This is a genomic window from Hydrogenophaga pseudoflava (assembly GCF_031020795.1).
Taxonomy (GTDB): Bacteria; Pseudomonadota; Gammaproteobacteria; order Burkholderiales; family Burkholderiaceae_C; genus Hydrogenophaga; species Hydrogenophaga pseudoflava_A.
In genome coordinates, this window is record NZ_JAVHJP010000005.1 from 166,385 (window position 1) to 254,803 (window position 88,419).

The window sequence follows — 88,419 nt, forward strand, 5'->3', positions numbered from 1 at the left end:
CACTGGAGCACCACGGTGACGATGTTCTTGCCGATGTCGTGCACGTCGCCCTTGACGGTGGCGATCACGATCTTTCCCTTGCTCCTCACATCGCCGCCGGCCGCTTCGAGCTGGCGTTTTTCCTCCTCGATGTAGGGCAGCAGGTGGGCCACGGCCTGCTTCATCACGCGCGCGCTTTTCACCACCTGGGGCAGGAACATCTTGCCGGCACCGAACAGGTCGCCGACCACGTTCATGCCGTCCATCAGCGGGCCTTCGATCACGTGCAGCGGGCGGCCGCCGTCGGCCTTGATCTGCTGCCACATCTCCTCGGTGTCTTCGGTGATGAACTCGTTCATGCCGCGCACCAGGGCGTGCGTCAGGCGCTCGCGGATCGGCAGGGCGCGCCACTCGTTCTTCTTGGAATCGTCCTTGGCCGCGCCCTTGGCGCTTTCGGCCACTTCCACCAGGCGCTCGCCCGCGTCCGGCCTGCGGTTGAGCACCACGTCTTCCACCCGTTCGCGCAGCGTGGGTTCCAGCTCGTCGTACACGCCCACCATGCCGGCGTTGACGATGCCCATGTCCATGCCGGCCTGGATGGCGTGGTACAGGAACACGGTGTGGATGGCCTCGCGCACCGGGTCGTTGCCGCGGAAGCTGAAGGACACGTTGGACACGCCGCCGCTGACCTTGGCGCCCGGCAGGTGCTGCTTGATCCAGCGGGTGGCCTCGATGAAGTCCACCGCGTAGTTGTTGTGCTCCTCGATGCCGGTGGCGATGGCGAAGATGTTGGGGTCGAAGATGATGTCTTCGGGCGGGAAGCCCACCTCGTCCACCAGGATGCGGTAGGCGCGCTCGCAGATCTCGATCTTGCGCGCGTAGGTGTCGGCCTGGCCCTGCTCGTCGAAGGCCATCACCACAGTGGCGGCACCGTAGCGCTTGATCAGGCGGGCCTGGCGCTTGAACTCCTCGACGCCTTCCTTCATGCTGATTGAGTTGACGACGCCCTTGCCCTGGATGCACTGCAGGCCGGCCTCGATCACGCTCCACTTGGACGAGTCGATCATGATCGGCACGCGCGCGATGTCGGGCTCGCCGGCGATCAGGTTCAGGAAACGCACCATGGCGGCCTGGCTGTCCAGCATGGCCTCGTCCATGTTCACGTCCACGATCTGCGCGCCGTTCTCCACCTGCTGGCGGGCCACGGCCAGCGCGTCCTCGTAGCGACCTTCGAGGATCATGCGGGCGAAGGCCTTGGAGCCGGTGACGTTGGTGCGCTCGCCGACGTTGACGAACAGGCTGCCTTCGCCAATGCGCAGCGGCTCCAGGCCGGAGAGCAGCATGGGCGGGACAGTGGCAGACAAGGGGGAGGGAACAACGGCAGACATGGGGCTCACCAGAAAGGGTTCAAACACTGGTGAGCGCCGTTGGAGCCGGCGGGGCCGGCGGGGCGGAGGACGCCCGGAACCTCAAGCCTGACGACCGTCGCGAGAACGGCCGCTGCAGCGCTCCTTGAGAGCCTGCGATTTTAGCCGGCCGCGGGCGGGCCCGCCGCTGGTGCGATGTTTGCTTGCCCGGCCAGCGCCATGCCCCACCGCACCGACCCCGACGCCGCGGGCACCCCGCCCACCGACTGGCACGCCCAGGAGCTGCTGCTGATGCGCGAGGTGATGAAGCTGGTGGGCCGCAGCCTGGCGCCGGCCTACGTGCTGCGCGAGATGCTGCACCTGATGAGCGAACTGCTCGGACTCAACCGCGGGCGCATGGTGCTGGCGGATGAGTTGAGCGATGGTGGCGAGCGCACCGCCTCCGTGCGCCACGCCTACGGCCTGACCGCGCAGGAAGCCGCGCGCGGCGTGTTCCGCTGGGGCGAGGGCATCACCGGCCGGGTGCTGGCCAGCGGGCTGCCCGCCATCGTGCAGGACGTGGACGCCGAACCGCTGTTCCTCTTCCGCACCGTGGCCCGGACCGACCTGCCGCCGCAGACCGTGGCCTTCATCGCGCTGCCGATCGAGCTCAATGGCGTGACGATTGGCGTGCTCGCCTGCCACCGCATCCGCAGCCGCCAGCGCCACCTCAGCGACGACCTGGCCGTGCTGCGCATCCTGGCCACGCTCGCCGGCCAGCTGCTGCAGCTGGAGCAGCTGGTGGCCGAAGAACGGCGCCAGCTCACCGCGCGCAACGAAGCGCTGGAACGCGCGCTCGAATCGGCCAGCGCGCGCTACGGGCTGATCGGCCGCTCGCCCGCGCTGCTGCAGGCGCTGGGCGAACTCGAACGCGTCTCGCAATCGCAGGCCACCGTGCTGCTGCTGGGCGAATCGGGCACCGGCAAGGAACTGTTTGCGCGCGCCGTGCACCTGGCCAGCGGCCGGCGCGACCAGCCCTTCATCAAGGTCAACTGCTCGGCCATCCCGGACACACTGTTCGAGAGCGAACTCTTCGGCCACGAACGCGGTGCCTTCACCGGCGCCCACAGCGCGCGGCCCGGCTGGTTCGAGCAGGCGCACGGCGGCACCATTTTTCTGGACGAAATCGGCGAACTGCCGCTGGCCCTGCAGGCCAAGCTGCTGCGCACCCTGCAGGAAGGCACGCTGGTGCGCCTGGGTGGCCAGCGCGAAATCCGCATCGACGTGCGCCTGGTGGCCGCCACCAACCGCGACCTGGCGCAGGAAGCCGCCGCCGGCCGCTTCCGCCAGGACCTGTACTACCGGCTCAACGTCGTCCCCATCCGCCTGCCCAGCCTGCGCGAGCGGCGCGAAGACATCCGCCCTCTGGCCCTGCACTTCACCAGCCGCGCCAACCAGGCCCACCAGCGCAACGTGCACCTGGCCGCCGACGCACTGGAACGGCTGGAGCGGCTGGACTGGCCCGGCAACATCCGCGAGCTGGGCAACGTCATCGAACGCCTGGTGCTGCTGGCCGACCGGCCCGTGGTGCACGCCGGCGACCTGTCGCGCTTCCTGCCCGAAGCCCTCGCCACCCCGCCCCGACCGGCCCCGCGCAGCACACCACCGGCCGAAGCCGCGGTGGCCCCGCTGGTGCGCGCCTACCAGAGCGCCGAGTCACACGACGCGCAGACCCTGCAGGCCGCGCTGTCGCAACACGGCGGCAACCAGTCGCGCGCGGCGCAGAGCCTGGGGCTGACGCTGCGGCAGTTCAGTTACCGTCTGAGGAAGGCGGGGTTGCGGTAGCCCCCACACCAGGACACCATGAAAACCATCGACGAAATGCTGCACCTGGCCCTGTTGACCCCGGACGAGCACCGGCAGATCAGCCACTGGATCGCCCAGGCCGACTCACCCGACGAGATCCTGAAAATGCCGCCGCTGCTGTGGCGGGCTGTCGAACGGGCGAGTGAGGTCATGGGCATCGACAACGACCTGATGCGCCCGCCGGCGCTGGACGATGGCGGCCTGGTTTGCCGATAGGAGCGTCGCGAGTGCGACGCCCGACCTCACCGCGCCAACCACAGTGCCGCAACACCGACCGCGTACAGCAGACCGATCACCAGGCAAATGCCTGAAGACACCAGCCAGAAGGTGGTGGAGTTTTCCGGGAAGCTGGGCCGCAGCCACGGAAAAGCGATGGCCCGCGCGAGGAACACGGCGCTGATGAGACACAGTGCCAGTTCGGTCAAGGGCAGTCGGGGAACCAGCCCTGCGCCGGAGAAGGCATACAGCGCCCAGAAGAGCAGAACACTGCCGATGACGAGGGTGATGAGCGTTGGCTTGAGCTTGCCAGCCTCGACGGCCCTCGCCATGCGCTCGCCAGCTCCCATGAACCGGTAGGCCCTGGCGCCGATCACGATGCAGGCCAGGTGCGCCAGCGACGCGACCACGACAAGCAGGCCTGCCAGCGCCAGCGACATGGAGGCCATGTTCAACATATATGTGTAATGAGGCCCAGCGAATCAGGCTGCTGCGCCACCGCTCTGGGCCTCAGCTGGATAGAAGACCAACGCGCTGCCACTCGCGAGCGCTTCTCCGTAGAACCCTGAGAAGCCCCTGTAGGAATCCGTGTTGAGGACTTCAACGACCAGCTTGCCGAAGCGCATGTTTTCTATCGCCTCGAAGCCGTACCGATGGCACTCTGCCATGGCGGACTCAAACTGCCCGATTCTGATTCCTGCCGGAGGAACAGCATGCACTGGTGTGTCGCGCCCGCTTCCGGGTGATTCCATTCGTATTCGGACGTCCCGGAGTAACGGCCAGTGAATCCGTAGGTTCCGACAATGCTCATGAGAGGCCTAGTGTTTGAGCTCAGCCGCCGCCGAAGGCGGTCGGCTGGAGCGACGGGTTAGAGCACTTGCGACGTCGGCTGGCGAGCACAGTTCCGGCGGGCCCTCGACCGCCACAACTATGGCGAGTTGGTCAGCCAGTGATGCGCCTGTGCCTGGAACGAGGAAGTAGCGCCCATGCGTGACGACGAAAGTGCTCTTGCTGGCGGGCTCCGTGAAAACTGCGTTGAGCGGCGAGCCATCCACAGCGAAGAACTGCCAGTTCCCGGACGCAACGTCGTAGCCCTCGCAATACGCAAGAGCGTCCGTCTCGCACGCGAACACGTGAAGCGTGCGGTCGTCCTTGGAGAGCGCGTACAGCATGTGCTCTAACGTAGAAATGACCGGCGCCCAAGGAATTGGAGCGCCGCAAGGCGCGCACTCCCTTGGGCGTCCGCGTCGATTGACCAGTTAGTCTGCAAGGAGAGCGGCGAAGGCCTACTCATAGATCTTTCCGCAGTACAGGAAGGTGGCCACCTTCTTCCACGGCGTTGCGTTTCCAAGACCTTGGATAGATCCCATACCGGAATCTTCCGCCCAAGATACTGCCGCCTCCAGAAACTGCTCGATGGATCCGCTTTGCCACGAGGCGCTATTCGTGCGGCGGTCTCGCGCAAGAGCCGTAACGAAAGCCACAAAGCTGGCCTCGTCTCTGACGGTCTCGAGCTGCTCGTGAAGTTCCATTCTGCAGACTAACGTGATGTATCCCGCAGAACCTGCGGGATAAGCTGGACGGTGCGGGATACTCTGGACACACCAATCTCCGAAAAATGCAATCAGATCAAAGGGTTGGACGCGAAGGCCTGACTTTATACAGGTACAAGTAAACCACGAAACCCGGCATCCACACTCACCCGGTGACCGCTTCACTTTGGGTCCTTGTATAAGCGCAGAGGGTCGCGAGAAGCTATCCATCAATCTGTTGACATTGTGTTGACCCAATGTCAAACGCCGACAGCAATGTCTCCGGCACCTGCCGGCACCGACTGCCCATAACCCCAACAAAATCAAAGACCTTCATGCATTGACCTCCCCCCGCACCGCGCTGGCACAGCGGTTGCGATGAAGGGCTCAGGCGATCTTGCCTTTGCCCTGATTCAGAGGTCCCCATGAGCATTGAAGCCACTTTGATTGCCCCGCCCCAGCTGGCCGCCCTGCAGGCCGCGGAACCCGTCGTGGTCATCGACACGCGCGACGCCGACACCTTTGCCGCCGGGCACATTCCGGGCGCGGTGAACCTGCGCGAGGTGTTCACCTTTCTCGCCACCTCCACGCCCGAAGGCCTGAAGGAACTCAAGGCCACCTTTGCCGACGCGCTGGGCAAGGCGGGCCTCTCGGGCGTGGAGACCGCGGTGTTCTACGAAGACGCGATGAACAGCGGCTACGGCCAGTCGTGCCGCGGCTATTACCTGCTGACCTGGCTGGGCTACCCCAAGGTGAAGGTGCTCAACGGCGGCTTCAGCGCCTGGAAGGCGGCGGGCCTGCCGGTGTCCACCGAGGCGGCCACGCCCACACCGGCCACCTTCCCCAGCTTGCCCACGGCGGACGTGATGCTGACCCAGGCCGACGTGAAGGCCGCGCTAGGCACGGGCACCGTGCTGCTGGACGTGCGCGATGTGGACGAGTGGATCGGCGAGAGCTCCAGCCCCTATGGCAAGGACTTCGCGCCGCGCAAGGGCCGCCTGCCGGGCGCGAAGTGGATCGAGTGGTACCGCTTCATGAAGCCATCGCCCACCGGCCCGGTGTTCAAGACGCCCGACGAGGTGAAGGCCGAGTGCGCCACCGCCGGCATCGCGCCCGACGACACGGTCTACCTGTATTGCTTCAAGGGCGCGCGCGCGTCCAACACCTTCCTGGCGCTCAAGCAGGCGGGTTTTGCCGATGTGCGCATGTACTTCGGCTCGTGGAACGAGTGGTCGCGCGACCCGAGCCTGCCGATCGAGACCGGGCTGCCGATGGCCGCACCCGCCAACAAGCCGCAGCTGGCCATGGCCGCCTGACCTTTTTTCCTTTTCAGCTTTTCAACCCCGGAGACACCATGTCCGACACCGAGACCCTCGCCCCCACCACCGTCAAGGCCTACCTGCGTCCCATCGACGCCCAGGGCCTGGCCGAGTTCGCCGCCGGCGGCAAGGCCAACCCGGCCCGCCGCGGCACCAACAAGGTCCACACCGTGATGGAGGGGCAGTACCGCTCGCTGAACTATGTGGGCGAGAAGCACTGCGTGGTGGTGGACGAGCCGCTGCACCTGTTCGGCGAGGACACGGCGCCTGCCCCGGGCGAGATCGTGCTGTCGGGCCTGGGCGGCTGCATCGCCGTGGGCGTGACGGCGGTGGCGACCTGGAAGGGCGTGAAGCTGAGTCGGCTGGAGGTGTTCCTCGAAGGCGACATCGGCAACCCGGCCGCCTGGGGCGCGGGGGGTGCGCTGGAGAAGACGCCGCCCGAGATGGGCTTCCAGGCGATCCGCGTGAAGGTGCTGGTCGAGGGCGACGCGAGCCGCGAGGTACTGGACGAGATCGTGCAGCACGCGAACTTCTATTCGCCGGTGGCCAACACGATGCGCAACCCGATCCCGTTCGAGATTTCGATGGCTTGAAAGCGTTGACATGAACCCCGCCGACCTGCCCCCAGAACTTGCGGCCCAGCCCGCCGACCTGATCGCCGCCGTGCGCGCCATCGCGCAGGGCCCCTTGGCCGAGCAGGCCTACGCCATCGACCGCGGCGCCTACCCGGTGGACCTTCTGAAGCGGCTGGCGGCGACGGGGGCGATGAGCGCGCACCTGCCGCGCGCCGACGGCTCGCCCGGCGACTACGGCCAGGCGATCCTAGCGATGGCGGAGGCGTCCAGGGTCTGCGGCGCCACGGGCTTCATGATGTGGTGCCAGGGCGTGGCGGGGCTGTACATGCAGGCATCGGGCAACCCGGCGCTGACGGGGGAGCGGCTGGCGCGCCACGTGCGCGGAGAGACACTGGGCGGCACCGGCCTGTCGAACCCGATGAAGAGCTTCGCGCAGATCGAGAGCCTGCTGCTCAAGGCCACGCCGGTCGACGGCGGCTACCTCGTCAACGGCGCCCTGCCCTGGGTCAGCAACCTCGGGCCCGACCACTACTTCGGCACCATCGCGGCGGTGGTCGACGGCAGCGGCCACACCGTGCGCGAGATGATGTTCATGCTGCGCTGCGACGCGCGGGGCGTGACGCTCAAGCCTTGCCCCGAGTTCTCGGGCATGGAAGGCACGGGCACCTACAGCGTGCAGTGCAAGGACCTGTTCGTCGGCAGCGAGGACATCGCGGCCGACCCGGCCCGGCCCTACATCGCGCGCATCCGCGGCGGCTTCGTGCTGCTGCAATGCGGCATGGCGGCCGGCATCGCGCAGGGCGCGATCGACAGCATGTGGGCGGTGGAGGGGCAACTGGGCCATGTGAACCAGTACCTCGAAGACCGGCCGACCGACCTGCAGGCCGAGCTGGACTCGCTGGTGGCGCGCATCCTGACACTGGCACAGACGCCGTTCGACACCTCGACCGACTACTTCATCGACGTGCTGGACGCGCGCGCGCACGGCGCCGAGCTGTGCCTGCGCGCCGCCAACTCGGCCCTGATGCACCAGGGCGCGCGCGGCTACCTGATGAGCAGCGACGTGCAGCGCCGCGTGCGCGAGGCGCAGTTCGTCGCCATCGTCACGCCGGCCATCAAGCACCTGCGCAAGGAGATCGCGCGGCTGAGCCGGGAAGAGATGCCGGCATGAACAAGCCCTTCCAGACCTACATCTGCGACGCCTGCGGCTACCTCTACGACGAGGCCGTGGGCGACCCGGACAGCGGCTTGGCCGCGGGCACGCGCTTCGAGGACATTCCGGACGACTGGTCGTGCCCCCTCTGCGGCGTGACCAAGGGCGACTTCACGCTGTACGAAGCGCCCAGCATCGAGGCGCTGCGCGCGCGCGCCGGCAGCGCCGCCCCGGTGGCGACACGCGGCGGCACGCCGGGCGTGGTCATCGTCGGCGGTGGGCGCGCCGGCTGGCAGATGGCCGAGGCCCTGCGCACACTCGACGGGGACCGGCCGATCACCCTGGTCAGCGCCTGCGCGGCCGACGTGTACGACAAGCCGCTGCTGTCGGTGGCGATGGCGCGGCAGATGGACCCGGGCAGGTTGATCAAGGAAACCGGCGCCGAGGCCGCGAAGCGCCTGCGTGTGCGCCTGCTGGCCCACACCGACGCAGTGCGCATCTGCCCCGAGACGCAAAGCCTGCGCACCACGCGCGGCACGCTGCGCTACGACCAGCTCGTGCTGGCCCACGGCGCCCAGGCCGCGCTGCCCCCGGCCCTGCCGGCGACGCTGGTCTGGCGCGTCAACCACCTGAGCGCCTACCAGCGGCTGCGCGCGGCGCTGGGGGAGTCACCGAAGGACGTGCTCATCGTCGGCGCCGGCCTGATCGGCAGCGAGCTGGCGAACGACCTGGCGCTGGGCGGCCACCGCATCACGCTGCTGGACATGGCACAACGGCCCCTGGCGCGCTGGCCGGGCGAGCAGGCGGGCGCGCCGCTGCTGGACGCGTGGAAAGACCTGCCGATCCGCTTCGTGGGCAGCGTGCAGGTGGCCGGCGTCGAGAAGATCGACGGCAAGTACCGCCTCACCACCGCCTGCGGCCAGAAGTTCGCGGCCGACCAGGTGATCGCCGCCGCCGGGCTGGTGACGCCGCCGCGCCTGGCGCAAAGTGCGTCGCTGGCCTGGGACAGTGGCGTCGCCGTGGACCCGGCCACGCTGCAGACCAGCGACCCGCGCATCCACGCGCTGGGCGACTGCATCACCATCGCCGGCCAGGCCAGCCGCTACATCGAACCCATCGGCCGCCAGGCCCGCGCCATCGCCGCCCACCTCTGCGGCCGCGAACCGGCGCCCTACGAAGCAAAGCCGGCGTTGGTGCGGGTCAAAACCACGTCGCACCCGATGACGCTGCACTGATTGGCCCCCGACCGGTGCAGCGTGCTGCTTCGGTTCTCAGAGTCCAAGCTCGCTCAAGCCGGGGTGGTCATCGGGCCGGCGGCCCAGCGGCCAGTGGAACAGCCGCTCGCTTTCGCGGATGGGCCGGTCGTTGATGCTGGCGTGGCGCTCTTCCATGTAGCCCAACGCATTGAACTGCCAGTTTTCGTTGCCATGCGAACGGAACCACTGGCCCGAATCGTCGTGCCACTCGTAAACGAAGCGCACGGCGATGCGGTGGCCGGTGAAGGCCCACAGCTCCTTGATGAGCCGGTAGTCGAGCTCCTTCGCCCACTTGCGCACCAGGAAGGCGTGCACCTGCTCGTGGCCCACCGGGAACTCCGCGCGGTTGCGCCAGCGCGTGGCCTCGGTGTAGACCTTGACCACGCGGTCCGGGTCGCGGCTGTTCCACGCGTCCTCGGCACCGCGCACCTTCTGCGCGGCGGATTCGGCGGTGAACGGCGGCAGCGGCGGGCGGGGGTCCATCAGTACTGCTTGTAGGGCAGGAACTTGCCCGACATGACGATGTTCACGCGGTCACCGTTCGGGTCGGCCTGGCGCTGCAGGTCCATCTTGAAGTCGATGGCGCTCATGATGCCGTCGCCGAACTCTTCGTGGATCAGTTCCTTGAAGGTGGTGCCGTAGACGCTGACCAGCTCGTAGAAGCGGTAGATCAGCGGGTCGGTCGGCACGCTGGTGGGCAGCGAACCCTTGTAGGGCACGACCTGCAGCCACTTCTGCTCTTCCGCCGTCAGGCCGAAGATCTTGCCCAGCACCTTGACCTGGGCGGGCGTGGCCGTCATCTGGCCCAGGCACAGGGCGGTGGTCCATTCCTTGGACTGGCCCACCTTCTTGGCCACATCGGCCCAGCTCAGTCCCTTGCTGACTTTGGTGGAAATGATTTTTTCGGTGACGGCGAGTCGGGTCATGGTGTGCCTCGTTGCTGGTGGGAAAGTGAAGGAAGGAGAAGGTCAGTGGGCTTTCGCTCGGGAGACGAGGAAATCCACGATGTGGTTGCGCAGCTCGTAGTAGCCGTCGAGGTGGTGCAGCTGCGCGCGCGTGCGGCTGCGCGGCAGCGGATTCACCACCACCTCGGCCAGCCCGCCGGGCTTGTAGCCCTGCTCGGTCTCGGTGCCGTTGGTCATGAGCAGGATGCGGTCGGACAGCAGGATGGCCTCGTCCACGTCGTGCGTGATCATGAAGACGGTCTGCTGGGTGTCGCGCACGATGCCCATCAGCTCGTCCTGGATGGTGCCGCGCGTGAGCGCGTCCAGCGCGCCGAAGGGCTCGTCGAGCAGCAGCATCTTGGGCTGGATGGCGAAGGCGCGCGCAATGCCCACGCGCTGCTTCATGCCGCCCGAGAGCTGGCTGGGCTTCTTGTCGATGGCGTGCGACAGGCCCACCAGCGCGACGAATTTTTCGACGTGCACATTGACCTTGGGCGTCTTCCATTCCGGCCAGCGCGACTTGACGGCGAACGCGATGTTCTGCCGCACCGTGAGCCAGGGCATGAGCGCGTGGCTCTGGAACACCACGCCGCGCTCCAGGCTGGGGCCGGCAATCTCGCGCCCGTCCATGAAGCAGTGACCGCTGGTGGCGGTGTCCAGCCCCGCGAGCACGTTGAGGATGGTGGTCTTGCCGCAGCCGCTGTGGCCGATGATGCAGACGAACTCGCCCTGCGCGATGCCGAAGGACACGTCGGCGAACACCGGCTTGTCGGCGTGGTAGGCCTTGGCGAGCTGTTCAACTTGGAGGAAACCGGACATCGGGAACACCTTCGGTTGGGCAGCGGCCACCGGGGCCGCGGTGGTGGCGAGGGCGGCGCCTTCGCGCACGCTGGTGTCACTCCACATAGGTCACCGCCTTCTGCAGTTGCGCGAACATCAGGTCCAGCAGCATGCCGACCACGCCGATCAGCAGCACCGCGAAGATCACGTTGGTCAGCGAGAGGTTGTTCCACTCGTTCCACACGAAGTAGCCCACGCCGGTGCCGCCCACCAGCATCTCGGCCGCCACGATGACCAGCCAGGCGATGCCCATGCTGATGCGCATGCCGGTCAGGATGGTGGGTGCGGCGGCCGGCAGGATGACCTGGAAGGCCTTGCGCAGCGGGTTCACCTCCAGCGTGCTGGCCACGTTGAGCCATTCGCGCTTGACCGAGGCGACGCCGAAGGCGGTGTTGATCAGCATCGGCCAGACGGAGCAGATGAAGATCACGAAGATGCCGCTCACGTCCGAGTCCTTGAGGGTGTAGAGCGCCAGCGGCATCCAGGCCAGCGGGCTGATGGGCTTGAGCACCTGCACGAACGGGTTGAACGCCTTCTGCATCAGCGGCGACATGCCGATGGCAAAGCCCAGCGGCAGCGCCACCGCCATGGCCAGCACGAAGCCCAGGCCCACGCGCGCCAGCGAGTGCGCGAGCTGGATGCCGATGCCCTTGTCGTTCGGGCCCTTGTCGTAGAACGGGTCGGACAGGTGCGCCCAGCTGGCCCTGGCGACCTCGATGGGCGGCGGGAAGCCGCTGCTTTTTTCGGCCCCCGGGTCCTTGCCCATCATCTTGGCGTACTCGATCTCCTCGGCCGTCATGCCGGCCGACGATCCGCCCACCGACGGACCCGAAGTCCCGAGCTGCCAGGCGCCGACGAAGCACACGAACAGCAGCAGCGAGACCACCGCCGCGCGCAGGTTGAGGCTGACGGTCTTCATGGTCAGGCCGCCTTGCTGATGGCGAAGCCCTTGAGGTACGCGTCCGGCTGGGCCGGGTCGAACGCCTTGCCCATGATGGTGTGCTTGGCGTAGGTGGGGCCGGCCTTGAACTCCATGCCCAGGTCCTTCATGTGCCGGCGCGCGTCGGTGATGAGGAACACCTTCTCGGCAATGGCCTTGTAGTCCACGTCGCCCTTCACATAGCCCCAGCGCTTCATCTGCGTGAGCATCCACACGGCCATGCTCTGCCAGGGCATGGGGTCGAAGTCGGCGCGGTCGGGCACGTTCTGCACCTTGCCCAGGCCGTCGGCGAACTTGCCGCTGAGCACCTGCGTCAGCACCGCTTCCGGCTGGTTCAGGTACTGCGCGGGCGCGATCACCTTGGCGATGAGTTCGCGGTTCTTGGGCTGGCGCGCCATCGCGGCGGCGTTGAGCACGGCGCGGTAGAGCGCGGCGAAGGTGTTGGGGTTCTTCTGGATGAAGTCGGTGCTGGTGCCGAAGGCGCAGCAGGGGTGGCCGTTCCAGAGGTCCTTGGTCAGCAGGTGGATGAAGCCGACCTCGTCGAACACCGCGCGCTGGTTGAAGGGGTCGGGGCCGAGGAAGCCATCGATGTTGCCGGCGCGCAGGTTGGCCACCATCTCGGCCGGCGGGATCACGCGCAGCTGCACGTCGGTGTCGGGGTTCAGGCCGGCCTCGGCCAGGTAGTAGCGCAGCAGGAAGTTGTGCATCGAGTAGTCGAACGGGATGCCGAACTTGAAGCCCTTCCAGTTCTTCGGATCGCGGTTGTCCTTGTGCTTGAGGCTGAGCGTGATGGCCTGGCCGTTGATGTTCTGGATGGTGGCCACGTTCATCGGCACGGCGTTGCTGCCCAGCCCCATGCTGATGGCCAGCGGCATGGGCGAGAGGAAATGCGAGGCGTCGTACTCCTTGTTGATCATCTTGTCGCGCACCAGCGCCCAGCCCGCGGTCTTGGTGATCTCGACGTTCAGGCCCTGCTTGCTGTAGAAGCCCAGCGGGTGGGCCATGATCAGCGGCGTGGCGCAGGTGATCGGGATGAAACCGATCTTGAGGTTGCTCTTCTCCAGCGGGCCCTTGTCCTGCGCCATGGCCTGCAGGCTGGCCACCGGCAGCACGCTCGCGATCGCCGCCATGGCCGTGCCCTTGCCCACCGCGCGCAGGAAGCGGCGGCGCTCCTCGTCGTGCGGGAAGATGGCCTTGACCAGCGTGGCCTCGATGAACTGATTGCTGTAGGCCTCGAACTCGGCGGTCTCGCTGCGCGCTCGCAGCTCACGGGCGGCCTCGTCGGCCACCACCTCGGCGTGGTGGTCGGCCAGGGAGTGGTCGCGCCCGCAGCTGCACTTCATCATGAGCGGACGATCGGCGTTGTAGGGGTCGAAGAATTCGGACATGACGCACCTCGTGGATTGATGACGGGGTGGCGTCTTGCAAACCGCGGGCCAGCGCGGGGCCCATGGACCCCACTTCCGCCGCCGCTGCCGCATTTCGCGGGAGGTGCGACGATGCCGTGTAGGGCCAGCCCTACAAATGGCGGCGTTTCAGCCGCCAGCGCGGCCGCGCGCGTGGCGCTCGGCGTAAAGCGCGAGCTCGACGTCGTTCTTGGTGCCGGTCTTTTCGAGGATGCGCGCGCGGTAGGTGCTCACCGTGTTGGGCGCGAGCCCGAGCTGCGCACCAATTTCGCTCACGGTCTGCCCCTGGGTGAGCAGGCGGTAGACCTGGTGCTCACGGTGCGAGAGCGCCTCCGGCCCGGCCTGGGCGCCGCCCCGCCCCACTGCGGTGGCCAGCGCCTCGGCGGTGCTGGGCGTGAGGAACACGCCGCCGGCGGCCACCTTGCGCACCGCGGCAAGCATGTCGTCCGGGTCGGCGCTCTTGTTGAGGTACCCACTGGCACCGAGCTTGATGCAGCGCACCGCGTACTGCTTCTCGGGGTAGGTGCTGAGCATCAGCACCGGCAGCCGGGGATGCTCGCGCTTGATCTTCTGCAGCACATCCAGCCCGTCGATGCCCGGCAGCGCGATGTCCAGCAGCACCAGGTCCAGGCCGTCGCGCGCGCGCAATTCGGCCACCTGCGCCAGCACCTCGGGCCCGGTCGGCGCCTCGGCCACCACCAGCACGTCGGGCGCGTCGGCCAGGATCTGCTTGAGGCCTTCGCGCACGATGCGGTGGTCGTCGCCGATCAGCACGCGCAGCGCGGCGGCGGATGCGGCCCCGTTCATGCCGGCCCCGTTCACGCCGGCTCCTGCGCGCGCAGCGCCAGCTGCAGCCGCATGCAGGTGCCCTGCCCCGGCACGCTGTGGATGTCGATGCGGCCGCCAAAATGCTGCGCGCGCTCGCGCATGCCCATCACGCCGTAGGCGTCGCCGGCCTCGAAGGCCTGCGCAGGCGCACCGACGCCGTCGTCCTGCACGCTCAGCGAAAGCGTGCCCCCGGCCAGGGTGATCACCACCCGCAGGTGGCGGGCCTGGGCGTGGCGGCCCACGTTGCTCAGCATCTCCTGGAAGATGCGGAACACCGCCATGGCCATGGGCTCGAGGGGCTCGGGCCAGTCGACGTCCGGCTCCCGCTCCATGGACCAGTCCAGTGCGAGCTCGGCCGAGGCCACGAATTCCTGCGCCTGCCACTCCAGGGCGGCCCACAGGCCCTGGTGGTCCAGGATGCTGGGGCGCAGGTCGGTGATGATGCGGCCCACGTTGTCGACCGCGTTCTCGATCAGGCGGCTCATGTTCTGGCACTTGCAGCGCATGCGCGCGCGCATGTCCTCGGCCGCCTCGGGGCTGCGCCCGGTCTGTTCGGACAGGCGCTTGTCCATCCAGTTCACATCCATCTTGAGCGCCACCAGCAGGCTGCCCAGCTCGTCGTGCACTTCGCGCGCGATGCGGGTGCGTTCCTCCTCGCGCACGGTCTCGGACCAGGCCGCCAGCTCGCGCACGCGCCGCAGCGCCGTCTCCAGCGCCAGCGTGCGCTCGCGCACCCGCTCCTCCAGCTGGTCCTTGGCGCGCTGCAGGGCGTCGGCGGCGCGCTTGCGCCCGGTGATGTCGACGAAGGTGACCACGGCGCCGCGCACCTGGGCGTCCTCGATCACCGGGTGGCTGGAGTACTCGACCGGGAACGGCGATCCGTCGCGACGCCAGAACACCTCACTGTCGATGCGGCAGGGCAGGCCGCGGCGGAAGGCGTTGAAGATCGGGCATTCGGCTTCCGGGTAGGGCGCGCCGTCTGGCCGGGCGTGGTGGGTCAGCTCGTGCATGTTGCGCCCGATCACCTCGTGCGGCTCGTAGCCGATCAGGCGCGCGCCGGCCGGGTTGATGAAGACGCAGAGCCCGTCGAGATCGACGCCGTAGATGCCTTCGCCGGTGGAGGCCAGCAGCAGGGCCACGGGGTCGCGCCAGGAACCGACCATGCCCGGGCGGTCCAGGGAAGCATGCGCATCAAGGGTCATGGCCAGCGCGCAAGCAATCGATGTGCCGGGTCGATGGCCGGCACCCGCCCGCTCAGGCGTCCGGTGGGCGGCTGGCCTTGGCGAACGTCAGGATCACCTCGCGCACGATCTTGCGCTGGGGTGCCGGCAGAGAGAGAAACGCCTCCAGGGTCTCGCGTTCCATGAAGCCGAGCCCCTCGTCCCAGCGCTGGCGCCGCTCCTGCACGGACCGGCGCACCCGGTCGCCGAAGCGCAGCACCTCGGGCTCGACGCCCAGCCAGTCGGCCAGCACCTGCAGCTTGTCCTGCGAAGGGATCGCTTCCCCACGCAGCCAGCGCCGGACGCCCTGCAGGGTGACCGAGCGGCCCCAGTAGCGGGTGTTGAACTCGCGCTCGAGCACCACCGGGCGCACCGGGTACCCCGCATGCGCCATGGCCTCGCGCAGCCGCTGCGCAAATTCCGCTTTTTCAGTCATGAACAGCAAGTTAAGTTCCTCAATACCCCGTATTTCAACAATGGTTGCATCTGATATAAACTTTTTGTTCATGTCAGGGGGAAAAAGATGAACCGATCCATGCTGAACCGGCTGCCCGACATCATCTCGCTGGCGCGGCAGCGCGCCCGCGAGTTGTGGACCTGTTCCGCCGATGTCCGGCCCGGACGCCGCCGGCCGCCGTGGTCCGCGGCCCGGATGACCGCCGACGCGCACCACGGCCACCGGGTCTCGCTGCTGTGCGGCGACGATCTCTCGGTGATGTCGGGGCTGCTGTCGGGCCAGGCCCAGGACGGTCCTCTGGCCGGTCGGGTGTCGTTGGTCTGGCTGTCCGATGCGGCGGACCCCGCACCAGACGGCCTGAACCCGCCCTCGAACTCGCTGCAGACCCGGGTGCGGCGGTTGATCGAACTGTCCACCCGCCTGTTCCTGGCCCGCGACCTGCTGGTGGACCAGGGAGCGCTGGTCGTCACGGCGGACACCGACGCGGACCGGTGCGCCGAGCGCCTGCTCGGGGCGGTGTTCGGACAGGCGCAGGCGCTGCCGCCCGGTGTCGGACAGGCGCCGACCACGTGCGCCTACCTGGCCGGCACCCTCCTGCCGCAGCGCCTGCCCGCCGCGTCGGGGGCCGCCCTCCTGGGAGAGCTGGTGCGCACGCTGACCGGTCGCAACGACCACGTGCTGGTGATGGGCGCCCAGCCCGCGTTCTCCATGTGGGTCGCGGCGCTGGAACGGCGCTGGGTGCTGGCGCAGTCCGAACCGCTGGCCTTCTCCTTGCTGCGGGAGCACATCGTGGCCCGGCAGATGGAGCTGGCCCGACGACCTTTGCAGGACGAGACCAGCCGCGAGTGGCCGGCGTCCCCGCTCAGCCGCGCGCGTCGAACGACATGATGGAGCGCGCGACCTGGCCCAGTGGCAACACGTCGTCCACCGCGCCAAGCGCCAACGCCTCCATGGGCATGCCATAGACCACGCAGCTGGCTTCGTCCTGGGCCACCGTGCGGGCGCCCTTGTCGTGCAGCGCCTTCATGCCGCGCGCGCCGTCGTCGCCCATGCCGGTGAGGATGATGGCCAGCGCATCGCGGCCGGCGCATTCGGCGGCCGAGCGGAACAGCACGTCCACCGAGGGCTTGTGGCGGTTCACCGGCGGGCCGTCGGCCACGCTCACGTAGTACTGGCCACCACTCTTGCGCAGCTGCATGTGCCGCCCGCCCGGGGCGATCAATGCCACGCCGCGCTCCAGCCGGTCGCCGTCGCGCGCCTCGCGCACCTCCATGGCGCAGAGGCCGTCGAGCCGCTGCGCGTACATCGCGGTGAACCGCTCGGGCATGTGCAGCACGATGGCCATGCCCGGGCTGTCGGCCGGCAGCGTGGTCAGCACCGACTCGATGGCCTGGGTGCCGCCGGTGGAGGCGCCCAGCACGATGGGCTTGTTGACCGAGAGCGCGTGCAGGCCCGCCAGCGGCGCCCGCGGCGCGGACAGTGGTGCGGCGCGCACCGGCGCCGCACCACTGCGCAGCGGGCGCGAGCGCGCCGCCGTGCGCAGGGTCTGCAGCAGCTCGCGGCGCGACTCTTCGAGGAACTGCTTGAGCCCCAGCCGCGGTTTGGCCACCACCGCCACCGCGCCGGCGGCCAGCGCTTCCAGCGCCATGCGGCTGCCGTCGGTGGTGAGGGTCGAGCAGATCACGGTGGGGATGGGCGACTCCTCCATGATCTGGCGCAGGAAGGTCAGGCCGTCCATGCCGGGCATCTCGATGTCCAGCAGCAGCACGTCGGGCCGGTTCTTGCGGATCGCCGGACCGGCGATCAGCGGGTTGGGCGCACTGCCCAGCAGCTGGATCTCGGGGTCGCCCTGCAGCAGGTGCAGCAGCGTCTGCCGCACCACCGCCGAGTCGTCCACCACGTACACCTGGATCGCCATCGATGTCTCCCTCACACGGGCACGCAGCGGACCTGCGGCGGATCGTCGCCCACCGTCCAGCGCACCTGCCGGTAGAAGCGGCCGCCCAGGTCCTCGCGCAGCACGCGCACGCCCCGCCCGGCCAGCGCGCGCAGCACCCAGTCGGCGTTGGCGGCACCGACGTGCGTGGCGCGGTAGAGGTCGGGGAACATGTTGCCGCCGCCGAACACGTAGGCCTCGCACAGCCCGGACTGGATGCCGCGCACGCTGAGCAGACGCTCCATCGCCTCCAGCGCCACCGGGCCGTGGGCCTGGCTGGAACGGGCACGGTCCGACGGATCGTGGGCGTGCACGATGTGGCACATCGCGCCGACCGTGCGGCGCGGGTCGGTCAGGATCACCGCGACGCAGGACCCCAGCAAGGTCTCCAGCTGCTCGCCACGCTCGGCGCAGACCACGTCGCCAGGGTGCAGCGTGTGCACCGGCACCGGCGACATCACGATGGACCGCGGCGCGGGGGCCGGGCATCGCCTGGACAGCGTGGGCGTCATGACACCGCGCCCTTGCGGAAGGCGCCGGGGCCCAGCACCTGCAGCGGCGTCTCGCAGGGCACCCGGCCCTCGGCGGTGCCAATGAAGAACAGGCCGCCGGGGCGCAGCAGCCGGAGCACCCGGTCCACCACCGCGGTCTTGGTCGGCGGGTCGAAATAGATCAGCACGTTGCGCAGGAACACCACGTCGAACGGGCCGATGCCTTCGACCGGGAGGAACAGGTTGACCTGGCCGAAGCGCACGCGCCGGCGCAGGCTTTCCTTGATCTGCACCAGGCCCTCGGACTCGCCCTCGCCACGCAGGCAGTAGCGGCGCAGCCGCTCGTCGGACACCTGGCGCAGGCGCTCCCGCGGGTAGACGGCCTGGGCGGCGCTGCGCAGCACGCGGTCGCTGATGTCGGTGCCCAGCACGCTCCACTGCGCCGGACCCTGGGAACGCAGCTGCAGGTCGGCCAGCAGCATGGCCACGCTGTAGGCCTCGTCGCCAAAAGAGGAGGCGGCGCTCCAGACCGCGAGCGAGGCGGGCCGGGTGGCCAGCACCTCCTGCTGCAGCAGGTCGAAGTGCGCCGGCTCGCGGAAAAAGTAGGTTTCGTTGGTGGTGAGCAGGTCGATCGCCACCTGCAGCTCACCCTGGTCGTGGCCGCTGGTGATCAGATCGAGGTAGTCCTCGAAGCCACCCATGCCCAGGCGCTGGATGCGCGGCGACAGGCGCGACGACACCAGCGGCTTCTTGCTGTCCGCGAAGGACAGTCCGCAGATCTCGTGCATCAGGCCGGCGATCCGGCGGTAGGTGTCGTCGTGCAGCGGAGTCATGGCGGGCTCGGGTCGGTGAAGGGGTCAGGCGGCGGCCGATTCCTGCGTCGCCTCGCACAGGCGCGCCATGTCGTCGACGTCGAAGGCCTTGTCGGGTGCCAGGATGATCACGAAGCGTTCGCCGAGCTTGCCCATGCCCTGGATAAAGTCGCGCCGCACCGCGGTGCCGAAGCTCGGCGGCGGCTCGATCTGGCCGGCCGGGATGTCGACCACCTCGCTGACCGCGTCGACCAGCAGGCCCAGCTCGGTGCGCTCGCCATCGCGCACCGCGTCGAAGATCACGATGCAGGTCTTCTTGCCGATCTCGGCCACCGGGCGGCCGAAGCGCGCGTGCAGGTCGATCACCGGCACGACCGCGCCGCGCAGGTTGATCACGCCGCGCACGAAGTCGGGCATCAGCGGGACCGAGGTCAGCGGCCCGTACTGGATGATTTCGCGCACGGTGCGGATGTCCATCGCGAACACCTCCTTGCCCAGCAGGAAGGTGAGGAACTGCTGGCCGGCCGCGCTGTCGCCGGCGGCTGTGGGAGTGGATGCTGTCATGGGGTCCTCCGCTCAGTAGGGACGGAAATTGGCGGCACCGCCGCTGACGGCGCGCGGCACCGGCGCACCCGCCACCGCGGCCATGCGCAGCCCGCGGCGCGGCCCCGGTTCGCCCTGCACGGCCCGGCGCGGCACTGGCTCCTGTGTGCCGCCATCGAAGAACGAGACCGCCTGCTGCAGCTGCTCGGCCTGGCCCGAGAGTTCCTCGGAGGTGGCCGCCAGCTCCTCGGAGGCCGAGGCGTTCTGCTGCGTGGCCTTGGAGAGCTGGCCCATGGCGCTGCCGATCTGGGTGACCGACTGGCTCTGCTCGCTGGAAGCCGCCGAGATCTCCTGCACCAGTTCGGAGGTGCGCTGGATCGAGGGCACGATCTGGCCCAGCAGCTGCCCGGCCCGCTCCGCGGTGGACACGCTGTGGCCGGCCAGGTCGCCGATCTCGCGGGCCGCCTCCTGGCTGCGCTCGGCCAGCTTGCGCACCTCGGCCGCCACCACCGCGAAGCCCTTGCCGTGTTCACCGGCGCGCGCGGCCTCGATGGCGGCGTTGAGCGCCAGCAGGTTGGTCTGGTAGGCGATGTCGTCGACGATGCTGATCTTGGCCGCGATCTGCTTCATGGCCTGCACCGTCTGTGTCACGGCCTGCCCGCCGTCGCCGGCTTCCTGGCTGGCCTTGGTGGCCATGCCGTCGGTGACCTTGGCGTTGTCGCTGTTCTGCGAGATCGAGGCCGACATCATGTCGATCTGCGAAGTGGTTTCCTCGACCGACGAGGCCTGCTCGCTGGCCGCCTGCGACAGGCTCTGCGCGGTGGCATTCACCTGGCTGGCGGCCTCCGTCAGGGCCGTGGCGGCGGCACGCACGTCGTCGATGATGGACTCGAGCTTCTCGCAGCTCGCGTTGGCGTCCAGCTTGACCTGGTCGAAGGTGCCGTAGGCCTGGCGTGTGATGCGCTGGCCGAGGTCCCCGCTGGCCAGGCCTGAAAACACGCGGCCCACGTCTTCCACGATGCCCGCCAGGGCCTCGCTGGTGGCGTTGGCATCGCTCTTGACCTGGTTGAAGGTGCCGGCGTAGTCGCGTGTGATGCGCTGTGTCAGGTCTCCCGCGGCCAGCGCACCGAACACGCGGCCCACGTCCTCCGAGATGACCGAAGTGGTCTCCATGAGGGCGTTGACGCCGGCGCACAGCTCGGCGATGGGCCCGCTCTTGCCCTCCATCGGAATGCGCTGAGACAGGTCGCCCGCCCTGGCCGCCGCCGTCACGCTCTGCGCCTGTTCGACCGCCTCGCGCAGCACGCGCTGCGCGGTGACCTCGGCGGTGACGTCGGTGGCGATCTTCACGATCTTGGCCACGCGGCCCATCTCGTCCTTGACGGGGGCATACACGGCCTGAATCCAGACAGCCTGACCGGCCTTGGTCACACGGCGGAAGATGTTGTTCTGGGGTTTGCCGTCCACCAGGTCCCGCCAGAACTGGGCATACGCCGGCGTGCTGGCCTGGTCCGGGTCGACGAACATGCGGTGATGGCGTCCGACCACTTCGTCCCTGCGGTAGCCCATCACCGTCAGGAAGTTGTCGTTGGCGCCCACCACATGGCCACCCAGGTCGAACTCGATGTAGGCATAGGAAGTGTCGATGGCGGCCAGGATGCCGCGGGCGTTCTGGCGCTCGATCTCCGATTCGGTGATGTCGTAGCGCACGCCCAGGTACTTCATCGGCTTGCCGTTCTCACCCAGGATCGGCGCGATCACCGCGTCCACGTAGTACGGCGTGCCGTCCTTGGCGCGGTTCTTGATCACGCCGCGGAACATCTGGCCGCGCCCGATGGTGGCCCACATCTGCTTGAACACGTCCTTGGCCATGTCGGGGTGCCGCGTGGTGTTGTGCGGCTGGCCGATCAGCTCCTCGCGGGTGTACTTCGAGACCTCGATGAACTTCTCGTTGATCGACAGGATGTCGCCCTTCTTGTCGGCCTCCGAGACGATGCTGGTCTCGTTCATGATGTCCGTGCGCACCTTGAGCTCGGACTCGACCGCGTCCAGCCGCGCCTTCAGCTCGGACAGCGAGGACTCGGCCTCGGCGCGGGCGCGCGACTGCTGCTCCAGCGCCTCGTTCAGCCGGTCGAGTTCGGCACCGGCAAAGACGCGGGCGGCCCAGGAGGGTTGGTTCGGGTTCATGGCGATGTCCTTCAACAGGAGGGTGGGACGGGCGAGGAACTCAGTAGGGACGGAAGTTGCCGGACGGCGCGGCGCGCGGCACCGGCGCACCGGCCACCGCCGCCATGCGCAGGCCACCTGCGCCGGGTGCACGGCGGCCCACGGGCTCGCCGTTGGCCACCTTGCGCACCACCACGTCCTGCTCACCCGCACCGAAGAACGACACCGCCTGCTGCAGCTGCTCGGCCTGGCCCGAGAGTTCCTCGGAAGTGGCCGCCAGTTCCTCGGAGGCCGAGGCGTTCTGCTGCGTGGCCTTGGAGAGCTGGCCCATGGCGCCGCCGATCTGGGTGACCGACTGGCTCTGCTCGCGCGAGGCGGCGGCGATTTCCTGCACCAGGTCGGAGGTGCGCTGGATCGAGGGCACGATCTGGCCCAGCAGGTGCCCGGCCCGCTCGGCCGTGTCCACGCTGTGGCCGGCCAGGTCGCCGATCTCCTTGGCCGCCTCCTGGCTGCGCTCGGCCAGCTTGCGCACCTCGGCCGCCACCACCGCGAAGCCCTTGCCGTGTTCACCGGCGCGCGCGGCCTCGATGGCGGCGTTGAGCGCCAGCAGGTTGGTCTGGTAGGCGATGTCGTCGACGATGCTGATCTTGGCCGCGATCTGCTTCATGGCCTGCACCGTCTGCGTCACCGCCTGCCCGCCGTCGCCGGCTTCCTTGCTGGCCTTGGTGGCCATGCCGTCGGTGATCTTGGCGTTGTCGCTGTTCTGCGAGATCGAGGCCGACATCTGTTCGACCGAGGCGGTGGTCTCCTCGACCGAGGCGGCCTGTTCGCTGGCCGCCTGCGACAGGCTCTGCGCGGTGGCGCTGACCTGGTTGGCCGCGCCGGTCAGGGCCTCGGCGGCGGAGCGGACCTCGTCCATCACACCGGCCAGCTTCTCGCAGGTGGCGTTGGCGTCGTCCTTGACGCGCAGGAAGGTGCCGGCGCAGTCGCGCTCGATGCGCTGGCTCAGGTCGCCGTTGGACATCGCACCGAACACGCGGCCGACGTCACCGAACATCACCTCGGTGGTCTCCAGCAGGGCGTTGATGCCCTCGCACAGCGCCAGCGGTGCGCCGGTCTTGCCCTCCACCGGGATGCGCTGCTCCAGGTCGCCCTCGCGCGCCGCCGCGGTGGCCGCCTGCGCCTGCTCGACCACGGTGGCCAGCATCTCGGCGGCCTTGACCTGGGCGGTCACGTCGGTGGCGTACTTGACGACCTTGAAGGGCTTGCCGTTGAGGTCGAGGATGGGGTTGTACGAGGCCTGGATCCAGATCTCCTGGCCACCCTTGCCGAGGCGGCGGTAGCGGCCGGCGTCGAACTGGCCGCGGCCCAGGCGCTCCCAGAACTCGCGGTAGGCCGGCTGGGCGCGTTCGACGGGGTCGACGAACATGCTGTGGTGGTGCCCCTGGATCTCGGCCAGCGAGTAGCCCAGCGCGCCCAGGAAGTTGTCGTTGGCGCCCAGGATCCGGCCGGTGAGGTCGAACTCGATCACCGCCTGGGCCTTGCTGATGGCCTCGATCTGGCCACTCCAGTCGGCCGCCTGCAGGCGCTGCGCCGTGATGTCGGTGGCGTACTTGACGACCTTGACCGGTTTGCCGGCGGGGTCGAGGATGGGGTTGTACGAGGCCTGGATCCAGACCTCCTTGCCCCCCTTGCCGATGCGCTTGTACTGGCCGGCGTCGTATTCGCCGCGACCCAGCTTGTCCCAGAACATCCGGTACTCGGGAGTGGCCGCATGGGCAGGGTCGACGAACAGGCTGTGGTGCTGGCCGCGGATCTCGTCGAGCGTGTAACCCAGGGCGCGCAGGAAGTTGTCGTTGGCGGTCAGCACCTTGCCCGTGAGGTCGAACTCGATCACCGCCTGCGATTTGCCGATGGCCTGCACCTGGCCGCTCCAGTCGGCCGCCTGCAGCTGGGACCGGGTGACGTCGGTCGCGATCTTGATGACCTTGGTGACTCGGCCGGCCTCGTCCCTGACGGGCGCGTAGGTGCCCTGGATCCAGACCTCGCGGCCGTCCCGGGCGATGCGCTTGAACACATCCGCATGGGTCTTGCCCGCGTTCAGCCCGTCCCAGAAATCACGGTAGGCCGGCGAGGACACCACGGCCGGCTCGACGAAGATGCGGTGGTGCTTGCCCACGATCTCGCTTTCGCTGTAGCCCAGCAGCCGGCAGAAGTTGCCGTTGGCCTTGAGCACCTGGCCCTGGGTGTCGAACTCGATGTAGGCGTAGCTGGTGTCGATGGCCGTGAGGATGCCGGCGGCGATGGCCCTGGCGTTCTGGCGCTCCGACTCGGCCTCGGTGGTCACGCGGTCCAGCTGCTGTGTGAGCTCGGCGATCCTCGCCTCCGCCGAAACGCGGGACCGCTCCTTCTCCTGCAGCGTCTGCGCCCATTGCGCCTCTGCGGCCGCACAGGCCTTTTCCTTGTCCTGCAGCGCCTGGGACAGCTGGTCCAGCTCGGTGCCGGCGAAAACGCGGGCAATCCAGGGGGTGTGGGTCTGTGTCATGGCGCGGGTCCTTCTGCAGGAGCGGATTCGGTGGACGGAAGAGGTTGTGGGGACACGGCGTGGCGCGGTCGCGCGTGGGACGGCGGATGGATCGCCAGCTGGCACAGCGAGGCCACGTCGAAGATCAGGGCCACGTCGCCGTTGCCCAGGATGGAGGAGCCGGACATGCCGCGCAGGCTGCGGAACATGCGGCCCAGCGGCTTGATGACGGTCTGGTGCTGGCCCAGCAGCTGGTCGACCAGCACGCCGTAGCGCTGGCCGCCAAAGCGGATCACCACGATGCTGACCCGGTCGGGCTCGGGCGAGTCCAGCGCGTAGAGCTTGCGCAGGCTCACCACCGGCAGGGCCTGGCCGCGCAGCTCGGTCACGCCGCGGCCGCTGGCGTCCATCTCGGTGGCGCTGGAGCGGCTCTCGATCACCTCCACCACCGCGTCGAGCGGGAAGATGAAGCGCGAGTCGCCGACGCCGATCAGGAAGCCGTCGATGATGGCCAGCGTGAGCGGCAGGCGGATCTCGATGGTCGAGCCCGCGCCCTCCTCGCTGGTGAGCTGCACCGTGCCGCGCAGCGCCTCGATGTTGCTGCGGACCACGTCCATGCCGACGCCGCGGCCACTGAGGTTGGTGACCTTCTCGGCGGTGGAGAAGCCGGGCGCGAAGATGAGCTTGAGGATGTCGGCGTCGGCCGGCACCACGCCGGGCTCCACCAGGCCGCGCTCCCAGGCGCGCGCCAGCACCTTCTGGCGCTGCACGCCGCGCCCGTCGTCGGTGATGCGGATCAGGATGCTGCCCGACTCGTGGCAGGCCGAGAGCACGAGCCGGCCCTGCGCGGGCTTGCCGGCGGCGGTGCGCTGCTCGGGTGTCTCCAGCCCGTGGTCCAGCGCGTTGCGCACCAGGTGCATCAGCGGGTCGGCGATGCGCTCGACCACCGACTTGTCCAGCTCGGTGTCACCGCCGACGATCTCCAGCTGCACCTCCTTGCCCAGCTCGGCGGCGGTGTCGCGCACCACGCGGCGGAAGCGCGAGAAGGTCTCGCCGATGGGCACCATGCGCAGCTGCAGCGTGCCGTTGCGGATCTCTTCGATCAGCTGGTTGATCTGCTCGTTGGCCTCGATCAGCGAGCCCTGGCGCGACTGGCGCGCCAGCAGCGAGGCGCCGGCGCCGGCGATCACGAGTTCGCCCAGCAGGTTGATGACGGCGTCCAGCCGGTCGGCCTGCACGCGGATGAAACGCTGCTCTTCGCCGCCTTCGCGCGGCTTGGCCACCACGGCCGGCGTGCGGACGGCGGCTTCGGGCGCCGCGACCACGGCCGCCGGGGCGTCCGCCACCGGCGGTGCCGGGGGCGTGATCTGCAGCGTGCAGTCCTCCCGCACGAAGCTGAAGGCCGCCTCGATGGCGTCCTGGTCGGCCGCCGTTTCCAGTTCGAAACCGAAGGCCAGGTGGCAGCTTTCGGGATCGAGCGTGTCCAGGCCGGGCACGGCGGAGCGGTCGCAGTGAATGCGGGTGATGGTGCCCAGGCCGCGCAGGTAGTTCAGGATGGCCAGTGGGTCCATGCCGTTGCGGAAGGTGTCGGGCAGGAAGCCCACCTGCAGCGTCCAGACGCAGGCCGCGCTGGCGGCGTCCGCCACGGGCGCGTTGGGCGGGGGTGCGGCGTGCGAGGCCATCGGCGCGTCGCCGCTGAAGGCCTGCAGGCGCGATTCGAGGCCGGCGCGCGCCGCGGCCTCGTCGGCACTCACCGCCCCGCCCGCCTGCGCCAGACGGATCAGGAAGCGGATCTGGTCGTTGCACTGCAGCAGCAGCGTGCCCATGTCGGGCGTGAAGGCGACCAGACCATCGCGCAGGCGGTCCAGCAGGGTCTCGACGTGGTGGGTGAAGGCCACCACCTCGTCCAGGCCGAAGATGCCGGCCGAGCCCTTGACGGTGTGGGCGCAGCGGAACAGCGCGCCCAGCAGATCGCCGTTGCCGGGCTGGTCTTCCAGCTCCAGCAGCAGCTGCTCGATGGCTTCGAGCTGCTCGTCCGATTCGCTGATGAAGGCGGGCAAGGCCTCGGCGATGAAGCTCTGGTCGGCGTCCTGTGCGTTCATGGGGTGGCTCCCTGGGCGGTGCGGTCGGACAGCCAGCCGGCCAGCCCGAGGGCGGCGCAGGCGTCGACCAGCGGTGTGCTCGGCTGGGCCAGCCGCAGCGCCTGCGAACGGTCCTCCAGGGACCGCGCCAGCGACAGCAGCAGCTGCACGCCGGCGGCGTCGACCTGGTCGACCGCAGAGGCCTCCAGCGTCCAGCCGTCGCCGCTGTCGGCGGTGTGCTCGGCCAGCCAGGTGCGCGCCTGGGCGCACAGCTCGCTGGCGGTGTAGATGGTCAGCTCGGGGGGGAGGCGGCGCTGGGCGTCCATGGCAGCCCCTTCACGGCAGGATCAGCTTGGACACCGCGTCCAGCAGCTGCGGCGGGTTGAAGGGCTTGACGATCCAGGCCTTGGCGCCGGCGGCCCGGCCCTGCTCCTTCTTGGCGTCCTGTCCTTCGGTGGTGAGCATGACCACCGGCGTGAACTTGTGGCGCGGGTGCTTCTTGACCTCGGTGACGAAGGCAATGCCGTCCATGTTGGGCATGTTCACGTCGCTCACGATCAGGTGCACCTTGGCCGCCTTCTCCAGCTGCGCCAGGCCCTCCTTGCCGTCGCCGGCTTCGAGCACGTCGTAGCCCGCGCGGTTGAGGGCCAGCTTCACCACCGTGCGCAGTGAGCTGGAGTCGTCGACGATCAGGATGGTCTTGGCCATGCGGGTGCTCCCTGTGAGAAGAATCAGAAGAAGGTGGTCTCACTGCCCCCGCTCTTTGCGGGGAGTGACTGCGCGCCCGCGGTGGCCTGGCGCTGCTCGTCGGTCGTGTAGCCCGCGGTCAGCAGCGTCTCCCACTCCGATGCGTCGGGCACCCGCCCCTCGGCCAGCGACACCTGGAGTCGCCGGGCGGCCTCGTCCATCGAATGGCGCACCTGGTCCACGATCTGGTTGACGCGGTCCTGGAACTGAAAGGCGATCAGGAGCTGCTCGACCTGGCCCTTGACCATGGCGCCGCGCTCGCGCAGTTCGGCGGCGCGCTGGTGCAGCCCGCTGACGGCGCCATGCATCTGCTCGATCACATCGTTGACGATCTGGCCCGACGACTGCACCGACTGCCGGTCGCTGGCCGCCTGCTGGTCGGCGTCGCGCAGCACGGTCTGCATGTGCGACCCGAAGCGGCCGACCTGGTCCGCGATGTTCTTGCCCGTGCTGCCCGACTCACCGGACAGGCGGCGCACCTCGGCCGCCACCACCGAGAAGCCGCGCCCGCTCTCGCCCGCACGGGCGGCCTCGATGGCGGCGTTGATCGACAGCAGGTTGGTCTGGCGGGCGAGCTTGCCGACGTCCTCGGCCATCTGGGCCAGGCTCTCCGATGCGGTGGAGAGAGACCGCACCGAGCCGACCATGCGGTCGCGCGATTCGACAAAGCCCGAGAAGCGGGCCAGCAGCTCGTGCAGCCGCTCCTCGCACCGGGCCAGCGTGTCGGCGCGGGTGTCCACGTCCGAAGCACTCATACCCGCGCCAGTGTCCGCGGCCACGATGGCGTCCAGTTCCTGCAGGATGGTGGTGAAGCCGCCCAACAGGGTCTGCGTGGCCTCGTGCATCTGTTCCTGCGCGGTGCCCAGGTGGGTTGACCACAGCGCCGAGGCCTGGCTCAGGCGCTGCGCCACTTCGTCCAGGACAGGTGCGGCCGCCGGCCGGGACGAGGCGGGCAACAGGCGGGCGAACGGCTGCATCAGCCAAGCGCCCAGTCCGCCGGACCGTTCCGCCAGCGGGGCATGGGGGTGCAACAGGACGGGCATACCAAAGTGCTCGAAGTGAATGAATGAGCAGTGATCCTGTCGACCGAACGCACTCAGCCGCAACAAATCGAATCACCGGTCTCTTCACTATCGACCAGTCCGAACCGGGCTTAAGCCCGGAACAATGGCTGGGTATACCCGCTGTTTGACCGAGCGGTTTCAGGCCAACGGCCGGATCGGCACGCTGCGCCGCAGCGGCCGTTCGGGCTGCTCGGCCCGCGCCCGCAGCTGGCCGCAGCCCCCGTCCACGTCCTGCCCCGCCGACATGCGCAGCTTGGTCAGGATGTGGCGGCGGTGCAGGCGGCGCGCCATGTCGGCCGCCTTCTCCCAGCTTGGGCGCTGGTAGGGCATGCCTTCGGTGGTGTTGTACGGAATCAGGTTGAGGATGGCGTACTTGCCCGTGAGCAGGCGCACGAGGCCCTCGATCTCGTCGTCGCCGTCGTTCACGCCGTCCAGCAGCGTCCACTGGTATTGAATGGGGTAGCCGGTGGCGCGGGCGTAGGCCTCGCCGGCGTCGACCAGCTCTTCGGGCGAGAGCAGCGGCGCGCGCGGCAGCAGCTCGCGGCGCAGCTCGGCCTTGGTGGTGTGCAGCGACAGCGCCAGCGCGGGCTTGACCGCGCCGCGCGGCAGTTCATCGAACACGCGCGGGTCGCCCACGGTGGAGAACACCAGGTTCTTGTGGCCGATGTTGCCGGCCGTGCCCAGCAGCTCGATGGCCTCCATGACGTTGTCCAGGTTGTGGGCCGGTTCGCCCATGCCCATGAACACCACCTTCTTCACCGGCCGGCGCGTGCGCGCCAGCGCCACCTGGGCCACGATCTCGGCGCTGCCAAGCTGGCGGATCAGCCCCGTGGTGCCGGTCATGCAGAAGCGGCAGCCCACGGCGCAGCCCACCTGGGTGGACACGCACAGGCCGGGCGTGCGGTCGGGCAGCAGCAGCACGCTTTCGACCAGCTGGCCGTCGCCCAGTTTGACCAGCAGGCGTTCGGAGCCGTCGTCGCCGGGGTGGGCCGATGCGAGCTGCGCGAGGCCCGCGAGTTCGGTCTCCAGCGCCGGCAGGGCGGCGCGCAGCGTGGCGGGCAGGAAGTGCTCGATCTGCCGTTTGCCCGCCGTCTGCGGCAGGGCGTTGCTCCACAGGCGGAGCACACGGTGCTGGTGTTTGGGCAGGGCGCCGAGCGCGCCCAGGCGCTCGCGCAATTCAGAGATTCGCATGCCCGGGATTGTCCCTGAGGGTCGCGCTGAACGCCGTCCCGGCACAGAATGCGCCTTCACAAGGAGACTCCCCACGATGAAGTCCGTGTCATTCATCCAGCGCAACACGCAAGGCCACTGGGTCGGCGACGGCTTTCCGGTGCGCACCCTGTTCTCGTACAACGACGACCCCGCCGCGTTCTCGCCCTTCCTCATGCTCGACTACGGCGGCCCGGTGGTGTTCGAGCCGACCACGAAGCGGCGCGGCGTGGGCGCCCACCCGCACCGCGGCTTCGAGACCGTGACCATCGTCTACGACGGCGAGGTCACGCACCGCGACTCGTCCGGCGGCGGCGGCACCATCGGCCCCGGCGAGGTGCAGTGGATGACCGCCGCGGCGGGCATCGTGCACGAGGAGTTCCACAGCGAGGCCTACGCCCGCAGCGGCGGCCCGTTCCGCATGGTGCAGCTGTGGGTGAACCTGCCGGCGCGCGACAAGATGGCGGCGCCCGGTTACCAGGGCATCACCGCGGCGCAGATCCCGACCCTGCCGCTGACCGACGCGAGCGGCGCCGCCGCCGGCACGGTGCGCCCCATCGCCGGCACCTTCGACGGCACCACCGGCCCGGCCCGGACCTTCACGCCCATGCAGGTCTGGGACGTGCAGCTGAAAGCCGGCCACACCGTGACGCTGCCCGCGCCCGAGGGCCACACCACGGTGCCGCTGGTCTACCAGGGCCGGGTGAAAACCGCCGACGGCCAGGAAGCCGGCGACGCGGAAATGATCGTCTACGCCCGCGACGGTGAAGGCGTGCAGCTCACCGCGCTGGCCGACACCACGCTGCTGTGGCTGTGCGGCGAACCCATCGACGAGCCGGTGGTGGGCTACGGCCCCTTCGTGATGAACACCCCGCAGGAAATCCAGCAGGCGTTCGTCGATTTCCAGAGCGGCAAGATGGGGAGGCTCTGACATGTTGGAGATGCTGATCACCGCGCGCCCCGGCGACCTCGGCCACGGCCTGACCGTGCGGCGCGTGCTGCCGTACGCCAAGCGCCGCCACGTGGGGCCCTTCGTCTTCCTCGACCACGCCGGCCCGGTGACGCTGGCACCCGAGCATGTGCGCGCCGCCGATGTGAGGCCGCACCCGCACATCGGCCTGTCCACCGTGAGCTACCTGCTCAGCGGCATGATCACGCACCGCGACAGCCTGGGCATCCGCCAGGACATCCGCCCCGGCGACGTGAACTGGATGACCGCCGGCCGCGGCATCAGCCACTCCGAGCGCTTCACCCACCCCGACTCCTTCGCGGGCGGCGGGCTGGAGCTGATGCAGTTCTGGGTCGCGCTGCCCGAGGCCGACGAGGAGTGCGAGCCTGCCTTCGACCACTACCCGCAGGCCCTGATGCCCGAGCGCGAGGAGGACGGCGTCTGGTGGCGCCTGTTCGCCGGCAGCGCCTACGGGCTGACCACGCCGGTGCGCACGCACTCGCCGCTGTTCGCGCTGCACGCGCAGCTGCGGCCCGGCGCCCCGCTGGCCCTGCCCCCTGGCCACGCCGAACAGGCGGTGTACGTGGCGCGCGGCGCCGTGACCCTCGGCGACACGACCGCGGAGCCCGGCCAGCTGCTGGTGTTCACCGGCGAGGGGGATGCGGTGACGGCCGGCCCCCAAGGGGCGACGCTGATGGTCTTCGGCGGCCAGCCGCTGGGCGAGCGCCACATGTTCTGGAACTTCGTGTCCTCGCGCAAGGAGCGCATCGAGCAGGCCAAGGCCGACTGGCAGGGCGGCCGCTTCGCCCTGCCGCCGGACGACCACGACGAGTGGATCCCGCTGCCCTGAAGGCGCGCATTCGGTCACACCCGGGCACCTGAGGGCCGCGGCACAATGCCGGGATGTCCCTTTTCGACCGACTGTTCGGCACCCGCTCTGCGGAACAACCCGGGTCGCGCCCGCCGGCCGACCGCCGGGCCGCGGTGGACGGTTCGTCCGCGGCCCACGAGGCCGCCCGCCTGCTGCGCGCGCCCACGGCGCTGATGCAGCTCAGCGAGGCCGAGGCGCTGACCGTGGTCGGCTTCATGCAGCCCAAACGCCTCAAGAGCGGCACGACCATCATCCGCCAGGGCGAGGCCACCGACACCGGCTACATGGTGCTGGTGCTCGAAGGCGAAATCACCGTGGAGACGCTGATCGCGCGCCGCGTCAACCCGGTCACCGTGACCGTGCTCGGCCCGGGCAGCCTGATCGGGGAGATGGCCCTGGTCGACGGTGGCGCGCGCTCGGCCTCCTGCACCGCAAGCACCGACGTGGCCTGCGCCGTGCTCACGCGCGAAGCCCTGGAGGCACTGACCGCGGAACAGCCGGCCACCGCCGCCAAGCTGATGGCCGCCGTGGCCCAGCGCCTGGCCGAGCGCCTGCGCGACAGCGGCCACAAGCTGCAGGTCTACAGCCAGCTGGTGCAGACCATGCAGGGTGAGATCGACAGGCTCATGCCGACGCCTGACCAGCGCCGCTGAAGCGCCGCGTGGCGTGGGCCGCTCAGGCGGCGTGCAGCTTGAACACCTTGACCGCGTCCAGCAGATGGGTGGCTTGGTCGCGCAGGCTGGCGGCGGCGGCGGCCGACTCTTCGACCAGCGCCGAGTTCTGCTGGGTCATCTGATCCAGGTTCGCGACCGCCAGGTTCACCTCGCCCACACCGGTCGCCTGCTCCTGATTGGCCTGGCGCATGGTGCCGACCAGCTCGTTCACCCGTTGTACCGACTCGACAATCTGCTGCATGGTGTGGCCGGCGCTGTTCACCAGCGCGCCGCCCGACTCCACCCGCTGCACCGATTCGCTGATCAGGTCCTTGATCTCCCGGGCCGCCTCGGCCGAGCGTGTGGCCAGCGACCGCACTTCCGACGCCACCACCGCAAAACCGCGCCCGTGATCGCCCGCGCGGGCCGCCTCGACGGCGGCATTGAGCGCCAGGATGTTGGTCTGGAAGGCGATACCGTCGATCACGCCGGTGATGTCGGCGATGCGCCGCGAGGAGTGGGTGATCTGGTCCATGGTGGTCATCACCTCGGCCACCACGCGGCTGCCATCGGCCGCACTGTGCGAGGCCTGCTGCGAGATGTCGCCCGCCTGGTTGGCGGCGGCGGCGTTGCGCGTCACCGTCTCGTTGATCTCGGCCATGGCGGCCGCCGTCTGTTCCAGGTTGGACGCCGTCTGTTCGGTGCGGCCCGACAGATCGTTGTTGCCGGCGGCAATCTCCGAGGCCGCGGTCTCCATGCTGTGCGCCGACTCCTGCACCATGCCCACCATGCGCCGAAGGTTGGCGCTCATCATGGCCATCGAGCGCAGCAGCTGCCCCACCTCATCGTGACCGTCGCGCACCCGGATGTCCTGGCTGATGTCGCCCTGGGCGATGGCGTGCGCCACCCGGTTGGCCTTGTTCAGGCCCTTCACGATGGAGCGCGAGATGCTGCGCGCGAGCAGCACCGTGACCACCAGCGTCGCGCCCACGATCATCGCCAGCTTGCGGACATACGAAAAGAGTTCGGCCTTCAGGTCGTCGATGTAGATGCCCGAACCGATCACCCAACCCCAGGGCTCGAAGCCCTTGACATAGGACAGCTTCTCCACCGGCCGGTCCTGTCCCGGCTTGGGCCAGAGGTAGGGCACGAAGCCCTGCTGTTCTTTGCGGACCTTGTCGGCGAAGGCCACGAACAGCGCCAATCCGTTGGGGTCCTTCATGCCACTCACGTCGGTGCCATCCAGCGCCGGCTTGATCGGGTGCATCACGACCCGCGGGGTCATGTCGTTGATCCAGAAGTACTCGTTGCCTTCGTAGCGCAGCTTCGAGATCGCGCCCTTGGCAAGCGCCTGGGCGGCCGCGCGGTCCATCTGTCCGCTGGTTTCCAGCCCGTGGGCCCAGGCCACGATGCCATGCGCCACCTCCACGGTGCGCCGGGTGGCATCCTGCCGCGCGGCGTAGCCGTGCCGGTAGGTTTCAACCCCCTGCCACGCCGCCAGAGCCACCAGACAGGCAATGCCCAGAAACGCCAGGAACCGCAGTTTGGCCACGATGGACCAGCGCTGAAACCAGTAATGCATGAGATCCCTCTGAGTTGAATCCGCCTTCGGCAGCGGCGTGAGCAGCCCCAGTCTGGAGCGCCTTTCTCTCATGCAATCGGTCGATGAGCCCGGAAATTGAGTGCTTTATGTCACGCTTGCGGGCTCATTCGGCGCGGGCGCGGCCAAGGCGCCCGACGCCTCAGGTGTTGGGCGCGGTCTTGGCGCTCCAGACCATGGTGACGGCCAGGATGCCCAGCACCACGCCCAGCGACACCGCCACCGGGATCTTGAAGATGTCGATCAGCATCATCTTGCTGCCGATGAACACCAGGATCACCGCCAGACCGTAGTTCAGCAGGTGGAAGCGGCTGGCCGCGGCCTGCAGCAGGAAGAACATGGCGCGCAGGCCGAGGATGGCGAACACGTTGCTGGTGAGCACGATGAACGGGTCCTTGGTGATGGCGAAGATGGCCGGGATGGAGTCCACCGCAAAAATCACGTCGGTCAGGCCCACCATGGCGATCACCATCAGCAGCGGCGTGGCGATCTTCTTGCCGTTCTCGATGGTGAAGAACTTTTCACCGTCGTAGTGCTTGCTCACCGGCATCACGCGGCGCAGCAGCTTGAGCGCCGGGTTGTCGTCCAGGCTCTCTTCCTTGCCGGCGGCCCACCACATCTTGACGCCGGTGAGGATCAGGAAGGCGCCGAACACATAGAGGATCCAGTGGAACTGCGCCAGCAGCCAGCCGCCCACCAGGATCATGATGGTGCGCAGCACGATGGCGCCCAGGATGCCGATCATCAGCACCCGCTTCTGGAAGGCCGGCGGCACCGCGAAGTAGGTGAAGATCAGCAGGAACACGAAGATGTTGTCCACCGCCAGGCTCTTCTCGATCAGGTAACCGGTCAGGAACTCCAGCGACTTCTCGTTGGCCAGCGCGGTCGAGCCGGTGGTGTCCTTGATGGCCCACCACAGCAGACCGTTGAAGACGAAGCTCACCGCCACCCAGGCCAGCGACCAGTTGAGCGCCTCCTTCACGCCCACGGCGTGCGCGCCCTGCTTCTTGAGCACGACGAAGTCAACGAACAGGGCCGCGAGCACGAAGGCGACGAAGACGCCCCAGAGCCAGAGGGGTGCGATGGTTTCCATGAATGACAGACCTTTTCTTGAGGACGGTGTTGATCGGATGAAGAACACCCTCCAAGGTCTGGCCGGGACCGGGCATGGCGCCCGGCCCGGGGCATCCGGCGGCCTCTCGGTGAAGACCGCGTACTGACGGATGCCCCACCCGCCGAAGCCGGGCTGTGCGTCCGGTGGCGGGCTGGTTACTCCCCTTGATGGGAGCCGCGATTGTGCAAGCGCCTTGCATGTCCGCCGCCGGGAAGGTTCTTCCGGAAAAAACAGAAAGTGGCGAGGAGTCACATCCGGTTTCGATTGCTGACAACTTGCCGCTTCATTCCCTTGAGCCCCGGGCGATACAGCCAGGGACCAACCCACGGAAAAGGAGGCGTCAGATGATGTTCACGAACAACACGGACGAGTGGCTGCAGGAGGTCGATCTCTGGAACCGGCGCGAGACCGAAGACCTGCTTGCCACACTGGAGCAACGGCAATCGGTCGGCATGTTCGAGTTCGCGTCCAGCGACGACCGCGGGCGGGGCTACGTGATGACCCCCCACACCAACAGCGTCCTGGTTTTGGCTTCGGACGCGGAGCGCCTGGCACTGGCCGAGCGGCTGCGCCGCTCCCTGCGCGGGGAGTGGGACAGCTGCCTGATGGTCTACATGAGCGCAGCACCAGCCACCGGAACAGCCGATGGGGCGCGGTCGCGCCTGATGTAGCTCAGGCCGCTTCCTTGTAGAAAGGCTGCCGCCCCACCGCCCGCGGCGCCTGGCTCGCCACCGCGTCGTGGATCGCGCCGATGTGCTGCGGCGTGGTGCCGCAGCAGCCGCCCACGATGTTGACCAGGCCCTCGGCCGCGAACTCCTTGAGCAGGCGGCTGGTGACCTCGGGCGTTTCGTCGAAGCCGGTGTCGCTCATCGGGTTGGGCAGGCCGGCGTTGGGGTAGCAGCTGATGAAAGTGTCGCCCGCGACCTTGGCCAGTTCCTGGATGTAGGGGCGCATCAGCGTGGCGCCCAGCGCGCAGTTCAGGCCCACGGCCAGCGGCTGGATGTGGCGCACGCTGGCCCAGAAGGCGGTGACGGTCTGGCCGCTCAGGATGCGGCCGGAGGCGTCCGTCACGGTGCCGCTGATGATGACCGGCAGGCGCTCGCCGCTCTTCTCGAAGTATTCGTCGATGGCGAACAGCGCGGCCTTGGCGTTGAGCGTGTCGAAGATGGTCTCCACCAGCAGCACGTCGGCGCCGCCCTCGACCAGCGCCTCCACCTGTTCGTAGTAGGCGGCGCGCAGCTGCTCGAAGGTGACGTTGCGGGCGCCGGCGTCGTTCACGTCGGGGCTGATGCTGGCCGTCTTGGGCGTGGGGCCCAGGGCGCCGGCCACGAAGCGCGGCTTGTCGGGCGTGCTGTACTTGTCGCAGGCTTCGCGGGCGATGCGGGCCGAGGCCAGGTTCATCTCGCGCGCCAGGTGGGCCATGTCGTAGTCTTCCTGCGCGATGGTCGTGGCGCCGAAGGTGTTGGTCTCGATCAGGTCGGCGCCGGCCGCGAGGTAGCCTTCGTGGATGTCGCGGATCACGTCGGGGCGCGTGAGGCTCAGCAGCTCGTTGTTGCCCTTGACGTCCTTGTGGAAGTCCTTGAAGCGCTCGCCGCGGTACTGCGCCTCGCCCAGCTTGAAGCGCTGGATCATGGTGCCCATGGCGCCGTCGAGGATGGCGATGCGTTGGGACAGGATCTGGGGCAGCGCCTGGGCGCGGGTGTAGACGGGCGTTTTCATGATCCCGCGATTGTAGGAAACGGTCCCCGGCCGGCCGTGGTCATGGGCTTCGGCGCCGACCCTGTTTTCTATACTGAGCCGCTTCAGGAGGTGTGTCGTGCAACTGCGTGAGGGCCCATGGGCCGCTGGCCCGGGCCACCGGGCGTTGGCATGGGGGCTTTGCGCCCTGCTGGCGGGCTGCGACCAGATCGGCACGTGGGGCGCGGAGCGCAGCCACACGGTGCTGGCGGTGATCGAGCGGGCGCCGGGCCCGTTCGGACAGGTGAGCTGGCACGCGGACTACCGCGCCGAGGACTGCCCTGCGGGCGCGCCGTCCGGTGGCGACTTGAGCGTGCCCCTGCCGGTCGTACACAAGGGCGGACAGCACTACGAGACCACGATCCCCGCTCGCCCGGCGGCCGGCGCGGAACAGGACCGCTGCCGCTGGCGGCTGGTGTCCACCTCGGCCCGTTTTGCGGCCACCGCCGCCGAGGGCGACGAGGTCTTCGAGGCCCGCCTGACGGCCGAGGATCTGACGCGGGAACGGCCGGTGGTCCTGTACTACTGGCGCGGCACCTACCCGCGCATGCCGGGGGCGATCATCACCCGCTCGCTCGGGGAGCCGGACCGCCAGGTGTTCCGTCCCGAATTCCAGAACCAGCTGTTCACCATCACGCTGACGCCCCGGGCGGCCAGTTGACCCGCCCGCCGCCGCGGCACTGGGGCCGTGGCCTCAACGACAATACGCCTCCATGAAACACCTGCTCCCGACCGAGGCTTGGGCCTGGCTGCAAGACCAGACCGCGCAGCGCGCCGCCCGGGGCCTGGAGCCCCCGCTGTTCGTCGATGTGCGCATGGAGATCGAGTCGCTCTACGTCGGCCGGCCGCCCGGCGTGGTGCACATCGCCTGGTACGAGTACCCGGACCTCACCACCGATCCGAGGGCTTTTGCCGCCGCCGTGGAAGCCGAGGCCGGCGACAAGGCGCGCCCGGTGCTGCTGATCTGCCGCAGCGGCAAGCGCACGCAGGACGCTGCTGCCGCGCTGGAAGCCGCCGGCTTCACGGACGTGCTGCACGTGGTGCACGGTTTCGAAGGCGATCTGGACGACCAGTTCAAGCGCAGCACGGTCAACGGCTGGCGCCACGACGGCCTGCCCTGGGAACAGATGTGATCGACATTTCCTCCGAAGGTGAGACGCTCGAAGCCTGCGCCGAGGTGCTGCAGGCGGTGTTCGGTTACGAGGCCTTCCGCGGCCCGCAGGCGGGCATCGTCACGCACGTCAGCGACGGCGGCGACGCCCTGGTGCTCATGCCCACCGGCGGCGGCAAGAGCCTGTGTTACCAGATCCCGGCCATCGTGCGCCAGCGCGCCGGGCATGGCGTGTCCATCGTGGTCTCGCCGCTGATCGCGCTGATGCACGACCAGGTCGGCGCCCTGCTCGAAGCCGGCGTGGACGCGGCCTTCCTGAACTCCAGCCTCACCAGCGACGAGGCGCAGCAGATCGAGCGCCGCCTGCTCAAGGGCGAGATCACGATGCTCTACGCCGCGCCCGAGCGGCTGACCACGCCGCGCTTCCTGGCGCTGCTCGATTCGCTGCACGAACGCGGTCTGCTCTCGCTGTTCGCGATCGACGAGGCGCACTGCGTGAGCCAGTGGGGCCACGACTTCCGGCCCGAGTACCGCGAGCTGGCGGTGCTGCACGAGCGCTACGTAGGTGTGCCGCGCATCGCGCTGACCGCCACGGCCGACGACCTGACGCGCGAGGACATCGTGACGCACCTGCAGCTGCAGGACGCGCGGCGTTTTGTCAGCAGCTTCGACCGGCCCAACATCCGCTACAGCATCGTCGAGAAGAAGGACGGCACGCAGCAGCTGCTGCGCTTCATCCGCGACGAGCACATGAACGGCCAGGGCCACGACGCCGGCATCGTCTACTGCCAGTCGCGCAAGCGGGTGGAAGAAGTGGCGGCCCTGCTGGTGGACCACGGCCTGAACGCCCTGCCCTACCACGCGGGCCTGGACTCGACCGTGCGCCAGAAGCACCAGGACCGCTTCCTGCGCGAAGAAGGTCTGATCATGGTCGCCACCATCGCCTTCGGCATGGGCATCGACAAGCCCGACGTGCGCTTCGTGGCCCACCTGGACATGCCCAAGAACATCGAGGGCTATTACCAGGAAACCGGCCGCGCCGGCCGCGACGGCGAGCCGGCCGACGCCTGGATGGTCTACGGCCTGCAGGACGTGGTGAACCAGCGCCGCATGATCGACGAGAGCCCGGCGGGCGACGCGTTCAAGCAGGTGCTGCGCGGCAAGCTCGACGCCCTGCTGGCGCTGGCCGAGGCCAGCGACTGCCGGCGCGTGCGGCTGCTGAGTTACTTTGGCGAGGCCAGCCAGCCTTGCGGCAACTGCGACAACTGCCTGCACCCGCCCGAACTCAACGACGCCACCGAGGCCGCGCGCAAGATGCTCTCGTGCATCTACCGCGTGCAGCAGGCCAGTGGCACGGCCTTCGGCGCGGGCCACCTGATGGACATCCTGCGAGGCAAGGTGACCGACAAAGTCACCCAGTACGGGCACGACAGGCTCAGCACCTTCGGCATCGGCGCCGACCTCAGCGAGAGCCAGTGGCGCGCGCTGCTGCGCCAGCTGATCGCGCGCGAGGCGGTGCGGGTGGACGACGCCCCGTACAACACCCTGCACCTGGCCGATGGCGCCCGCCCCATCCTCAAGGGCGAGTCCCAGGTCTGGCTGCGCGAGGTCACCGAGTCCAAGGGCGCCCGACGCAGCGGCCGCAAGATCGCGCGCGACGCGGTGGCGCCCGACGGCCAGCCGCTGTCGCTGTCCGAACGCGAGTGCCTGGACGCGCTCAAGGCCTGGCGCGCGGAGGTGGCGCGCGAGCACAACCTGCCGGCCTTCGTGATCTTCCACGACGCCACGCTGCGTGCGATTGCCGCGCAGAAACCGCGCTCGATGGCCGATCTGGACGGCATTTCCGGCATCGGCCAGAAAAAACGCGAGGCCTACGGCGCCGAGGTGCTGCGCGTGGTGAGTGCTTTCGATTAAAGCCCGCCGGCCTTGCGCCGATACGGCTGTCAACCATCGTCTGACCACCCGACCGCCCGTCGGAAATGGGGCTGTTTTCCGGTCCATTTCTCTCAAGACCCCACCCCGCCCGCCGAAGAACCAGAGGAAGCCGGTGGACTGCCGGCACCAAGACTTCAGCGGAGAGTGACCATGTTTTTCAAGCTGCCCTGGTTCGGACAGAAAGAAGCCAGCTACCACGACACCCAGGTCCTGGAAATGGACTTCCTGGTGAGCGAATTCGAGGACGCCGTGTCCGACATCCAGGACCCGCTGCGCACACGGTTGCACGCAGCCCTGCTGGCGTGCCGCAACCCGCAGGACCTCTGGTTCCTGCGCGGCAAGCTGTTCAACCTGATCTCCAAGCACCACTGCGAAGGCGTGGCCCACCAGCGCGTTTCCCGGCTGGACCAGAAGCTGCAGTTTTTCGTGAACCACCACCCGGACCACACCCCCGAGGAACTGCCGTCGGGTCCGATGGCCCTGTTGCACTGACCGGGACCGGCCCGGTCACAGAAGCCGCCGCGCGCCGCAGGGTGCGGGCGGCTTCGCCATTTCCGGCGCGCCGTCGGCGGGTGCCCGCACCGGTGCATGGCCATCTCGCCTTTCCTAGAATCCGGGCCATGTCCCATGCTCCCCTGCTCATCCTCAAGACCGGCTCCACCCATGCCCACATCCGCGACCGGCTGGGCGACTTCGACGACTGGATCGCCGCCGGGCTGCGCGAGGGCGGCGCCACGGTGCTGGCGACACACGACGCACAGGCCGGTGGGTTGCCCGACGCGCCCGAGCGGTTTTCGGGCGTGGTGCTCACCGGCTCGCACAGCATGGTGAGCGAGCGCGAGCCCTGGAGCGAGGCTCTCGTCCCCTGGCTGCAGGCCGCTGTCGCTGCCGGCACGCCGGTGCTGGGCATCTGCTACGGCCACCAGCTGCTGGCCCACGCGCTGGGCGGCGAGGTGACCCACCACCCCGACGGTGTGGAGATCGGCACCGTGACCGTGGAGCGCCATGCCGCGGCGGCCAATGACCCGCTGCTCGGCGGCCTGCCAGGGCGCTTTCCGGCGCAGGCGGTGCACTGGCAGTCGGTGCGCCGCCTGCCTGCAGACGCCGTGCTGCTGGCCGGCAGCGCGCACGAGGCGCACCACGCTTTCCGTGTTGGCGAACGCGCCTGGGGCGTGCAGTTCCACCCGGAGTTTTCCGACGCGGCGCTGCGCGCTTACCTCGACGGATTGGGGCCGACGCTGGCCACAGAAGGGTTGGATGCAGCACAGATTGCCGCCGCGCTCAGCCCGACGCCCGAAGCCGCCTCGGTGCTGCCCCGATTCGCCAGACTGGCGCTGGCCTGATCAGTGGACAAAGCCCATGCCGCGTGCTTCGCGCACCTCGGGCTTGATGCGGTGCTCGGCCTCGAGCTGGGCCAGAAACTCCTCCGGCGGCAAGGTCTCGGCCAGGATCTCGACCTGCCGCTTGACGGCCGCGAAGTCGCCGGGACACAGCTGCTCCAGCTTCGCCAGCCGTGAGCGGATCGCATCCGTCAGGCCGGCCTCGTCGCCGGCCAGCGCCTCGACCACGAACATGCGCTCGCGCTGGTCCCTGCGCAGCGGCTTGAACCGGATCTTGAAGGTGAAGCGCCGCAGCGCCGCCTGGTCGATCGCGTCCATGAGGTTGGTGGTGCAGACGAAGATGCCGTTGAAGCGCTCCATGCCCTGCAGCATCTCGTTGACCTCGGTCACCTCGTAGGTGCGCTGCGCGCCGCGCCGGTCCTGCAAAAAGCTGTCGGCCTCGTCCAGCAGCAGCACCGCCTTCTCGGCCTCGGCCTCGCGGAACATGGCCGCCATCTGCTGCTCGGTCTCGCCCACGAACTTGCTCACCAGATCGCTGGCGCGCCGGATCATCAGCGGCCGTTCGAGCTGCTTGGCGATGTGCTCGGCCAGCGCGGTCTTGCCGGTGCCCGGTGCGCCGTGGAAACACAGGCAGCCATGGCCACGCGCCTTGAGCGCCTCAACGATGCGGCCGATCTCGTAGCGGGACTCGACGTTCAGCATGTCCAGGCTGTACTGCGTGACTTCCGGGCGCATGCCCGCGTCGGGCCGGCGGCCCAGCGCCAGATCGGCGTTGCGCAGCTGGCGCTCGATCAGCTCGTCCAGCGTCGGGCTGGTGTCGGCCGCCACCTTCCTGCGCCGTCCCGGCACCTTGACCGGCGCGGCCGCCAGATGCGCAAAGCGCACCGCAGTGCGGATCTGCGCCGGCGTCAGCCCCTTGCGCGCGGTCAGCCGCGCCACCAGCGCCTCGGACACCGGCTCGCCTTCCAGCGTCTTGCGAACGAGCTGCTCACGCGCGCCGGGCGGCGGGCTCTTGAGTTCCAGGTGGTAGGCGAAGCGGCGGCGGAACGCCGGGTCGATCTGCTCGATGCGGTTGGTCACCCAGATGGTCGGCACCGCGTTGGATTCGAGGATCTGGTTGACCCAGGCCTTGCCGCTGACGCTGTGGCTCTGCGGCGCCGGCACCTGCTCGGCACGCGCCATGAACTGGGCCGCCTCGCTGCTGATGGGCGGAAACACGTCCTCCACCTCGTCGAACAGCAGGGCCGAATGCGCCGTGCCCTTGAGGAAGACCTGGGCGATTTGCAGAGAGCGGTAGCGGTCACGGCCCGAGAGCGCGTTGCCGTCGCGGTCGGCGTATTCCACCTCGAACAGCTCCAGCCCCGCGGCCTGCGCGACCACGCGCGCCAGCTCGGTCTTGCCGGTGCCTGGCGGGCCGTAGAGCAGGATGTTGACGCCCGGCTCCTTGCGCGCCACCGCCTCGCGCAGCAGGCCGCTGAGCAGGCGCACGTCGTCGGCGACGTAATCGAAATCCTTGGGCGTGAGCGCCGAGCGTGCCGCCGGCCGCGTGAACACCGCCATCAGCTCGCTCTCGCTGCGGTACTCGCGCATCAGCACCGGCGGCAGCTTCTCGCTGACCTTCATCAGGTCGGCCAGGTCGGTGATGTTGTGTTCGGAGATCAGGTTCTCCACCATGCCGATGCGTTCCAGCCGCGAGCCGGCGCGCAGCGCCTCGCCCACTTCGCTGGCCTTCACGCCGGCCACGTCGGCGATCGCCGCGTAGGCCTCGGGTGCGTTGTTGACCTTGAACTCCACCAGGATGGAGCGCAGGTCGCGCTGGTAGCGCGCCAGCGTGCCGTAGAGCAGCAGCGCGCGCTCGGCGCGGTTGAGCTGCAGCAGGTTGGCCAGCGCGTCGATGTTCTTCTCCACCAGCGTGCTCTGCTTCTTCAGCGCCTGGTTGAGCCAGTCTCCGGTCACTGCCAGCACCGACAGCAGGTCCTTGGGCGACTCCTTGGCGTACTCGTCGAGATAGAAGAACAGCGTGCCTTCCTCATAGGGGCCGCGCCAGACGCCGTAGCGCTCCATGAACGCGGCCGTGGAGAGCTGCTCGTTGCCGGTCCAGAGTTCGTTGTCCTTGCAGCGGCGGGCCAGGAACTCGCGCAGGCGCGTGAGCACGGTCATCGGCCAGACCAGGTGGCGGCCGGCCAGCGCCAGCAGGGTGTTGAGGTCGCGGCGCACGTTGAAGCGCTGCCCCTGGCGGGCGGCGAGCGTGAGCACGAAGTGCGAGCACATCAGGTCCAGCACCGGCGCCTGGCGCAGCCCGGTCGGCACGAACACGCGCGCGTCCGACGCCGGGCTGTGCCGGGGTTCGGGGCCCGGGCGCGCCTCGGCCGGGCGCGGCGCCGCCGGCATGGCGCGCTGCAACAGGCGTTTGCTCATGAGGACACCTCCAGTCTAGACAACGGGGCATGCGGTCCGCGAAAGCGGATTGGAGCGGACCATAACCCAGCTTCATCCATCATGGAAGAGCATGATCCAGCGCGGTCCGGCGAGTTGTGGGGCCTTTCCCGCTCACTTGTGACAATCGTCCGGCGGCACAATCGGTCCATGCTGGAAAAAAGAGACATCGACGCCGCCGCTGAGCGCCTGAACGGCCAGGTGCTGGACACCCCTTGCGTGGAATCGCGCACGCTTTCGCAGCTCACCGGCTGCCAGGTGTTCCTCAAGTTCGAGAACCTGCAGTACACCGCGTCGTTCAAGGAGCGCGGTGCCTGCAACAAGCTCTCCCAGCTGTCGGCCGACGAACGGGCGCGCGGCGTGGTGGCCATGAGCGCCGGCAACCACGCCCAGGGCGTGGCCTATCACGCCCAGCGCCTGGGCATCCGCGCGGTGATCGTGATGCCGCGCTTCACCCCCGGCGTGAAGGTCGAGCGCACGCGCGGCTTCGGCGCCGAGGTCGTGCTGCACGGAGATACCCTGGAGGCGGCGCGCGCGCACGCCTACGCGCTGGCCGAGCAGCAGGGGCTGGTGTTCGTGCACCCGTACGACGATGAGGCCATCGTCGCCGGCCAGGGCACGGTGGCGCTGGAGATGCTGCGCGCGCAGCCCGACATCGACACGCTGGTGATCGCCATCGGCGGCGGCGGCCTGATCGCCGGCATGGCGACGGCGGCGCGCGCCGTGCGGCCGGACATCCGGATCGTCGGCGTGCAGACCGAGCGCTTCCCGGCCATGTACAACGCCATCAAGGGCACGCACCTGCCGCAGGGCAGCAGCACCATCGCCGAGGGCATCGCGGTCGGTACGCCGGGCGTGATCCCGCAGGCCATCATCCGGGACAAGGTCGACGACCTGCTGCTGGTCGACGAGGGCGACATCGAGCAGGCCATCGTGATGCTGCTGGAGATCGAGAAAACCCTGGTCGAGGGCGCGGGAGCGGCCGGACTGGCCGCCGTGCTCAAGCACCCGGAGCGCTTTGCCTCTCGCAAGGTGGGCCTGGTGCTGTGCGGCGGCAACATCGACCCGATGCTGCTGGCCTCGATCATCGAACGCGGCATGGTGCGGGCCGGCCGGCTCGCGCGCGTGCAGGTCAGCGCACGCGACGTGCCCGGCAACCTGGCGCGCATCACCGCCATCGTGGCTGAGGCTGGCGCCAACATCGACGAAGTCCACCACCAGCGCGCCTTCACCCTGCTGGCGGCGCAGAACGTGGCGATCGAGCTGGTGCTGCAGACCCGCGGGCGCGAGCACGTGCAGCAGGTGATCGACGCGCTCAAGGCCGCCGGCTTCGACGCCCAACTGATGTAACCCGCCATGAACCCACCCGAAGAGACGCTGAACACCGATACCCTGCAGGCCTGCCTGTCCGACTGGTTCGCACCCTGGATCCAGGCGCTGGGCCTGCGCGTCGAGTCGTTCCAGACCGACGAGGTGGTGCTGCGGCTGCCGCAGAACGACCAGCTCGCACGCATCGGTGGCATGGTCTGCGGTCAGGCCATGATGGCCGCCGCCGACACCGCCATGGTGCTGGCCATCGTGACCCGGCTGGGCACCCGGCGGCCGATGACCACCGTGCAGCAGAACAGCAGCTTCCTCAAGCCGCTGTCGAACCAGGACGCACTGGTGACGGCGCGCGTGGTGCGGGCCGGCAAGAACCTGGTGTTCGGCGAGATCGACATCGCCGGCGCCCTCGACGGCAAGAGCGTCTGCCGCGCCAGCACCACCTACGCGCTGCTCTGAAAGATGCCGAGGGTTCGGCCGGGTGCGGCACGGGCCGGTCGGCTTTAGAATCCGCGTTGATTTTTCTCAATCCCGGAGACGCCCCATGGCCCACGCCCCCCACGACAGCCACGCCGATCAGCCCCAGGACGTGGTCGAGTCCATCGTTCCGCACATGCCCGTCGTGCTGCCCGTGGCCGGCGCGGTGCTGATCTTCCTGCTGGCCTTCATCGCCGTGTTCATGGCCTGAAACCAGCTTCGGTCTACGAACAAAGCCGCCCACCGGGCGGCTTTTGTTTTGGAGTCCGCTCAGCCGGCGACCACCGTGCCCTGGTGGTACACCGCCTGCCAGCGCGCGCCCTCCCGCCGCCACAGCGTCGTGCGCCGCGTGACCCGGCCCGGCTGGTGCAGGCGGTAGGTGAGCAGCCAGACGTCCTCGCCCACCCGCTGCAGGTGGTGCTCGTCGGTCTGCCAGCTCGCCGGATCGGGCCGGCCGGGGCGCTGCGCCAGCACCTGGCGTGCGAAGGCCCGGCTGTAGCGGCGGCCGGTGGCGCCGGTCTCCCAGAAGCCGGGCGCCACCAGCCGGTCGAAGTCGGCCAGGGTCGCGTCCGCAAAGGCCGCGTGGTAGAGGTCTTCAAGGGTTTTGAGCTCGTCCAGCACGGGCGCCAGACCGGATTCCAGGGTGAGTTCGGGTTCCATGGCGCGACTCTAGCGGCTCCGCCACACCGTACCCCCGCCGGCATTCATGCATCAGGTTATGCAAGGCTTGCATGTAACTTGCCGGTAACTGACCACCCTTCTTTTTTAAAATTGAGCGGTTAGGCCGACACGCGGACCAGAACCCGGGATCACCCGCCCCCTTTCTGGCTGTCGCGGTGCATCCGCAACCGCCCTGCAGCCCCGAGCGCCGACCGCCCTTATTGCCCAAGGGATCTTGCACAGCCGCCCGCCACCGTTCCGTGGCCCGCGGCTGTTGGTGTCTCTTGGCCGCCGCTTTCAAACTACCGGAGCCTTTTCGATGAACTCTCCCGTGATGCAGGGCCTGAACCTCAACACCCCGGCCTACGTGAAGCACGCCCGCCTGATCGCCTGGGTGGCCGACATGGTGGCCCTGTGCAAACCCGACAGCGTGGTCTGGTGCGATGGCAGCCAGGAAGAATACAACCGCCTGTGCCAGGAACTGGTCGATGCCGGCACTTTCAAGAAGCTCAACCCGGCCAAGCGCCCGGGCTCCTTCCTGGCCTGGACCGACCCGTCCGACGTGGCCCGCGTGGAAGACCGCACCTACATCTGCTCCGAGAAGAAGGAAGACGCCGGCCCGACCAACAACTGGATGGCCCCGGCCGAGATGCGCGCCACACTGAACCCGCTGTTCGACGGCTGCATGAAGGGCCGCACCATGTACGTGGTGCCGTTCTCCATGGGCCCCCTGGGCTCGCACATCGCCCACATCGGCATCGAGCTGACCGACAGCGCCTACGTGGTGGTCAACCAGAAGCTGATGACCCGCATGGGCAAGGCCGTGTACGACGTGCTGGGCGACAGCGGCGACTTCGTCCCCTGCATGCACACCGTGGGCGCGCCTTTGGCCGAGGGCCAGAAGGACACCACCACCTGGCCCTGCAACCCGACCACCAAGTACATCGTGCATTTCCCCGAGACGCGCGAGATCTGGTCCTACGGCTCGGGCTACGGCGGCAACGCGCTGCTGGGCAAGAAGTGCTTCGCACTGCGCATCGCCTCCAACATGGGCCGCGACCAGGGCTGGCTGGCCGAGCACATGCTCATCCTGGGCGTGACCAACCCCGAAGGCAAGAAGTACCACGTCGCCGCGGCCTTCCCCAGTGCCTGCGGCAAGACCAACTTCTCCATGCTGGTGCCGCCCGAGAGCGCCTTCCCCGGCTGGAAGGTGACCACCATCGGTGACGACATCGCCTGGGTCAAGCCCCATGACGACGGCCGCATGTACGCCATCAACCCCGAGGCCGGCTACTTCGGCGTCGCCCCCGGCACCAACATGCACACCAACCCGAACTGCATGCGCTCGCTGGACAAGAACGTGATCTTCACCAACGTCGCCCTGACCGACGACGGCGACGTGTGGTGGGAAGGCATGGAGAAGGACACCGGCACCGTCCCCGACCACCTGATCGACTGGCAGGGCAAGGACTGGACCCCGGCCATCGCCAAGGAAAAGGGCACCAAGGCCGCCCACCCGAACTCGCGCTTCACCGTCGCCGCCACCAACAACCCGGCCCTGGACCCGCAGTGGGACGACGCCAACGGCGTGGCGATCGACGCCTTCATGTTCGGTGGCCGCCGCAGCACCACCGTGCCGCTCGTGACCGAGGCCCGCAGCTGGACCGAGGGTGTCTACATGGCCGCCACCATGGGTTCGGAGACCACCGCCGCCGCCTTCGGCGCGCAGGGCGTGGTGCGCCGCGACCCGTTCGCCATGCTGCCCTTCTGCGGCTACAACATGAGCGACTACTTCCAGCATTGGCTCAACGTCGGCGAGACCGTCGCCAAGTCTGGCGCCGCGCTGCCCAAGATGTTCTGCGTGAACTGGTTCCGCAAGAATGCCGACGGCAAGTTCGTCTGGCCCGGCTACGGCGACAACATGCGCGTGCTCAAGTGGATGATCGACCGCATCGAGGGCAAGGCCCAGGGTGAGCAGACGATGTTCGGCACGGCCCCGGCCTACGCCGAGATCAACTGGACCGGCCTGGACTTCAGCGCCGAGCAGTTCGCGCAAGTCACCAGCATCGACAAGGCCGCCTGGGCCGAAGAGTTCAAGCTGCACGACGCGCACTTCGAGCAGCTGGCCTACCACATGCCTCAGGCCCTGATCGACACCAAGAACGATCTGGAAAAGCGCCTCACCACCGCCTGATCCGGAGCCATCCGGGGTCCCGACCCAAACAAAAAGCCCCCCGGCGTCCGCCGGGGGGCTTTTTTCATGGGTGGTCTGGAAAGGCTTTACAGATAGGGCAGGTAACCCGTCTGGCGGCGCACTTCCATCCGGGCCCAGCGGCGGATCGGCGAAGCGAATCCCGTGTCCATGCCCAGCGGCGCCAGCGCGTCCGAGAAGTCGTTGGCAGCGGGCGCGGTGGGGTTGAGTTCTTCGGCCAGCTCGGCTTCGCGGGCACGGGCTTGCATCAGTTCGGCCTTGAGGCGCGGATCGGTGCGGGCCAGATCCCAGAGGCGGGCCTCAGCGCGGGCTTCGGCCAGCGAGCGCGACCAGCTGTCGAGCGAGCGCAGCGTGACCTGCGCCGCGCGGCGGGCGGTGCCGGCGAACAGTGCAGAGCCGGCGAAGATGACGACCCACAGTGCGACCCAGCCGAGGAACAGGTGGCCATCGGCCCAGGTGCCGATCATCTGGTCGGCCAGCACAACCAGCGCGGCCACGGCGGCGGCGAGCAGCATGGTGGCCAGGCTGCGAGAGCCGTCGAAGCGGCGGGGGGCGCCACGTTTGGCACTGGTGCCCAGGCCGACGGAGGCGGGAGAGGAAGAGAAGACGGTGCTCATGGCGAACTCCTTTGGGAAACGGTCTTTTGGACGGGTGAATACTAGGGTGAACCCTGATGTCACGCCACTTTATTTTTGTGATGAATTACATTCACAGAGATGATGAATGAGACCAACTTCCGCACCCTGGACCTCAACCTGCTGAGGGTGTTCGACGAAGTCATGGCCGAGCGCAACCTCACCCGCGCCGCGCACAACCTCGCGATGACGCAGCCGGCAGTGAGCAATGCGCTCAAGCGCCTGCGGGAACACCTGGGCGACGAACTGGTCCGGCGCTCGGGCTACGGCGTGGAGGCGACGCCGGTGGCGCTGGCGCTGTGGCCCACGGTGCGCGACGCCCTGGCCCAGCTGCGGGAGTCCCTGTCCCCGGCCGGCTTCGAGCCCGCCACGGCGGCCAACGCCTTTGTGCTGGCCATGGCCGATGCCACGGCGGCCAAGCTGGTGCCCGGGCTGGTGGATCTGCTGGAGAAAGAGGCCCCGGGGGTGAATCTGCGCATCGTGCCGCTCACCACGCGCGATCCGCGCGAGCTGCTGGAGTCGGGCTCGGCCGACCTGGCGATCGGTCACTTCCCCGGCGTGATCGCCGAACTGACCGCCATTCACCTGCAGGAGCACAGCCCGCGTTTCCTGCACCAGCGGCTCTACGACGGCGAGTACGTGGTGGTGATGCGCCGCGACCACCCCCTGGCCCGAGCGCCGCTCACGCTCGATGCCTACTGCGCCGCGCGCCACCTGCTGGTGAGCTTCTCGGGCCGGCCCTTCGGCTTTGTCGACGAGGCGTTGTCCGCCATGTCGCGCCAGCGCCGGGTGGTGATCACCGTCAACCAGTTCTTCACCGCGGGGCGCGTGGTGGCCAGCACCGACCTGCTGACCGTGCTGCCGCGCCATTTCGTCGAGGTCACCGGGATCGAGTCGGCGCTGACGCTGCGCGAGCTGCCGCTGCCGGTGCCTGTGGTGCACGTCGACGCCCTGTGGCACCGGCAGTCGGCGCACAACGGCGCGCACCGCTGGCTGCGGCAGGCGGTCGAGCGGGCGGCGCGGCGCGGCTTCGCGGAGACCGCAGCGGAAGCTGCAACGACAATTGCGGGATGAAGCTGCAACTGCTCAGCGACCTGCACCTCGAAGCCGACGCCGGCTTCATCGCCACGCCCGCGCCGGACGCCGACCTGCTGGTGCTCGCGGGCGACATCGGTTCCTACCAGAAGCGGCGAGACGGCACGGTGATGGACGAGCCCGACTGGGGGCTGCGGCGCTTCTCGCCCCTGCCGCAGCACGGCGGCTGGCCGACGCCGGTGCTGTTCGTGCCGGGCAACCACGAATACGACAACCTCGACTGGGACGAGGCGCACGCGGGTCTGCGCCGCGCCTGCGACCGGCTCGGCATTGCCTGGCTGGAGCGAGAGACGCTGCGGATCGACGGCGTGCGCTTCATCGGCACCACGCTCTGGAGCGACTACGACGCGCTGGCGCCGGCAGACGCGACCGAGACCGAGCGCCTGCGCCTGCGCGAAAAGGCGTTTCGCGCCGCGAACTTCTATCTCCACAAGATGGCCGGTCTGCGCGCAGGCGCCCTGTTCGACGCGGCCGCCATGCGCGAGCTTGCACTGGAATGCCAGGACTGGTTGCGCGCTGCGCTGGCGCAGCCGCACGGTGGGCCCACGGTCGTGGTGACGCATTTCGCGCCGACCCTGCACAGCGCCGACCCGCGCTACGGCCTGGCGCCCGGCACCGCCGGTTTCTGCAACGCCCTGGACGAGTTGCTGCCGCAGGCCGATCTGTGGCTGCACGGCCACCTGCACTGCGCCACCGACGTGCTGGTGGGCCGCTGCCGCATCGTGGCCAATCCGCTGGGCTATGCGCGCAAGGGCGAGCAGGACGATTTCAGGCCCACGCTGACGGTGAATGTGGAAATCCCATAGGAAAAAGACCACACCCCGCGCTTACACTGGCGCGATTCGCCCGCCAAGGGCCACACAACCGGAGAGACACCATGAAGATCCTGCTCGCTGTGGACGGCAGCGCATACACCAAGAAGATGCTGGCCTACCTGACCACCCACCTGGAGGTCTTCCACCCCGAGAACGAGTTCACGATCTTCACCGTGCAGATGCCCTTGCCTCCGCGGGCGCGTGCCGCCGTGGGTGCGGAGGTCGCCAACAGCTACTACGCCGAAGAGGCCGAGAAGGTGACCGCACCCGTGGTCAAGTTCCTCAAGCGCCACGGCATCGAACCCAAGGTCGTGCACAAGACCGGTACCCCCGGCGAACAGATCGCCAAACAAGCCGACGCCGGCAAGTTCGACCTGGTGATGATGGGCTCGCACGGTCACAGCGCCCTGGGCAACCTCGTGATGGGCTCGGTCGCCACACAGGTGCTGGCGCACTGTGGCGTGCCGGTGATGCTGGTGCGCTGACGCGCCCGCGCCGGCCTCAGCGCTGGCGCAACCCGTCGAAGCAGGTGCTGAGCACCAGGTCGATGATCTGGCCGTCGCTGTACAGGCCGGAACCCTTGAGGAACCCCAGCACCGGGTCGCAGGCCCGTGCATAGAGGGTGTACAGCACCGCGATCGGCGGCAGGCCCGGGTTGATGGTGCCCTGCCGCTGGGCCGCCTCGATCCATGCGCCCAGCCGGTCGCTCACATCCATCAGCCCGTCCACATAGGCCTTGTTGGTCGTCAGGGCCGCGCGCAGGCTGGAGTTCTCGCTGGGCAGCGAGGGCATCTCACCGGCCAGCTGCACCTCCATGGTCCAGCGCGCCACCTGGCGCAGGAGCTCCAGCGGCGGCGCCTTCGGATCAAGCGTGTCCAGGAAAGCCCGCGCCCGGTTCATCACCTTGACCATGGCGGCCGCGGCCAGGTCTTCCTTGCTCGGGAAGTGCTTGTAGAGGCTGGCCTTGGCAATCCCCACCTCGGCGGCAACCTCGTCCACCGTCATCGCCTCGAAACCCTTTTCGGCCAGCAGCCGGTTGACCGCCGAGACGATGGCGTCCTCGCGCGCCAGATGCATCTGTTCGCGAAAACTGCGTTTGGGGACGTTGCGGGGGGACGAGGAGGAAACAGCGGTGGTCATGGTGAATCTTTGGGCAGCACTCGCATTGTGCCGCAAATGGACGCAGAAGTTGATAACCATACTGTCAAGTGCATTTATTATACTGAGCAGTCACTTTTTGATCTCATGAGACTAATATCACGCCCGGACAGCAACGGACCCTGATTTCGGAGTGACCAACTCCACTGCCGGCTGTCTCTATCCACCCCATGCCTGAAGGAGACCGAGATGCCGATCCCGAGACGTTCCCTGCTGCTGGCTGGTGCCGCGGCAGGCCTTCTGACCGCCTGTGGCGGCGGTGACGACGACCACGCCCCGCCGAACATCGTGGCCACGGCCCAGGCCACGCCCAACCTGAGCATCCTGGTCGAGGCGGTGGTGGCCGCCGGTCTGGTCGACGCCCTCAGTGCGCCCGGTCCGCTGACCGTGTTCGCTCCCACCAACGCGGCGTTCGCCGCGCTGCTGTCCGAGCTGGGCGTCACCAAGGAAGCGCTGCTGGCCGACAAGCCGCTGCTGACGGCCGTACTGACCTACCACGTGGTGTCCGGCCGGGTGCTCAAGGACCAGGTGCCGGTGAACACCCCCATCGCGACCCTGCAGGGCGCGACCTTCAGTGTCGGTGCCGACCTGCGCATCACCGACGGCCGGGGCCGCCAGGCGGCCATCGTCGCCACCGACATCCTCTGCAGCAACGGCGTGGTGCACCTGATCGACCGGGTCATCCTGCCGCCGGCCTGATGGCCCGTTCTTCTTTTCCCCCTGTCCTCAACCCCTCCAAGGAGTTACCCATGAAGAAGTCCCTGATTGCCTCCGTCATCGCCCTGGCCACCCTGGGGTCCGCCCATGCCAAGGACATCGTCGACACCGCGGTCGCGGCCGGCTCGTTCAAGACCCTGGCCACGGCCCTGCAGGCCGCCGGTCTGGTCGATACGCTCAAGGGCAAGGGCCCGTTCACCGTGTTTGCGCCCACCGACGAAGCCTTCGCCAAGGTGCCCAAGGCCGACCTGGATGCGCTGCTGAAGGACAAGGCCAAGCTGACCGCCGTGCTGACCTACCACGTGGTGCCGGGCAAGGTGATGGCCGCCGACGTCAAGGCCGGCAAGGTCAAGACGGTTCAGGGCAGCGAGATCACCGTGGCCACCACGGGTGGCGTGAAGGTGGACGCCGCCAACGTGGTGAAGACGGACATCGTCGCCGACAACGGCGTGATCCACGTCATCGACAGCGTCATCATGCCGAAGTGACGCCGGCACTCCTGCGCTTGGAACCCCGCCCCGGCGGGGTTTTTTGTGTCCCGGCGGGCTGCAGGGTGCGCGTGGCCGCCTCCGTCAGGGCCGCGGTCAGCGCGTCCAGCACATCCGAACTCAGGTTCCAGCAGTGCCAGTACAGCGTCACGCTCAGCCGGTGCCGCGGCGCCAGGTTCACCAGCTCGCCGCTGGCGAGCTGCTCGCGCACCAGCAACTCCGGCAGCACGCTCACGCCCCAGCCGGCCTGAACCGCTCGCAGCTGTCCGACGCTGGACGGCACGTACAACTGCTTGAGCCCGACACGCGGCAAGCCGAAGGCCTGCTCCACGAAGCCGTGCTGCTGGTAGTCCTTGCGATTGAACGCGACAAAAGGCAGCTGATGAAAATTGTGGGCGCTGAGGCCCTTGGGGCAACGGCTGCGGGCGAAATCCGCCTGCGCCACGGCCACATAGTCCATGCAGCCCAATGGCACCATCCTGCAGCCGCGCAGCGTCTGCCCCAGCGAGGTGACGCAACCCAGCACCTGGCCCTCGCGCAACCACTCCTGGGTGAATTCCTCGTTGTCGGTGATGATCTCCACCGGCAAGCCCTGTCGCGCCAGCGCGTCCAGCGCGGGCAGTGCCCAGGTGGCAATGCTGTCGGCGTTCATGGCCACCGAAATGCGCTCCTCGTCGCGGCTGGCGCCGGCCGCGCTGGGCGCCAGTTCCTTGAGGTCCTTTTCCAGGTCGGCGCGCAGCAGCCGCATCATCTTGGCGTGCTTGAGCATCAACTGCCCCGCCGGCGTGGGCTTGAGCGGCCGGCTGCGCACGATGAGTACCGTACCCACCTGCGCCTCCAGCGCACGCAGGCGTTGCGACACCGCCGACTGTGTGATCGACAGGCGCTGCGCCGCACGTTCGAAGCCCCCCTCTTCGATGATGGCGGCCAGACACTCCAGGGCGTCAGGGTCAAAGGTGCTCATGGGTTCTCCGCGCGTTGGGTCAGCCGGTCTTCTTCACCTTGACCGGCAGCACCTTGGCGTCGCCCTCGGCGGGGATGACGCGCTCGCTCATCCAGCGCAGCAGGTCGAGCCACATCTGGCGCATCTCGGCGTCCAGCGGGGTGCGGATGGCGCTGGGCAGCTCGATGGTGACCACCGGCATGCCCTTGTGCACGCCACCGTAGTTGCCGAGGCTGCCCGGGAAGATGCCGACCTGGTCCAGGTAGAGGCGGCCCAGGCGGGCGGGCGGCACGGTGGGGCCATCGAAGTCAAGCACGCCGTAGGGCGCGTGGATGCTCACGATCAGGTCGGGCTGGAAGCGCTCCATCTCCTCGTGAAAAAACTTCGACTCGGGCTCGGACAGCGGCTTGGGACCGGGCCAGCGGCGCGGGTCTTTCTTCGTGCGCTGCTCCCAGTAGATCCTGGCGTCGCGCGCCCAGTTGGGGGTCGGGAAGTTGCGGTTGAGGTCGACGCCGCGGGCGTTGACCCGCTGGGCCGGCCGCGCCATCAGGCCGTCGGGGTTGAGGGCGGGAATGAAGCGCCAGTGCACATTGGACGGCGTCTCCACCGCGCGCTGGATCCAGTGCAGCGCCACCGCGGCCGAGGACAGCTCGTCGCCGTGCATGGCGCCCACCACCAGCACCCGCACCTTGGCGTCGGGGGCCATCACGTCGCGCTGGTACAGGGTTCGGCCCTGCACCGACACACCGCCGTTGGAAGGCCTGAGCTGGGCCGCGTGGCAGAGCGGCGCTTTCACGTTGGGCAGGCGGGCGACAAACTCGATGCAGGGGTCCACCGTCTTGTCGGCGACAGGTGCCGTCGGCGCACCAGAGGCGCCCGCGTGGGCGGCCAGCGCCAGTCCCAGTGTGAGGAGCGGGCGAGCGGACAGGGAAAAACGGTGGTCACGGGTCATGACCACGATTCTATGGACCGCTCCCTCAGTCGTCCTTTTCGCCGGGCTCGTACAGGGTTTCGCGGCCCATGCGGTCGAGGATGAGTTCGGCCGTCCAGGGCAGCATCAGCGCGCCGCAGCGGCTGTCGCGGTACAGGCGCTCCAGCGGCAGGTGCTTGAGCATGCTCTGGCCGCCGCAGGTGCGAATGGCCAGCCGCGCCAGGTCGTTGGCGCCTTCCATCACCGCGTGGTGCGCGGCGTAGAGGCGCAGCTTCTCGTCCTTGCTCGGGTTGGGCTTGGCCTCGAAGATGGCGCGGGTGAACAGGCTCTTCATCGACTCGAGCTGCAGCCGCATCTGCGCCACCGTGATCTGCTTGGTGGGGAACTGGCGGCGCTTGATGGGTGGCTCGCCCGGCACCTCGCCGCGCAGGTACTGCACCGTGAAGTCGTAGGCCGCATTCGCCACGCCCAGGTAGGTGGGCGCGAGGGTGAAGAACATGGCCGGCCAGGTCTGCGCGCCCTTGAAATAGATGCCGCGCGGCATGAGCTGCTCGTCGTCGCTCACGAACACGTCCTTGAACGTGAGGTTGCGACTGACGGTGCCGCGCATGCCCAGCGGGTCCCAGTCGCCACTGATGGAGAAGCCCTCGGACGTGGCCGGCACGCTGATGTAGAGCGTGTCGCGCGCGTCGGGGTGCTGGTCGCCCTTGTCTTCGGTGCAGAGCACGCCGTAGTAGTCGGCCGCGCCCGAGAGGCTCGCCCAGATCTTGCGGCCGTTGATGAGCCAGCCGCCCTCGACCTTCTTTGCCGTGGTGCCGAAGGGCGCGCGGCCGGCCGCGGCCGCCGTGCCTTCGCTGAACGGTTGCGCGTAGAGCTTGCCCCCGTTCACGATGCGCGCGAAGTGCAGCTTGCGGCGCGCGGCGTGTTCGGCGCGCTGCTCCTCGCTCATCGCAATGCCGTCGGCCAGCACGCCGGTCCACATGGTGGAGCAGATGTGCATGTTCCAGGTCAGCGCGGTGGCGCCGCAGAAGCGCCCGATCTCGGCCGCGACCATCATGTAGGTCGGGAAGTCGGCCCCCGCGCCGCCGAACTCGGTGGGCACGCAGAGCTTGAGAAAGCCCTGCTCGCGCAGGTCGTCGTAGTTGGCGAAGGGGAAGCTGGCTTCCTGGTCCCACAACGCGGCGCGCGCGGCGAACTTGTCGCGGCCCAGCGCATGCGCCCTGGCCAGCCACTCGCGCTGCAGCGGCGTGAAGGGAAAGTCGCCCACCGCGGGCGTGAAGTCCAGACCGGTGACCGGGTTGACGGGGCGGGTACTCATGCGGATGTCTCCTCTTTGGGGTGTGTGATCGGGCAGATTCAGTGCAGGTCCGGGCGCGTCCTGGGCGCGGATTCGCGGAGGAAGTCCAGCAGGATGCGGTCGAACTCGTCGGGCGCTTCCAGGTTCATCAGGTGGCCCACGCCGGCCATCTCGGTGTAGCGCGCGTTCGGGATCGCCTGCGCCATCTGCTTCATCACCGCGGGCGAGGCCACGCGGTCGAACTCCCCGCCGACCAGCAGCGTGGGCACGCCGATGTGGGACAGCGCGGCCTGGCGGTCGAAGGTGACGATGCAGTCCAGCGCGCGCCGGTAGGTGGCGGCCGGCACGCGGCCCATGCACTGCTCGGCCAGGCGCACGCCCTCGGGCAGTGAGCCCGGGCCGACCATCTGCGGCACCAGCTTCGCGGCCATGTCGGCCATGCTCTGGCCGGCGTCCAGCGGCGCGGTGCGCTGGGCGATGAACTGCCGGGCCCAGGCCTCGGCGTTCTGGCCGTCGCTGCGTTTGCCGAAGGCCGCCGAGGTACCGCAGAGCATGAGCTTGCGCACCTTGTCGGGCCGGCGCGCGATGACTTCCTGCGCCACCATGCCGCCCATGCTGTGCCCCACAAGGACCACGCTCTCGCACTGCAGCGCGTCGATGAGGTTCACGCAACTCTGCGCCAGGCCCTTGAAGGTGTAGGGCTCGATGGGTGCGCTGTGGCCGTAGCCGGGCATGTCCCAGGCCACCGCGCGGTAGCCCACGCTGGCCAGGGTTTCGACCTGCGGCGCAAAGGCCAGGTGCCCGCCACCGATGCCGTGCAGCATGAGCACGGTGGTGGCGCCGTCGCCCAGTGTCGTGAAAGTAGGGAGGCTGTTCAAGAGATCACCTTTCCGGCGTCGACGACGACCGTGCCATCGAGCGACACGGTGCAGTCGCGCATGGGCCAGTCGAAGTGGCCGCGGGTGTAGCGGCCGGCGGTTTCGTTGGCGCCCGTGCTGTAGAGGAAATTGCCCGCAAAGGCGCGCAGCTCGGTGCCGTTGAAGTCGCGCTTGTCGTACAGCGCCATGCTGTCCCAGCGCGCGGCGTCGCTCAGGCCATAGCCCACATGGCTCACCGCGTAAGCTTCTTTTTCTCCCCAGGCTGCGAAGTAGCTGCGCAGCAGCTCGGCGTCCACGCCGCCGCCGTCGATGTGGGTCACGTAGTCGTGCTCGATGGTCAGCGTGATGGGGCGTTCGATGTAGCGCTTGAAGGTCAGGTTCACGTCGCCCTCGGCCAGCACCAGCCGGCCGCTCACGCTGCCCGCCGCCGGAAAAGCCAGCACCAGGCCGCCAGGCCAGTGCGTGAGCGTGCCGGGGCGCGTGGTGCTGCCCCAGTTGCCGCCCACCACCGCGCCGTGCAGCGAGATGGACAGCTCGGTGCCGGCCGGCGAGGTCACGCGCATGGCCTGGGCGCCGCGCAGACGCTTCACATGCGCCTTCACCCGCGCCTCGGTGGCATCGTCAGGCAGCAGGCGCGCCAGTGCCTCGGGGTGCTCGTTGCTCACGTAGACGATGCGCGGCTGCGTGATGCCGTTGCCCTGCAGGATGGCCGGCAGCTCGGGCGCGTGCATCAGGCCCTCGACCGTGCAATCGATCACCAAGGTACAGGCCTGCAGTGCCGCGATCACCGGCAACTGCTGTTGAATGGCCGGTGATGCCCCGGTGGAGCGGGTCACGGGTTCGCCCGCGGCGCCGAACACCGAGGGCAGGGTCAGCACGAAGGCCGGGGCACCGATGCGCGCCGCCGCGAGGCGCGCCAGTTCGACCAGAACCGGACGGCTCTGGCTTTCGCCGAGAATCGCAACCGTGTCGCCCGGCTGCAGCGCACAACGCCGCAGCACCGCTTCAAACGCGTCGATCCAGGCGGGTTCGATCCGCTCCTGCAACATGGGTCGTCTCCTGTTTTGGGGGGCCTGCCATCGGGGAAATGGTGGCCGCGGACACATTATTCATGAATTTTCATATAAATTGCAGCCATGTCCCCGTCCCGTGCCGCCGGCCACTCCGCCCAACCGCCCGATTTTTCGCCGCGCGACTTCCGCGCGACGCTGGGCATGTTCGCGACCGGCGTCACCATCGTCACGGCGCGCAACGACCAGGGTGAACCCGTCGGCCTGACGGCCAGCTCGTTCAACTCGGTCTCGCTGGACCCGCCGCTGGTGCTGTGGAGCCTGGGCAAGGCGGCCGGCTCGATGGCGGTGTTCAGCAACGGCCGGCACTACGCGATCAACGTGCTCGCCGCCGACCAGCAGGCGCTGGCGGAGCGGTTCGCCGCGCGCGGCGTCGACCGCTGGGCCGGTGTGGCCTTCAGCGACGGCGCGGGTGGCGCGCCGCTGCTCGAAGGCTGCGTCGCCACTTTCGAGTGCTTCAACCGCAGCCAGTACACCGAGGGCGACCACGTCATCTTCGTGGGCGAGGTCGAGCGCTGCGCGCGCCGCGCCGACGCCTCGCCCCTGCTCTACCACGGCGGGCGCTTCTACACCGAGCACCCCCTCCACGGCGCACCGGCCGACGCGAGCGCGCCGCAGCCGCCCGACGGCCGCTTCGTCGGCAGCTACCTGGGCTACCTGCTCGGGCAGGCCAGCCACGCGGTCTACCGCGACTTCGAGAACGCCATCGCCGCCCAGGGCCTGACCCACATCGCCTGGCGCGTGCTGGCCGTGCTGCACGACGCCGCGCTCAGCCACCCCGGCAGCCACCCCAACGGCCAGGGCGCCATCGCCGTCGGCCAGCTGGCGCACGACGTGCTGGCCAAGCAGCCCACCGTCACCAAGCTCGTGCAGCGCATGGCCGAGGACGGTCTGGTGCAGCTGCTGGCCGACCCCGCCGACCAGCGCCGCACCCTGGTGGTGGCCACCAACGAAGGCCGGCGCATCGCCGCCGCGCTGATCGAACAGGCCCGCGCGCAGGAAAGCAGCCTGCTCTCGCGCTGGTCGGCGCACGAAGCGGACACGCTCAAACGGCATCTGCAACGCCTCGTGAACGAGGAGCCCCCACGCTCCGCCGCTGCGCGGGTCGCTGCCCCCCGCGGGGGCTGATCCGGCTTGGGGCGGCCCGGCGCCGGATCGCCCGTTCACCTTTGCGCTACCCTCCTGCCCCCATGACCGCCGTCCAACGCAAAGACCACCTCGACACCTTCGCCATCACCGTTCTGGTGGCCTGCTGCGCCTTCTGGGGCTTCCAGCAGATCCTGATCAAGTTCGCCGGCCGCGAAATCCCACCGCTGTGGCAGGCCTCGGTGCGCATGGCCGGCGCCACCGCCCTGCTCTGGCTCTGGTGCCAGTTCCGCGGCGTGAAGCTGTTCAACCGCGACGGCTCGCTCAAGGGCGGCCTGCTCGTGGGCCTGCTGTTCGCGGCCGAGTTCTGCCTGATCTACCTGGGCCTGCAGCACACCAGCGCCTCGCGCCTGACCGTGTTCCTCTACACCAGCCCGTTCTGGGTGGCCGTGCTGCTGCCGCGCTTCGTGCCCTCGGAGAAGCTGCGCAAGATCCAATGGGTCGGCCTGGTGATCGCCTTCAGCGCCGTGGGCATCGCGTTCAGCGAAGCCTTCCTGCACGGCTCCGCGCCGGGCCAGTGGAAGGGCGACGCCATGGGCCTGGCGGCCGGCATGTTCTGGGGCCTGACCACCATCGCCATCCGCACCACCAAGGTGGCCGGCGTCCAGGCCGAGAAGTCGCTGTTCTACCAACTGAGCGTGACCGCCGTGGTCTGCCCGCTGCTGTCGCTGGCGCTGGGCGAGACCTGGTCCTTCGACTACTCCGCGCTGGCCTGGGGCTCGGTGTTTCTGCAGACCGCCGTGGGCGCCTTCGCCAGCTACCTGGCCTGGATGTGGATGCTGCGCCACTACCCCGCGACGCAGATGAGCACCTTCACCTTCCTCACCCCGCTGTTCGCGCTGGTCTTCGGCGTGGTGCTGCTGGGCGAGCCGCTGACGCTGCAGCTGGTGCTGGCGCTGGTGGGCGTGGCGACGGGGATCGTGCTGGTGAGCCGCAAGGGCTAAACGACTTCAAGCATCGGCAAGGTCAGTGACCGCGGAAGCGCGCCCACAGCACCAACGTCACGACCACCACCAGCACCCCCACCCAGGTCAGCACATGACCCAGGGTGGTGGCGCACCCGAAGGTGAATTCGTTGGCGACGCACCGGACCTCGTCGCCCTGCGTCATCCAGCGGTAGATCGCCGTGCCTGCGGTGAAGCAGACCGACAGACCCACCAGGGTCAGCGCGATCACCTCCAACAGCTTCTTCATTTGCAGCCTCCCGGAATTGGCTGTCTGAAACACTAACACCAAGGCCCGGGTTCGCGCGCCCGAAGGGGCGGTGGATCGGCCCGGAGGCCGACCCACGACTTCCCTCCATCCCTCACCGCAGGTGGTGCACCGCCGCCTGCCCGTACACCGGCGTGTCCAGCCCCTCATACCGCGCCTTCAGTTGCAGCGACAGGAACTGCGAGTAGTGGCGGCTCTGGTGCAGGTTGCCGCCGTGGATCCAGAGCTGCTTCTGGTTGGTCGGCTTCCACATGTTGCGCAGTTCGCCTTCCCACGGCCCCGGGTCCTTCGTCGTGCTGGAGCCCAGGCCCCAGACCTTGCCGACGCGGTCGGCCACTTCGGGCGACACCAGGTCGGCCAGCCAGTGGTTCATCGAGCCGTAGCCGGTGGCGTAGACGATCAGGTCGGCCGGCAGTTCGGTGCCGTCGGTGAGCGTCACGCTCTTGGGGTTGATGCGCTCGATGTTCACGCCGCTCTTGAGCTTGATGCTGCCGTTGGCCACCAGCTCGCTCGCGCCGACGTCGATGTAGTAGCCCGAGCCGCGGCGCAGGTACTTCATGAACAGGCCCGAGCCGTCGTCGCCGAAGTCGAGCAGGAAGCCCGCCTTCTCCAGCCGGCTGTAGAGGTCCGCGTCGCGCTTCTTCATCTCCTCGTACACGGGGATGTGGAAGCTGTGCATGATCTTGTAGGGCACGCTGGCGAAGATCAGGTCGGCCTTGTGGTGGTCGATGCCGTTCTTCACCGCCTCCTCGCTGTACAGCCCGCCCAGCGCCAGCTCCATCAGCGAGTTCGACGGCGCAATGTGCGTGCTCGTGCGCTGGATCATGGTGACGTCGGCGCCGTGTTCCCACAGCGCCGCACAGATGTCGTGCGCCGAGTTGTTGGAGCCGAGCACCACCGCCTTCTTGCCCGCGTACTTTTCGGGGCCGGGGTGCTTGCTGGAGTGGTGCTGGTCGCCCTCGAAGGTCTCGGCGCCCGCGATCTTGGGCACGTTCGGGTAGCCCGAGACCCCCAGCGCGAACACCAGCTGCTTGGGCCGCAGCGTCACCTCTTCACCGTTGCGGTCGACCACCACGGTCCACTCGCCCTTGGCCTCGTCGTAGCTGGCCTTCTTGGCGGTGGTGGAGCCCCAGTAGTTGATCTCCATGACCTTGGTGTACATCTCCAGCCAGTCGCCCACCTTGTCCTTGGGCGCGAACACCGGCCAGTCGTCCGGGAAGGGCAGATACGGCAGGTGGTCGTACCAGACCGGGTCGTGCAGGCACAGGCTCTTGTAGCGGTTGCGCCAGCTGTCGCCGGGCCGCGGGTTCTTCTCGACCACGATGGTCGGCACGCCCAGGCGGCGCAGCCGCGCGGCCAGGATGATGCCGCCCTGCCCGCCGCCGATGATGACCACGTAGGGCTGCTCTTCGTAGCCCAGCCGGGCCTGCTCGTCCTGCCGCAGTTCGAGCCAGCTCTTGCGGCCCTTGTGCACGCCGTGTTCGGCGCCCTTGATGCGGCGAGGCCCCTTCTTCTCTTCAAAGCCCTTGAGCTCGACCATGGTGGTCAGCAGGGTCCAGGCCTTGTCGCCTTTGAGGCGCAGGTGGCCGCGGCCGCGCGAGACGCGGGTCTCGAAGGTGAACCAGGCTTCGGTGACGCCGTCGGCCTCGGTGGCCTCGCCGTCGAGCTGGAAGTTGGACGCGCCCGCGTCGGCCTGGCGCGCGGCGAGCATGTCGCGCACCGCGTCGTGGCCTTCCTGCGTGCGGATGTTCCAGGTGAAGGACACGAGGTCGCGCCAGTAGCAGTCGGCGTCGAAGAGGGGCAGCACGTTGTCGGGATTGCCGGAGGCCAGGGCGGCTCCGAAAGCGTCCAGCCAGCGCTGGGCCCGCTGGGAGGGCGTGTTTGCAGTCATGGGTTGTCTCCTGTGATGCCGGCCTCGGTGCGGGCCGGTGCCTTGTGCATCACAAGACGCGTGCCATGCGGGCGGCGCGCGCAAGTGCTTGATCTGCTTGCAGATTTCAAGCAGCGATGGGTGTCACAACCCGTGCACCTGTCACCCACCCGGAGTGACAGCTGTCACGGCATCTCCGGCGCGCAGTGTCTGATGCCAGAACGCCGCGGAACCGGCTTTGCCGGGCCGCCAGCGTTGCCCCCCTCTGGGGGTCGCGCGCAGCGCGGCAGGGGGCGTTCAGCCCAACCTGTTGGGCTGGACGATGCCCAACCTTTTCATCCGGCGGTAAAGCGTCATGCGCGAAAGCCCCATCGCCCGCGCCACCGCGCTCACGTTCCACTGCGCGGCGCGCAGCGCCTGCAGCAGCGCATCCGGCCCGTCGTCGTGCGCGGCCTCACCCGCATCGGTCCGCAGGGGCAGCCGCGCCACCTGCAGTTCCGGCAGATCGTCCAGGTCGATGGCCCCGTCCGCGCAGAGGCTGGCCGCGTAGTCGAGCACGTTGCGCAGCTCGCGCAGGTTGCCCGGCCAGCGGTGCGCCAGCAGGCGCTGCAGTGCGGCGGGCGTGAGGGCGCGGCCGCCCAGCAGGCGCGTGATCATCGCGCCCAGGTCGCTGCGCTCGCGCAGCGGCGGCAGCTGGATGTGCGCGCCCTTGAGGCGGTAGTACAGGTCGTCGCGGAAGCGCCCCGCCAGCACCAGCTGCTCCAGCGGCGCGTGGGTCGCCGCGATCACGCGGATGTTCACCGGCACTGGCTTGGTGGCGCCCACCGGCAACACCTCGCGCTCGGACAGCACGCGCAGCAGCCGCGCCTGCAGGGCCAGCGGCATGTCGCCGATCTCGTCGAGGAACAGCGTGCCGCCGTCGGCCTCCGCGATCAGGCCGCGCTTGCCCTTGGGCGAGGCGCCCGAGAAGCTGCCCGGCAGGTGGCCGAACAGCTCGCTCTCGATCAGGTGCTCGGGAATCGCCGCACAGTTCACCGCCACGAAGGGCCGGCTGCGCCGCTCGCTCGCCGTGTGCACCGCCTTCGCGAAATACTCTTTGCCCGAGCCGGTCTCGCCGGTGATCAGCAGGCTGATGGGCGTGTTCACCAGCCGCGCCACGCGCTCCACTTGCCGGTCCAGCGCCGCGTCGCCGGCCGACAGCGCGGCCAGCGGCGCGGGCACGCGGCGTTCCTCGCGCGGCGCGCTCGCCACCGGTCGCGCCGGCGGCGGCACCGCCGAGAGAAACAGCAGCTGTTTGCCGCCCGCCAGCATCACCGCACGCTGGTCCGAGGGCTGCGTCATCACGAAGCGGCCGATCTGCCCGAACGGCAGACCGAACAGCTGCTCGAAGCCCATGCCCAGCAGCGGCTCGCCTTGTTGAAGCGCCAGTTGCGCCCGCCGGTTGTGGCCCACCACGCGGCCGTTCGCGTCCAGCGCCAGCAGGTAGTCCGGCTGCACGTCGAGGAACTGCGGCGCCTGCGACAGGCGCAGCACCCAGTCGTGCCGGTGGCGGTGCAGGAAAGCCGCGTTCTCGATGTCGTGCGCGTACATCTTCACCAGCTGCAGCGCCAGGTGCTGGCTCTCCTTGGGCTGGTTGGAACTGAGCTGCGAAATGTCCAGCACCGCGCTCAGCTGCCCCGCGCTGTCGTACACCGGCGCGGTGGTGCAGGTCAGCGGAATATGGGTCGCGTCGAAGTGGTCGTCCAGATGCACCGTCAGCGCCTGGCCGGTGCTGATGCAGGTGCCCACGCCGCAGGTGCCCGCGTGGTGCTCGCTCCAGTCCGCGCCGAGGTACAGGCCCGCCTTGCGCAGGCTGGGCTCGAACACCAGATCGCCCAGAAAGTCCACCGTCACGCCGCGCGCGTCGGTCAGCAGCACCACATAACCCAGCCCCGCGACCTTGCTGTAGAGCGACTCCAGCCCGTGGCGCGCGATCTGCAGCAGCGCCTCCATCTGGTCCTGGTGCTCGCGCAGCCGCGCCTGCGGCAGGATGACGGCCTCCTGCATGCGCGTCGGGTCCAGCCGGTGCTGCTGCACACAGCGCAGCCACGAATCGCGGATCACCCGCTCATGCCGCGCCGCCGCCTGCGCCCCCACCCCGTCCGCGGCCACCTGCATCACGGTGGCGATGTGCTGGTGCGGGCTGGTGGTGGTGCTGCTGTGTTGCATGGCGCGTCTCCGGGACAAAGGCTGGCAGGCTGCGGAAAGCCTTGCACCTTCGGATCAGCGCGGGGTGGTGTCAATGGAGGGTTTACCCGGGGAGGCGGTGGACAAGCCATTGGTCAATGACCTCTTGGACACGGGCTGCGTATCTAGCCCCTCCAAACAGCCATCCATAAAGAGTTGGTCGATCAGCTGCGGAGCAGCATTGAGCCAACTATTGACCGCTCAGTAGCCGCCTCTTCTGCTGATCAAACTCAACATCGTTGAGCAAGCCTCGCTTCTTCAGATCCTCCAGCTTCAGCAGTTCCGAGTACAAGTCTTTTGGCGCCTGAACGGAGCCCGACGGCTGAGGCGCAAGAGGCGACTTCACCTCAATGACTTGATCCGGCACCTTTTCCAATCTTGGTCTGCCGAGTTGCGGATCCCCTTCAGAAAGACACATGAACTGGACTTCCGCAGTTGCGTTTTTGCCGAAGGCCATGTCTGACTGTTGGGTGTTTATCACCTGAACCTTTTTGCCAAGACCAGCACAGTGTTTTTGCGCTTCCGCAAAAGCCAATGCCTTTGCCTCCGTACCGCTAAAACCCCCGGGGCTCTTGCCCTGACTACCGATCATGTAAGTGTCTTGTCCAATCTGAATGACACCAGTTGTAGACGTACACGCAGATAGAAGCAGCACGAAAGCAGCCACCACATACCTTTGACGTTGCATCTCTCCTCCAGAAACCGGTTGAAAGAAGATGGTATCAAGGTGATGTCCCAAGTCGAAACGCGCCGACCCGTCATGACCTCAATCGATATTGCCGCTCTAAGGCGGGTGAAAGGCGTTATTGGCACAGGGGACTTGCAGCAAACTTGGCCAATGAGTCATCGGACAGTTTGCATCTGAGGTGCGTCGCGCCTGCTTTGGACACCTTCCAGCTTGGTCAACCCGGCAGTTCGCTGGACGGTGAAAAGTCGCTCATTCACCTGTTGCCATCAAAAAATGCAATCCAACAGGTGAATCCTTTCAAATCAACGACTTATCCCACGTCGTCAGCACCTCAAACCCCTGCTCCGTCACCGCCACCATGTGTTCCCACTGCGCCGAGAGCGAGCGGTCCTTGGTCACCACCGTCCAGCCGTCGGCCAGCTGGCGGGTCTCGCGTTTGCCGGCGTTGAGCATGGGTTCGATGGTGAAGACCATGCCGGCCTCCAGCCGCAGGCCCTGGCCGCGCTGGCCGTAGTGCAGCACGTTGGGTTCGTCGTGGTAGATCTGGCCGATGCCGTGGCCGCAGTACTCGCGCACCACGCTGAAGTGCTCGCGGTGCGCGACGCTCTGGATGGCGTGGCCCACGTCGCCGAGCGTGGCGCCGGGCCGCACCTGCCGGATGCCGGCCAGTAGTGCTTCGTAGGTGGTGTCCACCAGCCGCCGCGCCAGGGTGCTGGGCGTGCCGACGCAGAACATGCGGCTGGTGTCGCCGAACCAGCCATCCTTGAGCACGGCCACGTCGATGTTGACGATGTCGCCGGCCTTGAGGATCTTGTCGGCCGCGGGGATGCCGTGGCAGACCACGTGGTTGACCGAGGTGAGGATGGTCTTGGGGTAGCCGTGGTAACCGAGGTTGGCGGGGATGGCGCCCTGCACGTTGACGATGTGTTCGTGGCAGAGGCGGTCGAGCGCTTCGGTGCTGACGCCGGGCACGACGTGCGGCTCGATCATGGCCAGCACCTCGGCGGCCAGCTGCGCAGAGCGCCTTGCCATGACCAGTTCGTCGGCGCTGCGGATGGGGACGCTGCGCGCCATCAGTGGCGGCCTTTGGCGGTGGCCGCGGCGGCGGTCTTGGGTGGCGCGGCCGTGCCGAGGGTGGCGGCGTTGGTGAGGTCGAGGCCGCCGCTGAGTTCGGCCTGGATCAGCAGCTGGCAGATGGCGCGGTAGTCGAGATCCGGGTGCATTTCGGTGAGCATGCCGACGCGCATCCAGTGCTCGGCCTGCGCGTTGATGGACCGGCTCAGCGCCGTGCCCGCGACCCGCAGGTTCTCATGCATCTGGTCGGAAATCTTGACGATGCCCACGGGTGGACTCCATATGAAACATATACGGATTGTATTTGCTTCATATCGTCTCTGGTTCTGGCTGTGGCACCGTTCGTGGGCAGCGCGGAACCGGGCGGTGGCTTGATCAGAACAGCGGGCCTATGCCCCGGAACGCTCGAAGTACCGCTGATAGAAGCCCAAGTACCTGGTGTTCACCTGCAGACAGGTGAGCTGTGAGTACTTCAAGCGTTCTATCTTTGACCACCACTTGCCTGTTCCGCTGAACGACTGAAACTCAACCTGCGCTGCGGTTGCACGAACGGGCCGCCCTATGGCGAATTCAGGAGATGGTCCGAGTTCTCGCTCAAGGATCATCAAGGGGCAGTGCTCAGAAAGTTGTCGAATCAGCGTGCCCCAATCATCGAGCTCCAGCGACACCGGCGTTTGCGATCCGGGACGAATGCCTTCTTTCTTCAGAAGGCGTTCCTGAAACTCATCGGTAGCAGTTCGCCGCACTTCGGTGATGTCGCTTCGACGAAGAACCATGAGCCCGTCGATCTGAAAGTCATAGACGTACTCGAGAGCCAGCAGGTTGTCCGACAGCCCGACGAGGAAGCCCTGAATGCCGTAGCCGTCGATATCTTGTCGGCGGATCGACACGAGGCGTCGTGACTTCAAAAGGGTGGACAGGGTATGGGACATGCACAGGGTTTCTAGCTTGCCGACCAGGTATTGGTCCGCTCAATTGCCAGGTCGTGCTTGTGGCGCATCAGCGAAATCACCGGCGGGTCTGAAGACAGCACGTGAAAGACCCGGTCTTCGCACCAGAGCACATACTCTTTGTAAGGTTCTTCGATCAGCTGCGCGACCGATGTCCGTGACTCAACAAATGTCCGAAACGAGGATGCATCGGCAACATAGAGAAAGCGCCCCTCACCCTTTTTCAGCTCCGGGTCGGACTTGTCAAAAGACTCGTTGAAGACGAAGAAGGCGTGCGCATTCGGGAATCTGACTTCAATACACCGACTCTCGGCCTCGACCCGAACAGGAAAGTAGGGGCCAAGCGCTGTTTCACCGACTTCCACGAACTGCCTCGCCCCTCCCTTGATGCCTTCTACCAATTGGATCGTCAGCGCACCGTTCAGCTCTTGTGCGATCGAGTCCAGAAACCAGGTATGTGCTGTATCGAGCACCGCTTGCATAGTGAGTCTCCATTCATCTGAGATGCGACACCGAATGGCTGCCTGAGTCAAGGCCACTCCCCCGCCAACCACCAGATCCCCACGGCCAACATCACCAGACCAACGATCTCCACCAGGATGGCTGTGCCTGTCTCCGCCTCATCCACCCCGCCAAAGCGCTCCTGCGGATACCTCCCCAGCGTCACGACACGCAGCAGGCACCAGCCGATCGACCAGCCCACGGTCTGGACGCACACATCCCAGGCCAGCCACCAGAGGAATCGCAGTACGCCGAGCACGAGGCCTCTGGGCGCATCCAGCCAGTCGGGGACATCGATCATTTATTACTTCCAGGTTCAACGCGATGGACGGGGCGATCCAGGCGCCGCATGGGCGGGCCCTTTGAGTTCAATGATGTTGCCGTCCGGGTCGCAGAAGTACAGGGAGAGCCCTTCACCTTCCGCGCCAAAGTTGGTGCTCGCCGGGCCCCTGGGAACGACGCCGTGTTCGGCGAGGTGCGCCACGATGCGCTGTTCGTCGAAGGGCTCCACCCGCAGGCAGAGGTGGTCGACGTTGCGCCCTTCCGCCTTCGGCCCCTCTCCGCCGATCCGACCCAGCGGTCCGTCGATGGACACGAGGTCCACCATGGACGCGCCCGCCCGCAGGTGCACCAGGCCGAGTTCGGGCCGCTCGCGCGCGAGGTGGCAGCCGAGCACGCGCTCATAGAACGCCACACTGGCGGCGAGGTCCCGCACACGGAACACGACGTGATCGATGCGTTCGACAGTGAAGGGCAACATGGGTGGCGGCGTTGGGAACGGTGATCAACCCTTCTTCGCCAGCCCCAGCCGCTCGATCGTCGCCTTCTCGGCCTTGAAGGTGCGCTCGGCGTAAGCGGTGTAGTCGGTCGTGCTCATGTAGATCACCGGCTGGAAGAACTTGTCCAGCGTGGCAAGCACGGCCGGGTCTTCCAGGGTCTTCCTGAACGCGTCGTGCAGCACCTTCACCACGGCCGGGTCCATGCCCTTGGGGCCGCCGATGCCAAACGGCGATTCGGTGATGGTGTCCCAGCCGCTTTCCTTGACAGTGGGCACGTCGGGGAAGGCCTTGTTGCGCTGGCTGCCCAGTGTGGCCAGCAGGCGCAGCTTGCCGCTCTGCACGTGCGGCGCGAATTCGGTGGTGCCGCTCATGACGCGGATGTGGCCGCCCAGGATGGCCTGCATGATTTCGGCCGAGCCTTTGAACGGGATCGGGTTGAGCTGGATGCCGGCCTTGTCGCTGAATTCTTCGATGGCCAGGTGCGGCGTGGTGCCGGTGCCAGTGTGGCCGTATTCGAGCTTGCCAGGGTTGGCCTTTGCGTAGGCCACCATGTCCTTGAGCGTCTTGAATGGCGCGTCGGCGGTGCAGGCGATGCCGAAGGTGTAGCCGGTCAGGCAGACGATGTGGGTGAGATCTTTCACCGGGTCGAAGTTCATCGCCTGCATGTGCGGCAGGCGGTAAATGCCCAGCGGCAGCTGCGTGAGCGTGTAGCCGTCGGGAGCGGCCGTGACCATGGCCGAAGCGCCCAGCGTGCCGCCGGCGCCGGGCTTGTTCTCCACCACCACCGGCACGCCCAGGACCTTGCTGGCGCTGTCGCCGAAGGCGCGCATCACGGCGTCGCTGCTGCCGCCGGTGGGCCAGGGTGCGATGAGCTTGATCGGACGGTTGGGAAACTTGTCCTGCGCCAGCACATGGGCCGGCAGCAGGGCGGGGGCGGCGATTGCGGCGGCCGAGGCGAGGACCTGGCGGCGGTTGAGGGCGACGGGGCGGCGAGGCGGGCTCATGCATGTCTCCTGTGGGGTGTTGGACCAGCCCGCCAACATAGACCGCCCGGCCCCCGCTGGGAACCGGGGCGGCCCCAAGCCGGCGCCGTTTCAGTCGCGCCGGGGACGCCGCCTGAGCGCGGGGGTCAAGCGCCCGCCTGCTCCCCGGCCAGGTAGTCGGCCTTGCCCAGGTCCACGCCGTTGTGGCGCAGCAGGGCGTAGGCGGTGGTGACGTGGAAGAACAGGTTCGGCAGCGCCCAGTGCTTGAGATACGCCTCGCCGGTCATGGTGCGGGTCTTGTCGCGGCCCACGGGGAAGGTGATCTGGGCTTCTTCGCGGCCGTCGATGGACGCGGCGGACACGGTGGCCAGCCAGTCCAGCGTCTTGGTGATGCGGGCCTGCAGTTCGGCGAAGGTGGTTTCGTTGTCTTCGAACTTCGGCGCCTCGATGCCGGCCAGGCGCGCGGTGCCGTTCTTGGCGGCGTCGCAGGCGATGCGGATCTGCGAAGCGAAGGGCAGCATGTCGGGCGCGAGGCGCATGGTGACGAACACGTTGGGGTCGAACTTGCGCGCAGCCGCATTGGCCTCTGCCTTGTTCAGGCAGTGCAGCAGGTTGGACAGGGCGGTCTGGAAGACGGGCAGGCTGGCGGACGAGAGGGTGATGGGCATGGGCTTGCAGCGGGTGGTGGAGAGGTCCGGCATGCTACGCCAGACCCCGCACCCGTGCAGGCGCCCTCACCTCAAGGGGTCGGGCACGGTGGGGACGTGCTCCGGCGCCACCACAGCCGCGCCATGTGGCTCGCCATCGTCCAGGGTCTGCCAGTCGCTCGTCAGCAGGTCCATCAGCGCGTGGTCCAGGCTGTCGATGTCAATGTCCAGGGGCTCGAACAGGCCTTCGGGCTCTACAGGAGAAATGCCGCGATTCATCTGCGTCCTCCGATCTGATCGGTGGCTGCGCGCAGGAATGGACCGTGCGCAGTGCGATCAGCCGAAAGTGTTCAACAAAGCAGCCGGCTTGACCAGTAACAAGCGGTTTCACCATGTACGCGGCCGGGGCTTCAGGCGGGGGTGGTGCCGGCCCGCTGGTGCGCGTAGGCCACGTACCAGTCCAGGCAGCCCGGGTTGGCCATGGCGTCGCGGTTGATCACCTTCTCCAGCGGCTGGCCGAGCAGCAGTTTCTTGATCGGCAGCTCCTGCTTCTTGCCCGAGAGGGTGCGCGGGATCTCGGCCACCTGCAGGATCTGGTCGGGCACGAAGCGCGGCGAGAGCGCGCTGCGGATGGCGCCGCTGATCTTCGCGGAGAGCGCCTCGTCCAGCGCGAGCCCGGGGCGCAGCACCACGAACAGCGGCATGAAGCTCTCGCGGCCCAGGTATTCGAGGTCCACCACCATGCTGTCGAGCACCTCGGGCAGGGCCTCGACGGCGCTGTAGAGCTCGCTGGTGCCCATGCGCAGGCCGTGGCGGTTGATGGTGGCGTCGGAGCGGCCGTAGATGACGCAGGAACCGTCGGGGTGGATGCGCAGCCAGTCGCCGTGCCGCCAGACGGCGCCGGCTTCTTTTTCAAGATCGCCGCCGCCGGGCTTGCGCCCGTGGCCCGGAGGGAAGGTGTCGAAGTAGCTGCCGATCAGGCGGCGGTGGTCGGTGTCGCCGACGAAGTACAGCGGCATGGACGGGATGGGTTGCGCGCAGACCAGTTCCCCCACGGCGTCGATCACCGGCTCGCCCTGCTCGTTCCAGGCTTCAACCGCGCAGCCCAGCAGGCGGCACTGCATGTGGCCGGGGGTCTGCGGCAGCTCGCGGTTGCCGCCGATGAAGGCGCCCGCGAAGTCGGTGCCGCCCGAGATGTTGCACCACCACATGTCCTTCTGCGCGTCGGTCTTCGCGATGCCGGCGAACTGGGAGGTGCCCCAGCGCTGCGCCTCTTCCGACAAAGGCGATCCCGTCGTTCCCAGAGCCCGCACCTTCGACAGATCGCCGCAGGTCGAGAGGTCCACACCCGCTTTCAGACAGTTGGCGAAGAAGGCCGCGCCGGCACCGAAGAAGGTCACGCCCTCGCGCGCCGCGAAGCGCCAGAGCACGGTCCAGTCGGGGTTTTCTTTCGAGCCGCCCGGGTTGCCGTCGTAGATGACGCAGGTGGTGCCGTTGAGCAGGCCGCTGACCTGCGCGTTCCACATCACCCAGCCGGTGGAGCTGTACCAGTGGTAGCGCTCGCCCCGGCTGTTGGGGTGGTAGCTGCAGCCCACGTCGTTGTGCAGGGTCTTGAGCGCCATGGCCACGATCACCGTGCCGCCGTGGCCGTGCACGATGGGCTTGGGCAGGCCCGTGGTGCCGCTGCTGTAGACGATCCACAGCGGGTGGTCGAAGGACAGCCACAGCGGCTCGAAGGCGGCCACCGCCGCGTCGTCGCGCGCGGTGGTGGTGTGGAAGTCGTCGCAGGGCTGTGCCGACTCCAGCGCGCGGTCCACCTCGGCCGGCTCCCGCGCCAGGTTGGTGTGCAGGATGACGTGGCGCACCGTGGGCAGCGCCGCGCGCAGCTCGGCCACCACGGCCAGGCGGTCGTGGTCCTTGCCGCCGTAGCTCACGCCGTCGCAGGCGATCAGCGCCACCGGCTCGATCTGCTTGAAACGGTCGAGCACGGCATTCGTGCCCATGTCGGGCGCGCACACGCTCCACACGCCACCGATGCTCACCACCGCGAGGAAGGCGACCATGGTTTCGGGGATGTTGGGCAGGTAGGCGGCCACCCGGTCCCCGGGCCGCACGCCGTGGGCCTGCAGGTGCAGCGCCAGCGAGGCGACCTGGCGGCGCAGCTCGGGCCAGCTCAGTTCGCGCCGCTGGCCTTTCTCGTTGTCGGAAATCACGGCCGGAAAGCCCGCCGCGTGCGCCGCGTCGACATGGCGGAAGACCTGCTGCGCGTAGTTGAACCGCGCGCCCGGGAACCAGTGCGCGCCGGGCATCACGTTGCGTTCGAGCACGGCCGTGTGCGGCGTGGGCGAGCGCAGGTCGAAGCAGTCCCAGATGCTCTGCCAGAAGGCGTCCAGCTCGGTGGTGGACCAGCGCCAGAGTGCGTCGTAGCTGTGAAAGCGCAGGCCGCGTTCGCGGGCCAGCCAGTCCTGGTAGAGGCGGATCTGCGGGGTGTACGGGGGCGGTGTCGTGGCCATTTGTTGTCTCCTGCGGCGCAGGGTAGCAGCGGGTGCGCGGCGGCGCCTATCGCGCAGTTGTCAGGGCAGTGATCGCAAGGGTTTGTACGGATGTTCAACATTTTTGTACGAACGTTCAATACCGCTCCATGGTCACCCGTCCTGCCCCCCGAACGTCCCGCGCCCGGTCTGCCGCCGCGCAGGGCACACCGCCCCGTCCGGACCGGCAGATGGCCATCCTGCTGGCGGCCGAGAAGCTGTTCGCACAGCACGGCTACCACGGCGTGTCGATCCGCCAGATCGCCGAGGAGGCGCAGGTGCCGCTGGCGCTGGTGGGCTACTACTACGGCCCCAAGAGCGAGCTGTTCCACGCCATCTTCCAGCACTGGCAGGGCACCATCCAGGAACGCCTGGCGCTGCTGCAGCAGGTGCTGGCCGGGCCGCCGACCGAGGCCTTCCTGCGCCAGGTGGTGGAGGCCTTCGTGCGACCGGTGCTGGTGCAGCGCGCCAGCGCCGAGGGCGAGTACTACGCCCAGCTGGTGGGCCGCGAGCTGGCCCGCCAGACGCCCGAGACGAACCGGGTACTCACGGAGTTCTTCGACCCACTGGCCCACAGCTTCATCGACGCCATACACGCCGCCCGCCCCGGCCACGACCGTGCACGGGCCGCCTGGGCCTACCAGTTCGCTCTCGGCGCACTGCTGCACCACATCACCGACCACCGGGCGCCCACGCTCTCGCGCGGGCGCAACCAGGTCTGCGCGCCCGAGGCCGCGGCGCTGCTGATCGACTTCATCACCGCCGGCATCGCGGCCGTGATGCCCCTGCCCCCACCGGTTTCCCCGTCCCCGCGCCGCAGAGCGCCCTCGCCTTCCACCACCACACGGAGACAAGCATGAAACGCCGCACCTTCCAGACCACCCTGTTCGCATCGGCCCTTGCACTCGCCGGCCTGCACAGCGCGCACGCGCAGCAGACCATCAAGCTCACCGCCGCGGGCGGCCACCCGCCGGTGTTTCTGTGGGTCAAGCTGCTGGACGAGTTCTACATCCCCGAGGTGGACAAGCGCCTGGCCGCGGCCGGCGGCAAGCACAAGGTGGAGTGGACCAAGGCCTGGGGCGGCACGCTGATCAAGATCGGCGCCGAGTCCAAGGGCATCTCCGACGGCGTGGCCGACTTCGGCTTCGTGGGTACGCTGTTCGAGGCGGCCAAGTTCCCGATGCAGAACGTGAGCTACGTCGCGCCCTTCGGCACCGACAACCTGGGCGCGGTCGGTTCCATCGTGGCCGACATGCAGAAAAAGATCCCGGCCATGGGCGACACCTGGACCAAGAACGGCCTGGTCTACCTGGGCGGCACGGCGCTGGACACCTACCACCTCTGGACCAACTTCCCGGTCAAGTCCATCGACGACCTCAAGGGCAAGAAGATCAGTGCGCCCGGCCCTTCGGCCAACTGGGTCAAGAACACCGGCGCGGTCGCCGTGGCGGGTTCGCTGCCGACCTACTACGAGGACATCAAGTCGGGCGTGTCCAACGGCGCCATCACCTTCAGCACCGGCGCCTGGGGCGCCAAGCTGCACGAGGTGGCGCCCCATGTGACCAAGGTGAACTTCGGCGCCATGTACGCAGGTGCCGTGGTGATGAACAAGCGACGCTTCGACGCACTGCCGCCCGAGGTGCAGCAGGTGTTCCGCGAGGTCGGCGCGGAATACGACAAGCGCTTTGCCGAGGCGCAGCGCTCCACCGCCGACGCACTGCTGCAGAAGATGGCCGCGGCCGGCGCCACCATCAGCGAGCTGCCGGCCGCCGAGCGCCAGCGCTGGGCCGACACCATCCCCAACGTGGCACAGGCCTGGGCCACCGACCTGCAGGGCAAGGGCGCCCCGGGCACCGAAATCCTCAAGGCCTACATGGAAGGCCTGAAGAAGAGCGGCGCCCAGCTGCCGCGCGACTGGTCGGTCAAGTAAGTCTTGCCTGGAGTTTCCATGAGCCACCCACCGCAGGATGCCTACAACCTGCCCCTGCCCTTCGGGCTGCACCGCCTCACCCAGGCCCTCAACGCCCTGGGCACGCTCCTCATCATCGGGCTGATGCTGCTGATCAACACCGACATCGTCGGGCGCACCGGCTTCGACGCGCCGGTGCGCGGCGTGACCGAGCTGGTGTCGCTGTCCATCGTGGGCATCGTCTTCCTGCAGCTGGCCGACACCCTGCGCTGTGGCCGCTTCACGCGCGCCGACATGCTGCTGGACGGCCTCAAGCGCGACCGGCCGGTGCTGGCCGCGCGCCTGCAGGCGCTGTACCACGGGCTGGGCGCACTGCTGATGGCGGTGATCCTCTGGGCCGCCTGGCCCTCGCTGACCGAGTCCATCGCTTCGCGCGAGTACGTGGGTGCGCTGGGCGACTTCACGGCGCCGGTCTGGCCGGTGCGGCTGATGATGCTGGTCGGGCTGGCCATGACGGCACTGACCTTCGTGCTGCTGGCGGTGCTGGACCTGCGGCGCGGGCAGTACCTGGTGTCCCAGCGGGAGAACCGCTCATGAGCGCCACCACCGTTGCCGTGCTCTCGCTGGTGCTGATGCTGCTGCTGATCTGGGGCGGCCTGCACGTGGCCGTGGTGCTGGGTCTGGTCTCTTTCGTCGGCGTCTGGATCATCCGCGACGACATCGGCGTGGCGGCCAACCTGCTGGCGCAGGCCTCGAGCGACGCCATCGCCAGCCACATCTTCGGCGTGGTGCCGCTGTTCGTGCTGACCGGCTTCCTGGTGGCGCGGGCCGACATCGGCAAGGACGCCTTCGAGGTCGCCAACCAGCTGTTCCGCCGCCTGCGCGGCGGCCTGGGCGTGGCCACCGTCGCATCCAACGCGGTGTTCGCCGCCATCACCGGCATCTCGATTGCCTCGGCCGCGGTGTTCACCCGCGTGGCGGTGCCGCAGATGATGCGCTTCGGCTACCAGCCGAAGTTCGCGGTGGGGGTGGTGGCCGGCTCCTCGGTGCTGGGCATGCTGATCCCGCCCAGCCTGCTGATGATCCTCTACGGCTTTCTGGCCAACCAGTCGGTGGGCGACCTGTTCACCGCTGGCATCGTGCCGGGCCTGTTGCTGGCGGCGGCCTTCGCCATCGGCATCGTGCTCGCGGCCTACTTCAAGCCATCGATGGTCTACGCGGGCGGCGAGATGCCGGTGCCCGACGGCGAGGACATGAGCCCGCTGACCATGGTGCTCAAGCTGGTGCCCATCGTGCTGATGATCGGTGGTGTGCTGGGCGGTCTGTACGGCGGCCTGTTCACCGCCACCGAGGCCGGCGCGGTGGGCGCGGCGCTGGCGCTGCTGATCGCCGTGCTGCGGCGCAAGCTCACGGCCAGGGCCTTCTGGGAGGTGCTGACGGAAACCGGGCACGTCACCGTGGCGGTGAGCTTCCTGATCATCTGCGCCAGCATCTACACCCGCATGCTGGCCATGTCGGGCATGCCGCAGTTCCTGATGGAGCTGATCAGCCAAGCCGGCTTCGGACCCTTCGCCTTCCTCCTGGTCTACGTGTTCATCATCATCCTGCTGGGCACGGTGATCGACTCGTCGTCCATCCTGCTGATCGTGCTGCCGCTGATGCTGCCCATCGCCGAGCAGTTCGGCATGAACATGATCTGGTTCGGCGTGGTCACCGTGGTGGCGGTGGAGATCGGCCTGCTCACGCCGCCGTTCGGACTCTCGGCCTACGTGGTCAAGAGTTCGCTGAACGACCCGCGCATCACGCTGGGCGACATCTTCCGCGGCACCGGGCCGTTCACGCTGATCATGGCCGGCGTGCTGCTGCTGCTGATGGCCTTCCCTTCGCTGAGTCTGGTGCTGCTCAAGTGAGCGCGCCCCTCCACCACAAAGACCCCAAGGAGAACCCCATGCCCCGCCGATTCGTCGACCTTTCGATCTACCTGGAAAACGACGTCATCTCCGACCCGCCGGCCTTCGCACCCAGGATCCAGTACTTCGACCACAAGAACTCCTTCGAGCAGATGGCGCCCTTCTTCCCGGGCCTGAAGCAGGAAGACCTGCCCGACGGCGATGTCTGGGCGGTGGAGACGATCCAGCTCTCGACCCACAACGGCACCCACCTGGACGCGCCGTACCACTTCCACAGCACCATGGACCAGGCGCTGGGCGAGAAGAAGAAGGCCTGGACCATCGACGAGGTGCCGCTGGAGTGGTGCTTCCAGCCGGGCGTGAAGCTGGACTTCCGCCACTTCGCCGACGGCTACGTGGTCACCGCCGCCGACGTCGAGGCCGAGCTGGCGCGCATCGGCCACACGCTGAGCCCGCTGGAAATCGTGGTGGTCAATACCCGCGCCGGCAGCCGATACGGCCACAACGACTTCGTCAGCGCCGGCTGCGGCATGGGCTACGACGCCACCATGTACCTGCTGGAGCGCGGCGTGCGCCTGACGGGCACCGACGCCTGGAGCTGGGACGCGCCCTTCGTCTACACCGCGCAGAAGTACGCCGCCACCCAGGACGCGAGCCTGATCTGGGAAGGCCACAAGGCGGGGCGCGACATCGGCTACTGCCACCTGGAGAAGCTCCACAACCTCGAAGCCCTGCCGGCGACCGGCTTCTACATCTCCTGCTTCCCGCACAAGATCCGCGGCGCCTCGGCCGGCTGGACGCGTGCGGTCGCGATCTTCGATGACGCCCTGATGCCCGCATGACCATGACGCTCAACCACACCCACGACCCCGCCGCCCGCAGCTGGGTCGAATCGGCCAACGAGCCAGGATGCGACTTCCCGATCCAGAACCTGCCGTTCGGCGTGTTCCGCCGCCAGGGCTCGGACGAGGCCTTCCGCGGTGGCGTGGCCATCGGCGACCAGGTGATCGACCTGGCGGCGGTGTCGGCGTCCGGCGCGCTGGACGGTCGGGCCGCCGAGGCCGCCCGGGCCGCGGCACAACCCGCGCTCAACGACCTGCTGGCGATGGGCCCGGCCGCCTGGAGCGCCCTGCGCCACGCGCTGTTCGACGCGCTCAAGGCCGGCGCCAGCGGCCCGGGCACGGAGGCGCTGCGCGCGAGCCTGGTGCCGCAAAGCGCCGTGGAACACAGCGTGCCCACGCGCATCGGCGACTACACCGACTTCTACACCTCCATTCACCACGCGCGCAACGTGGGCCGCGTGATCCGGCCCGACGATCCGCTCACGCCCAACTTCCAGTGGATCCCCATCGCCTACCACGGCCGCGCCTCCAGCGTGGTGATCAGCGGCACGCCCTTCCACCGCCCTCACGGCCAGGCCATGGCCCCGGGGGCGGCAGCGCCCGTGCACGGCCCCTGCCGCCGGCTCGACTACGAGCTGGAAATGGGCTTCTACGTCGGCCCCGGCAATGCCCTGGGCCAGCCCATTCCCATCGCCGAAGCCGAGCAGCACATCTTCGGCATGTGCCTGCTCAACGACTGGTCGGCGCGCGACCACCAGTTCTGGGAAATGGCGCCGCTCGGCCCCTTCCTGGGCAAGAACTTCTGCACCAGCGTCTCGCCCTGGATCGTCACCATGGAGGCGCTGGCGCCCTACCGCGTGCCCTTCGCCCACCCGGCCGACGAGCCGCAGCCCCTGCCCTACCTGGACAGCCCCGCCAACCGCGCGCAGGGTGGCGTGGACGTGCAGCTCGAAGTGGTGCTGCAAAGCGCCCGGCACCGCGCCCAGGGCCATGGCGGCGACCGGCTCTCCGCGACGAGCTTCCGCCACCAGTACTGGACCATCGCGCAGATGCTGGCGCAGCACACCAACAACGGCTGTAACCTGCAGCCCGGCGACCTGCTGGGCACCGGGACCATCTCCGGCCCGACCTACGAAGAGGCGGGCGCCATCGTCGAACTCTCGCTGGGTGGCACCCGGCAGGTTCCCCTGCCCGCCACGGGCGAGACGCGCAGCTTTCTGGAAGACGGCGACAACGTGATCCTGCGCGGCTGGTGCGAGAAGCCGGGCGCAGCGCGCATCGGCTTCGGCCGCTGCGAAGGTGTGGTGCTGCCGGCCGTCGGCGGCTGAGGGGCGGAGCACCAGCGGGCCTGACCACCTGTCCCGCACCGGATGGGTGCGCAGGCCGATTTGCGCGCAGAATCCCGGCCCATCACAACACGAGAAGGAGAAGCCATGGGCCTGCTCAGCTGGACCGAAAAATCCCCCACCACCCTCGCCAACGGCGGCGTCGTCGGACCCGATGAACGCCTGCCCTGGCCGCAGACCGGCGTGATGGGCGTGCAGCACCTGATCGCCATGTTCGGCGCCACGGTACTCGCCCCCATCCTGATGGGCTTCGACCCCAACGTCGCCATCCTGATGAGCGGCATCGGCACCCTGATCTTCTTCCTCGTCACCGGCGGCAAGGTGCCCAGTTACCTCGGTTCGAGCTTCGCCTTCATCGGCGTGGTGATCGCCGCCACCGGCTACGCCGGCTCCGGCCCCAACGCCAACATCGGCGTGGCGCTGGGCGGCATCATCGCCTGCGGCGCGCTCTACACCCTGATCGGCGTGGTGGTGCAGGCGATCGGCACCGGCTGGATCGAACGCTTCATGCCGCCGGTGGTGACCGGCGCGGTGGTGGCGGTGATCGGCCTGAACCTGGCCGGCATCCCGATCAAGAACATGGCGCCGACCGACTTCGACAAGTGGATGCAGGGCATCACCTTCGTCTGCGTCGCGCTGGTCGCCGTGTTCAGCAGCGGCATGGTGCAGCGCCTGCTGATCCTGGTCGGCCTCATCGTCGCCAGCATCGTCTACGCCGTGCTGACCAACGGCCTGGGCCTGGGCAAGCCGCTGGACCTCAGCGGCATCGCCAGCGCCGCCTGGTTCGGCATGCCCAATTTCAGCGCGCCGGTGTTCAGCGCCAACGCCATGCTGCTGATCGCGCCGGTCGCCATCATCCTGGTGGCCGAGAACCTGGGCCACATCAAGGCCGTGACCGCGATGACCGGCAAGAACCTGGACCAGTACATGGGCCGCGCCTTCATCGGCGACGGCGTCGCCACCATGGTGGCGGGCAGCGCGGGCGGCACCGGCGTGACCACGTACGCCGAAAACATTGGCGTCATGGCCGCGACCAAGATCTACTCCACCGCCGTGTTCGGGGTGGCCGGCCTGATGGCCATCCTGCTGGGCTTCAGCCCCAAGTTCGGCGCCCTGATCCAGGCGATTCCGCTGGCCGTCATGGGCGGCGTGTCCATCGTGGTGTTCGGCCTGATCGCGATTGCCGGCGCCAAGATCTGGGTCGACAACAAGGTGGACTTTTCCGACAACCGCAACCTGCTGGTGGCTGCCATCACCCTGGTGCTGGGCACGGGCGATTACACGCTCAAGTTCGGCGGCTTCGCGCTCGGCGGCATCGGTACCGCGACCTTCGGCGCGATCCTGCTGTGGGCGCTGATCGGGGGCAAGAAGCGATGAACGGCGTCTGGACGCAAGACATCTCGGTCCAGATCCTGACCGACCTGCATCGCGACACCGCGGTGCAGCACCTGGGCATGGAGTTCCTGGAGGTCGGCGACGACTTCATCACCGCGCGCGTGCCGGTGGACAGCCGCACCAAGCAGCCCTACGGCCTGCTGCACGGCGGGGTGAGCGTGGTGCTGGCCGAAACCCTGGGCAGCTGCGGGGCCGCCTTCAGCTGTCCGAGCGGCCACCGCGCGGTGGGACTGGACATCAACGCCAACCACCTCCGGGGCGCCACCAGCGGCTGGGTGACGGGCACGACGCGCCCGGTGCACATCGGCCGCAGCACCCAGGTCTGGCAGATCGACCTCAAGAACGACGCCGGCGAGCTGACCTGCGTCTCGCGCATCACGATGGCGATTCTTCAACCCCGCTGAGCAGGGTTCTGGCTCACCCGGCCGGGGCCGCGCCGGGCTGACGCAGATCGGAAGTGGTCAAGAAACAGGCAGAAGCGCCGATGAGACGGATATCTCCGTTTTGCCCGGACCGCGCCATGAACCCGCCCCTGCCTTCCCCCGACGACGACGACCTCGGCCACTACCTTTCGGCCATGGTTGCGCACGGCGGCTCCGACCTCTTTCTGTCGGCCGGCACCCCGGCCGGTCTCAAGGTGCAGGGCGTGCTGCGCCGGCTGCAGGAGGAGCCGCTGTCGGCCGAGCGCATCAAGCGCCTGGCCTATTCGGTGATGCGCGAGTCGCAGATCCGCGAGTTCGAGTCCTCCCTGGAGTGCGATCTGGCGGTCGCCATCCACGGCCTGGGGCGCTTCCGCGTCAACGTCTACCGCCAGCGCGGCGAGGTGGCCGTGGTGGTGCGCCACATCAACGCCAACATCCCCTCTCTGGAATCGCTCAAGCTGCCGCCGGTGCTCTCGCGCCTGGCCATGCTCAAGCGCGGCCTGGTGCTGGTGGTCGGCGCCGCCGGTTCCGGCAAGTCGACCACGCTGGCCGCCATGCTGAACCACCGCAACCAGAGCACGGCCGGCCACATCCTGACCATCGAAGACCCCATGGAGTTCGAGCACAGCCACGGCAAGTGCATCGTCGACCAGCGCGAAGTGGGCCTGGACACCAAGTCCTTCAACGAGGCGCTGCGCCACGCGATGCGCGAGGCACCGGACGTGATCATGATCGGGGAGATCCGCGACCTGGACACCATGCAGCACGCGCTGGCCTACGCCGAGACCGGCCACCTCTGCGTCTCGACCATGCACGCCAACAACGCCAACCAGGCGATCCAGCGCATCCTCAACTTCTTCCCCGAGGCCGCGCACCGCCAGGTGCTGATGGACCTCTCGCTGAACCTCAAGGGCGTGGTGGGCCAGCGGCTGATCCGCGGCGCGCAGGGCAGTCTGGTGCCGGCGCTGGAGGTGATGCTGCTCTCGCCCTACATCGCCGACCTGATCCAGAAGGGCCAGATCGATGACATCAAGGAGGCCATGGCCAAGAGCAACGAGCTGGGCATGTGCTCGTTCGACCAGTCGCTCTACGACCTCTACGAACGCGGCGACCTCACGGCCGAACAGGCGATCGAACACGCCGACTCGCGCACCGACCTCTCGCTGCGCATCCGCCTGCACCACGGACAACGCCCCGACACCGCCGGCCTGCGCATGACGGCCTGAAGCCCCGCGCCTTGGCGCTCAGCGGGCGCGCTCGCAGCGTCCCTGCGAGCTGGCCAGACCGCGGAAGTCGCTCTGCCAGGCCAGCCGCGCCACGTCGATCTGGATGCGTTCGTTGTCCAGCGCGGTGAGGATCACGGTGCCGTTCACCGCAAAGCTGTGCACTGGCACGCCGTCGACGCTGACCGCGCTCACACGCTTGTCGTCGTAGGCCACTTCGACCGTGCGAACCCAGATCTCCCGCGCCGGGGCGTACACCGCCTCGCACACCAGGCCGACACGGCTGACCGCAGCCAGGGCCATCACCGGCACCGACATCACCAGTGCCAGCGCCATGAGCAGCAGCGGCTTCACCCCTGGCTGCCCTGCTGCAGCCGCTCGCTCTTCCAGTACACGTCGTCGCCGCCGTTCATGCGGTTGAGCACACGTGCGAGCACGAACATCAGGTCCGAGAGCCGGTTCAGGTACTGGCGCGGCGCTTCCTTGATCGCCTCCTCGTTGCCCAGGGCCACCAGGTGCCGCTCGGCCCGGCGCGCCACGGTGCGGCACACATGGGCCTGGCTGGCGGCGCGGTTGCCGGCCGGCAGGATGAACTCCTGCAGACGCGGCAGCTGCTCGTTGTAGGTGGCCAGCGCTTCGTCCAGCGCCAGCACGGCCTCGGGCTTGAGCAGCTCGTAGCCGGGAATCGACAGCTCACCGCCGAGGTTGAACAGCTGGTGCTGGATCTCCACCAGCAGCGTGTGCACATCGGCCGGCATGTCTTCGCACAGCAGCAGGCCGATGTGGGAGTTGAGTTCGTCCACATCGCCCATCGCATGCACGCGAAGGCTGTTCTTGGACACGCGGGCGTTGTCGCCCAGGCCGGTGGTGCCGGCGTCGCCGGTGCGGGTTGCGATCTGTGAAAGGCGGTTGCCCATGGAATCTCCTGCTGCCGCGGCGCGCCGACGGGCGCACCGCTGCCGGAATTGTCCGTGAAAGCCGGCCGCGGAGGCCATGCTGTAAGCGAAGGCAGGCAAATGTGTCTGAGGCAAGCAGACCGTGCGGAGGGAAACAGCCGGCAAAAACACTGGCCTCCGGTCCTGATCGACGGTGCAATGGGCGCCCGTCAACATTCAAGGAGAGACCCATGTCCCGACGCCCATCCCGCCTCACCTCGTTCGAAGCCCGCAGTGTGCTGCTGATTGCCAGCGTCACTCTGGGCGTGGCCGGCAGTGCCTATGCCCAGAGCACGGCCGCGCCGGCCTCGGTGGCGGCCGACGCCGAAGTGGCCGCGGCCTTCACCAAGGCCGACAAGAACAGCGACGGCAAGTTGAGCAAAGAGGAAGCCGCCACCCTGCCGGCCGTGGCCGCCGGCTTCGAGCGCGCCGACACCAACAAGGACGGCACCCTGAGCGCGGCCGAGTTCAGCAAGGCCATGAAGATGTGAGCTTGAACGTGGGGGCAGTCCCGCGCGTGCTGTTCGCTGCGGAACACCCGGTCTACACTGCCGGCTGACCACGGGCGCGCCAGGCCCGCACCGACCAGGAGACCGCCATGAACGCCCCCACCACCCCCTCCCACCTCGCGCCCGAACTTTCGCTGCGCGAGGTGCCGGCCGCCCTGATCCAGGCGCTGCTGGCGCGTTTTGGCCCCCGCTGCTCCACCGCCCAGGTGGTGCGCGAGCAGCACGGCCGCGACGAATCCATCTTTGAAGTGCCGCCGCCCTCGGCCGTGGTGTTCGCCGAGTCGACGCAGGACGTGGCCGATGCGGTGAAACTGGCCGCGCAATACAAGGTGCCGGTCATTCCCTTTGGCGTCGGTTCTTCGCTCGAAGGCCACCTGCTCGCGGTGCAGGGCGGCATCAGCATCGACGTCAGCCGCATGGACCAGGTGCTCTCGGTCAACGCCGAGGACCTCACCGTCACTGTGCAACCCGGCATCACCCGCATGGGCGTGAACAACGCGGTGAAAAGCGAAGGTCTGTTCTTCCCCATCGACCCGGGTGCGGACGCGTCCATCGGCGGCATGACCGCCACCCGCGCCAGCGGCACCAACGCCGTGCGCTACGGCACCATGCGAGAGAACGTGCTGGCACTCGAAGTCGTCACCGCGCAGGGCGAGGTCATCCGCACCGGCACGCGCGCCAAAAAGAGCAGCGCGGGCTACGACCTCACGCGGCTGATGGTGGGCAGCGAAGGCACGCTGGGCGTCATCACCGAGGTCACCCTCAAGCTCTACCCGCTGCCCGAGGCGATCTCGGCCGCCACCTGCTCGTTTCCCACCATTGAGGCCGCCGTGCGCACCGTGATCCAGGTGATCCAGCTGGGCGTGCCGATCGCGCGCTGCGAGCTGATCGACGCCAACACCGTGCGCATGGTGAACGCCCACAGCAAGCTGGGCCTGCGCGAGGAACACATGCTGCTGATGGAGTTCCACGGCTCGCCCGCGAGCGTGAAGGAACAGGCCGAGACGGTGCAGGAGATCGCCGGCGACTTCGGCGGCAATGCCTTCGAATGGGCCACCACGCCCGAGGAGCGCACCCGCCTGTGGACCGCGCGGCACAACGCCTACTTTGCGGCCATCCAGAGCAAGCCCGGCTGCCGCGCCATCAGCACCGACACCTGCGTGCCGATCAGCCGCCTCGCCGACTGCCTGCTCGACTCGGTGGCCGAGGCCGACGCGTCCGGCATCCCCTACTTCCTGGTCGGCCACGTGGGCGACGGCAACTTCCACTTCGGCTACCTGATCGATCCGGCCAAGCCCGAAGAGCACCACACCGCCGAGGCGCTGAACCACAAGCTGGTGGCGCGCGCCCTCGACCTGGAAGGCACCTGCACCGGTGAACACGGCGTGGGTCTGCACAAGATGGACTTCCTGCGCCGCGAGGCCGGCGACGGCGCCATCGCCATGATGCGCACGCTCAAGCGTGCGCTCGACCCGGACAACATCCTCAACCCTGGCAAGATCTTCGCGCTCTGAGGCGGGCGCGTCCTCCCCGAAGGGGAGCCGGCGCCCCGGGACCTGGGGGTCGGGCCGCTGTGCAGCAGGAAAATGGCGCAGTACACTTTTTCCTCTGTCACACCCTCTGCAGGTGGTTCCATGAAACAACTCTGCCTTTCCCTGTTGCTGGTGTCCTCGGCGGCCTTCGCCCAGGACACCATCCGCATCTGCGATGCCAGCGGCTGCTCCGACCGGCCGCGCAACACCGCGACTTTCGAGGCCGAGCTGGCCGCGCAGCCTGATCCGGCCCAGGACCCCAAGCTGCTGGCGCTGGAGGCCATGGCCGCCAAGGACCCCCGTGCGGCCTACGACCTGGGCCTGCGCTTCTTTCGCGGCGACGGCGTGAAGAAGGACGGCTACCTGGCCATCAAGTGGATGCGCGACGCCGGCGAACGCGGCGACTTCAAGGCCGCCCAGGCCCTGGGCCGCTTCTACCTGTTCGGCCTGGAAGAAATGGGCCCGGATCCCGGCGAGGCCGAGCGCTGGCTGATGATGGCCGCCGACAAGGGCGACAAGGAAGCCAAGAAGCTGCTCACCCAGGCGCGCAAGGCCAAGGAACAGACGCGCACGGACTACGAATGGCGTGAAACCGTGCGCAAGAACGGCTGGGTGGCCGGCTGGTACAGCGGCTACGCCTACCGCACCTACTGGCGCGATGGCCGCTGGTACTACTATTGAGCCCCCGGCAGGCCGACTCATCCGAAGCGGCCTGCCCTATTTTTTGTCTGACACCAGGAAGGTATCCATGAAACTGAACTCCACCCCCTCCCGCGTTGCGATTGGCCTGGCCCTCGGGCTGACCCTCACGGCCTGCGGCGGCGCGGGCGGCGGCCGCGTGACCACCGGCTCCAGCCCGACCGCCACCACGGGCGCCGCCGCCGGCGGCACCAGCGTCGGTGCCAACAGCTCCCTGGAGCGCTGCGCCTCGCCCCTGGGCACGCTGGCGGTGGACGATGGCCGCGACAAGGAGTGGTGGGGCAGCTTCGGCGCCGCGACCCAGGTCACCAGCATCGAGCCGCTGATCCGCCTGGCCGTGGCGCAGTCCAACTGCTTCGTGATCACTTCGATCGGCAACAACCGCACCGAAGGCAAGATTTCCGCCATCACCGACAAGCAGCGCAACTCGGGTGAGTTCCGCGCCGGTTCGCAGCAGCAGAAGGGCCAGCGCGTCGCGGCCGACTACTACCTGGAGCCCGCCATCATCATCGACAACGAGTCCACCGGTCAGGTGGTCGGCGCGCTGGGCGGCCTGCTGGGCGGCCGCAACCGCAACCTTGCCACCATCGCCGGCGGCCTGGAAAGCAAGGCCTCGGTCGTGACCCTGACCATGTTCGACATCCGCTCGGGCGTGCAGCTGTCGATCTCCGAAGGCAACGCGACCGCCACCAACTACGGTGCCGCGCTCGGCGCCTTTGGTCCCAGCGCCGGTGGCACGCTGGGCGGCTTCTCGCGCTCGCCCGCCGGCAAGGCCACGGTCGCCGCCTTCACCGACGCCTACAACAACATGGTCATCGCGCTGCGCAACTACAAGGCGCAGGAAGTCAAGGGTGGCCTGGGCAAGGGCGGTCAGCTGAAAGTTGGCAACTGATCCAATCCCCACCACAGCACAAAGGCCTCCACTTGGAGGCCTTTTTCTTTGGGCTTTCGAGGGTTCTCAGCGCTCGCTGCGCAGCTTGTCGATCAGGCCGTTGAGTTCGTCCAGCGAGCCGAACTGGATCGCCAGTTCGCCCATCTCCTCGACGCGGCCGTGGCGCTTGACGCGCTTCTTGATGCGCACCTCGACCTCGGCGGTCAGCAGGTCGGACAGTTCTTCTTCCACGCGGCGGATGTCGCGCGACTTTTCCTTCTTGGGCTGCTGCGGCACCAGGTTGAACTCGGCGCCGATCTTCTTGACCAGGTTTTCCGCCTCGCGCACCGACATCTTCTTGGCCGCGATCTGGTTGCCTGCCGTGATCTGGGCCGCCTTCTCCAGCGACAGCAGCGCGCGCGCGTGCCCCATGTCGATGTCGCCCGCCATCAGCATGGTCTGCACCGGCTCGGCCAGCTGAAGCAGGCGCAGCAGGTTGGAGGCCGCCGAGCGCGAGCGGCCCACGGCCTGCGCCGCCTGCTCGTGCGTCAGGCCGAATTCCTTCACCAGGCGCTGCAGGCCCTGCGCCTCTTCCAGCGGGTTGAGGTCCTCGCGCTGGATGTTCTCGATCAGCGCCATCGCGGCCGCCGCCTCGTTGGGCACGTCGCGCACCAGCACCGGCACCTCGTTCAGCCCGGCCAGCTTCGAGGCACGGAAGCGCCGCTCGCCCGCGATGATTTCGTACTTGCCGGCGTTGGGTCCGTCGGCCAGCTGGCGCACCAGGATGGGCTGCATGATGCCCTGCGCCTTGATCGACTCGGCCAGCTCGTAGAGCGCGCCCTCGTCCATGCGCGTGCGCGGCTGGTAGACGCCCGCGACCATCTGGTCCAGCGGCAGGCTGCTGGGCGCGCCTTCGGCGGCGGGTGCGGCCGCAGCGGGCGCGTCGGCAACCTTGGGGCCCAGCAGGGCTTCGAGTCCACGGCCGAGGCCCTTGGGTTTTTTGGTGACCATTCCGTCGTCTTTCTTCAGTTGTCTTTCTTGTCTGTCAGTTCGTTCAGCAGCGCTAGCCCCTCCGGCCAGTCGCCCAGGCCGGACTCGGCGTTGATGTGGCCGCGATCCCCGTAGTCGACGAAACGGGAGCCCCAGCTACCGGCCAGGCTTTGCGCCTTCCCGAAGCCGCAGTAGGGGTCGTTGCGGCTGCCGACCAGGGTGCTGGGAAACGGCAGGCGCTGGCGCACGATGGGCGCCCAGCTGGGCAGCAGGCCCTGCAGCTCTTCGCGCTCCGGGTCGCCGGGCGCCACCAGCAGCGCGCCTTGGACACGGCCGGTGCTGCGCGAGACCTCGGCCCAGGCGGCGGTGAGGATGCAGCCCAGGCTGTGCGCCACCAGCACCACGGGACCGTCACAGCCCAGGATCACGTCTTCCAGCCGGGCGATCCAGTCGCCACGGCGCGGGGTCATCCAGTCGTGCTGGTCGACCCTTTGATACCCGTGCAGAGCCTCCCAGCGGCTCTGCCAGTGGTCCGGTCCGCTGTTCTGCCAGCCCGGCAGAATCAGTACATTCTCAGGTTTCATGAGGTGTTCAGAAGAAGCCGGCGCTCACATCACATTTCCCGGATGCGCTCGACCATCTCGTTGGCGAATGTGATGAAGGCCTGGCTACCGCGGGCCGACGGGTCGAACACCACGCCGGGCAGGCCGTAGCTGGGCGCCTCGGCCAGACGCACGTTGCGCGGGATCACCGTGTCGAACACCTTGTCGCCGAAGTGGGCCTTGAGCTGGTCGCTGACCTGCTGCTGCAGGGTGATGCGCGGGTCGTACATGACGCGCAGCAGGCCGATGATCTGCAGGTCGGGGTTGAGGTTGGCGTGCACCTGCTTGATGGTGTTGACCAGATCGGTCAGGCCTTCGAGCGCGAAGTACTCGCACTGCATGGGCACGATCACGCCGTGGGCCGAGCACAGGCCGTTGAGCGTGAGCATGGAAAGGGACGGCGGGCAGTCGATGAGCACGAAGTCGTAGTCGGCATCCACCGCTGCCAGCGCGGTCTTCAGGCGCTGGTCGCGCCGCTCCAGCTCGACCAGTTCGACCTCGGCGCCGGCCAGTTCGCGGTTGGCGCCGAGCACGTGGTAGCCGCACTTTTCGGAGTGGATGGCCGCCTCTGCGACCGAGGCCGATTCGAGCAGCACGTCGTACACCGACAGCTCCATGCTGCGCTTGTCCACGCCCGAGCCCATGGTGGCGTTGCCCTGCGGGTCGAGGTCGACCATCAGCACGCGCTGCCCGACCTTGGCCAGACCGGCGGCGAGGTTGACGGTGGTGGTG

General features: G+C 68.3%; 93 protein-coding genes, 2 pseudogenes and 1 riboswitch (1 of these 96 running past the window's edge). Of the genes and pseudogenes, 40 read left to right on the plus strand and 55 right to left on the minus strand.

From position 1 onward, the window contains the following. Nucleotides 1-1,367: the start of a methionine synthase gene (metH, locus tag RCO38_RS17090; RefSeq protein ID WP_308329555.1), read on the minus strand. The gene continues 1,372 nt to the left of window position 1, outside the view; 1,367 of the gene's 2,739 nt are visible here — the first part of the coding sequence; it begins with the start codon at nucleotides 1,365-1,367; its stop codon lies off the left edge, out of view. A gap of 24 nt (nucleotides 1,368-1,391) precedes the next feature. Next, a riboswitch (S-adenosyl-L-homocysteine riboswitch) is annotated at nucleotides 1,392-1,499 on the minus strand. A 66-nt stretch (nucleotides 1,500-1,565) separates the two neighbouring features. Between metH and RCO38_RS17095 the strand changes: the two genes are divergently transcribed. Continuing rightward, nucleotides 1,566-3,170: a sigma-54-dependent Fis family transcriptional regulator gene (locus RCO38_RS17095; RefSeq protein ID WP_308329556.1), complete on the plus strand. Its 1,605-nt coding sequence runs from the start codon at nucleotides 1,566-1,568 to the stop codon at nucleotides 3,168-3,170. Between the two features lie 18 nt (nucleotides 3,171-3,188). Further along, complete coding sequence (locus tag RCO38_RS17100; RefSeq protein WP_308329557.1) at nucleotides 3,189-3,407, plus strand: hypothetical protein; 219 nt, start codon at nucleotides 3,189-3,191, stop codon at nucleotides 3,405-3,407. A gap of 26 nt (nucleotides 3,408-3,433) precedes the next feature. Here the strand turns inward: RCO38_RS17100 and RCO38_RS17105 are convergent, their stop codons facing one another. The 3 genes from RCO38_RS17105 to RCO38_RS24325 form a co-directional block, all read right to left on the minus strand. Continuing rightward, on the minus strand, nucleotides 3,434-3,856 hold the full coding sequence (locus RCO38_RS17105) for a hypothetical protein (protein ID WP_308329558.1): 423 nt from the start codon (nucleotides 3,854-3,856) through the stop codon (nucleotides 3,434-3,436). Nucleotides 3,857-4,225: 369 nt separating this feature from the next. Further along, the gene (locus RCO38_RS17110) at nucleotides 4,226-4,579 is read right to left on the minus strand and encodes a hypothetical protein (RefSeq protein ID WP_308329559.1); all 354 of its coding nucleotides are present in this window, start codon (nucleotides 4,577-4,579) and stop codon (nucleotides 4,226-4,228) included. A 114-nt stretch (nucleotides 4,580-4,693) separates the two neighbouring features. Next, nucleotides 4,694-5,170, minus strand: coding sequence for a DUF7660 family protein (locus RCO38_RS24325; protein WP_445297928.1), 477 nt, complete (start codon nucleotides 5,168-5,170; stop codon nucleotides 4,694-4,696). Between the two features lie 194 nt (nucleotides 5,171-5,364). Between RCO38_RS24325 and RCO38_RS17115 the strand changes: the two genes are divergently transcribed. From RCO38_RS17115 to RCO38_RS17130, 4 genes are read left to right on the plus strand one after another with little or no spacing between them, the layout of a single operon-like run. After that, nucleotides 5,365-6,255, plus strand: coding sequence for a sulfurtransferase (locus RCO38_RS17115; protein ID WP_308329560.1), 891 nt, complete (start codon nucleotides 5,365-5,367; stop codon nucleotides 6,253-6,255). Between the two features lie 38 nt (nucleotides 6,256-6,293). Continuing rightward, complete coding sequence (locus RCO38_RS17120) at nucleotides 6,294-6,851, plus strand: OsmC family protein (RefSeq protein ID WP_308329561.1); 558 nt, start codon at nucleotides 6,294-6,296, stop codon at nucleotides 6,849-6,851. Nucleotides 6,852-6,861: 10 nt separating this feature from the next. Beyond that, nucleotides 6,862-8,004 carry an acyl-CoA dehydrogenase family protein gene (locus RCO38_RS17125; protein ID WP_308329562.1) on the plus strand — a complete coding sequence of 381 codons (1,143 nt, stop codon included), beginning with the start codon at nucleotides 6,862-6,864 and terminating at the stop codon, nucleotides 8,002-8,004. After that, on the plus strand, nucleotides 8,001-9,221 hold the full coding sequence (locus RCO38_RS17130) for an FAD-dependent oxidoreductase (protein ID WP_308329563.1): 1,221 nt from the start codon (nucleotides 8,001-8,003) through the stop codon (nucleotides 9,219-9,221). The genes RCO38_RS17125 and RCO38_RS17130 overlap by 4 nt, the downstream gene beginning before the upstream one ends. Nucleotides 9,222-9,257: 36 nt before the next feature. Here the strand turns inward: RCO38_RS17130 and RCO38_RS17135 are convergent, their stop codons facing one another. The 8 genes from RCO38_RS17135 to RCO38_RS17170 all read right to left on the minus strand — a co-directional run bounded on the left by RCO38_RS17135 (nucleotide 9,258) and on the right by RCO38_RS17170 (nucleotide 15,856). Then, on the minus strand, nucleotides 9,258-9,725 hold the full coding sequence (locus RCO38_RS17135; protein ID WP_308329564.1) for a nuclear transport factor 2 family protein: 468 nt from the start codon (nucleotides 9,723-9,725) through the stop codon (nucleotides 9,258-9,260). Then, the gene (cynS, locus tag RCO38_RS17140; RefSeq protein WP_308329565.1) at nucleotides 9,725-10,168 is read right to left on the minus strand and encodes a cyanase; all 444 of its coding nucleotides are present in this window, start codon (nucleotides 10,166-10,168) and stop codon (nucleotides 9,725-9,727) included. The genes RCO38_RS17135 and cynS overlap by 1 nt, the downstream gene beginning before the upstream one ends. Nucleotides 10,169-10,210: 42 nt before the next feature. Further along, a complete protein-coding gene (locus tag RCO38_RS17145; protein ID WP_308329566.1) occupies nucleotides 10,211-11,092 on the minus strand; it encodes an ABC transporter ATP-binding protein in 882 nt (293 codons plus the stop codon). Next, complete coding sequence (ntrB, locus tag RCO38_RS17150) at nucleotides 11,082-11,945, minus strand: nitrate ABC transporter permease (RefSeq protein ID WP_308329567.1); 864 nt, start codon at nucleotides 11,943-11,945, stop codon at nucleotides 11,082-11,084. The genes RCO38_RS17145 and ntrB overlap by 11 nt, the downstream gene beginning before the upstream one ends. A 2-nt stretch (nucleotides 11,946-11,947) precedes the next feature. After that, nucleotides 11,948-13,354: a CmpA/NrtA family ABC transporter substrate-binding protein gene (locus RCO38_RS17155; RefSeq protein WP_308329568.1), complete on the minus strand. Its 1,407-nt coding sequence runs from the start codon at nucleotides 13,352-13,354 to the stop codon at nucleotides 11,948-11,950. A 147-nt stretch (nucleotides 13,355-13,501) separates the two neighbouring features. Continuing rightward, a complete protein-coding gene (locus RCO38_RS17160; RefSeq protein WP_308329840.1) occupies nucleotides 13,502-14,179 on the minus strand; it encodes a response regulator transcription factor in 678 nt (225 codons plus the stop codon). Between the two features lie 11 nt (nucleotides 14,180-14,190). Beyond that, a complete protein-coding gene (locus RCO38_RS17165) occupies nucleotides 14,191-15,402 on the minus strand; it encodes a PAS domain-containing sensor histidine kinase (protein ID WP_308329569.1) in 1,212 nt (403 codons plus the stop codon). A 52-nt stretch (nucleotides 15,403-15,454) separates the two neighbouring features. Beyond that, nucleotides 15,455-15,856: an XRE family transcriptional regulator gene (locus RCO38_RS17170; protein WP_308329570.1), complete on the minus strand. Its 402-nt coding sequence runs from the start codon at nucleotides 15,854-15,856 to the stop codon at nucleotides 15,455-15,457. An 87-nt stretch (nucleotides 15,857-15,943) separates the two neighbouring features. Here RCO38_RS17170 and RCO38_RS17175 point away from each other — a divergent pair, with 87 nt between their 5' ends. Continuing rightward, entirely contained in the window at nucleotides 15,944-16,765 is an 822-nt protein-coding gene (locus RCO38_RS17175; protein ID WP_308329571.1) for a hypothetical protein, read from the plus strand. Here the strand turns inward: RCO38_RS17175 and RCO38_RS17180 are convergent. The 12 genes and pseudogenes from RCO38_RS17180 to RCO38_RS17230 form a co-directional block, all read right to left on the minus strand. Continuing rightward, nucleotides 16,740-17,795: a protein-glutamate methylesterase/protein-glutamine glutaminase gene (locus RCO38_RS17180; RefSeq protein WP_308329572.1), complete on the minus strand. Its 1,056-nt coding sequence runs from the start codon at nucleotides 17,793-17,795 to the stop codon at nucleotides 16,740-16,742. The two genes, RCO38_RS17175 and RCO38_RS17180, sit on opposite strands and share 26 nt — an antisense overlap. An 11-nt stretch (nucleotides 17,796-17,806) precedes the next feature. Beyond that, nucleotides 17,807-18,325 (minus strand): chemotaxis protein CheD, encoded by a 519-nt coding sequence (locus RCO38_RS17185; RefSeq protein WP_308329573.1) that lies wholly within the window; start codon nucleotides 18,323-18,325, stop codon nucleotides 17,807-17,809. Further along, nucleotides 18,322-19,137, minus strand: a complete 816-nt coding sequence (locus RCO38_RS17190; protein WP_308329574.1) for a CheR family methyltransferase — start codon at nucleotides 19,135-19,137, stop codon at nucleotides 18,322-18,324. Before RCO38_RS17190 ends, RCO38_RS17185 begins: the two co-directional genes overlap by 4 nt. 24 nt (nucleotides 19,138-19,161) lie before the next feature. Then, the gene (locus tag RCO38_RS17195) at nucleotides 19,162-19,680 is read right to left on the minus strand and encodes a chemotaxis protein CheW (protein WP_308329575.1); all 519 of its coding nucleotides are present in this window, start codon (nucleotides 19,678-19,680) and stop codon (nucleotides 19,162-19,164) included. A gap of 12 nt (nucleotides 19,681-19,692) precedes the next feature. After that, nucleotides 19,693-21,846 (minus strand): methyl-accepting chemotaxis protein, encoded by a 2,154-nt coding sequence (locus RCO38_RS17200; protein WP_308329576.1) that lies wholly within the window; start codon nucleotides 21,844-21,846, stop codon nucleotides 19,693-19,695. 40 nt (nucleotides 21,847-21,886) lie between these two features. Then, nucleotides 21,887-23,803 carry a methyl-accepting chemotaxis protein gene (locus RCO38_RS17205; protein ID WP_445297929.1) on the minus strand — a complete coding sequence of 639 codons (1,917 nt, stop codon included), beginning with the start codon at nucleotides 23,801-23,803 and terminating at the stop codon, nucleotides 21,887-21,889. Then, nucleotides 23,792-24,370: pseudogene (locus tag RCO38_RS24330) on the minus strand (PAS domain-containing protein); the annotation flags it as partial. The pseudogene RCO38_RS24330 and the gene RCO38_RS17205, both read right to left, overlap by 12 nt. After that, a complete protein-coding gene (locus tag RCO38_RS17210; RefSeq protein ID WP_308329578.1) occupies nucleotides 24,367-26,451 on the minus strand; it encodes a chemotaxis protein CheA in 2,085 nt (694 codons plus the stop codon). The gene RCO38_RS17210 and the pseudogene RCO38_RS24330, both read right to left, overlap by 4 nt. Beyond that, complete coding sequence (locus tag RCO38_RS17215; protein ID WP_308329579.1) at nucleotides 26,448-26,756, minus strand: STAS domain-containing protein; 309 nt, start codon at nucleotides 26,754-26,756, stop codon at nucleotides 26,448-26,450. The genes RCO38_RS17210 and RCO38_RS17215 overlap by 4 nt, the downstream gene beginning before the upstream one ends. A gap of 10 nt (nucleotides 26,757-26,766) precedes the next feature. Further along, the gene (locus RCO38_RS17220; protein WP_308329580.1) at nucleotides 26,767-27,138 is read right to left on the minus strand and encodes a response regulator; all 372 of its coding nucleotides are present in this window, start codon (nucleotides 27,136-27,138) and stop codon (nucleotides 26,767-26,769) included. Nucleotides 27,139-27,161: 23 nt separating this feature from the next. Then, nucleotides 27,162-28,220, minus strand: a complete 1,059-nt coding sequence (locus tag RCO38_RS17225; RefSeq protein WP_308329581.1) for a methyl-accepting chemotaxis protein — start codon at nucleotides 28,218-28,220, stop codon at nucleotides 27,162-27,164. 159 nt (nucleotides 28,221-28,379) lie between these two features. Continuing rightward, the gene (locus RCO38_RS17230) at nucleotides 28,380-29,432 is read right to left on the minus strand and encodes an RNA methyltransferase (RefSeq protein WP_308329582.1); all 1,053 of its coding nucleotides are present in this window, start codon (nucleotides 29,430-29,432) and stop codon (nucleotides 28,380-28,382) included. Between the two features lie 76 nt (nucleotides 29,433-29,508). On the opposite strand from RCO38_RS17230, the gene RCO38_RS17235 reads away from it, so the two are divergent. The 3 genes from RCO38_RS17235 to RCO38_RS17245 are packed head-to-tail and all read left to right on the plus strand — an operon-like array spanning nucleotide 29,509 to nucleotide 31,923. Continuing rightward, the gene (locus RCO38_RS17235) at nucleotides 29,509-30,381 is read left to right on the plus strand and encodes a pirin family protein (RefSeq protein WP_308329583.1); all 873 of its coding nucleotides are present in this window, start codon (nucleotides 29,509-29,511) and stop codon (nucleotides 30,379-30,381) included. Between the two features lies 1 nt (nucleotide 30,382). Then, entirely contained in the window at nucleotides 30,383-31,249 is an 867-nt protein-coding gene (locus tag RCO38_RS17240; RefSeq protein ID WP_308329584.1) for a pirin family protein, read from the plus strand. A gap of 53 nt (nucleotides 31,250-31,302) precedes the next feature. Beyond that, a complete protein-coding gene (locus tag RCO38_RS17245; RefSeq protein WP_308329585.1) occupies nucleotides 31,303-31,923 on the plus strand; it encodes a cyclic nucleotide-binding domain-containing protein in 621 nt (206 codons plus the stop codon). A 22-nt stretch (nucleotides 31,924-31,945) separates the two neighbouring features. Here the strand turns inward: RCO38_RS17245 and RCO38_RS17250 are convergent, their stop codons facing one another. Together RCO38_RS17250 and RCO38_RS17255 are read right to left on the minus strand one after the other, a co-directional pair. Continuing rightward, a complete protein-coding gene (locus RCO38_RS17250; protein ID WP_308329586.1) occupies nucleotides 31,946-33,505 on the minus strand; it encodes a methyl-accepting chemotaxis protein in 1,560 nt (519 codons plus the stop codon). A gap of 160 nt (nucleotides 33,506-33,665) precedes the next feature. Beyond that, the gene (locus RCO38_RS17255) at nucleotides 33,666-34,616 is read right to left on the minus strand and encodes a TerC family protein (protein ID WP_308329587.1); all 951 of its coding nucleotides are present in this window, start codon (nucleotides 34,614-34,616) and stop codon (nucleotides 33,666-33,668) included. A 365-nt stretch (nucleotides 34,617-34,981) separates the two neighbouring features. Here RCO38_RS17255 and RCO38_RS17260 point away from each other — a divergent pair, with 365 nt between their 5' ends. Continuing rightward, complete coding sequence (locus RCO38_RS17260) at nucleotides 34,982-35,308, plus strand: hypothetical protein (RefSeq protein WP_308329588.1); 327 nt, start codon at nucleotides 34,982-34,984, stop codon at nucleotides 35,306-35,308. Nucleotide 35,309: 1 nt separating this feature from the next. Here the strand turns inward: RCO38_RS17260 and RCO38_RS17265 are convergent, their stop codons facing one another. Next, nucleotides 35,310-36,356: a homocysteine S-methyltransferase family protein gene (locus RCO38_RS17265; RefSeq protein ID WP_308329589.1), complete on the minus strand. Its 1,047-nt coding sequence runs from the start codon at nucleotides 36,354-36,356 to the stop codon at nucleotides 35,310-35,312. 97 nt (nucleotides 36,357-36,453) lie between these two features. On the opposite strand from RCO38_RS17265, the gene RCO38_RS17270 reads away from it, so the two are divergent. The 5 genes from RCO38_RS17270 to RCO38_RS17290 all read left to right on the plus strand — a co-directional run bounded on the left by RCO38_RS17270 (nucleotide 36,454) and on the right by RCO38_RS17290 (nucleotide 40,763). Beyond that, nucleotides 36,454-37,035, plus strand: a complete 582-nt coding sequence (locus tag RCO38_RS17270) for a hypothetical protein (RefSeq protein WP_308329590.1) — start codon at nucleotides 36,454-36,456, stop codon at nucleotides 37,033-37,035. Between the two features lie 52 nt (nucleotides 37,036-37,087). Next, nucleotides 37,088-37,507, plus strand: a complete 420-nt coding sequence (locus RCO38_RS17275; RefSeq protein ID WP_308329591.1) for a rhodanese-like domain-containing protein — start codon at nucleotides 37,088-37,090, stop codon at nucleotides 37,505-37,507. Continuing rightward, a complete protein-coding gene (gene recQ / locus RCO38_RS17280) occupies nucleotides 37,504-39,399 on the plus strand; it encodes a DNA helicase RecQ (protein ID WP_308329592.1) in 1,896 nt (631 codons plus the stop codon). Before RCO38_RS17275 ends, recQ begins: the two co-directional genes overlap by 4 nt. A 171-nt stretch (nucleotides 39,400-39,570) precedes the next feature. Further along, nucleotides 39,571-39,912, plus strand: coding sequence for a hypothetical protein (locus RCO38_RS17285; protein WP_308329593.1), 342 nt, complete (start codon nucleotides 39,571-39,573; stop codon nucleotides 39,910-39,912). A gap of 128 nt (nucleotides 39,913-40,040) precedes the next feature. Further along, the gene (locus RCO38_RS17290) at nucleotides 40,041-40,763 is read left to right on the plus strand and encodes a glutamine amidotransferase (protein ID WP_308329594.1); all 723 of its coding nucleotides are present in this window, start codon (nucleotides 40,041-40,043) and stop codon (nucleotides 40,761-40,763) included. Here the strand turns inward: RCO38_RS17290 and RCO38_RS17295 are convergent, their stop codons facing one another. Further along, nucleotides 40,764-43,031 (minus strand): ATP-binding protein, encoded by a 2,268-nt coding sequence (locus tag RCO38_RS17295; protein ID WP_374694552.1) that lies wholly within the window; start codon nucleotides 43,029-43,031, stop codon nucleotides 40,764-40,766. It lies immediately after the preceding gene. Between the two features lie 315 nt (nucleotides 43,032-43,346). On the opposite strand from RCO38_RS17295, the gene RCO38_RS17300 reads away from it, so the two are divergent. From RCO38_RS17300 to RCO38_RS17310, 3 genes are all read left to right on the plus strand, one after another. Next, nucleotides 43,347-44,546: a threonine ammonia-lyase gene (locus RCO38_RS17300; protein WP_308329596.1), complete on the plus strand. Its 1,200-nt coding sequence runs from the start codon at nucleotides 43,347-43,349 to the stop codon at nucleotides 44,544-44,546. 6 nt (nucleotides 44,547-44,552) lie between these two features. Further along, on the plus strand, nucleotides 44,553-44,978 hold the full coding sequence (locus RCO38_RS17305; protein WP_308329597.1) for a PaaI family thioesterase: 426 nt from the start codon (nucleotides 44,553-44,555) through the stop codon (nucleotides 44,976-44,978). Nucleotides 44,979-45,063: 85 nt separating this feature from the next. Further along, entirely contained in the window at nucleotides 45,064-45,207 is a 144-nt protein-coding gene (locus RCO38_RS17310) for a hypothetical protein (protein WP_308329598.1), read from the plus strand. 59 nt (nucleotides 45,208-45,266) lie between these two features. On the opposite strand, the gene RCO38_RS17315 is transcribed toward RCO38_RS17310, so the two are convergent. Continuing rightward, the gene (locus tag RCO38_RS17315) at nucleotides 45,267-45,656 is read right to left on the minus strand and encodes a nuclear transport factor 2 family protein (protein ID WP_308329599.1); all 390 of its coding nucleotides are present in this window, start codon (nucleotides 45,654-45,656) and stop codon (nucleotides 45,267-45,269) included. 319 nt (nucleotides 45,657-45,975) lie between these two features. Between RCO38_RS17315 and RCO38_RS17320 the strand changes: the two genes are divergently transcribed. Further along, entirely contained in the window at nucleotides 45,976-47,850 is a 1,875-nt protein-coding gene (locus tag RCO38_RS17320; protein WP_308329600.1) for a phosphoenolpyruvate carboxykinase (GTP), read from the plus strand. An 86-nt stretch (nucleotides 47,851-47,936) separates the two neighbouring features. Here RCO38_RS17320 and RCO38_RS17325 read toward each other — a convergent pair whose 3' ends face one another. Continuing rightward, a complete protein-coding gene (locus RCO38_RS17325) occupies nucleotides 47,937-48,485 on the minus strand; it encodes a hypothetical protein (RefSeq protein WP_308329601.1) in 549 nt (182 codons plus the stop codon). Between the two features lie 102 nt (nucleotides 48,486-48,587). Here RCO38_RS17325 and RCO38_RS17330 point away from each other — a divergent pair, with 102 nt between their 5' ends. From RCO38_RS17330 to RCO38_RS17340, 3 genes are all read left to right on the plus strand, one after another. Then, nucleotides 48,588-49,577, plus strand: coding sequence for a LysR family transcriptional regulator (locus RCO38_RS17330; protein ID WP_308329602.1), 990 nt, complete (start codon nucleotides 48,588-48,590; stop codon nucleotides 49,575-49,577). Next, nucleotides 49,574-50,404, plus strand: coding sequence for a metallophosphoesterase (locus RCO38_RS17335; RefSeq protein ID WP_308329603.1), 831 nt, complete (start codon nucleotides 49,574-49,576; stop codon nucleotides 50,402-50,404). The genes RCO38_RS17330 and RCO38_RS17335 overlap by 4 nt, the downstream gene beginning before the upstream one ends. Before the next feature lie 71 nt (nucleotides 50,405-50,475). Beyond that, the gene (locus tag RCO38_RS17340) at nucleotides 50,476-50,898 is read left to right on the plus strand and encodes a universal stress protein (protein WP_308329604.1); all 423 of its coding nucleotides are present in this window, start codon (nucleotides 50,476-50,478) and stop codon (nucleotides 50,896-50,898) included. 16 nt (nucleotides 50,899-50,914) lie between these two features. Here RCO38_RS17340 and RCO38_RS17345 read toward each other — a convergent pair whose 3' ends face one another. Continuing rightward, nucleotides 50,915-51,553, minus strand: a complete 639-nt coding sequence (locus RCO38_RS17345) for a TetR/AcrR family transcriptional regulator (RefSeq protein ID WP_308329605.1) — start codon at nucleotides 51,551-51,553, stop codon at nucleotides 50,915-50,917. 207 nt (nucleotides 51,554-51,760) lie between these two features. Here RCO38_RS17345 and RCO38_RS17350 point away from each other — a divergent pair, with 207 nt between their 5' ends. Next, nucleotides 51,761-52,270 (plus strand): fasciclin domain-containing protein, encoded by a 510-nt coding sequence (locus tag RCO38_RS17350; protein WP_308329606.1) that lies wholly within the window; start codon nucleotides 51,761-51,763, stop codon nucleotides 52,268-52,270. Nucleotides 52,271-52,320: 50 nt separating this feature from the next. Then, a complete protein-coding gene (locus RCO38_RS17355; protein WP_308329607.1) occupies nucleotides 52,321-52,776 on the plus strand; it encodes a fasciclin domain-containing protein in 456 nt (151 codons plus the stop codon). Here RCO38_RS17355 and RCO38_RS17360 read toward each other — a convergent pair. Genes RCO38_RS17360 through RCO38_RS17380 form a run of 5 tightly spaced genes read right to left on the minus strand, consistent with a single transcriptional unit; the run spans nucleotide 52,763 to nucleotide 57,874 of the window. Next, on the minus strand, nucleotides 52,763-53,740 hold the full coding sequence (locus RCO38_RS17360; protein WP_308329608.1) for a LysR family transcriptional regulator ArgP: 978 nt from the start codon (nucleotides 53,738-53,740) through the stop codon (nucleotides 52,763-52,765). The two genes, RCO38_RS17355 and RCO38_RS17360, sit on opposite strands and share 14 nt — an antisense overlap. Before the next feature lie 19 nt (nucleotides 53,741-53,759). Beyond that, the gene (locus tag RCO38_RS17365; RefSeq protein ID WP_308329609.1) at nucleotides 53,760-54,671 is read right to left on the minus strand and encodes a M14 family zinc carboxypeptidase; all 912 of its coding nucleotides are present in this window, start codon (nucleotides 54,669-54,671) and stop codon (nucleotides 53,760-53,762) included. A gap of 25 nt (nucleotides 54,672-54,696) precedes the next feature. Next, complete coding sequence (locus RCO38_RS17370) at nucleotides 54,697-55,968, minus strand: acyl-CoA dehydrogenase family protein (protein WP_308329610.1); 1,272 nt, start codon at nucleotides 55,966-55,968, stop codon at nucleotides 54,697-54,699. Nucleotides 55,969-56,006: 38 nt separating this feature from the next. Next, on the minus strand, nucleotides 56,007-56,825 hold the full coding sequence (locus RCO38_RS17375) for an alpha/beta fold hydrolase (protein ID WP_308329611.1): 819 nt from the start codon (nucleotides 56,823-56,825) through the stop codon (nucleotides 56,007-56,009). Next, the gene (locus RCO38_RS17380) at nucleotides 56,822-57,874 is read right to left on the minus strand and encodes a peptidase M29 (protein ID WP_308329612.1); all 1,053 of its coding nucleotides are present in this window, start codon (nucleotides 57,872-57,874) and stop codon (nucleotides 56,822-56,824) included. The genes RCO38_RS17375 and RCO38_RS17380 overlap by 4 nt, the downstream gene beginning before the upstream one ends. An 87-nt stretch (nucleotides 57,875-57,961) precedes the next feature. On the opposite strand from RCO38_RS17380, the pseudogene RCO38_RS17385 reads away from it, so the two are divergent. Then, nucleotides 57,962-58,480, plus strand: a pseudogene (locus tag RCO38_RS17385) (flavin reductase family protein); the annotation flags it as partial. A gap of 605 nt (nucleotides 58,481-59,085) precedes the next feature. Next, a complete protein-coding gene (locus tag RCO38_RS17390) occupies nucleotides 59,086-59,985 on the plus strand; it encodes a DMT family transporter (protein WP_308329613.1) in 900 nt (299 codons plus the stop codon). Nucleotides 59,986-60,007: 22 nt separating this feature from the next. Here the strand turns inward: RCO38_RS17390 and RCO38_RS17395 are convergent, their stop codons facing one another. The 14 genes from RCO38_RS17395 to RCO38_RS17460 all read right to left on the minus strand — a co-directional run bounded on the left by RCO38_RS17395 (nucleotide 60,008) and on the right by RCO38_RS17460 (nucleotide 72,484). Continuing rightward, nucleotides 60,008-60,235, minus strand: a complete 228-nt coding sequence (locus tag RCO38_RS17395) for a hypothetical protein (RefSeq protein WP_308329614.1) — start codon at nucleotides 60,233-60,235, stop codon at nucleotides 60,008-60,010. A 112-nt stretch (nucleotides 60,236-60,347) separates the two neighbouring features. Then, nucleotides 60,348-62,144, minus strand: a complete 1,797-nt coding sequence (locus RCO38_RS17400) for an NAD(P)/FAD-dependent oxidoreductase (RefSeq protein WP_308329615.1) — start codon at nucleotides 62,142-62,144, stop codon at nucleotides 60,348-60,350. A gap of 276 nt (nucleotides 62,145-62,420) precedes the next feature. Continuing rightward, entirely contained in the window at nucleotides 62,421-64,331 is a 1,911-nt protein-coding gene (locus tag RCO38_RS17405) for a sigma-54-dependent Fis family transcriptional regulator (RefSeq protein ID WP_374694549.1), read from the minus strand. Between the two features lie 208 nt (nucleotides 64,332-64,539). After that, nucleotides 64,540-64,941: an SHOCT domain-containing protein gene (locus tag RCO38_RS17410; protein WP_308329616.1), complete on the minus strand. Its 402-nt coding sequence runs from the start codon at nucleotides 64,939-64,941 to the stop codon at nucleotides 64,540-64,542. A 393-nt stretch (nucleotides 64,942-65,334) separates the two neighbouring features. Next, entirely contained in the window at nucleotides 65,335-66,111 is a 777-nt protein-coding gene (gene map, locus RCO38_RS17415; RefSeq protein ID WP_308329617.1) for a type I methionyl aminopeptidase, read from the minus strand. Beyond that, the gene (locus tag RCO38_RS17420) at nucleotides 66,111-66,380 is read right to left on the minus strand and encodes a ParD-like family protein (protein ID WP_079366406.1); all 270 of its coding nucleotides are present in this window, start codon (nucleotides 66,378-66,380) and stop codon (nucleotides 66,111-66,113) included. Before RCO38_RS17420 ends, map begins: the two co-directional genes overlap by 1 nt. 120 nt (nucleotides 66,381-66,500) lie before the next feature. Then, nucleotides 66,501-67,043 (minus strand): hypothetical protein, encoded by a 543-nt coding sequence (locus tag RCO38_RS17425; protein ID WP_308329618.1) that lies wholly within the window; start codon nucleotides 67,041-67,043, stop codon nucleotides 66,501-66,503. A gap of 11 nt (nucleotides 67,044-67,054) precedes the next feature. Beyond that, nucleotides 67,055-67,543: a hypothetical protein gene (locus RCO38_RS17430; RefSeq protein ID WP_308329619.1), complete on the minus strand. Its 489-nt coding sequence runs from the start codon at nucleotides 67,541-67,543 to the stop codon at nucleotides 67,055-67,057. Nucleotides 67,544-67,590: 47 nt separating this feature from the next. Continuing rightward, nucleotides 67,591-67,863 carry a hypothetical protein gene (locus RCO38_RS17435; protein WP_308329620.1) on the minus strand — a complete coding sequence of 91 codons (273 nt, stop codon included), beginning with the start codon at nucleotides 67,861-67,863 and terminating at the stop codon, nucleotides 67,591-67,593. Nucleotides 67,864-67,878: 15 nt separating this feature from the next. Further along, the gene (locus RCO38_RS17440; RefSeq protein ID WP_308329621.1) at nucleotides 67,879-68,322 is read right to left on the minus strand and encodes a VOC family protein; all 444 of its coding nucleotides are present in this window, start codon (nucleotides 68,320-68,322) and stop codon (nucleotides 67,879-67,881) included. A 24-nt stretch (nucleotides 68,323-68,346) separates the two neighbouring features. Beyond that, nucleotides 68,347-69,345: a tripartite tricarboxylate transporter substrate binding protein gene (locus RCO38_RS17445; protein ID WP_308329622.1), complete on the minus strand. Its 999-nt coding sequence runs from the start codon at nucleotides 69,343-69,345 to the stop codon at nucleotides 68,347-68,349. A gap of 125 nt (nucleotides 69,346-69,470) precedes the next feature. Beyond that, the gene (locus tag RCO38_RS17450; RefSeq protein WP_308329842.1) at nucleotides 69,471-69,992 is read right to left on the minus strand and encodes a DUF1993 domain-containing protein; all 522 of its coding nucleotides are present in this window, start codon (nucleotides 69,990-69,992) and stop codon (nucleotides 69,471-69,473) included. A gap of 66 nt (nucleotides 69,993-70,058) precedes the next feature. After that, nucleotides 70,059-70,250: a hypothetical protein gene (locus RCO38_RS17455; protein WP_308329623.1), complete on the minus strand. Its 192-nt coding sequence runs from the start codon at nucleotides 70,248-70,250 to the stop codon at nucleotides 70,059-70,061. A 131-nt stretch (nucleotides 70,251-70,381) separates the two neighbouring features. After that, the gene (locus tag RCO38_RS17460; protein WP_308329624.1) at nucleotides 70,382-72,484 is read right to left on the minus strand and encodes an acetoacetate--CoA ligase; all 2,103 of its coding nucleotides are present in this window, start codon (nucleotides 72,482-72,484) and stop codon (nucleotides 70,382-70,384) included. A 128-nt stretch (nucleotides 72,485-72,612) separates the two neighbouring features. Here RCO38_RS17460 and RCO38_RS17465 point away from each other — a divergent pair, with 128 nt between their 5' ends. From RCO38_RS17465 to RCO38_RS17505, 9 genes are all read left to right on the plus strand, one after another. Then, nucleotides 72,613-73,362 (plus strand): TetR/AcrR family transcriptional regulator, encoded by a 750-nt coding sequence (locus RCO38_RS17465; RefSeq protein ID WP_308329625.1) that lies wholly within the window; start codon nucleotides 72,613-72,615, stop codon nucleotides 73,360-73,362. Further along, a complete protein-coding gene (locus RCO38_RS17470; protein ID WP_308329626.1) occupies nucleotides 73,359-74,432 on the plus strand; it encodes a C4-dicarboxylate TRAP transporter substrate-binding protein in 1,074 nt (357 codons plus the stop codon). Before RCO38_RS17465 ends, RCO38_RS17470 begins: the two co-directional genes overlap by 4 nt. An 18-nt stretch (nucleotides 74,433-74,450) precedes the next feature. Continuing rightward, nucleotides 74,451-75,008 (plus strand): TRAP transporter small permease subunit, encoded by a 558-nt coding sequence (locus tag RCO38_RS17475; RefSeq protein WP_308329627.1) that lies wholly within the window; start codon nucleotides 74,451-74,453, stop codon nucleotides 75,006-75,008. Next, nucleotides 75,005-76,321 (plus strand): TRAP transporter large permease, encoded by a 1,317-nt coding sequence (locus RCO38_RS17480; RefSeq protein ID WP_308329628.1) that lies wholly within the window; start codon nucleotides 75,005-75,007, stop codon nucleotides 76,319-76,321. The genes RCO38_RS17475 and RCO38_RS17480 overlap by 4 nt, the downstream gene beginning before the upstream one ends. Before the next feature lie 38 nt (nucleotides 76,322-76,359). Further along, nucleotides 76,360-77,163, plus strand: coding sequence for a cyclase family protein (locus RCO38_RS17485; RefSeq protein ID WP_308329629.1), 804 nt, complete (start codon nucleotides 76,360-76,362; stop codon nucleotides 77,161-77,163). A 2-nt stretch (nucleotides 77,164-77,165) separates the two neighbouring features. Continuing rightward, complete coding sequence (fahA, locus tag RCO38_RS17490) at nucleotides 77,166-78,491, plus strand: fumarylacetoacetase (protein ID WP_374694553.1); 1,326 nt, start codon at nucleotides 77,166-77,168, stop codon at nucleotides 78,489-78,491. Nucleotides 78,492-78,596: 105 nt separating this feature from the next. After that, nucleotides 78,597-79,886 (plus strand): solute carrier family 23 protein, encoded by a 1,290-nt coding sequence (locus tag RCO38_RS17495; RefSeq protein ID WP_308329631.1) that lies wholly within the window; start codon nucleotides 78,597-78,599, stop codon nucleotides 79,884-79,886. Next, complete coding sequence (locus tag RCO38_RS17500) at nucleotides 79,883-80,308, plus strand: hotdog fold thioesterase (protein WP_308329632.1); 426 nt, start codon at nucleotides 79,883-79,885, stop codon at nucleotides 80,306-80,308. The genes RCO38_RS17495 and RCO38_RS17500 overlap by 4 nt, the downstream gene beginning before the upstream one ends. Before the next feature lie 116 nt (nucleotides 80,309-80,424). Further along, complete coding sequence (locus RCO38_RS17505; RefSeq protein WP_308329633.1) at nucleotides 80,425-81,552, plus strand: PilT/PilU family type 4a pilus ATPase; 1,128 nt, start codon at nucleotides 80,425-80,427, stop codon at nucleotides 81,550-81,552. A gap of 18 nt (nucleotides 81,553-81,570) precedes the next feature. On the opposite strand, the gene RCO38_RS17510 is transcribed toward RCO38_RS17505, so the two are convergent. Next, nucleotides 81,571-81,903 carry a hypothetical protein gene (locus RCO38_RS17510; RefSeq protein ID WP_308329634.1) on the minus strand — a complete coding sequence of 111 codons (333 nt, stop codon included), beginning with the start codon at nucleotides 81,901-81,903 and terminating at the stop codon, nucleotides 81,571-81,573. Continuing rightward, complete coding sequence (locus RCO38_RS17515) at nucleotides 81,900-82,466, minus strand: cob(I)yrinic acid a,c-diamide adenosyltransferase (protein WP_308329635.1); 567 nt, start codon at nucleotides 82,464-82,466, stop codon at nucleotides 81,900-81,902. Before RCO38_RS17515 ends, RCO38_RS17510 begins: the two co-directional genes overlap by 4 nt. Before the next feature lie 209 nt (nucleotides 82,467-82,675). Between RCO38_RS17515 and RCO38_RS17520 the strand changes: the two genes are divergently transcribed. The 4 genes from RCO38_RS17520 to RCO38_RS17535 all read left to right on the plus strand — a co-directional run bounded on the left by RCO38_RS17520 (nucleotide 82,676) and on the right by RCO38_RS17535 (nucleotide 86,116). After that, the gene (locus RCO38_RS17520) at nucleotides 82,676-82,975 is read left to right on the plus strand and encodes an EF-hand domain-containing protein (protein WP_308329636.1); all 300 of its coding nucleotides are present in this window, start codon (nucleotides 82,676-82,678) and stop codon (nucleotides 82,973-82,975) included. A gap of 107 nt (nucleotides 82,976-83,082) precedes the next feature. Continuing rightward, the gene (locus RCO38_RS17525) at nucleotides 83,083-84,507 is read left to right on the plus strand and encodes an FAD-binding oxidoreductase (protein ID WP_308329637.1); all 1,425 of its coding nucleotides are present in this window, start codon (nucleotides 83,083-83,085) and stop codon (nucleotides 84,505-84,507) included. Between the two features lie 120 nt (nucleotides 84,508-84,627). Next, nucleotides 84,628-85,206 carry a tetratricopeptide repeat protein gene (locus tag RCO38_RS17530; RefSeq protein WP_308329638.1) on the plus strand — a complete coding sequence of 193 codons (579 nt, stop codon included), beginning with the start codon at nucleotides 84,628-84,630 and terminating at the stop codon, nucleotides 85,204-85,206. A gap of 67 nt (nucleotides 85,207-85,273) precedes the next feature. Next, a complete protein-coding gene (locus tag RCO38_RS17535; protein ID WP_308329639.1) occupies nucleotides 85,274-86,116 on the plus strand; it encodes a hypothetical protein in 843 nt (280 codons plus the stop codon). A gap of 66 nt (nucleotides 86,117-86,182) precedes the next feature. On the opposite strand, the gene RCO38_RS17540 is transcribed toward RCO38_RS17535, so the two are convergent. From RCO38_RS17540 to RCO38_RS17550, 3 genes are all read right to left on the minus strand, one after another. Next, nucleotides 86,183-87,106 carry a ParB/RepB/Spo0J family partition protein gene (locus RCO38_RS17540; RefSeq protein ID WP_308329640.1) on the minus strand — a complete coding sequence of 308 codons (924 nt, stop codon included), beginning with the start codon at nucleotides 87,104-87,106 and terminating at the stop codon, nucleotides 86,183-86,185. A 14-nt stretch (nucleotides 87,107-87,120) separates the two neighbouring features. Continuing rightward, complete coding sequence (locus tag RCO38_RS17545; protein WP_308329641.1) at nucleotides 87,121-87,669, minus strand: RBBP9/YdeN family alpha/beta hydrolase; 549 nt, start codon at nucleotides 87,667-87,669, stop codon at nucleotides 87,121-87,123. A gap of 29 nt (nucleotides 87,670-87,698) precedes the next feature. Further along, nucleotides 87,699-88,419 (minus strand): ParA family protein (locus RCO38_RS17550; protein ID WP_308329642.1); only part of this gene is annotated, 721 nt, incomplete at its 5' end.

Coding starts and splice junctions, on each gene's coding strand:
- RCO38_RS17255 (WP_308329587.1), bottom strand. CDS start 34,616: ATGGAAACCATCGCACCCCTCTGGCTCTGGGGCGTCTTCGTCGCCTTC.
- RCO38_RS17305 (WP_308329597.1), top strand. CDS start 44,553: ATGAACCCACCCGAAGAGACGCTGAACACCGATACCCTGCAGGCCTGC.
- RCO38_RS17300 (WP_308329596.1), top strand. CDS start 43,347: ATGCTGGAAAAAAGAGACATCGACGCCGCCGCTGAGCGCCTGAACGGC.
- RCO38_RS17505 (WP_308329633.1), top strand. CDS start 80,425: ATGAACCCGCCCCTGCCTTCCCCCGACGACGACGACCTCGGCCACTAC.
- RCO38_RS17360 (WP_308329608.1), bottom strand. CDS start 53,740: ATGAGCACCTTTGACCCTGACGCCCTGGAGTGTCTGGCCGCCATCATC.
- RCO38_RS17315 (WP_308329599.1), bottom strand. CDS start 45,656: ATGGAACCCGAACTCACCCTGGAATCCGGTCTGGCGCCCGTGCTGGAC.
- RCO38_RS17095 (WP_308329556.1), top strand. CDS start 1,566: ATGCCCCACCGCACCGACCCCGACGCCGCGGGCACCCCGCCCACCGAC.
- RCO38_RS17380 (WP_308329612.1), bottom strand. CDS start 57,874: ATGTTGCAGGAGCGGATCGAACCCGCCTGGATCGACGCGTTTGAAGCG.
- RCO38_RS17335 (WP_308329603.1), top strand. CDS start 49,574: ATGAAGCTGCAACTGCTCAGCGACCTGCACCTCGAAGCCGACGCCGGC.
- RCO38_RS17470 (WP_308329626.1), top strand. CDS start 73,359: ATGAAACGCCGCACCTTCCAGACCACCCTGTTCGCATCGGCCCTTGCA.
- RCO38_RS17195 (WP_308329575.1), bottom strand. CDS start 19,680: ATGACAGCATCCACTCCCACAGCCGCCGGCGACAGCGCGGCCGGCCAG.
- map (WP_308329617.1), bottom strand. CDS start 66,111: ATGGCGCGCAGCGTCCCCATCCGCAGCGCCGACGAACTGGTCATGGCA.
- RCO38_RS17330 (WP_308329602.1), top strand. CDS start 48,588: ATGAATGAGACCAACTTCCGCACCCTGGACCTCAACCTGCTGAGGGTG.
- RCO38_RS17185 (WP_308329573.1), bottom strand. CDS start 18,325: ATGACGCCCACGCTGTCCAGGCGATGCCCGGCCCCCGCGCCGCGGTCC.
- RCO38_RS17350 (WP_308329606.1), top strand. CDS start 51,761: ATGCCGATCCCGAGACGTTCCCTGCTGCTGGCTGGTGCCGCGGCAGGC.
- RCO38_RS17530 (WP_308329638.1), top strand. CDS start 84,628: ATGAAACAACTCTGCCTTTCCCTGTTGCTGGTGTCCTCGGCGGCCTTC.
- RCO38_RS17340 (WP_308329604.1), top strand. CDS start 50,476: ATGAAGATCCTGCTCGCTGTGGACGGCAGCGCATACACCAAGAAGATG.
- RCO38_RS17220 (WP_308329580.1), bottom strand. CDS start 27,138: ATGGCCAAGACCATCCTGATCGTCGACGACTCCAGCTCACTGCGCACG.
- RCO38_RS17230 (WP_308329582.1), bottom strand. CDS start 29,432: ATGCGAATCTCTGAATTGCGCGAGCGCCTGGGCGCGCTCGGCGCCCTG.
- RCO38_RS17180 (WP_308329572.1), bottom strand. CDS start 17,795: ATGGCGATCCAGGTGTACGTGGTGGACGACTCGGCGGTGGTGCGGCAG.
- RCO38_RS17425 (WP_308329618.1), bottom strand. CDS start 67,043: ATGTCCCATACCCTGTCCACCCTTTTGAAGTCACGACGCCTCGTGTCG.
- RCO38_RS17455 (WP_308329623.1), bottom strand. CDS start 70,250: ATGAATCGCGGCATTTCTCCTGTAGAGCCCGAAGGCCTGTTCGAGCCC.
- RCO38_RS17355 (WP_308329607.1), top strand. CDS start 52,321: ATGAAGAAGTCCCTGATTGCCTCCGTCATCGCCCTGGCCACCCTGGGG.
- RCO38_RS17475 (WP_308329627.1), top strand. CDS start 74,451: ATGAGCCACCCACCGCAGGATGCCTACAACCTGCCCCTGCCCTTCGGG.
- RCO38_RS17370 (WP_308329610.1), bottom strand. CDS start 55,968: ATGAGTACCCGCCCCGTCAACCCGGTCACCGGTCTGGACTTCACGCCC.
- RCO38_RS17395 (WP_308329614.1), bottom strand. CDS start 60,235: ATGAAGAAGCTGTTGGAGGTGATCGCGCTGACCCTGGTGGGTCTGTCG.
- RCO38_RS17365 (WP_308329609.1), bottom strand. CDS start 54,671: ATGACCCGTGACCACCGTTTTTCCCTGTCCGCTCGCCCGCTCCTCACA.
- RCO38_RS17240 (WP_308329584.1), top strand. CDS start 30,383: ATGTTGGAGATGCTGATCACCGCGCGCCCCGGCGACCTCGGCCACGGC.
- RCO38_RS17110 (WP_308329559.1), bottom strand. CDS start 4,579: ATGCTGTACGCGCTCTCCAAGGACGACCGCACGCTTCACGTGTTCGCG.
- RCO38_RS17235 (WP_308329583.1), top strand. CDS start 29,509: ATGAAGTCCGTGTCATTCATCCAGCGCAACACGCAAGGCCACTGGGTC.
- RCO38_RS17445 (WP_308329622.1), bottom strand. CDS start 69,345: ATGAGCCCGCCTCGCCGCCCCGTCGCCCTCAACCGCCGCCAGGTCCTC.
- RCO38_RS17440 (WP_308329621.1), bottom strand. CDS start 68,322: ATGTTGCCCTTCACTGTCGAACGCATCGATCACGTCGTGTTCCGTGTG.
- RCO38_RS17275 (WP_308329591.1), top strand. CDS start 37,088: ATGAAACACCTGCTCCCGACCGAGGCTTGGGCCTGGCTGCAAGACCAG.
- RCO38_RS17290 (WP_308329594.1), top strand. CDS start 40,041: ATGTCCCATGCTCCCCTGCTCATCCTCAAGACCGGCTCCACCCATGCC.
- RCO38_RS17160 (WP_308329840.1), bottom strand. CDS start 14,179: ATGAACGGGGCCGCATCCGCCGCCGCGCTGCGCGTGCTGATCGGCGAC.
- RCO38_RS17535 (WP_308329639.1), top strand. CDS start 85,274: ATGAAACTGAACTCCACCCCCTCCCGCGTTGCGATTGGCCTGGCCCTC.
- RCO38_RS17145 (WP_308329566.1), bottom strand. CDS start 11,092: ATGTGGAGTGACACCAGCGTGCGCGAAGGCGCCGCCCTCGCCACCACC.
- RCO38_RS17325 (WP_308329601.1), bottom strand. CDS start 48,485: ATGAGCACCGTCTTCTCTTCCTCTCCCGCCTCCGTCGGCCTGGGCACC.
- RCO38_RS17400 (WP_308329615.1), bottom strand. CDS start 62,144: ATGACTGCAAACACGCCCTCCCAGCGGGCCCAGCGCTGGCTGGACGCT.
- RCO38_RS17345 (WP_308329605.1), bottom strand. CDS start 51,553: ATGACCACCGCTGTTTCCTCCTCGTCCCCCCGCAACGTCCCCAAACGC.
- RCO38_RS17485 (WP_308329629.1), top strand. CDS start 76,360: ATGCCCCGCCGATTCGTCGACCTTTCGATCTACCTGGAAAACGACGTC.
- RCO38_RS17135 (WP_308329564.1), bottom strand. CDS start 9,725: ATGGACCCCCGCCCGCCGCTGCCGCCGTTCACCGCCGAATCCGCCGCG.
- RCO38_RS17390 (WP_308329613.1), top strand. CDS start 59,086: ATGACCGCCGTCCAACGCAAAGACCACCTCGACACCTTCGCCATCACC.
- RCO38_RS17130 (WP_308329563.1), top strand. CDS start 8,001: ATGAACAAGCCCTTCCAGACCTACATCTGCGACGCCTGCGGCTACCTC.
- RCO38_RS17460 (WP_308329624.1), bottom strand. CDS start 72,484: ATGGCCACGACACCGCCCCCGTACACCCCGCAGATCCGCCTCTACCAG.
- RCO38_RS17410 (WP_308329616.1), bottom strand. CDS start 64,941: ATGATCGGTAGTCAGGGCAAGAGCCCCGGGGGTTTTAGCGGTACGGAG.
- fahA (WP_374694553.1), top strand. CDS start 77,166: ATGACGCTCAACCACACCCACGACCCCGCCGCCCGCAGCTGGGTCGAA.
- RCO38_RS17115 (WP_308329560.1), top strand. CDS start 5,365: ATGAGCATTGAAGCCACTTTGATTGCCCCGCCCCAGCTGGCCGCCCTG.
- RCO38_RS17120 (WP_308329561.1), top strand. CDS start 6,294: ATGTCCGACACCGAGACCCTCGCCCCCACCACCGTCAAGGCCTACCTG.
- RCO38_RS17310 (WP_308329598.1), top strand. CDS start 45,064: ATGGCCCACGCCCCCCACGACAGCCACGCCGATCAGCCCCAGGACGTG.
- RCO38_RS17260 (WP_308329588.1), top strand. CDS start 34,982: ATGATGTTCACGAACAACACGGACGAGTGGCTGCAGGAGGTCGATCTC.
- RCO38_RS17225 (WP_308329581.1), bottom strand. CDS start 28,220: ATGCCCGTCCTGTTGCACCCCCATGCCCCGCTGGCGGAACGGTCCGGC.
- RCO38_RS17465 (WP_308329625.1), top strand. CDS start 72,613: ATGGTCACCCGTCCTGCCCCCCGAACGTCCCGCGCCCGGTCTGCCGCC.
- RCO38_RS17285 (WP_308329593.1), top strand. CDS start 39,571: ATGTTTTTCAAGCTGCCCTGGTTCGGACAGAAAGAAGCCAGCTACCAC.
- RCO38_RS17210 (WP_308329578.1), bottom strand. CDS start 26,451: ATGAACGCACAGGACGCCGACCAGAGCTTCATCGCCGAGGCCTTGCCC.
- RCO38_RS17170 (WP_308329570.1), bottom strand. CDS start 15,856: ATGACTGAAAAAGCGGAATTTGCGCAGCGGCTGCGCGAGGCCATGGCG.
- RCO38_RS17495 (WP_308329631.1), top strand. CDS start 78,597: ATGGGCCTGCTCAGCTGGACCGAAAAATCCCCCACCACCCTCGCCAAC.
- RCO38_RS17430 (WP_308329619.1), bottom strand. CDS start 67,543: ATGCAAGCGGTGCTCGATACAGCACATACCTGGTTTCTGGACTCGATC.
- RCO38_RS17190 (WP_308329574.1), bottom strand. CDS start 19,137: ATGACTCCGCTGCACGACGACACCTACCGCCGGATCGCCGGCCTGATG.
- cynS (WP_308329565.1), bottom strand. CDS start 10,168: ATGACCCGACTCGCCGTCACCGAAAAAATCATTTCCACCAAAGTCAGC.
- ntrB (WP_308329567.1), bottom strand. CDS start 11,945: ATGAAGACCGTCAGCCTCAACCTGCGCGCGGCGGTGGTCTCGCTGCTG.
- RCO38_RS17450 (WP_308329842.1), bottom strand. CDS start 69,992: ATGCCCATCACCCTCTCGTCCGCCAGCCTGCCCGTCTTCCAGACCGCC.
- RCO38_RS17525 (WP_308329637.1), top strand. CDS start 83,083: ATGAACGCCCCCACCACCCCCTCCCACCTCGCGCCCGAACTTTCGCTG.
- RCO38_RS17165 (WP_308329569.1), bottom strand. CDS start 15,402: ATGACCCTTGATGCGCATGCTTCCCTGGACCGCCCGGGCATGGTCGGT.
- RCO38_RS17295 (WP_374694552.1), bottom strand. CDS start 43,031: ATGTGCTCGCACTTCGTGCTCACGCTCGCCGCCCGCCAGGGGCAGCGC.
- RCO38_RS17105 (WP_308329558.1), bottom strand. CDS start 3,856: ATGGCCTCCATGTCGCTGGCGCTGGCAGGCCTGCTTGTCGTGGTCGCG.
- RCO38_RS17540 (WP_308329640.1), bottom strand. CDS start 87,106: ATGGTCACCAAAAAACCCAAGGGCCTCGGCCGTGGACTCGAAGCCCTG.
- RCO38_RS17320 (WP_308329600.1), top strand. CDS start 45,976: ATGAACTCTCCCGTGATGCAGGGCCTGAACCTCAACACCCCGGCCTAC.
- RCO38_RS17405 (WP_374694549.1), bottom strand. CDS start 64,331: ATGCAACACAGCAGCACCACCACCAGCCCGCACCAGCACATCGCCACC.
- RCO38_RS17250 (WP_308329586.1), bottom strand. CDS start 33,505: ATGCATTACTGGTTTCAGCGCTGGTCCATCGTGGCCAAACTGCGGTTC.
- RCO38_RS17245 (WP_308329585.1), top strand. CDS start 31,303: ATGTCCCTTTTCGACCGACTGTTCGGCACCCGCTCTGCGGAACAACCC.
- RCO38_RS17125 (WP_308329562.1), top strand. CDS start 6,862: ATGAACCCCGCCGACCTGCCCCCAGAACTTGCGGCCCAGCCCGCCGAC.
- RCO38_RS17500 (WP_308329632.1), top strand. CDS start 79,883: ATGAACGGCGTCTGGACGCAAGACATCTCGGTCCAGATCCTGACCGAC.
- RCO38_RS17215 (WP_308329579.1), bottom strand. CDS start 26,756: ATGGACGCCCAGCGCCGCCTCCCCCCCGAGCTGACCATCTACACCGCC.
- RCO38_RS17545 (WP_308329641.1), bottom strand. CDS start 87,669: ATGAAACCTGAGAATGTACTGATTCTGCCGGGCTGGCAGAACAGCGGA.
- RCO38_RS17265 (WP_308329589.1), bottom strand. CDS start 36,356: ATGAAAACGCCCGTCTACACCCGCGCCCAGGCGCTGCCCCAGATCCTG.
- RCO38_RS17520 (WP_308329636.1), top strand. CDS start 82,676: ATGTCCCGACGCCCATCCCGCCTCACCTCGTTCGAAGCCCGCAGTGTG.
- RCO38_RS17100 (WP_308329557.1), top strand. CDS start 3,189: ATGAAAACCATCGACGAAATGCTGCACCTGGCCCTGTTGACCCCGGAC.
- RCO38_RS24325 (WP_445297928.1), bottom strand. CDS start 5,170: ATGGATAGCTTCTCGCGACCCTCTGCGCTTATACAAGGACCCAAAGTG.
- RCO38_RS17480 (WP_308329628.1), top strand. CDS start 75,005: ATGAGCGCCACCACCGTTGCCGTGCTCTCGCTGGTGCTGATGCTGCTG.
- RCO38_RS17155 (WP_308329568.1), bottom strand. CDS start 13,354: ATGTCCGAATTCTTCGACCCCTACAACGCCGATCGTCCGCTCATGATG.
- RCO38_RS17435 (WP_308329620.1), bottom strand. CDS start 67,863: ATGATCGATGTCCCCGACTGGCTGGATGCGCCCAGAGGCCTCGTGCTC.
- RCO38_RS17515 (WP_308329635.1), bottom strand. CDS start 82,466: ATGGGCAACCGCCTTTCACAGATCGCAACCCGCACCGGCGACGCCGGC.
- RCO38_RS17200 (WP_308329576.1), bottom strand. CDS start 21,846: ATGAACCCGAACCAACCCTCCTGGGCCGCCCGCGTCTTTGCCGGTGCC.
- RCO38_RS17175 (WP_308329571.1), top strand. CDS start 15,944: ATGAACCGATCCATGCTGAACCGGCTGCCCGACATCATCTCGCTGGCG.